The organism is Pseudomonas sp. GW822-FHT04H02 (assembly GCF_058800645.1).
On sequence record NZ_JBXAMM010000008.1, the window covers coordinates 1 to 112,169 of the forward strand.

The 112,169-nt window shown below is 61.0% G+C and carries 111 protein-coding genes and 1 pseudogene (1 of these 112 running past the window's edge); 65 read left to right on the top strand and 47 right to left on the bottom strand.

The genetic code is table 11. The features are described 5' to 3' along the window. The 31 genes from AC1RMG_RS28150 to bfr all read left to right on the top strand — a co-directional run. Window positions 1-228 (top strand): EF-Tu C-terminal domain-related protein (locus AC1RMG_RS28150; RefSeq protein WP_493170791.1); only part of this gene is annotated, 228 nt, incomplete at its 5' end. 140 nt (window positions 229-368) lie between these two features. Next, on the top strand, window positions 369-680 hold the full coding sequence (gene rpsJ, locus AC1RMG_RS28155) for a 30S ribosomal protein S10 (protein WP_003186070.1): 312 nt from the start codon (window positions 369-371) through the stop codon (window positions 678-680). An 80-nt stretch (window positions 681-760) separates the two neighbouring features. Continuing rightward, complete coding sequence (gene rplC, locus AC1RMG_RS28160) at window positions 761-1,396, top strand: 50S ribosomal protein L3 (protein ID WP_007924205.1); 636 nt, start codon at window positions 761-763, stop codon at window positions 1,394-1,396. A gap of 12 nt (window positions 1,397-1,408) precedes the next feature. Continuing rightward, window positions 1,409-2,011: a 50S ribosomal protein L4 gene (rplD, locus tag AC1RMG_RS28165; protein ID WP_007924200.1), complete on the top strand. Its 603-nt coding sequence runs from the start codon at window positions 1,409-1,411 to the stop codon at window positions 2,009-2,011. Beyond that, the gene (rplW, locus tag AC1RMG_RS28170; RefSeq protein WP_002555488.1) at window positions 2,008-2,307 is read left to right on the top strand and encodes a 50S ribosomal protein L23; all 300 of its coding nucleotides are present in this window, start codon (window positions 2,008-2,010) and stop codon (window positions 2,305-2,307) included. Before rplD ends, rplW begins: the two co-directional genes overlap by 4 nt. Before the next feature lie 14 nt (window positions 2,308-2,321). Then, window positions 2,322-3,146, top strand: a complete 825-nt coding sequence (gene rplB, locus AC1RMG_RS28175; RefSeq protein ID WP_011063775.1) for a 50S ribosomal protein L2 — start codon at window positions 2,322-2,324, stop codon at window positions 3,144-3,146. Window positions 3,147-3,162: 16 nt separating this feature from the next. Next, window positions 3,163-3,438 carry a 30S ribosomal protein S19 gene (gene rpsS, locus AC1RMG_RS28180; protein ID WP_002555486.1) on the top strand — a complete coding sequence of 92 codons (276 nt, stop codon included), beginning with the start codon at window positions 3,163-3,165 and terminating at the stop codon, window positions 3,436-3,438. A 13-nt stretch (window positions 3,439-3,451) separates the two neighbouring features. Then, window positions 3,452-3,784, top strand: coding sequence for a 50S ribosomal protein L22 (gene rplV, locus AC1RMG_RS28185; protein ID WP_003103908.1), 333 nt, complete (start codon window positions 3,452-3,454; stop codon window positions 3,782-3,784). 13 nt (window positions 3,785-3,797) lie between these two features. Continuing rightward, the gene (gene rpsC / locus AC1RMG_RS28190; protein ID WP_007924192.1) at window positions 3,798-4,484 is read left to right on the top strand and encodes a 30S ribosomal protein S3; all 687 of its coding nucleotides are present in this window, start codon (window positions 3,798-3,800) and stop codon (window positions 4,482-4,484) included. Between the two features lie 12 nt (window positions 4,485-4,496). Further along, window positions 4,497-4,910 (top strand): 50S ribosomal protein L16, encoded by a 414-nt coding sequence (gene rplP / locus AC1RMG_RS28195; protein ID WP_003228729.1) that lies wholly within the window; start codon window positions 4,497-4,499, stop codon window positions 4,908-4,910. Further along, window positions 4,910-5,101, top strand: coding sequence for a 50S ribosomal protein L29 (gene rpmC / locus AC1RMG_RS28200; protein WP_002555481.1), 192 nt, complete (start codon window positions 4,910-4,912; stop codon window positions 5,099-5,101). The genes rplP and rpmC overlap by 1 nt, the downstream gene beginning before the upstream one ends. A 2-nt stretch (window positions 5,102-5,103) precedes the next feature. Further along, window positions 5,104-5,370 (top strand): 30S ribosomal protein S17, encoded by a 267-nt coding sequence (gene rpsQ / locus AC1RMG_RS28205; RefSeq protein WP_003194644.1) that lies wholly within the window; start codon window positions 5,104-5,106, stop codon window positions 5,368-5,370. Window positions 5,371-5,393: 23 nt separating this feature from the next. Beyond that, on the top strand, window positions 5,394-5,762 hold the full coding sequence (gene rplN, locus AC1RMG_RS28210) for a 50S ribosomal protein L14 (RefSeq protein WP_011063774.1): 369 nt from the start codon (window positions 5,394-5,396) through the stop codon (window positions 5,760-5,762). Window positions 5,763-5,773: 11 nt separating this feature from the next. Next, window positions 5,774-6,088 carry a 50S ribosomal protein L24 gene (gene rplX, locus AC1RMG_RS28215; RefSeq protein ID WP_010443924.1) on the top strand — a complete coding sequence of 105 codons (315 nt, stop codon included), beginning with the start codon at window positions 5,774-5,776 and terminating at the stop codon, window positions 6,086-6,088. A 20-nt stretch (window positions 6,089-6,108) separates the two neighbouring features. Further along, the gene (gene rplE / locus AC1RMG_RS28220; protein WP_003210069.1) at window positions 6,109-6,648 is read left to right on the top strand and encodes a 50S ribosomal protein L5; all 540 of its coding nucleotides are present in this window, start codon (window positions 6,109-6,111) and stop codon (window positions 6,646-6,648) included. Window positions 6,649-6,661: 13 nt separating this feature from the next. Beyond that, complete coding sequence (gene rpsN / locus AC1RMG_RS28225; protein ID WP_003228726.1) at window positions 6,662-6,967, top strand: 30S ribosomal protein S14; 306 nt, start codon at window positions 6,662-6,664, stop codon at window positions 6,965-6,967. A gap of 207 nt (window positions 6,968-7,174) precedes the next feature. Continuing rightward, window positions 7,175-7,567, top strand: coding sequence for a 30S ribosomal protein S8 (gene rpsH / locus AC1RMG_RS28230; protein WP_011063773.1), 393 nt, complete (start codon window positions 7,175-7,177; stop codon window positions 7,565-7,567). Window positions 7,568-7,579: 12 nt separating this feature from the next. Further along, window positions 7,580-8,113 carry a 50S ribosomal protein L6 gene (rplF, locus tag AC1RMG_RS28235; RefSeq protein WP_007924185.1) on the top strand — a complete coding sequence of 178 codons (534 nt, stop codon included), beginning with the start codon at window positions 7,580-7,582 and terminating at the stop codon, window positions 8,111-8,113. Window positions 8,114-8,123: 10 nt separating this feature from the next. Next, window positions 8,124-8,474, top strand: a complete 351-nt coding sequence (gene rplR, locus AC1RMG_RS28240; protein WP_003186037.1) for a 50S ribosomal protein L18 — start codon at window positions 8,124-8,126, stop codon at window positions 8,472-8,474. Between the two features lie 3 nt (window positions 8,475-8,477). Then, window positions 8,478-8,978, top strand: a complete 501-nt coding sequence (gene rpsE, locus AC1RMG_RS28245; RefSeq protein WP_007924184.1) for a 30S ribosomal protein S5 — start codon at window positions 8,478-8,480, stop codon at window positions 8,976-8,978. 2 nt (window positions 8,979-8,980) lie between these two features. After that, window positions 8,981-9,157 (top strand): 50S ribosomal protein L30, encoded by a 177-nt coding sequence (gene rpmD, locus AC1RMG_RS28250; RefSeq protein ID WP_003176408.1) that lies wholly within the window; start codon window positions 8,981-8,983, stop codon window positions 9,155-9,157. A 3-nt stretch (window positions 9,158-9,160) separates the two neighbouring features. Continuing rightward, window positions 9,161-9,595, top strand: a complete 435-nt coding sequence (rplO, locus tag AC1RMG_RS28255; protein ID WP_007924183.1) for a 50S ribosomal protein L15 — start codon at window positions 9,161-9,163, stop codon at window positions 9,593-9,595. Beyond that, window positions 9,596-10,924, top strand: coding sequence for a preprotein translocase subunit SecY (gene secY, locus AC1RMG_RS28260; RefSeq protein ID WP_003210064.1), 1,329 nt, complete (start codon window positions 9,596-9,598; stop codon window positions 10,922-10,924). A gap of 24 nt (window positions 10,925-10,948) precedes the next feature. After that, window positions 10,949-11,065, top strand: a complete 117-nt coding sequence (gene rpmJ, locus AC1RMG_RS28265; protein WP_002555468.1) for a 50S ribosomal protein L36 — start codon at window positions 10,949-10,951, stop codon at window positions 11,063-11,065. 130 nt (window positions 11,066-11,195) lie between these two features. Beyond that, on the top strand, window positions 11,196-11,552 hold the full coding sequence (rpsM, locus tag AC1RMG_RS28270) for a 30S ribosomal protein S13 (RefSeq protein WP_003186020.1): 357 nt from the start codon (window positions 11,196-11,198) through the stop codon (window positions 11,550-11,552). A 30-nt stretch (window positions 11,553-11,582) separates the two neighbouring features. Continuing rightward, complete coding sequence (rpsK, locus tag AC1RMG_RS28275; RefSeq protein ID WP_007924177.1) at window positions 11,583-11,972, top strand: 30S ribosomal protein S11; 390 nt, start codon at window positions 11,583-11,585, stop codon at window positions 11,970-11,972. Window positions 11,973-11,990: 18 nt separating this feature from the next. After that, window positions 11,991-12,611, top strand: a complete 621-nt coding sequence (gene rpsD / locus AC1RMG_RS28280; RefSeq protein WP_011063772.1) for a 30S ribosomal protein S4 — start codon at window positions 11,991-11,993, stop codon at window positions 12,609-12,611. Between the two features lie 22 nt (window positions 12,612-12,633). Next, window positions 12,634-13,635, top strand: a complete 1,002-nt coding sequence (locus AC1RMG_RS28285; protein ID WP_007970428.1) for a DNA-directed RNA polymerase subunit alpha — start codon at window positions 12,634-12,636, stop codon at window positions 13,633-13,635. Window positions 13,636-13,677: 42 nt separating this feature from the next. Continuing rightward, complete coding sequence (gene rplQ / locus AC1RMG_RS28290) at window positions 13,678-14,064, top strand: 50S ribosomal protein L17 (protein ID WP_007924175.1); 387 nt, start codon at window positions 13,678-13,680, stop codon at window positions 14,062-14,064. A gap of 176 nt (window positions 14,065-14,240) precedes the next feature. Next, the gene (locus tag AC1RMG_RS28295) at window positions 14,241-15,689 is read left to right on the top strand and encodes a catalase (RefSeq protein ID WP_019094236.1); all 1,449 of its coding nucleotides are present in this window, start codon (window positions 14,241-14,243) and stop codon (window positions 15,687-15,689) included. A gap of 155 nt (window positions 15,690-15,844) precedes the next feature. Beyond that, a complete protein-coding gene (gene bfr / locus AC1RMG_RS28300) occupies window positions 15,845-16,309 on the top strand; it encodes a bacterioferritin (RefSeq protein WP_011063770.1) in 465 nt (154 codons plus the stop codon). Window positions 16,310-16,427: 118 nt separating this feature from the next. On the opposite strand, the gene uvrA is transcribed toward bfr, so the two are convergent. Continuing rightward, window positions 16,428-19,262, bottom strand: a complete 2,835-nt coding sequence (gene uvrA / locus AC1RMG_RS28305) for an excinuclease ABC subunit UvrA (RefSeq protein ID WP_019094235.1) — start codon at window positions 19,260-19,262, stop codon at window positions 16,428-16,430. A gap of 178 nt (window positions 19,263-19,440) precedes the next feature. Here uvrA and AC1RMG_RS28310 point away from each other — a divergent pair, with 178 nt between their 5' ends. Continuing rightward, the gene (locus AC1RMG_RS28310; RefSeq protein WP_011063768.1) at window positions 19,441-20,835 is read left to right on the top strand and encodes an MFS transporter; all 1,395 of its coding nucleotides are present in this window, start codon (window positions 19,441-19,443) and stop codon (window positions 20,833-20,835) included. A 9-nt stretch (window positions 20,836-20,844) separates the two neighbouring features. After that, the gene (locus tag AC1RMG_RS28315) at window positions 20,845-21,354 is read left to right on the top strand and encodes a single-stranded DNA-binding protein (protein ID WP_011063767.1); all 510 of its coding nucleotides are present in this window, start codon (window positions 20,845-20,847) and stop codon (window positions 21,352-21,354) included. A gap of 97 nt (window positions 21,355-21,451) precedes the next feature. Here AC1RMG_RS28315 and AC1RMG_RS28320 read toward each other — a convergent pair whose 3' ends face one another. From AC1RMG_RS28320 to AC1RMG_RS28380, 13 genes are all read right to left on the bottom strand, one after another. Then, window positions 21,452-22,504 (bottom strand): hypothetical protein, encoded by a 1,053-nt coding sequence (locus AC1RMG_RS28320; protein ID WP_493170793.1) that lies wholly within the window; start codon window positions 22,502-22,504, stop codon window positions 21,452-21,454. Window positions 22,505-22,518: 14 nt separating this feature from the next. After that, the gene (locus AC1RMG_RS28325) at window positions 22,519-24,333 is read right to left on the bottom strand and encodes a hypothetical protein (protein WP_258718040.1); all 1,815 of its coding nucleotides are present in this window, start codon (window positions 24,331-24,333) and stop codon (window positions 22,519-22,521) included. A 3-nt stretch (window positions 24,334-24,336) separates the two neighbouring features. Continuing rightward, window positions 24,337-25,623 (bottom strand): hypothetical protein, encoded by a 1,287-nt coding sequence (locus AC1RMG_RS28330; protein WP_258718039.1) that lies wholly within the window; start codon window positions 25,621-25,623, stop codon window positions 24,337-24,339. A 13-nt stretch (window positions 25,624-25,636) separates the two neighbouring features. Beyond that, complete coding sequence (locus tag AC1RMG_RS28335; protein WP_493170795.1) at window positions 25,637-26,578, bottom strand: hypothetical protein; 942 nt, start codon at window positions 26,576-26,578, stop codon at window positions 25,637-25,639. A 66-nt stretch (window positions 26,579-26,644) separates the two neighbouring features. Continuing rightward, entirely contained in the window at window positions 26,645-29,056 is a 2,412-nt protein-coding gene (locus AC1RMG_RS28340) for a hypothetical protein (protein ID WP_493170797.1), read from the bottom strand. Window positions 29,057-29,066: 10 nt separating this feature from the next. Then, on the bottom strand, window positions 29,067-30,248 hold the full coding sequence (locus tag AC1RMG_RS28345; RefSeq protein WP_011063761.1) for a hypothetical protein: 1,182 nt from the start codon (window positions 30,246-30,248) through the stop codon (window positions 29,067-29,069). Continuing rightward, on the bottom strand, window positions 30,227-31,672 hold the full coding sequence (locus tag AC1RMG_RS28350) for an alkaline phosphatase family protein (RefSeq protein WP_011063760.1): 1,446 nt from the start codon (window positions 31,670-31,672) through the stop codon (window positions 30,227-30,229). Before AC1RMG_RS28350 ends, AC1RMG_RS28345 begins: the two co-directional genes overlap by 22 nt. Further along, on the bottom strand, window positions 31,662-32,900 hold the full coding sequence (gene eboE, locus AC1RMG_RS28355; RefSeq protein ID WP_065363599.1) for a metabolite traffic protein EboE: 1,239 nt from the start codon (window positions 32,898-32,900) through the stop codon (window positions 31,662-31,664). Before eboE ends, AC1RMG_RS28350 begins: the two co-directional genes overlap by 11 nt. Then, a complete protein-coding gene (locus AC1RMG_RS28360; protein ID WP_011063758.1) occupies window positions 32,897-33,781 on the bottom strand; it encodes a TatD family hydrolase in 885 nt (294 codons plus the stop codon). Before AC1RMG_RS28360 ends, eboE begins: the two co-directional genes overlap by 4 nt. A gap of 51 nt (window positions 33,782-33,832) precedes the next feature. After that, a complete protein-coding gene (locus AC1RMG_RS28365) occupies window positions 33,833-34,600 on the bottom strand; it encodes an EboA domain-containing protein (RefSeq protein WP_125063305.1) in 768 nt (255 codons plus the stop codon). Beyond that, on the bottom strand, window positions 34,597-35,481 hold the full coding sequence (locus AC1RMG_RS28370) for a UbiA family prenyltransferase (protein WP_015637217.1): 885 nt from the start codon (window positions 35,479-35,481) through the stop codon (window positions 34,597-34,599). Before AC1RMG_RS28370 ends, AC1RMG_RS28365 begins: the two co-directional genes overlap by 4 nt. Further along, window positions 35,478-37,361, bottom strand: a complete 1,884-nt coding sequence (locus AC1RMG_RS28375) for a 3-dehydroquinate synthase (RefSeq protein ID WP_019094224.1) — start codon at window positions 37,359-37,361, stop codon at window positions 35,478-35,480. The genes AC1RMG_RS28370 and AC1RMG_RS28375 overlap by 4 nt, the downstream gene beginning before the upstream one ends. 730 nt (window positions 37,362-38,091) lie before the next feature. Beyond that, complete coding sequence (locus tag AC1RMG_RS28380; RefSeq protein WP_011063754.1) at window positions 38,092-38,658, bottom strand: cysteine hydrolase family protein; 567 nt, start codon at window positions 38,656-38,658, stop codon at window positions 38,092-38,094. 159 nt (window positions 38,659-38,817) lie between these two features. Between AC1RMG_RS28380 and AC1RMG_RS28385 the strand changes: the two genes are divergently transcribed. Then, the gene (locus tag AC1RMG_RS28385) at window positions 38,818-39,759 is read left to right on the top strand and encodes a GlxA family transcriptional regulator (RefSeq protein WP_404673730.1); all 942 of its coding nucleotides are present in this window, start codon (window positions 38,818-38,820) and stop codon (window positions 39,757-39,759) included. A gap of 16 nt (window positions 39,760-39,775) precedes the next feature. Here the strand turns inward: AC1RMG_RS28385 and AC1RMG_RS28390 are convergent, their stop codons facing one another. Next, window positions 39,776-40,987: an MFS transporter gene (locus AC1RMG_RS28390; RefSeq protein ID WP_210671964.1), complete on the bottom strand. Its 1,212-nt coding sequence runs from the start codon at window positions 40,985-40,987 to the stop codon at window positions 39,776-39,778. A gap of 213 nt (window positions 40,988-41,200) precedes the next feature. Here AC1RMG_RS28390 and AC1RMG_RS28395 point away from each other — a divergent pair, with 213 nt between their 5' ends. Next, on the top strand, window positions 41,201-43,306 hold the full coding sequence (locus AC1RMG_RS28395; protein ID WP_041120721.1) for a mechanosensitive ion channel family protein: 2,106 nt from the start codon (window positions 41,201-41,203) through the stop codon (window positions 43,304-43,306). 212 nt (window positions 43,307-43,518) lie between these two features. Here AC1RMG_RS28395 and AC1RMG_RS28400 read toward each other — a convergent pair whose 3' ends face one another. Next, complete coding sequence (locus AC1RMG_RS28400; protein WP_493170801.1) at window positions 43,519-47,805, bottom strand: DEAD/DEAH box helicase; 4,287 nt, start codon at window positions 47,803-47,805, stop codon at window positions 43,519-43,521. 189 nt (window positions 47,806-47,994) lie between these two features. Between AC1RMG_RS28400 and AC1RMG_RS28405 the strand changes: the two genes are divergently transcribed. After that, window positions 47,995-48,879, top strand: a complete 885-nt coding sequence (locus AC1RMG_RS28405; protein WP_036995925.1) for a sugar nucleotide-binding protein — start codon at window positions 47,995-47,997, stop codon at window positions 48,877-48,879. Beyond that, window positions 48,872-49,801, top strand: a complete 930-nt coding sequence (locus tag AC1RMG_RS28410) for an NAD-dependent epimerase/dehydratase family protein (protein WP_011063749.1) — start codon at window positions 48,872-48,874, stop codon at window positions 49,799-49,801. The genes AC1RMG_RS28405 and AC1RMG_RS28410 overlap by 8 nt, the downstream gene beginning before the upstream one ends. Window positions 49,802-49,860: 59 nt before the next feature. Here the strand turns inward: AC1RMG_RS28410 and AC1RMG_RS28415 are convergent, their stop codons facing one another. The 5 genes from AC1RMG_RS28415 to AC1RMG_RS28435 form a co-directional block, all read right to left on the bottom strand. Beyond that, window positions 49,861-50,559 (bottom strand): OmpW/AlkL family protein, encoded by a 699-nt coding sequence (locus tag AC1RMG_RS28415; protein ID WP_011063748.1) that lies wholly within the window; start codon window positions 50,557-50,559, stop codon window positions 49,861-49,863. 167 nt (window positions 50,560-50,726) lie between these two features. Continuing rightward, the gene (locus AC1RMG_RS28420; RefSeq protein WP_169893459.1) at window positions 50,727-51,248 is read right to left on the bottom strand and encodes a DUF3299 domain-containing protein; all 522 of its coding nucleotides are present in this window, start codon (window positions 51,246-51,248) and stop codon (window positions 50,727-50,729) included. 25 nt (window positions 51,249-51,273) lie between these two features. Next, the gene (locus tag AC1RMG_RS28425) at window positions 51,274-52,539 is read right to left on the bottom strand and encodes an ABC transporter permease (protein WP_015637208.1); all 1,266 of its coding nucleotides are present in this window, start codon (window positions 52,537-52,539) and stop codon (window positions 51,274-51,276) included. A 1-nt stretch (window position 52,540) separates the two neighbouring features. Continuing rightward, window positions 52,541-53,251 (bottom strand): ABC transporter ATP-binding protein, encoded by a 711-nt coding sequence (locus AC1RMG_RS28430; RefSeq protein WP_019093216.1) that lies wholly within the window; start codon window positions 53,249-53,251, stop codon window positions 52,541-52,543. Between the two features lie 61 nt (window positions 53,252-53,312). Next, window positions 53,313-53,921, bottom strand: coding sequence for a DUF2796 domain-containing protein (locus tag AC1RMG_RS28435; RefSeq protein ID WP_011063744.1), 609 nt, complete (start codon window positions 53,919-53,921; stop codon window positions 53,313-53,315). Window positions 53,922-54,055: 134 nt separating this feature from the next. On the opposite strand from AC1RMG_RS28435, the gene AC1RMG_RS28440 reads away from it, so the two are divergent. Beyond that, entirely contained in the window at window positions 54,056-54,397 is a 342-nt protein-coding gene (locus tag AC1RMG_RS28440) for a hypothetical protein (RefSeq protein WP_015637205.1), read from the top strand. A gap of 83 nt (window positions 54,398-54,480) precedes the next feature. Here AC1RMG_RS28440 and trxA read toward each other — a convergent pair whose 3' ends face one another. The 3 genes from trxA to AC1RMG_RS28455 form a co-directional block, all read right to left on the bottom strand. Continuing rightward, entirely contained in the window at window positions 54,481-55,353 is an 873-nt protein-coding gene (gene trxA / locus AC1RMG_RS28445; protein ID WP_011063742.1) for a thioredoxin, read from the bottom strand. Between the two features lie 62 nt (window positions 55,354-55,415). Beyond that, window positions 55,416-56,072 carry a class I SAM-dependent methyltransferase gene (locus AC1RMG_RS28450; RefSeq protein WP_053154128.1) on the bottom strand — a complete coding sequence of 219 codons (657 nt, stop codon included), beginning with the start codon at window positions 56,070-56,072 and terminating at the stop codon, window positions 55,416-55,418. Next, window positions 56,069-56,527: a hypothetical protein gene (locus AC1RMG_RS28455; RefSeq protein WP_011063740.1), complete on the bottom strand. Its 459-nt coding sequence runs from the start codon at window positions 56,525-56,527 to the stop codon at window positions 56,069-56,071. The genes AC1RMG_RS28450 and AC1RMG_RS28455 overlap by 4 nt, the downstream gene beginning before the upstream one ends. A gap of 129 nt (window positions 56,528-56,656) precedes the next feature. Here AC1RMG_RS28455 and nrdR point away from each other — a divergent pair, with 129 nt between their 5' ends. The 12 genes from nrdR to AC1RMG_RS28515 all read left to right on the top strand — a co-directional run bounded on the left by nrdR (window position 56,657) and on the right by AC1RMG_RS28515 (window position 65,331). Next, window positions 56,657-57,121, top strand: a complete 465-nt coding sequence (gene nrdR / locus AC1RMG_RS28460) for a transcriptional regulator NrdR (protein ID WP_019095943.1) — start codon at window positions 56,657-56,659, stop codon at window positions 57,119-57,121. After that, a complete protein-coding gene (gene ribD / locus AC1RMG_RS28465) occupies window positions 57,118-58,251 on the top strand; it encodes a bifunctional diaminohydroxyphosphoribosylaminopyrimidine deaminase/5-amino-6-(5-phosphoribosylamino)uracil reductase RibD (RefSeq protein ID WP_169893390.1) in 1,134 nt (377 codons plus the stop codon). Before nrdR ends, ribD begins: the two co-directional genes overlap by 4 nt. Before the next feature lie 47 nt (window positions 58,252-58,298). Then, window positions 58,299-58,961, top strand: coding sequence for a riboflavin synthase (locus tag AC1RMG_RS28470; protein WP_011063737.1), 663 nt, complete (start codon window positions 58,299-58,301; stop codon window positions 58,959-58,961). 16 nt (window positions 58,962-58,977) lie between these two features. After that, window positions 58,978-60,069 (top strand): bifunctional 3,4-dihydroxy-2-butanone-4-phosphate synthase/GTP cyclohydrolase II, encoded by a 1,092-nt coding sequence (gene ribBA, locus AC1RMG_RS28475; protein ID WP_011063736.1) that lies wholly within the window; start codon window positions 58,978-58,980, stop codon window positions 60,067-60,069. A gap of 91 nt (window positions 60,070-60,160) precedes the next feature. Further along, a complete protein-coding gene (gene ribH / locus AC1RMG_RS28480) occupies window positions 60,161-60,637 on the top strand; it encodes a 6,7-dimethyl-8-ribityllumazine synthase (RefSeq protein ID WP_011063735.1) in 477 nt (158 codons plus the stop codon). After that, complete coding sequence (gene nusB / locus AC1RMG_RS28485; RefSeq protein ID WP_011063734.1) at window positions 60,634-61,134, top strand: transcription antitermination factor NusB; 501 nt, start codon at window positions 60,634-60,636, stop codon at window positions 61,132-61,134. Before ribH ends, nusB begins: the two co-directional genes overlap by 4 nt. 18 nt (window positions 61,135-61,152) lie before the next feature. Next, entirely contained in the window at window positions 61,153-62,118 is a 966-nt protein-coding gene (gene thiL, locus AC1RMG_RS28490) for a thiamine-phosphate kinase (protein WP_011063733.1), read from the top strand. Then, window positions 62,115-62,618 carry a phosphatidylglycerophosphatase A family protein gene (locus AC1RMG_RS28495; RefSeq protein WP_011063732.1) on the top strand — a complete coding sequence of 168 codons (504 nt, stop codon included), beginning with the start codon at window positions 62,115-62,117 and terminating at the stop codon, window positions 62,616-62,618. Before thiL ends, AC1RMG_RS28495 begins: the two co-directional genes overlap by 4 nt. 10 nt (window positions 62,619-62,628) lie before the next feature. Continuing rightward, window positions 62,629-63,372 (top strand): substrate-binding periplasmic protein, encoded by a 744-nt coding sequence (locus AC1RMG_RS28500; protein WP_015637198.1) that lies wholly within the window; start codon window positions 62,629-62,631, stop codon window positions 63,370-63,372. A gap of 128 nt (window positions 63,373-63,500) precedes the next feature. Continuing rightward, complete coding sequence (ribA, locus tag AC1RMG_RS28505) at window positions 63,501-64,118, top strand: GTP cyclohydrolase II (RefSeq protein ID WP_011063730.1); 618 nt, start codon at window positions 63,501-63,503, stop codon at window positions 64,116-64,118. Further along, on the top strand, window positions 64,115-64,534 hold the full coding sequence (locus tag AC1RMG_RS28510; protein ID WP_011063729.1) for a hypothetical protein: 420 nt from the start codon (window positions 64,115-64,117) through the stop codon (window positions 64,532-64,534). Before ribA ends, AC1RMG_RS28510 begins: the two co-directional genes overlap by 4 nt. Next, complete coding sequence (locus tag AC1RMG_RS28515; RefSeq protein WP_493170804.1) at window positions 64,534-65,331, top strand: cobalamin-binding protein; 798 nt, start codon at window positions 64,534-64,536, stop codon at window positions 65,329-65,331. Before AC1RMG_RS28510 ends, AC1RMG_RS28515 begins: the two co-directional genes overlap by 1 nt. A gap of 68 nt (window positions 65,332-65,399) precedes the next feature. Here the strand turns inward: AC1RMG_RS28515 and AC1RMG_RS28520 are convergent, their stop codons facing one another. The 4 genes from AC1RMG_RS28520 to AC1RMG_RS28535 all read right to left on the bottom strand — a co-directional run bounded on the left by AC1RMG_RS28520 (window position 65,400) and on the right by AC1RMG_RS28535 (window position 70,553). Then, window positions 65,400-67,292 (bottom strand): TonB-dependent receptor plug domain-containing protein, encoded by a 1,893-nt coding sequence (locus tag AC1RMG_RS28520; RefSeq protein ID WP_493170805.1) that lies wholly within the window; start codon window positions 67,290-67,292, stop codon window positions 65,400-65,402. 120 nt (window positions 67,293-67,412) lie between these two features. Further along, the gene (dxs, locus tag AC1RMG_RS28525) at window positions 67,413-69,314 is read right to left on the bottom strand and encodes a 1-deoxy-D-xylulose-5-phosphate synthase (RefSeq protein ID WP_065363609.1); all 1,902 of its coding nucleotides are present in this window, start codon (window positions 69,312-69,314) and stop codon (window positions 67,413-67,415) included. Between the two features lie 112 nt (window positions 69,315-69,426). Continuing rightward, a complete protein-coding gene (gene ispA / locus AC1RMG_RS28530) occupies window positions 69,427-70,314 on the bottom strand; it encodes a (2E,6E)-farnesyl diphosphate synthase (RefSeq protein ID WP_019092778.1) in 888 nt (295 codons plus the stop codon). Then, a complete protein-coding gene (locus AC1RMG_RS28535) occupies window positions 70,311-70,553 on the bottom strand; it encodes an exodeoxyribonuclease VII small subunit (protein ID WP_493170807.1) in 243 nt (80 codons plus the stop codon). The genes ispA and AC1RMG_RS28535 overlap by 4 nt, the downstream gene beginning before the upstream one ends. A gap of 367 nt (window positions 70,554-70,920) precedes the next feature. Here AC1RMG_RS28535 and AC1RMG_RS28540 point away from each other — a divergent pair, with 367 nt between their 5' ends. From AC1RMG_RS28540 to nirK, 7 genes are all read left to right on the top strand, one after another. After that, window positions 70,921-71,712, top strand: coding sequence for a YfaP family protein (locus AC1RMG_RS28540; protein WP_019092777.1), 792 nt, complete (start codon window positions 70,921-70,923; stop codon window positions 71,710-71,712). A gap of 37 nt (window positions 71,713-71,749) precedes the next feature. Then, window positions 71,750-73,462, top strand: a complete 1,713-nt coding sequence (locus AC1RMG_RS28545) for a DUF2138 domain-containing protein (RefSeq protein WP_019092776.1) — start codon at window positions 71,750-71,752, stop codon at window positions 73,460-73,462. After that, window positions 73,447-74,106 (top strand): DUF1175 domain-containing protein, encoded by a 660-nt coding sequence (locus tag AC1RMG_RS28550; protein ID WP_125063962.1) that lies wholly within the window; start codon window positions 73,447-73,449, stop codon window positions 74,104-74,106. Before AC1RMG_RS28545 ends, AC1RMG_RS28550 begins: the two co-directional genes overlap by 16 nt. After that, window positions 74,103-78,680 (top strand): alpha-2-macroglobulin family protein, encoded by a 4,578-nt coding sequence (locus AC1RMG_RS28555; RefSeq protein ID WP_493170809.1) that lies wholly within the window; start codon window positions 74,103-74,105, stop codon window positions 78,678-78,680. The genes AC1RMG_RS28550 and AC1RMG_RS28555 overlap by 4 nt, the downstream gene beginning before the upstream one ends. A gap of 1 nt (window position 78,681) precedes the next feature. Beyond that, a complete protein-coding gene (locus tag AC1RMG_RS28560; protein WP_152686475.1) occupies window positions 78,682-80,325 on the top strand; it encodes a DUF2300 domain-containing protein in 1,644 nt (547 codons plus the stop codon). A 3-nt stretch (window positions 80,326-80,328) separates the two neighbouring features. Next, the gene (locus tag AC1RMG_RS28565) at window positions 80,329-81,147 is read left to right on the top strand and encodes a YfaP family protein (RefSeq protein ID WP_093409678.1); all 819 of its coding nucleotides are present in this window, start codon (window positions 80,329-80,331) and stop codon (window positions 81,145-81,147) included. A gap of 113 nt (window positions 81,148-81,260) precedes the next feature. After that, window positions 81,261-82,349: a copper-containing nitrite reductase gene (nirK, locus tag AC1RMG_RS28570; RefSeq protein WP_011063717.1), complete on the top strand. Its 1,089-nt coding sequence runs from the start codon at window positions 81,261-81,263 to the stop codon at window positions 82,347-82,349. A gap of 33 nt (window positions 82,350-82,382) precedes the next feature. Here the strand turns inward: nirK and AC1RMG_RS28575 are convergent, their stop codons facing one another. The 7 genes from AC1RMG_RS28575 to AC1RMG_RS28605 form a co-directional block, all read right to left on the bottom strand. Further along, a complete protein-coding gene (locus tag AC1RMG_RS28575) occupies window positions 82,383-83,465 on the bottom strand; it encodes a dienelactone hydrolase family protein (RefSeq protein WP_123577406.1) in 1,083 nt (360 codons plus the stop codon). 126 nt (window positions 83,466-83,591) lie between these two features. Beyond that, window positions 83,592-84,041 (bottom strand): DUF3828 domain-containing protein, encoded by a 450-nt coding sequence (locus AC1RMG_RS28580; RefSeq protein ID WP_011063716.1) that lies wholly within the window; start codon window positions 84,039-84,041, stop codon window positions 83,592-83,594. 10 nt (window positions 84,042-84,051) lie between these two features. Beyond that, window positions 84,052-84,423 (bottom strand): hypothetical protein, encoded by a 372-nt coding sequence (locus AC1RMG_RS28585; protein WP_011063715.1) that lies wholly within the window; start codon window positions 84,421-84,423, stop codon window positions 84,052-84,054. Between the two features lie 156 nt (window positions 84,424-84,579). After that, on the bottom strand, window positions 84,580-85,755 hold the full coding sequence (locus AC1RMG_RS28590; RefSeq protein ID WP_072452886.1) for a GGDEF domain-containing protein: 1,176 nt from the start codon (window positions 85,753-85,755) through the stop codon (window positions 84,580-84,582). A 140-nt stretch (window positions 85,756-85,895) separates the two neighbouring features. Then, complete coding sequence (locus AC1RMG_RS28595) at window positions 85,896-86,372, bottom strand: hypothetical protein (RefSeq protein WP_015637184.1); 477 nt, start codon at window positions 86,370-86,372, stop codon at window positions 85,896-85,898. A 714-nt stretch (window positions 86,373-87,086) separates the two neighbouring features. Next, on the bottom strand, window positions 87,087-87,464 hold the full coding sequence (locus tag AC1RMG_RS28600) for a hypothetical protein (protein WP_404673626.1): 378 nt from the start codon (window positions 87,462-87,464) through the stop codon (window positions 87,087-87,089). A 33-nt stretch (window positions 87,465-87,497) separates the two neighbouring features. Next, on the bottom strand, window positions 87,498-87,950 hold the full coding sequence (locus AC1RMG_RS28605; RefSeq protein WP_404673627.1) for a YfjT/YkfB family phage-associated protein: 453 nt from the start codon (window positions 87,948-87,950) through the stop codon (window positions 87,498-87,500). A gap of 136 nt (window positions 87,951-88,086) precedes the next feature. On the opposite strand from AC1RMG_RS28605, the gene AC1RMG_RS28610 reads away from it, so the two are divergent. Continuing rightward, the gene (locus AC1RMG_RS28610; RefSeq protein WP_071485534.1) at window positions 88,087-88,431 is read left to right on the top strand and encodes a helix-turn-helix domain-containing protein; all 345 of its coding nucleotides are present in this window, start codon (window positions 88,087-88,089) and stop codon (window positions 88,429-88,431) included. A gap of 805 nt (window positions 88,432-89,236) precedes the next feature. Here AC1RMG_RS28610 and AC1RMG_RS28615 read toward each other — a convergent pair. Continuing rightward, window positions 89,237-90,205 (bottom strand): DUF932 domain-containing protein, encoded by a 969-nt coding sequence (locus AC1RMG_RS28615; protein WP_404673628.1) that lies wholly within the window; start codon window positions 90,203-90,205, stop codon window positions 89,237-89,239. 86 nt (window positions 90,206-90,291) lie between these two features. After that, window positions 90,292-90,621 carry a hypothetical protein gene (locus tag AC1RMG_RS28620; RefSeq protein ID WP_404673638.1) on the bottom strand — a complete coding sequence of 110 codons (330 nt, stop codon included), beginning with the start codon at window positions 90,619-90,621 and terminating at the stop codon, window positions 90,292-90,294. 590 nt (window positions 90,622-91,211) lie between these two features. Between AC1RMG_RS28620 and AC1RMG_RS28625 the strand changes: the two genes are divergently transcribed. The 7 genes and pseudogenes from AC1RMG_RS28625 to AC1RMG_RS28655 all read left to right on the top strand — a co-directional run bounded on the left by AC1RMG_RS28625 (window position 91,212) and on the right by AC1RMG_RS28655 (window position 102,759). Then, window positions 91,212-91,442, top strand: a complete 231-nt coding sequence (locus tag AC1RMG_RS28625) for a helix-turn-helix transcriptional regulator (RefSeq protein ID WP_404673629.1) — start codon at window positions 91,212-91,214, stop codon at window positions 91,440-91,442. Between the two features lie 420 nt (window positions 91,443-91,862). Next, window positions 91,863-92,978, top strand: coding sequence for a YagK/YfjJ domain-containing protein (locus tag AC1RMG_RS28630; RefSeq protein ID WP_493170816.1), 1,116 nt, complete (start codon window positions 91,863-91,865; stop codon window positions 92,976-92,978). A 21-nt stretch (window positions 92,979-92,999) separates the two neighbouring features. After that, window positions 93,000-94,257 (top strand): annotated as a pseudogene (locus AC1RMG_RS28635) (IS3 family transposase); the annotation flags it as partial. A 467-nt stretch (window positions 94,258-94,724) separates the two neighbouring features. Then, on the top strand, window positions 94,725-98,855 hold the full coding sequence (locus AC1RMG_RS28640; protein WP_493170817.1) for an autotransporter outer membrane beta-barrel domain-containing protein: 4,131 nt from the start codon (window positions 94,725-94,727) through the stop codon (window positions 98,853-98,855). A 644-nt stretch (window positions 98,856-99,499) separates the two neighbouring features. Beyond that, entirely contained in the window at window positions 99,500-100,615 is a 1,116-nt protein-coding gene (locus AC1RMG_RS28645; protein ID WP_493170819.1) for a hypothetical protein, read from the top strand. A 353-nt stretch (window positions 100,616-100,968) separates the two neighbouring features. Beyond that, window positions 100,969-102,015: a hypothetical protein gene (locus AC1RMG_RS28650; protein ID WP_493170820.1), complete on the top strand. Its 1,047-nt coding sequence runs from the start codon at window positions 100,969-100,971 to the stop codon at window positions 102,013-102,015. A 63-nt stretch (window positions 102,016-102,078) separates the two neighbouring features. Further along, the gene (locus tag AC1RMG_RS28655) at window positions 102,079-102,759 is read left to right on the top strand and encodes an autotransporter outer membrane beta-barrel domain-containing protein (protein ID WP_493170822.1); all 681 of its coding nucleotides are present in this window, start codon (window positions 102,079-102,081) and stop codon (window positions 102,757-102,759) included. A 706-nt stretch (window positions 102,760-103,465) separates the two neighbouring features. Here AC1RMG_RS28655 and AC1RMG_RS28660 read toward each other — a convergent pair. The 10 genes from AC1RMG_RS28660 to AC1RMG_RS28705 form a co-directional block, all read right to left on the bottom strand. Continuing rightward, the gene (locus AC1RMG_RS28660; protein WP_404673633.1) at window positions 103,466-104,185 is read right to left on the bottom strand and encodes a hypothetical protein; all 720 of its coding nucleotides are present in this window, start codon (window positions 104,183-104,185) and stop codon (window positions 103,466-103,468) included. 111 nt (window positions 104,186-104,296) lie between these two features. Then, entirely contained in the window at window positions 104,297-105,511 is a 1,215-nt protein-coding gene (locus tag AC1RMG_RS28665; protein ID WP_404673634.1) for a tyrosine-type recombinase/integrase, read from the bottom strand. Window positions 105,512-105,676: 165 nt separating this feature from the next. Continuing rightward, window positions 105,677-106,066 carry a hypothetical protein gene (locus tag AC1RMG_RS28670; RefSeq protein ID WP_169893382.1) on the bottom strand — a complete coding sequence of 130 codons (390 nt, stop codon included), beginning with the start codon at window positions 106,064-106,066 and terminating at the stop codon, window positions 105,677-105,679. A gap of 15 nt (window positions 106,067-106,081) precedes the next feature. Next, window positions 106,082-106,609 carry an inorganic diphosphatase gene (gene ppa, locus AC1RMG_RS28675; RefSeq protein ID WP_011063696.1) on the bottom strand — a complete coding sequence of 176 codons (528 nt, stop codon included), beginning with the start codon at window positions 106,607-106,609 and terminating at the stop codon, window positions 106,082-106,084. Between the two features lie 217 nt (window positions 106,610-106,826). Then, window positions 106,827-107,639 carry a M90 family metallopeptidase gene (locus AC1RMG_RS28680; protein ID WP_015637182.1) on the bottom strand — a complete coding sequence of 271 codons (813 nt, stop codon included), beginning with the start codon at window positions 107,637-107,639 and terminating at the stop codon, window positions 106,827-106,829. Between the two features lie 5 nt (window positions 107,640-107,644). Beyond that, the gene (locus tag AC1RMG_RS28685) at window positions 107,645-108,301 is read right to left on the bottom strand and encodes a DedA family protein (protein WP_011063694.1); all 657 of its coding nucleotides are present in this window, start codon (window positions 108,299-108,301) and stop codon (window positions 107,645-107,647) included. A 242-nt stretch (window positions 108,302-108,543) separates the two neighbouring features. Then, window positions 108,544-109,002 carry a GNAT family N-acetyltransferase gene (locus AC1RMG_RS28690; protein WP_011063693.1) on the bottom strand — a complete coding sequence of 153 codons (459 nt, stop codon included), beginning with the start codon at window positions 109,000-109,002 and terminating at the stop codon, window positions 108,544-108,546. Between the two features lie 106 nt (window positions 109,003-109,108). Continuing rightward, window positions 109,109-109,933: an ethanolamine ammonia-lyase subunit EutC gene (gene eutC, locus AC1RMG_RS28695; protein ID WP_015637181.1), complete on the bottom strand. Its 825-nt coding sequence runs from the start codon at window positions 109,931-109,933 to the stop codon at window positions 109,109-109,111. 11 nt (window positions 109,934-109,944) lie between these two features. Further along, window positions 109,945-111,339: an ethanolamine ammonia-lyase subunit EutB gene (locus AC1RMG_RS28700; protein WP_011063691.1), complete on the bottom strand. Its 1,395-nt coding sequence runs from the start codon at window positions 111,337-111,339 to the stop codon at window positions 109,945-109,947. A gap of 51 nt (window positions 111,340-111,390) precedes the next feature. After that, on the bottom strand, window positions 111,391-112,169 hold the 3' end of the coding sequence (locus tag AC1RMG_RS28705; protein ID WP_103407242.1) for an ethanolamine ammonia-lyase. 1,417 nt of this gene lie beyond the right edge of the window; 779 of the gene's 2,196 nt are visible here — the last part of the coding sequence; its start codon lies off the right edge, out of view; it ends in the stop codon at window positions 111,391-111,393.

A 112,169-nucleotide genomic window follows, 5' to 3' on the forward strand; every position in this document is an offset into this window, starting at 1 on the left:
CATACTCCGTTCTTCAAAGGCTACCGTCCACAGTTCTACTTCCGTACTACTGACGTGACTGGTAACTGCGAGCTGCCGGAAGGCGTTGAAATGGTAATGCCAGGTGACAACATCCAGATGACTGTCACTCTGATCAAAACCATCGCGATGGAAGATGGTCTGCGTTTCGCTATCCGTGAAGGCGGTCGTACCGTCGGCGCTGGCGTCGTAGCCAAAGTCATCGAGTAATCGACGACTCATGAAGAAGCCCCCGCTTGCGGGGGCTTTTTTATTGGGTTGACACTCTGTGGGGCCGTCTATAGAATTGCGCCTCCTTTTAACGGGCGTATTGCGCCCGGTGGGAATAGCAGCCTGGAGTCTGAAATCCAATGCAAAATCAGCAAATCCGTATCAGGTTGAAGGCTTTCGACCATCGCCTGATCGACCAATCCACCCAGGAAATCGTGGAAACCGCGAAACGTACTGGTGCTCAAGTGCGTGGTCCAATTCCACTGCCTACCCGTAAAGAGCGGTTCACCGTTCTGGTCTCCCCGCACGTCAACAAAGACGCGCGTGACCAGTACGAGATCCGTACTCATAAGCGCGTACTGGACATCGTCCAGCCAACGGATAAAACCGTTGATGCTCTTATGAAGCTTGATCTTGCGGCAGGTGTGGAAGTGCAGATCAGCCTCGGCTAAGACTCGGTCTTAGTCGTGTAACGCTCTGAAATGGGCGGCCATAGCGGGTGAAAGCCCCGTACACTCATGAGGTTTACAACATGACTATTGGTGTAGTCGGTCGTAAATGCGGTATGACCCGTATTTTCACCGAAGAAGGTGTCTCCATTCCGGTCACGGTCATTGAGATCGAGCCGAATCGCGTCACCCAGTTCAAAACTGAAGAAACCGATGGCTATCGTGCAGTGCAGGTCACTGTAGGTGAGCGTCGTGCTTCGCGCGTGACTGCTGCTCAAGCAGGTCACTTCGCTAAAGCGAACGTTGCTGCCGGTCGTGGCGTTTGGGAATTCCGTCTTGAAGAAGGCGAGTACCAAGCTGGCGATCTGATCAATGCAGAAATCTTCGCTGCTGGCCAACTGGTAGACGTTACCGGTCAGTCGAAAGGTAAAGGCTTTGCCGGTACCATCAAGCGTTGGAATTTCCGCGGTCAAGATAACACCCACGGTAACTCCGTTTCCCACCGCGTCCCGGGCTCTATTGGCCAGTGCCAGACTCCTGGTCGTGTATTCAAGGGCAAAAAAATGTCCGGTCATATGGGCGCTGAGCGCGTGACCGTGCAGTCCCTGGAAGTAGTGCGCGTCGACGCTGAACGCAATCTGTTGTTGGTCAAGGGTGCTGTTCCTGGCGCTACTGGCGGCAACCTGGTTGTACGTCCGGCGGCCAAGGCTCGCGGTTAAGGGGAAGCTGACATGCAATTAAATGTAAATGACGCTCAAGCGATCGAAGTTTCCGAACTGACATTTGGCGGCGAATTCAACGAGACGCTGGTTCACCAAGCAGTCGTGGCCTACATGGCCGGCGGCCGTCAAGGTAGCAAGCAGCAAAAGACCCGTTCCGACGTTTCCGGTGGCGGCAAGCGCCCATGGCGTCAGAAAGGTACTGGCCGTGCTCGTGCCGGTACTATCCGTAGCCCAATCTGGCGTGGCGGCGGTACCACTTTCGCAGCTCGTCCTCAGGATCACTCCCAGAAGCTGAACAAGAAGATGTATCGCGCAGCAATGCGTTCCATCCTTGCTGAGCTGGTGCGTACTGATCGTCTGGTCGTGGTTCAGGATTTCGCTGTTGAAACTCCGAAAACCAAAGATCTGCTGGGCAAGCTGAACAACATGAGCCTGACCGACGTTCTGATCGTGTCGGACGCTGTTGATCAGAACCTGTACCTGGCTGCTCGTAACCTGCCACACGTTGATGTTCGTGACGTGCAAGGTTCCGATCCAGTTAGTCTGATCGCATACGACAAAGTGTTGATCACTGTGTCGGCCGTGAAGAAATTCGAGGAGCTGCTGGGATGAACCAGGAACGCGTATTTAAAGTTCTGCTTGGCCCGCACGTTTCCGAGAAGGCTACGGTTCTGGCAGACAAGAAAGGCCAGTTCGTTTTCAAGGTTGCTACTGACGCAACCAAGCTGGAAATCAAGAAGGCCGTCGAAAGCCTGTTCAGCGTGAAAGTGGAACGCGTTACTACCCTGAACGTTCTGGGTAAGAGCAAGCGTACCGCTCGCGGTCTGGGCAAGCGTAATGACTGGAAGAAGGCAGTTATCTCCCTTCAGCCAGGCCAAGATCTCGATTTCAGCAGCAGTGCTGAGTAAGGAAGGGGTGCATCATGGCAATCGTTAAATGCAAACCGACTTCCCCTGGCCGCCGTTTTGTGGTCAAGGTGGTCAACCAGGAGCTGCATAAAGGCGCTCCTCACGCACCGCTGCTCGAGAAGAAATCGAAGTCTGGTGGTCGTAACAACAATGGCCGCATTACCACTCGTCACGTTGGTGGTGGTCATAAGCAGCATTACCGTCTGGTCGACTTCCGTCGCAACGACAAAGATGGCATCGCTGCCACTGTCGAGCGTATCGAATACGATCCAAACCGTACTGCTCACATCGCTCTGCTGCTGTACGCAGATGGCGAGCGTCGCTACATCATCGCCCCTAAAGGCGTGAGCGCTGGCGACCAGCTGATCGCAGGTGCTCTGGCACCGATCAAGCCGGGCAACGCTCTGCAACTGCGCAACATTCCAGTTGGTAGCACCGTACACGGCATCGAACTGAAGCCAGGTAAAGGCGCGCAAATCGCTCGTTCGGCTGGTGCTTCGGCTCAGCTGGTCGCTCGTGAAGGTGTCTACGTGACCCTGCGTCTGCGTTCTGGTGAGATGCGTAAAGTGCTGGCTGAATGCCGCGCGACCCTGGGCGAAGTCTCGAACTCCGAGCACAGCCTGCGTTCGCTGGGTAAAGCTGGTGCCAAACGCTGGCGTGGCGTTCGCCCAACCGTTCGTGGTGTTGCCATGAACCCGGTTGACCACCCACATGGTGGTGGTGAAGGTCGTACCTCTGGTGGTCGTCATCCGGTATCGCCATGGGGCTTCCCGACTAAGGGCGCGAAGACTCGTGGTAATAAGCGTACCGACAAAATGATCGTCCGTCGTCGCAAGTAAATAGAGGGATACGACAGTGCCACGTTCTCTGAAAAAAGGTCCTTTTATTGATCTTCACCTACTGAAGAAGATCGAAGTGGCGGCGGAAAAGAACGATCGCAAACCAGTTAAGACCTGGTCGCGCCGTTCCATGATCCTGCCACAAATGGTCGGTCTGACCATTGCTGTGCATAACGGTCGTCAGCATGTTCCAGTTCTCGTGAACGAAGACATGGTCGGCCACAAACTGGGCGAGTTCGCCGGTACCCGTACATATCGCGGGCACGTGGCTGACAAGAAAGCCAAGCGTTAAGGGGTAAGGAATGATGGAAGTAGCCGCTAAGTTGTCGGGCGCTCGAATCTCCGCCCAGAAAGCCCGCTTGGTCGCCGACCAGATCCGCGGGAAGAAGGTGGGCGAAGCGCTCAACCTGTTGGCTTTCAGCAGTAAGAAAGCCGCCGAGATCATGAAGAAAGTGCTGGAGTCGGCCGTAGCCAACGCCGAGCATAACGAAGGCGCAGACGTTGATGACCTGAAGGTCTCCACCGTTTTCGTCAACGAAGGGCGTTCGCTGAAGCGCATCATGCCACGTGCCAAAGGCCGTGCTGATCGCATCGTCAAGCGGTCTTGCCATATCACTGTCAAGGTTGCTGACAAGTAACGGAGTCGAAGAGATGGGTCAGAAAGTACATCCCATTGGCATTCGCCTGGGAATCGTCAAGGAGCACACCTCCGTCTGGTACGCAGACGGTCGGACTTATGCGGACTATTTGCTCGCAGATCTGAATGTGCGTGAGTATCTCCAAGACAAACTAAAAAGCGCGTCCGTAAGCCGTATCGATATCCATCGTCCGGCTCAAACTGCACGCATCACCATCCACACCGCTCGTCCCGGCATCGTGATCGGCAAGAAAGGTGAAGATGTTGAGAAGCTGCGTCAGGACCTGACCAAGCAAATGGGTGTGCCTGTGCACATCAATATCGAAGAGATCCGCAAGCCGGAGCTCGACGGTATGCTGGTTGCGCAGAGCGTAGCTCAGCAGCTGGAGCGTCGCGTAATGTTCCGTCGTGCTATGAAGCGCGCCGTACAGAACGCCATGCGCATTGGTGCCAAAGGCATCAAAATCCAAGTGAGCGGTCGTCTCGGCGGTGCTGAAATCGCACGTACTGAATGGTATCGCGAAGGTCGTGTGCCACTGCACACCCTGCGTGCCGATATCGACTATGCCACCTACGAAGCTCACACCACTTACGGTGTGATCGGTGTGAAGGTTTGGATCTTCAAAGGCGAAGTAATTGGTGGTCGCCAAGAAGAGCTGAAGCCGCAAGCACCTGCGCCTCGTAAAAAAGCTGCTAAGTAAGGGGTACGCCAAATGTTGCAACCAAAGCGTACGAAGTTCCGCAAGCAAATGACCGGCCACAACCGTGGTCTGGCATTGCGCGGTAGCAAAGTCAGCTTCGGCGAGTTCGCGCTGAAGTCTGTTGCTCGTGGTCGTCTCACCGCTCGTCAGATCGAGTCAGCGCGTCGTGCTCTGACCCGTCACGTAAAACGTGGTGGCAAGATCTGGATCCGTGTATTCCCGGACAAGCCTATTTCCAAAAAACCTCTCGAAGTTCGGATGGGTAAAGGTAAGGGTAACGTCGAATACTGGGTAGCCCAGATTCAGCCAGGCAAAGTCCTGTATGAAATCGAGGGTGTTTCTGAAGAGCTGGCGCGTGAGGCTTTCGCCCTGGCTGCTGCAAAGCTGCCGCTCGCCACCTCCTTTGTTAAACGGACGGTGATGTGATGAAAGCGAATGAACTTCGTGAAAAATCCGCACAGCAGCTGAACGAGCAACTGCTCGGCCTGCTGCGCGACCAGTTCAATCTGCGTATGCAGAAAGCAACTGGCCAGTTGGGGCAGTCTCATCTGCTCTCGCAAGTTAAGCGTGACATCGCTCGCGTGAAGACTGTGCTCAACCAGCAGGCAGGTAAGTAATCATGGCTGAAGCCGAAAAAACTGTCCGTACGCTGACTGGCCGTGTTGTCAGCGACAAGATGGACAAGACCATCACCGTTCTGATCGAGCGTCGCGTTAAGCACCCTATCTACGGTAAATACGTTAAGCGTTCGACTAAGCTGCACGCGCACGACGAAACCAACCAGTGCCACATCGGCGACAAGGTCACTATTCGTGAAACTCGTCCGATGGCCAAGACCAAGTCTTGGGCCCTGGTTGATGTTCTCGAACGCGCTGTGGAAGTCTAAGGGCTAGGGGTCGGAGAAATTATATGATTCAGACTCAATCCATGCTCGATGTGGCCGATAACAGCGGCGCTCGCCGCGTTATGTGCATCAAGGTGCTGGGTGGCTCCCATCGTCGTTACGCTGGTATCGGTGACATCATCAAAGTTACCGTCAAGGAAGCAATTCCTCGCGGTAAGGTGAAAAAAGGCCAAGTGATGACTGCTGTTGTAGTCCGCACTCGCCATGGTGTTCGTCGTGCAGACGGCTCCATCATCCGCTTTGATGGCAACGCTGCTGTTCTGTTGAACAACAAGCAAGAGCCGATCGGCACCCGTATCTTTGGGCCAGTGACCCGTGAACTTCGCAACGAGAAGTTCATGAAGATCGTCTCGCTCGCCCCAGAAGTGCTGTAAGGAGATCCGACATGCAAAAGATTCGTCGTGACGACGAGATCATCGTGATCGCCGGCAAAGACAAAGGTAAGCGCGGTAAGGTGCTTAAGGTTCTGGCTGACGACCGTCTGGTCGTCGGTGGCCTGAACCTGGTCAAGCGTCATACCAAGCCTAACCCGATGTCGGGCGTACAGGGCGGTATCGTCGAGAAAGAAGCGCCACTGCACGCTTCCAACGTCGCCATTTTCAACAGCGAAACCAACAAGGCTGACCGCGTTGGTTTCAAAGTAGAAGACGGCAAAAAAATTCGTGTCTTCAAGTCGACCCAAAAAGCGGTTGATGCTTGAACACTGCTAGGTAGAAGACCATGGCACGACTAAAAGAGATTTACCGGAAGGAAATCGCTCCGAAACTTAAGGAAGAACTTAAGCTTTCGAACGTGATGGAAGTTCCGCGCGTTACCAAAATCACCCTGAACATGGGTCTGGGCGAAGCAATCGGCGACAAAAAAGTCATCGAGCATGCTGTTGCTGACCTGGAAAAGATCACCGGCCAGAAAGTCGTTGTGACCTACGCTCGTAAATCCATCGCTGGCTTCAAAGTCCGCGAAGGATGGCCGATCGGCGTCAAAGTGACCCTGCGCCGTGAGCGTATGTACGAGTTCCTGGATCGTCTGCTGTCGATCTCCCTGCCTCGGGTTCGCGACTTCCGCGGCCTGAATGCCAAGTCCTTCGACGGTCGTGGCAACTACAGCATGGGCGTTAAAGAGCAGATCATTTTCCCGGAAATCGATTACGACAAGATCGATGCTCTCCGCGGTCTGGACATTACCCTGACCACCACTGCTAAGAACGATGATGAAGGCCGCGCTCTGCTGCGTGCTTTCAAATTCCCGTTCCGCAACTGATTGGAGTAGGAAAATGGCCAAGAAGAGCATGAAGAACCGTGAGCTGAAGCGTCAGCTCACCGTTGCCAAGTACGCCACCAAGCGTGCAGCGCTGAAAGCTATCATCGTGGATCTGAACGCAAGTCCAGAAGCTCGTTGGGAAGCTACCGTAGCTCTGCAGAAGCAGCCACGTGATGCAAGCGCCTCGCGCATGCGTAACCGCTGCCGCCTGACTGGTCGTCCGCACGGCGTTTACCGCAAGTTCGGCCTGGGCCGTAACAAGCTGCGTGAAGCTGCAATGCGTGGTGACGTACCAGGTCTGGTTAAAGCCAGCTGGTAATAGCTATCAAAGTCTCGGTGTTCGGGCTCGGAAGATCCCGATCGCCGGTGACCTTGAACGTGAATCAAGCCCCTTTTGGGGCTTGATTCATTTCTGGGGTGTGTCTAGAATGACCGGCTCGCCTGAGCCCGTGTTTTTTGCCCGGAATTTCTCGGCGACAGTTGTAGCCGCAAGGCTAATTCTTTTTGTATCAGGAGCATCTAGCCCATGAGTATGCAGGACCCGTTAGCGGACATGCTAACTCGAATCCGTAATGCCCAGATGGCTGAAAAGTCCGTCGTAAGCATGCCGTCTTCCACGCTGAAGGTGGCTGTAGCAAAAGTCCTGAAGGACGAAGGTTACATCGCGGGTTATCAGATCAGCAGCGAAATCAAACCTCTGCTGTCCATCGAGCTGAAGTACTTCGAAGGCCGTCCGGTCATCGAAGAAGTGAAGCGCGTTAGCCGTCCAGGCCTGCGTCAGTACAAGTCCGTTGAAGAACTGCCGAAAGTACGTGGCGGTCTTGGCGTGTCTATCGTCTCCACCAACAAAGGTGTGATGACTGATCGTGCTGCGCGCGCTGCCGGTGTCGGCGGCGAAGTTCTTTGCACTGTGTTCTAAGGGGGGATAAGCATGTCTCGCGTCGCTAAGAACCCCGTTAAGCTGCCAGCTGGTGTCGAAGTCAAATTCGCCGGCCAACAGCTTTCGGTGAAGGGTGCCAAGGGCACTCTCGAACTGAACGTACACTCGTCCGTTGAAATTGTTCAGGAAGCTGGTGAGCTGCGTTTCGCTGCTCGCAACGGCGACCAACAAACTCGCGCAATGGCCGGTACCACTCGTGCTCTGGTAAACAACATGGTCCAAGGCGTAAGCCAAGGCTTCGAGCGCAAGCTCCAGCTGGTCGGTGTTGGTTACAAGGCACAGGCAAAAGGCACAGTGCTGAACCTGGCCCTCGGCTTCTCGCATCCAGTGGATTACGAACTGCCGGAAGGCATCACCGCTGAGACTCCTAGCCAGACCGATATCCTGATCAAGGGCATCGATAAGCAGCTGGTAGGTCAAGTGGCCGCTGAGATCCGCGACTTCCGTCCACCAGAGCCTTACAAAGGCAAAGGTGTGCGCTACGCGGACGAAGTCGTCCGTCGTAAAGAAGCCAAGAAGAAGTAGGGCATAGCAAATGACCGACAAAAAAGTTACTCGACTGCGTCGCGCTCGCAAAGCACGCCTGAAAATGCACGAACTCGAAGTCGTGCGTCTCTGCGTGTTCCGCTCTTCGCAGCACATCTACGCCCAGGTCATTTCGGCCGACGGCAACAAAGTCCTGGCAAGTGCCTCGACTTTGGATAAAGAACTGCGTGATGGCGCCACTGGCAACATCGACGCGGCCACTAAGGTTGGCCAGCTGGTCGCTACGCGTGCGAAAGCCGCTGGCGTCTCGCAGGTGGCTTTCGACCGCTCTGGCTTCAAGTACCACGGCCGCGTCAAGGCGCTGGCTGATGCTGCTCGTGAAGCTGGGCTGGAGTTCTAAGTTATGTCAAATAACGACCAAAAGCGCGACGAAGGCTACATCGAGAAGCTGGTTCAAGTTAACCGCGTAGCCAAAACCGTAAAAGGCGGCCGTATCTTCACTTTCACCGCGTTGACCGTGGTTGGTGATGGTAAGGGCCGTGTTGGCTTCGGCCGTGGCAAGTCGCGTGAAGTGCCTGCTGCGATCCAGAAGGCAATGGAAGCTGCTCGCCGCAACATGATCCAAGTTGACCTGAACGGCACCACTCTGCAGTACGCAATGAAGTCCGCTCACGGCGCTTCCAAGGTGTACATGCAGCCTGCTTCTGAAGGTACCGGTATCATCGCTGGCGGCGCTATGCGTGCTGTCCTCGAGGTAGCTGGCGTTCAGAACGTTCTGGCCAAGTGCTACGGCTCGACTAACCCAGTAAACGTGGTTCACGCCACTTTCAAGGGTTTGAAAGCAATGCAGTCCCCTGAATCCATTGCCGCCAAGCGTGGCAAAAGCGTCCAGGAGATCATCTGATCATGGCTACCGTAAAAGTAACGCTGATCAAAAGCATGACCGGCCGTATCCCTAACCACAAACTGTGCGTTAAGGGTCTGGGTCTGCGTCGCATCGGTCACACTGTAGAAGTCCAGGATACTCCCGAGAATCGCGGGATGATCAACAAGGCTTACTACATGCTGCGTGTCGAGGGTTAATCGATGAAACTCAATGATCTGAGTCCAGCGCCGGGTTCCCGTCGCGAAAAGCATCGTCCGGGCCGTGGTATCGGTAGTGGTTTGGGTAAGACTGGTGGCCGTGGTCACAAAGGTCAGACTTCCCGCTCCGGTGGCACCATTGCTCCAGGCTTTGAAGGCGGTCAACAGCCGCTGCATCGTCGCCTGCCGAAGTTCGGTTTCGTTTCCCTGAAGGCCATGGATCGCGCAGAAGTGCGTCTGTCCGAGCTGGCTAAAGTGGAAGGCGACATCGTCACCGTGCAGTCCCTGAAAGATGCCAACGTGATTAACCAAAACGTTCAGCGTGTGAAAATCATGCTGTCCGGCGAAGTTACTCGCGCTGTGACCATCAAGGGTATCGCAGCCACCAAAGGTGCGCGTGCGGCTATCGAAGCAGCTGGCGGCAAGTTCGAGGAATAAATGGCTAAGCAAGGTGCTCTCTCTGCGCTCGGCAAAGGCGGTATGTCTGAACTTTGGGCTCGTCTGCGTTTTCTGTTCTTGGCGATTATCGTCTACCGAATAGGCGCACACATCCCGGTTCCAGGTATCAACCCTGACCGACTCGCGGACCTGTTTCGACAGAATGAGGGGACCATTCTTAGCTTGTTCAACATGTTTTCCGGCGGCGCGCTGGAACGGATGAGCATCTTTGCACTGGGGATCATGCCGTATATCTCGGCATCGATCATCATGCAGCTGATGACAGCCGTCAGCCCGCAGTTGGAGCAGTTGAAGAAGGAAGGTGAAGCTGGCCGTCGCAAGATCAGCCAGTACACCCGCTACGGCACTGTCATCCTGGCCCTGGTTCAAGCTATCGGCATGTCCGTTGGCTTGGCGGGTCAGGGTGTTGCGTTCACTGGTGACTTTGGCTTCCATTTCGTCGCGGTATCCACTTTTGTGGCTGGTGCGATGTTCATGATGTGGCTGGGTGAGCAGATTACTGAGCGTGGTGTTGGCAACGGTATCTCGATGTTGATTTTCGCAGGTATCGTCGCCGGTCTTCCGAGAGCGATCGGGCAGTCTTTCGAGTCTGCACGTCAGGGTGATATCAACATTTTTGCCCTGGTTGCGATCGGTTTGCTGGCAGTAGCGATTATCGGTTTTGTGGTGTTCATTGAGCGTGGTCAGCGTCGTATTGCTGTTCATTACGCCAAGCGTCAGCAGGGCCGCAAGGTATTTGCTGCGCAGACCAGCCACTTGCCGCTGAAAGTGAATATGGCCGGTGTTATTCCTGCTATCTTCGCGAGCAGCATTTTGCTGTTTCCGGCTTCGTTGGGTGCCTGGTTCGGTCAGTCTGAAGGTATGGGCTGGTTGCAGGACATCTCGCAGTCGATCGCTCCTGGTCAGCCGTTGAATATTCTGCTGTTTAGTGCAGGGATTATTTTCTTCTGCTTCTTCTATACGGCGTTGATGTTCAATCCGAAAGACGTAGCGGAAAACCTGAAGAAGTCCGGTGCCTTTATTCCGGGCATCCGTCCAGGTGAGCAGTCGGCGCGCTACATTGATGGCGTTCTGACTCGTTTGACCATGTTCGGTGCTCTATATATGACGGCCGTCTGCCTGTTGCCCCAGTTCCTGGTGGTTGCTGCAAACGTTCCGTTCTACCTTGGCGGGACCTCGTTGCTGATCGTGGTCGTGGTTGTTATGGACTTTATGTCGCAAGTACAATCGCACCTCGTTTCCCACCAGTACGAATCCCTGATGAAGAAAGCCAACCTGAAGGGTTACGGCAGCGGCATGCTGCGCTAATCCATAAGGTTCGAGGAGTTGGTGATGAAAGTTCGTGCATCGGTGAAAAAGCTGTGCCGTAACTGCAAGATTATTCGCCGCGAAGGTGTTGTTCGAGTAATTTGCAGCGCGGAACCGCGTCACAAACAGCGCCAAGGCTGAGTGTGATTGTGCTTCAAGCCCGGCAGCTAGTGCGCTGCCGGGTTGATTATTTGTTATTACAGCGATATTATCTCGCGCCCTATTTCTTGGCTTCCGGGGCGTAGGTAGCTGTCAATTGGAGTCCCACTGAATGGCCCGTATTGCAGGCGTTAACATTCCAGATAACAAGCATACTGTTATCTCGCTGACCTACATCTATGGTGTTGGTCGCACTACTGCGCAGAAAATCTGCGCGGTGACTGGGGTCAACCCAGCTGCGAAGATCAAGGATCTGAGCGACGAGCAAATTGAACAGCTGCGTGGCGAAGTGGCGAAGTTCACCACTGAAGGTGACCTGCGTCGCGAAATCAACATGAAAATCAAACGCTTGATGGATCTGGGCTGCTACCGCGGTCTGCGCCATCGTCGTGGTCTTCCAGTGCGCGGTCAGCGTACCAAGACCAACGCGCGTACTCGCAAAGGTCCGCGTAAGCCGATCCGCAAGTAATCGCACCAGCGAATCGACAGGAATTTAGTCATGGCAAAACCTGCTGCTCGTCCTCGTAAAAAGATTAAAAAGACAGTGGTTGATGGCATCGCCCACATCCACGCGTCTTTCAACAACACCATCGTGACCATCACCGACCGTCAAGGTAACGCTCTTTCCTGGGCAACCTCCGGTGGTTCGGGTTTCCGCGGTTCTCGCAAGTCCACCCCGTTCGCTGCTCAAGTAGCTGCTGAGCGTGCTGGTCAAGCTGCGCTGGAATATGGCCTGAAAAACCTCGACGTCAACGTCAAGGGTCCAGGTCCAGGTCGTGAATCCGCAGTCCGCGCTTTGAACGGCTGTGGCTACAAGATCGCCAGCATCACCGACGTGACGCCAATCCCGCACAACGGGTGCCGTCCGCCGAAGAAGCGCCGCGTGTAATCCAGGAGATTGTAAAGAATGGCTCGTTACATTGGTCCAAAATGCAAACTGGCTCGTCGCGAAGGCACCGATCTCTTCCTGAAGAGCGGCGTGCGCGCTATCGAATCCAAGTGCAACATCGAAGCAGCTCCTGGCATCCACGGCCAGCGTCGCGGTCGTCAATCCGACTACGGCACCCAGCTGCGTGAAAAGCAAAAAGTTCGTCGTATCTACGGCGTACTCGAGCGTCAATTCAGCGGCTACTACAAACAAGCAGCTGGCAAGAAGGGCGCAACCGGCGAAAACCTGTTGCAACTGCTCGAATGCCGTCTGGACAACGTTGTGTACCGCATGGGCTTCGGTTCTACTCGTGCCGAATCCCGTCAGCTGGTATCGCACAAGTCGATCAGCGTGAACGGTCAGACCGTTAACGTTCCGTCCTACCAGGTTCGTGCTGGTGACGTGGTCGCTGTTCGCGAGAAAGCAAAAAATCAACTTCGCATTGTCCAAGCTCTCGATCTGTGTGCTCAACGTGGCCGCGTAGAATGGGTAGAAGTAGACACTGAGAAGAAGTCGGGCGTTTTCAAGAACGTTCCAGCTCGCAGTGATCTGTCCGCCGACATCAACGAAAGCCTGATTGTCGAGCTCTACTCCAAGTAAGGGCTAGAAAATAGGTGCATCCATGCAGATTTCGGTAAATGAGTTCCTGACACCCCGCCACATTGATGTGCAGGTTGTCAGTCCAACCCGCGCCAAGATCACCCTCGAGCCTCTCGAGCGTGGTTTTGGCCACACCCTGGGCAACGCGCTGCGCCGCATCCTGTTGTCCTCAATGCCCGGCTGTGCAGTAGTCGAGGCCGAGATTGACGGTGTGCTCCACGAGTACAGCGCCATCGAAGGTGTACAGGAAGACGTAATTGAAATCCTGTTGAACCTTAAAGGTCTGGCTATCAAGCTGCACGGCCGTGACGAAGTTACGCTGACCTTGTCGAAGAAGGGTTCGGGGGTGGTTACCGCTGCCGATATTCAGCTGGATCATGATGTCGAGATCGTTAATCCCGATCACGTAATCGCTAACCTGGCGTCTAACGGCGCCCTGAACATGAAGCTCGTAGTAGCTCGTGGTCGTGGTTATGAACCGGCCGACTCGCGTCAGAGCGATGAAGACGAAAGCCGCAGCATTGGTCGCTTGCAGCTCGACTCTTCGTTCAGCCCGGTTCGCCGTATCGCATACGTGGTGGAAAACGCCCGTGTCGAGCAGCGTACTAACCTGGACAAGCTGGTTATTGATCTGGAAACCAACGGTACTCTGGATCCTGAAGAGGCTATCCGTCGTGCTGCAACCATCCTGCAACAGCAGTTGGCTGCGTTCGTCGACCTCAAGGGTGACAGTGAGCCAGTGGTAGTCGAGCAGGAAGACGAGATCGATCCGATCCTGCTTCGCCCGGTTGACGATCTGGAACTGACTGTACGTTCGGCTAACTGCCTTAAGGCGGAAAACATTTACTACATCGGCGACCTGATTCAGCGTACCGAAGTAGAACTGTTGAAGACTCCGAACCTGGGCAAGAAATCCTTGACTGAAATCAAGGACGTTCTGGCCTCCCGCGGTCTGTCCCTCGGCATGCGCCTCGACAACTGGCCGCCTGCAAGTCTTAAGAAGGACGACAAGGCGACTGCCTGATCGTCGTAATCACCGAACGTTGTGTTTGGTAAGGAATGAACCATGCGTCATCGTAAAAGTGGGCGTCACCTGAGCCGCACCAGCTCGCACCGCAAGGCCATGTTCCAGAACATGGCGGTGTCGCTGTTCGAGCACGAGCTGATCAAAACTACACTGCCGAAAGCTAAAGAACTGCGCCGCGTTGCCGAGCCGCTGATCACTTTGGCCAAGACAGACAGCCTGGCTAACCGCCGTCTGGCTTTCGACCGTACCCGTTCGAAAGCTATCGTTGGTAAGCTCTTCAACGACCTGGGCAAGCGCTACGCTACCCGTGAGGGTGGCTACCTGCGCATCCTCAAGTGCGGTTTCCGCGCTGGCGACAACGCTCCTATGGCGTACGTTGAACTGGTTGATCGTGCTGTCGGCGGTGAAGCTGTATCCGCTGAGTAAGACGTCAGTCTGAAACAAGGAACCGGGCCTAGCGCCCGGTTTTTTGTGTCTGCCTATATTGGATATTTCTATCGTTAGCTAATGTGTAATGCATTGGATGTTGTAACACTGGTGGTCAATACTCTTTGTCAGCCGATTAGCCGGCAGTTTCACAGACTGACAGAGGAAGATTGAGCATGAGCCAGACCAAAACTCTTACTACCGCAAGTGGCGCTCCTGTCGCTGATAACCAGAACTCTCGTTCCGCCGGCCCCCGGGGCCCTCTGCTTCTCGACGATTTTCACCTGATCGAAAAGCTCGCCCATTTCAACCGCGAGAATATTCCCGAGCGTCGCGTGCACGCCAAGGGTTCAGGCGCCTATGGCACTTTCACCGTTTCTCGTGATATCACCGAATACACCAGCGCCAAGTTGTTTGAGGCGGTAGGCAAGAAGACTCCGACCTTCCTGCGTTTTTCCACGGTAGGCGGCGAGCGTGGTTCGGCAGACACCGAGCGTGACCCACGCGGCTTTGCCCTCAAGTTCTACACCGAAGAAGGCAACTGGGACATCGTAGGCAACAACACCCCGGTTTTCTTCATTCGCGACCCGCTGAAGTTTCCCGACTTTATCCACACCCAGAAGCGCTTGCCCCAGAGCAATCTGAAAAGTGCCCAGATGATGTGGGATTTCTGGTCCCATTCGCCCGAGGCGCTGCACCAGGTAACCATTCTGTTTTCCGATCGAGGTATTCCGGACGGCTACCGCCACATGCATGGCTTTGGCAGCCACACCTACAGCCTGATCAACGCCAAGGGTGAGCGGCATTGGGTCAAGTGGCACTACAAGACCAAGCAGGGCATCAAGAACCTGGCGCCGGCTGACGCAGCGCGCCTGGCCGGTACCGATCCTGATTACGCCCAGCGCGACCTGTTCAATGCGATCGAGCGCGGTGAGTTTCCGAAATGGAGCGTGTGCATTCAGGTCATGACCGAAGCTCAAGCCGCCGCGCATTACGAGAATCCCTTCGATGTGACCAAGACCTGGTCGCAGAAAGAGTTCCCGTTGATCGAAGTGGGTGAGCTGGAACTGAACCGCAACCCGTTGAATTACTTTGCAGAGGTCGAGCAGGCTGCATTCGGCCCTAGCAACATGGTACCTGGGGTAGGTCTTTCGCCGGATCGCATGCTGCAAGGCCGAGTATTCGCATACGCCGACGCGCATCGCTACCGTGTGGGTACCAACCACCAACAGTTGCCGGTGAACGCTCCATTGAGCCCGGTGAACAGCTACCAGCGCGACGGCTCCATGGCTTTCGGTACCAATGGTGGTGCGGCGCCTAACTACGAGCCCAACAGCTATGGCGATGCGCCGAAGCAGGCTCCACGTTATGCCGAGCCGGCCCTGGCACTCAGCGGTGCTGCGGACCGCTACGATCATCGTGAAGACACCGACTACTACAGCCACGCTGGTGCGTTGTTCCGCCTGATGAACGATGAGCAGAAGGCATTGCTGATCAATAACATCGCGGGCGCCATGGCTGGAGTGACGGCTGATGTGGTTGATCGGCAGTTGCAGCATTTCTACAAGGCCGACCCGGCTTACGGCGAAGGCATCGCCAAAGCTTTGGGCGTATCGCTCAAGTAAGTCTAAATAAGAAGCAGAACCGCCCTCATTTGGGCGGTTTTTGCGTTATTTCTACTGGTTTTCTCAGATATTCTTCACTTTTTCAGCTATTTCTAAGTGACCTGCAAGTCAGCTTGGTTCAAACTATCCACTTTCAAGCAGGGAGATGTAGGGCGATGCAAGGTCACCCGGACGTAATCGATTACCTCAACACGTTGCTGACGGGCGAGCTGGCAGCACGAGACCAATATTTCATCCACTCGCGGATGTACGAAGACTGGGGCTTTACCAAGCTCTATGAGCGTATCAACCATGAAATGGAAGAAGAGGCGCAACACGCCGACGCCCTGATGCGCCGCATCCTGATGCTCGAAGGCACTCCGCGCATGCGCCCTGACGATCTCGACACCGGAACCACGGTGCCGGAGATGCTGGCCAGCGACCTGCGCCTGGAATACAAGGTGCGCGCCGCGTTGTGCAAAGGCATCGAGCTGTGCGAGTTGCACAAGGACTATGTCAGCCGCGACATCTTGCGCATCCAGCTGGCGGATACCGAGGAAGATCACACCTACTGGCTGGAGAAGCAGTTGGGCCTGATCAAGTCCATCGGCCTGGAGAACTACCTGCAATCGCAGTTCTGATTGCGTTAGGTGTTGCTGCCTGTTCGCGAGTAAAGCTCGCTTCTGCGGGAGGGGCAGCAACCCCTAGAGACAAAAAAGCCCCTGGCACCGTCAAGTGCCAGGGGCTTTTTCATGGGCCTCAGGCGCGGTCGCGGGTCAGCAACGGCTTGAGGTAGTGCCCGGTATGGGACTGCGGCATCTCCGCAACCTGCTCCGGGGTGCCCACGGCAATGATCTGGCCGCCCTTGGAGCCGCCTTCCGGCCCCAGGTCCACCAGCCAGTCGGCGGTCTTGATCACATCCAGGTTGTGTTCGATCACCACCACGGTGTTGCCGTGATCGCGCAGGCGGTGCAGTACGTCCAGCAACTGCTGGATATCCGCAAAGTGCAGGCCCGTGGTCGGCTCATCAAGGATATACAGAGTCTTGCCGGTGTCTCGCTTGGACAGCTCGCGAGACAACTTGACCCGCTGCGCTTCGCCACCGGACAGGGTCGTCGCCGACTGCCCCAACTTGATGTAGGACAGGCCCACATCCATCAGGGTCTGCAGCTTGCGCGCCAGGGCAGGCACCGGGTCGAAGAACTCCCTGGCTTCCTCGATGGTCATTTCCAGCACCTCGTGGATGCTCTTGCCCTTGTACTTGATTTCCAGGGTTTCGCGGTTGTACCGCTTGCTCTTGCACACGTCGCAGGGCACGTAGATGTCCGGCAGGAAGTGCATTTCCACCTTGATCAGGCCGTCGCCCTGGCAAGCCTCGCAGCGCCCACCCTTGACGTTGAAGGAGAAGCGACCGGGCCCGTAGCCCCGGGAGCGCGACTCGGGTACCCCGGCGAACAGCTCGCGGATCGGGGTGAACAGCCCGGTGTAGGTCGCCGGGTTGGAGCGCGGAGTCCGGCCGATCGGGCTCTGGTCGATATCCACCACCTTGTCCAGGTGCTGCAGGCCGTTGATGCTGTCGTGTGGCGCGGCTTCCAGGGTGGTGGCGCCATTCAGTGCGGTGGCGCTCAAGGGGAACAGGGTGTTGTTGATCAGGGTCGACTTGCCCGAGCCCGATACCCCAGTGACGCAGGTCAGCAGGCCAATGGGGATCTCCAGGTCGACATTGCGCAGGTTGTTGCCGCGAGCGCCCTTGAGGGTCAGGGAGAGCTTCTTGTTGCGCGGCGTGCGCTTGGCCGGCACCACGATCTTCACCCGGCCCGAGAGGTATTTGCCGGTCAGGGAGTCCGGATGGGCCATGACCTCTGCGGCGGTGCCTTCGGCAACGATTCGCCCGCCGTGCACACCGGCCCCCGGGCCGATATCGACGACATAGTCGGCCAGGCGAATGGCGTCTTCATCGTGTTCAACCACGATCACCGTGTTGCCGATGTCGCGCAGGTGTTTCAGGGTTCCCAGCAGGCGATCATTGTCCCGCTGGTGCAGTCCGATGGACGGCTCGTCGAGGATGTACATCACCCCCACCAGGCCGGCGCCGATCTGGCTGGCCAGGCGGATACGCTGGGCTTCGCCGCCGGACAGGGTGTCCGCGCTGCGGTCCAGGGTCAGGTAGTCGAGCCCGACGTTGACCAGGAACTGCAGGCGCTCGCGGATTTCCTTGAGGATCTTGTCGGCGATTTCGCCACGGCGCCCGGTGAGTTTCAAGGTGCCGAAATAATCGGTGGCGTCGCCGATGGGCAGGCTGGTGACTGCCGGCAGGGTTTTCTCGCCCACCCAGACGTGCCGCGCTTCGCGACGCAGGCGGGTGCCACGGCAATCCGGGCAGGGCTGGGTGCTGAGGAACTTGGCCAGCTCTTCACGCACGGTGGCCGACTCGGTTTCCCGGTAGCGGCGCTCCAGATTCGGCACTATCCCTTCGAACGGGTGGGAGCGCTTGACGATGTCGCCCCGGTCGTTGAGGTATTTGAAGTCGACGTTCTGGGTGCCGCTGCCGTGCAGGATGACCTTCTGCTGATCCGCCGGCAGTTGGTTGAACGGTACTTCCAGGCTGAAGCCGTAATGAGAGGCCAGCGAACCGAGCATCTGGAAGTAATAGACGTTGCGCCGGTCCCAGCCGCGTATCGCCCCTTCGGCCAGGGTCAGCTCGCCATTGACCAGGCGCTTGATGTCGAAGAACTGCTTGACCCCCAGCCCGTCGCAGGTCGGGCAGGCACCGGCCGGGTTGTTGAAGGAGAACAGCTTGGGTTCCAGTTCGCTGATGGCATGGCCGCAGATCGGGCAGGCGAAGCGCGCGGAGAAGATCATCTCTTCTCCCGGCTCGTCGTCCATCGGCGCCACCAGGGCAATCCCGTCCGCCAGTTTCAAGGCGGTTTCAAAGGATTCGGCCAGGCGCTGCTGCAGGTCGGCGCGGACCTTGAAGCGGTCGACCACCACATCGATGGAGTGCTTCTTCTGTTTATCCAGCTTCGGCAGCTCGTCCAGCTCGAACAGCTTGCCGTTGACCCGGGCGCGAACGAAGCCCTGGGCTCGCAACTCTTCGAAGACCGACAGATGTTCGCCCTTGCGCTCGCGGATCACCGGGGCCAGCAGCATCAGCTTGCTGCCTTCGGGCTGGGCCAGTACCAGGTCGACCATCTGGCTGACGGTCTGGGCTTCCAGCGGGATGTCGTGGTCCGGGCAGCGTGGAGTACCGACGCGGGCATAGAGCAGGCGCAGGTAGTCGTAGATCTCGGTGATGGTGCCGACGGTGGAGCGCGGGTTGTGGGAGGTGGATTTCTGTTCGATGGAAATCGCCGGCGAGAGGCCTTCGATGGTGTCGACATCGGGCTTTTCCATCATCGACAGGAACTGTCGGGCATAGGCCGAGAGCGACTCGACATAGCGGCGCTGGCCTTCGGCATACAGCGTGTCGAAAGCCAGGGACGACTTGCCGGACCCAGACAGCCCGGTGATGACGATCAACTTGTCCCGCGGCAGGGTCAGGTCGATGTTCTTCAGGTTGTGGGTGCGGGCCCCACGAATCAGAATCTTGTCCAAAAGTGGCCTCGATCGGCGGGCGTAAAGGCAGGAGTATAAAACCAAACACTGGATGGATGCACACTATCGTTCGGCGCTTTTTTGATCGCTGGCATGGGCTGCGCGGCAAAGCGTCGCCATATACCCCCTCAATCGATCCGACTGGTAGAATCGCCGCCGGTTCACATGAGGTTTATCCATGCACGATCCCCACAACGAACGCATGAGTGGCAGCGAGACCCGCGCGGCAAGCGGGCTGGCCCTGGTGTTCGCCTTCCGTATGCTTGGCATGTTCATGGTACTGCCGGTCCTGGCGACCTATGGAATGGATCTCGCAGGAGCGACCCCGACCCTGATCGGGCTGGCGATTGGTGCCTATGGCCTGACCCAGGCAGTGTTCCAGATTCCCTTCGGGATCATTTCCGACCGTATCGGTCGTCGTCCGGTTATCTACCTGGGGTTGATCGTGTTCGCCCTGGGCAGTGTGCTGGCGGCCAACGCCGATTCGATCTGGGGGGTGATCGCCGGGCGTATCCTGCAGGGCGCCGGCGCAATTTCCGCGGCGGTGATGGCGCTGCTTTCCGACCTGACCCGCGAACAGCACCGGACCAAGGCCATGGCCATGATTGGCATGACCATCGGTCTGTCCTTTGCCGTGGCCATGGTGGTTGGCCCGCTGCTGACCCGCAGTTTCGGACTTTCGGGGCTGTTCCTGGCCACCGGGGCCATGGCCCTGGTGGGCATTCTGATCATCGCCTTCATGGTGCCGCGCTCAACCGGGCCGCTGCAGCACCGGGAATCCGGAGTGGCGCGCCAGGCGCTGATCCCGACCCTCAAGCACCCCGATCTGCTGCGCCTGGATCTTGGTATCTTCGTGTTGCACGCGATGCTCATGTCGAGCTTCGTGGCCTTGCCCCTGGCGCTGGTGGAAAAAGCCGGCCTGCCCAAGGAGCAGCACTGGTGGGTCTACCTCACCGCACTGCTGATTTCGTTCTTCGCCATGATCCCGTTCATCATCTACGGCGAGAAGAAACGCAAAATGAAACGAGTTCTGTTGGGCGCGGTCAGTACGCTGCTGCTCACCGAGCTATTCTTCTGGGAGTTCGGCGACAGCCTGAGGGCGCTGGTGATTGGTACCGTGGTGTTCTTCACCGCGTTCAACCTGCTGGAAGCGTCCTTGCCGTCGCTGATCAGCAAGGTTTCGCCGGCGGGTGGTAAAGGAACGGCGATGGGGGTGTATTCCACCAGCCAGTTCCTCGGTTCGGCACTGGGCGGCATCCTCGGCGGCTGGTTGTTCCAGCATGGCGGTTTGTCGGCTGTGTTCCTTGGATGCGCAGTCCTGGCTGCACTCTGGCTGGCCTTTGCTGTTACCATGCGCGAGCCCCCGTATGTGACGAGCCTGCGCTTGCCGTTATCGCCCGAAGCGATCCGCGAAGCCGGCCTGGTCGAGCGCCTGAAGGCCGTTGTTGGGGTAACAGATGCCGTAGTGGTGGCCGAAGAGGCCGCCATTTACATCAAATTGGACACCGAATTATTGGATCGCACGACCCTCGAGCAGCTGGTCAATCCAGCGCCGTCGGCGAGCGAAGCCTAGGAGAACGTTATGGCCCGTGGGGTTAACAAAGTCATATTGGTCGGCACTTGCGGCCAGGATCCCGAAGTTCGCTACCTGCCTAACGGTAACGCCGTGACCAACCTGAGTCTGGCCACCAGCGAGCAGTGGACCGACAAGCAGACCGGTCAGAAGGTCGAGCGCACCGAGTGGCACCGCGTGTCGATGTTCGGCAAGGTCGCGGAGATCGCCGGTGAATACCTGCGCAAAGGTTCGCAGGTCTACATCGAGGGCAAGCTGCAGACCCGCGAGTGGGAAAAAGACGGTATCAAGCGCTACACCACCGAAATCATCGTCGACATGCAGGGCACCATGCAGCTGCTGGGTGGCCGTCCACAGGGCGACCAGCAAGGCCAGGGCGGCATGTCCAACTCGGCACCGCGTCCACAGCAGTCCCGTCCTGCTCCGCAGCCACAGCGTGAGTCGCGTCCAGCGCCACAGCAGGCCGCTCCGCAGCCGGCTCCGGACTTCGACAGCTTCGATGACGATATTCCGTTCTGATCGCTGTTTTCAGCGTTCAGCATCGATAAAAACGGGGCCATGCAGATGGCCCCGTTTTTTTATGCCCGGGTTTAACCGGTGTGCCGCATCACTCAGCTCAAAGCGCCACTCGCCGCAGTCGGCCGCTCAGTGCGACCACCTGCTGCTCCGGCGTCGGAATCGGTCGCCCACTCAGGCCCATGCCTTCACTCACCAGCACCGCGTCTCCGACGCAGCACAGGTTGGAAGGCGTATCCAGGCCCTTGGCGAGTACTTGCACGCTGCGTTGCTGCAAATCGCAGCGCAGCAGGCGGCCGCTGAAGCGGGCGAAGCCGCCGTGCAGGACTTCGCCGGCCCAGTCCGGCGGCAACGGTTGCAGCAGCCGGTCGCACAGTTCCAGCACCAGGATCCGCTCCTGCGGGTCCAGCGCCAGCCCGGTGGGCAGTTGCAGTCCGCGAATCAGCACCTCGATCCTGCCGCTCTCGGGCCAGACCCGGATCACCTGGCCCGCCTTGTCGGCGAAGTCGATACCCATCCGCGCCGGGTCCCGGCGCAGCTCGCCGGAGAACAGGCTGATCAGCACGGCATCCGTCTGCGGCTCGTGCACCAGGGTCACCGGCACGGCTTCCTGGCCCTGATCCAGATCGGGCAGTTGCGCCAGGACTTGTTCACCGCCCTCGCTGAACTCCACCAGTTGGTTGCTATCGGGCTTGACCGCCAGCCAGTTGCGGCGCGACGGGTGATAGCACAGCGAGTTGAGGTTGCCGCGACTATGGAACAGCGGCTCGGGCGGGTTGTATTGCAGGTCCAGGAGCTTGGAGCCGGCGACGTAGTCGGTTTGGCTGGCCAGGCAGCGCCCGTCGCCCAGGGCGATGTCCGACAGGCCCATGATTTCGTCGCGCAGCATGCGCGATTGCATGTTCATCGAACGAAAACCCTGAGCCACGACCTGGGGCGGCAGGTAGGCGCCCGGCTGGCCCGGATCCGGACGCAGGCGGCTGATGCGGCCGCTGAACGGCTGGTCCGGCAGGCCCGAGCCGGCTTCCGCCAGCAGCAGGCTGCCATCGCCTTGCAGGCAAACCCCGCGAGGGTTGAGCAGGCCCTCGGCGATGACGTGATCCGGTCGCAGCACCTGCTCGAGCTGGGTGGGAATATGCAGAGCAACGGGCATGGTCTTCTCCTTGTTCAAGGCTGCCAGGGCGTGCCATTGAGGTAGGCGGTCAGCAGGGAGCGTTGGCTCGGCGACATCGAACGCACCACGGACATGTACAAGGTGGTGTTCTGGTACTCGGGGGATATCCGGGTGAGGATTGCCTGTTTGAAGCCCATTACCGCGTCTTGCTGGTTGAGCTGGATGTAGCGCGACATGGCAGGAAAGGCCAGGTAGTGGAAGCGCAGCACGTTCTCATAGACCTGGTCCCAGGTAATGATGCTGCCCGAAGGGATGCCGAAGTCGGTCCGGGCGTATTTGCGGAAGTTGTTGAAGGTCTGGCAGGCAGGGTTGTCGTTGATGGTGCAGGTCAGTGTGGTGAAGCCGGCCAGGCCACTGGAGCCTGTATCGGGGACGACATTGAAACTGATCGAGGACCGGCCGGCCGGTACCGTGAGTTCAGTCGGGAACTGGAGAAAGTCCCAATACTGATTTTCCGTATAAAGGTTGGTCGGGCCGGGGACGATGCTGATCGGTGTGTCCGTGGGCACCGCGCCACCCAGGTAGCGGGCCTGCAAGGTCACCTGTACTCCCGGGCTGTCAGGGGCGAGGTAGTTGTTGCGCTGATCGCTGTACACCCGATAGGGGCTTTCGGGGGCAGACAGCTTGCCGTTGCTGGCACTCCCGGGAGTGCTGATGTTCAGCGGCGTATTCTGTACCTGCTGTTGCTGGGCCGCGTTGAGTGGCACATCGATAAGGCCGCCGTACAGGTAATAGTCCTGCAGTTGCGGATCGGTGGGGGCGAAACTCGCCAGGGTGTCCGTCCCCACGGCAATGTTCACGGTGCCGAAGTCGGCGTTCGGACCTATGGGGCTGATGATGTCGTCGCGTCGTACGCGGAAGGTCTGTTTGGGGATCAGGTTGACCATGTCGATGCTCAACAGGCCGTTGGCGACCTCGGCATAGGCCGCGGTCTCGGTGTCCGGGTTGAGCAGTTGGCGTCCAGGCGGGCAGATCAGTGGCTCATCGGCATAGGCTGTGGCCAGGGTGCCGATGATCCGGCCGATGCTTGGATTAGGGCTGAACTGGCCAGCGGCGTAGTCGGCGTTCAACTGTTCGGTGGTCAGGGTCGGGCACATCTCGAACATCACGAAACGCAACACTATTCCTGTAGCCCCGGGCGCTTCGATCAGCGCCTTGAGCCCGGCGCTGTCTGGGTTGTAGCTGACGATGCTGCTCAGCGGGAAGGTCAGTTGAAAGGTGCCGCAACCGTGAAAGGACATCGGTGCGTCCATTCGCTGCGGGTCCAGTACCCGCGAGCCCACATCGAAGCTACTGCACACGGTGTCCCAGCGGATCAGCAGTTGGGGCGTGCTGCCGTTGCCGATCTGCAATCCGCCCACGAAGATCTGCGTGGTGGTGGTGGCGGTAGGGTCCAGGTCGACCATCATCGGGCCGGAGTAGGGGCCTTGCCCGGTTCCGGGCACCACGGAGCCGAGCAGGTACACCGGCTGGCCGATCAGATCGCCGTTCAGGGCGATGTTGCCTGGGCTGCCCTGGGAGCTGATCAGCGCGTTCTGCAGGGTCACTACGTGTTCGCCGTAGTGGTTCCAGCCACCGGCTGTGTAGCGGCTGTCGGGGCCTATTTCGGGATCGGGGGCATTGATCAGCGCGTACAGCTGATCATCACTGTAGCCCTGGGCGGTGGGCGCCACTGTCGAGGTGGTCAGGTCGAACAGTTCCATCCGGCTGGTGGGGCCGGTGGGCAAGGTCGGTGAGTTGTTTGGCACGCTGACGTCGGTGGAGATGCCGCCCCAGAAGTTCACCCGGGGGCCGTTCAATATGCTCATGGTCTATTCCTTGGCCTCGGAGGCGTGAGTGGCTGGGGCTTGGGCAAAACGGAACACGTAGGAGAAGTCGCTTTTGTTCAGGCTGTTCAATGGGGTCGCCATGGAGTGGCAGTTCATGCAGCTGCTGGTGGCCTGGATGTAGCTTTCCATGGTGACGTTGGCCGACAGCGCCGGTGTCGGTTGGCCGAGGGGGTTGCCGGGGTTATTGGGCTGTTGTGGCCGTTGGGTGGTGATCAATTGGTAGTACTTGAACACGCTGGACTGCACGGGAGGGCTGGTCTGGAACTGGGTGTTGATCTGCTGGGTGTTGCTAGTGATGGGGGTCACCCGGTTCAAGGGGTTCGGCGTCTTGAAGCTGGTGCCGGGCTGGGGTTGGCAGACCAGACCGGAGCTCGCCGGTTGCCAGTTGCATGGCGACTGGTTGACGCTGGCGTCCGGTGCCTTGGCATCGTAGTAGGAGTAGAAGACCTCCGCCGCCGGCTGGTCCACCCATTTGCCTTGCTGCTGGATTTGAGGCGGTACGTTGTCGACCTGCTCGAACGTCGACCAGATCCACTGGGAAAAGCCGTTGACCTTGCTGATGATATGCAGGCCCACCAGCCCCAGGTTGGCCTGTTGGGTGCCAATGGGCTGACCCTGGTCATTGAACCGGGTGACCTCGGCCTGCATCGTCAGGTAGCGGCTGGTGTCGTCGCTGGGCGTCATGATGCGCCAGCTGGACTTGACCTCGGTGGCGTTGTCGGGAAAGGCGATGTTCGTTGCCGCATCGACGATGTTGGCGTTATAGAACTGGTTGTCGACGATGTAGGTGTAGGACACCTGGTTGGTGGCGATGTCGTAGTAGGTCGGGTTCTGGCGCTGATCGATCAGCCAGCCGCCTACCGCCTGCAGGTCCGATTGCACGACCTGCGTGTTCTTGACTGCGGCGATATTGATCAGGCTGAGGTTTCTGGTTTTCAGCGGCGTGTTCCAGGGCCCCGGGTTCTGCGCACCGGGCAGAAAGGTATCGGCAACGCTCTTGTAGGTCTGCCACACGGTATCGCCAGGGCTGCCCAGGGGCTTGCTGCAATCGGCCACTCCGCGCTGTCCCGCCTGGGCCGGCCAGTTCAGGTTGATGAACATCTTCCAGCTGTATTGATCGAAAGCCTGCTGCGACGCGCCCGCAGCAGGCACCGCAGCCGTGGGTGGGCAGCTGGTCTGCGGCGCCGCTGCGCTGGGCTGCAGGGCGCTGGCCTGCTGGCTGCCCAGGCCAAGCAACAACAGGGCGGTGAAACGGCTCCAAGGGTTCATGAGGCGGCTCCTGTCATGGCGAGGGGGGCGAAAGTTGGTTCCACTGCGGCCGCGCACCGTTCTTCAGCGATGGCGGTGGCGTGAAGAGCTGGCAGTCCGGCGGGTTGGCCGGGCACATCTTCGCCACCTGGTCCCAGGTCGTGGCCGGATTTGGTTTCTCGGTGCGCCAGTTGAGGTAGTTCTGGCTGACGATTGGCGCGTTGGCGACGCTCTCGTCACCGGAGAAATAGAACGATTGCGGATGCTGATAGGCCGGCTGGCCCGGGCCGTCGCTGCTGGCTTTCTTGTAGAACGCATAGCCGAACAGAATCGGGCTCGGCTGGACCGGGATCTCCAGCGCGTAGGCCTGCACGCTGCCATCCAGATGCTGGCTGCGGGCGGCGTTGTAGGGCAGGTGCTTGATGAAGTCCCGGCGCGGCGGATGGTTCATCGGCGAGAACATGCAGCAGGCCGGCATGTCCTTTGGCCGGTCCTCGGGGTAGGTGAGGAAGTAAGCCTTGTTGCCCAGGGAAACGAAGGAGCAGGTGTAGTTGTTGTCCTTGATCGGGAAGATCGGCAGGCAGTACTTCTCGTAGTGCTCCATCATCGCCCCGGTGCCGTCCTTGTCGGCCGGCACATAGTCGTTGTCGTAGTAGCTGGTGCCCCGGGACACGGTGTAGTCGGCCGGCTCCAGGGTGCTGGGCGGGCTGCTGTAGGGCGGTGGGTTCTTCACGTAGTTGGCGGTGACCCGGTACATGATCCAGTCACTGACCCAGGTTGCCGGGTAGAGCGGATCGGCCGGCTCGCCGGGTTTGCGCTTGGCGATGCAGTTGTTGGTCTTGGCGTCGCACCCCCGGTCGTTGTGCACGCCCATGTTGAAGTAGACGTTGTCGGGGTAGGTCTCGGCCCATAGCGTTTGGCTGGCGCTCAGCAGGCTGGCGGCCAACAGCAGTTGCTTGAAGAGACTGGCGTTCATCTGACACTCCTTTGAAAGCGCCGGGCGACGGGGTCGCCCGGCATTCCATGGGCTGGCCTTTGCGGCTCAGCCGTGGGGGTAGTCGTTGAGTTTCAGCGGGATCGGTGGGTAGCCCTTGCTCACCAGGTCCTGGGCCCAGATTTCCAGCACCCTGCGCCGGCTTTGCGGCAGGTCCCGGGTGATCGGCATGGCCAGGGTGCTTTCCTCCTGGTAGTCCTTGCTGATCAGCACGATGAACTGGTTGATCGCGCCCTCGATGCGTTGCAGGGAGTTGAGCGGCATGAACTTGTTCATGATCGGGTAGAGGTAATAGAAAGGCTGGAGGATTCTGGGGAAGATGAACTCCTTCCAGATCCGCACGCTGGCGTCGTCCTGGGTGCACACCCGGTTCCAGCAGTCGATGAAGTCCTTGAGCATCTCCGGCTCCTGGGGCAGGACCCGCAGGGGCGCAAGGAAGTCGGTGTAGGCGTCGGTGTAGTTGAAGCTGAAGGGCACCGGCGGTTGCTGCTGGCCGTCCTGGATGAAGAAGCGCAAGGTCGGGAAGCCGGCCGCCACGGCCTTGACCGATACCTGGGCGATGCCATTGGCGTCGGTCAGGATCTGCGCCAGGCTGTACTGCACGGTGGCGTTCAGCGGGTCTGCCAGGGTGCCGCTGCGTGCCTGCCCATTGGTGAACTGCAGGCGGGGGCTCAGGGCCGCGGCCGAGGGCGTGGTCAGGAAGCTCTGGTAGAGCATGGGCTCGGATGGCTCGCTGTCCTCGACGTTCAGCACCGCGCTGAGCCGGCGGCCGCTGCCCACGTGCAACAGGCTTTCAGCGGTCTGGGTGCCGACGAACTGCGGTCGGTTCGACGTGTTGCTCCCGGGGTCCTTCGGGTAGTTGTTGAACAGGGTGAAGTTGGCCGCGTTACTGAAGGCCAGGTAATAGTCGCTGGTGGTCAGCATGTAGGCGTTGTTGTACTCCGCCACCCACAGCACGGTGCCCGCCGGCGCGGGCAGGCCGTCGTACTGCACCATGATGCTCAGGACCCGGGTGTCGCCCACATCGATGAAGCAGCCGCTGTCGAGGACCTCGGCGGTCCACATATTCTGGGCGGCGGCGACCAGTTCCTGGTTGCCCTGCAACTGCAGCTCCAGGGCGCCCTGTTGCAACGCGGCCTGGTCGGCGGCGCTGATGGGCAGGTCCAGCAGGCCGGCGCGCTTGTCGAAGGCGGTCTGGCGATACTGTTCGAAGCCAAAACTGGCGACTTTGTGGAAAGCGCCGCCAGTGGGCCGTACCCCGATGTCGTAATCACCGGCCAGGTATTTCCCGGGCACCGGAATTCCCTGGCTCAGGTCAGTGTTGGTGGGCGGCAGTGCGGCGCTGTCTCCGGCGGGATAGAACGGAAAGGTATTGCCCAGGTCCAGGGACAGGGTGTTGTCGTGCACTTGGGCGCTGATCACCCCCAGGGTCATGGCCGCAGGCTTGGTGTCTCTGGGAACCGCCTTGCACACCGGTACCGGGGCCTTGGGTTCCAGGCGCCGGCCAGCCGGAGCGGTGGGGTATTCATTGTCGAACCACAGGCCCAGAGTACCGGCGGTGCGGCTGTAGGCCGGGTTGAAGAAGATGTCGGCGACGTTATCCAGGCCCTTCTGGTACATCGCCTGCAGCGCGGCCATGGCTTCGGGCGTCTTGGAGTGGCTGTCCACCACCGGGAAGTCGTTGAAGATGCCGTTCTTGTCGTAGAAGGTCAGGTAGGTGGTGAACCGGAACATCAGGCCCTTGGCGTTCTGGTTGATCATCTCCTGTTGCAGGGTCTTCAGCAGTTGCGAGTCGCCGACGATCCACTGCAACTGGTCTTTCGGGAAGCAGGTCTGCCAGGTGGTAGTCACGTAGCTCAAGCCGCCGAAGGCCCCCCAGTTGAAGTTGAGGAAGCGGTCGAGCATGCGGTACCGGCGCTTCAAGGTCAGGCCGCAGGTGGCGTCCCCCAGTACCAGTTTGTCGAAGTACAGGGCGGTGAAGGTGTTCTGCCAGGGGCTGATATCGACGAAGCGCGCGGCTGTCGGCGCGGCGCTGCCGAACGGGTTGCCCTGCAACTGGTAACACTTGTTCACCAGCGGGTCGTTGTCGATGTAGGTGTTGGCCTGGAACTCGCCACCGACGATCACCGAGCGGGTCTGCTCGTAGTCGACCAAGCCGCAGGCGTTGTCGCCGAACAGGTCCCATTCGGCGGGAATCATCGGGTAGCCACTGGGCGAGCCATTGGTGGGCACCTGCAGCACGTAGTCCGGCACGTTCTCGTAGGCCAGCGGGGCGATGGTCCAGGGCATCAGCTGTTGCGGGGCGTTCTGGTCGTTGATCCCGTAGTAGGACAGGAACGGCCAGTTCATGCGCATCTTCACCGCGTCATATAGCGGGAAAACGTCGTTGTTGTTGGCCGTCGGTGGGTTCCAGAACATGTGGCCATTGAAGTAGATCCGGGGAAAGTTCAAGACGCTCATGAGCTGCTCCTTAGCGCTGCCACTGGGCGCGTTTGAGCGACCAGACGTAGTCCAGTTTCTGGTAGCCGACGAAGTCGGAGTCCGGTAGTACGGTGGTGGGGTAGACGATCCCGCCATCCTCTTTCAGGGCGAAGTTGAAGTAGGTGTTGTTGCTCGAATAGGCCGCGGTGTTGTGGCAGGCCAGGCACGAGGAGTGGCTCTGGAAGGCCGATTCCAGCTGGGAGTTGGCCAGCAGCTTGGGCTCGGCCTGGGCCTGGTCGTACTGCACGCCGATCAACTCGTACTGGGCCAGCGTGGGGTTCTGCTGCTGGAAGGTGGCATTCACCGGCTGGGCCGCGTCAGTGGGCCCGGTGATGTTGGTCATGGGCTTGGCCGGCGTGCCGTTGGTCACGGTGTACTTGCTGTTGTTGCGGTTCTCGAAGGTGGTCCATACCCAGTCGTGGGTCAGCTTGTTGATGACGTGCATGCCGCTGAGGCCGGCGTAGCCGGTGTGGTATTGGCCCTGCTTGTCGACGTAGTAGGCCTGGGCGATGAAGTAGCCATCCTTTGCCAGTTGCGCCTGGAAGGTGCTATCGCTGCCGATCCACAACCAGGAGGTCTTCAGCTCCCAGGCCGTGGCGGGAAAGTTCAGGCTGCTGGTCAGGGCGGCAATGCCGTTCCGGTTGTAGATCTTCTGCTGGACGATGTAGTTGAAGGTGTCCTGGCCCATCAACATGTGAAAACGCACCGACTGGCCCCGTTGCGCTTCCGGCACCTGGTTGCCCATTTCCAGGGCCAGGCCATCGACCTGCTGGGTGCCGTTGTCGGTGCTGCCGTCGGTGTCGTTGCCCAGGTTGAGGAACAGCCCGCTGGTGTTCATGCCCGGGATCTTCTGCGCCTGGGTCTGCACCTGGCTCGGCAGGTTGGCCTGGGTGCTGTAGGGCTGGGGAGCCTGCCCCTTGCTCAGGTAGACCTCATCGGATGGTTTGAACGTCTCCCAGAGCCGCTCCGGGCTACCGGAGCCGGCCGGCTGGTTGAGGCACACAAACCAGTTCCATGCCATGGTTTCCGGGCTCTGCTTGAAGGTGCTCAGGGTGCCGGCCTGGTCACCATTGAACGTCAGGAAGTTGCTGCAATTGAAGGCAGGCGTGGTCTGTGCGTGAGCGAGGCCGCTCAACACACCGAGCACGACTATAGGGATGGTTCGCCGCATGGAATCTCCTTGGCCTGAGCCGTATCGTCATAGGGGCGCCCTAGGAAATGCTCTAGGAGCAGGTGCTTTACCGCGGTGGCCGGCAGGTGCGCCGGCAGGGGTAAATCGCAATCGGTGATGAGCAGGGGCCCTACCTCGGCACTGCTGGGCAAGCGTCCGTGGCTGCCGCGAATCAGTGAGGTGTCCAGGGGAATCAGGTCCATGTAGTAGCGAAAGCCGAGCTTCTTCTGCAGCAGCCGGCGAGCGACCCGCAGCTTGGGAAAGCGGATCGCCGGGTCGATGAACAGCTCCAGTGGGTCGTAGCCCGGCTTGCGGTGGATATCCACAGTGCGGGCGAAATCCGGGGCCAGGCGGTCGTCGAACCAGTAGTAGTAATCGAACCAGAAGCCCGGGGCGGCCACCGCCACCAGCTCGCCGCTGCGTGGGTGATCGAGCTGGCAGGCCTGCTGCTCGCTCCTGTCCAGCACCTGCTCGATACCGGGCTGGCGCAGCAGCAGGGCCTTGACCCGGGCAATGTCCTCGGGCTGGCGCACATAGACGTGGGCGATCTGGTGGTCGACCACGGCGAAGGCCGCGCTGGCGCCGGGGTCCAGCAGCTCCCAGCTCAGTGAACGACGTACCTGCAGCAGACCTTGCTCGCGCAGCACGCGGTTGATCGAGATGGACTGCTGCACCGCCTCGATGCCGTATTCGGAGACCAGCATCACGGCCGCGCCTTGCTGCTGGGCAAAATCCAGCAGGCGCCCGACTTCATGGTCGATGGCCCGCACTTCGTCGCTGATGGACGGATGCTCCGGCCCCAGGCGTTGCAGGCTGTAGTCCAGGTGCGGCAGGTAGATCAGTTGCAGGTCGGGGCGGCTGATCTGGAACTCGGCGATGGCGCAGTCGACGATCCAGCGGCTGGAGGCAATCCCCGCGGCCGGGCCCCAGAAGCTCGGAAAGGGGAACTCGCCGATCTGCTGTTCGATGCGTTCGTGCAGCCCCGGAGGCGACGAATAGAGGCCGAACATCTTGCGCCCGTCGGCCGGGTAGTGGGGGCGCGGGGTGATGGCTGCCTCCACCTGGGCATACATGTTGAACCACCAGAACAACTGGCTGCAGCGCAGGCCGGGGATCTCCCGTTGCAGCGCCTGCCAGACCTTTTCACCCTGGATCAGCGCGTTGGGCTGCAGCCAGAAACGCACCTCGGCTTGATCGCGGAAATACCAGCCGTTGCCGACGATGCCGTGTTCCGAAGGCGGCAGCCCGGTGAGGATCGAGGCCTGCACGGTGGAGGTCACGGCGGGGAACACCGGGCGCAGCCGGGCCATCCGCGCCCGTTGCAGCAGGTTGTTGATCCGCGGAGTGGCCGGCCCCAGCAGGCTGGGTGTCAGGCCCACCACATTGATCAGCAGCAAGGGCTGGCGCGGGCGTTCAGAAGGCATGGGCCGGAGCCTCCAGGGCAGACGAGTGGGTACGCAGCAGATGCCGCTGGCGCAGTTGGCCCTCGACCCATTGCAGCTCGGCGGCGATGCCTTGCAGCAAGGCCTGCTCGCTGTCCGGGCGCAGCGCACCGGGCAGTACGTTCCAGCTGTAGGTTTCCACCTCCAGCACCGGCTGGAAGTTCGGGTGCGCGGCGAGAAAGTCGAAGGTGCGCAGCAAGGCCTGCTGGCTGCCGCTGAGCTCGGCCAGTAGAAACTGTTCGCTGAACAGCGGCACATGAAAGTGAATGCGCAACTCGGGGCATTGCCCCTGGGCCGGTTCGGCGGCGTCCAGGGCCCCGGGCAGGTCGGCCCAGGCCAGTAGCTGCCCGGCCAGATCCCGGGCCTTGACCTGATGCAGGTAGGTGGCTTCGGCGAAGTTGCCCAGGGCCTGCAGTACCTGCTGGCGGCGTGGGCGATCGGCAAACGGCAACTGGCAGATCAGGGCGTTGGACAGCTGGATCTTGCCCACCGGAACCCGCGCATCCAGCAGCCGTTGCAGGGATTGGTAGCAGTCTTCGAAGACCACCGCCTGATGGCAGACGTCGAAGCACAGCGCCAGGTAGCCATGATGGGGATCGGTGGCCTGCCAGTGCTTGAAAAAGGCCAGGGCCTGATCGGTGTTTTCCAGCACGCAATCCGGCTCCATCTCCAGGCACACCAGGATCTTCCTGCCGCTGCTGCGATGCAGGCTGGCCAGCTCGGCGGTCAGTTGCCGCAGGTGGGTTTCGGCCTGTTGCTGCTGGGCCTCGTCCCAGGTGGCCGCATAACCGAAGGGCACGCTGGAAATCACCCCCTGCTGGCAATCCAGGGGCAGAGCGGCGGCCAGCAGATGCGCCAGTTGCAGGCTGTATTCCAGGCGCTGGGGTTCGGCCCAGGTGGGCCGGTAGACCTCGGCCTTCACCGCGCCTTCATGGAACTGGCCATAGGGGAAACCGTTGAGCGAGGTCAGGCGCAGGCCACAATCGTGCAGCAGTTCGATGAAGGCCTCGCGCACCTCGGGCACCTGTAGTTCGGCGGCGGCCTGGGCGCTGATCCACAGGCCGCTGTCCTGCACCGCCAGCCCACGCTGACGCCGCACGCCCTGGAAATGTTCCTGGATCGACGCCCGCAGGCCGGCCACGTCACGGGCCGGGTGCACGTTGCTGCAGTAGCCGATCTGCGCGGCGTTCCAGCCGGCCCGGGCACTCATTTGACCACCGGTTCCTGGCCCCTCAGGGCCGAGTTGTCCTGCCACTGGCGGCGCTGGTCGATCGGCAGCGGGGTGCTCACCAGTTGCTTGTCCAACTGCCCGCTCTGGGCGAAGAAATCCACCGGGTTGTGGAACAGCACCTGCTCCACCTGGGCTTCGCTGAAGCCGGCGGCGAGCATGGCCTGGCCGGTCTTGGGCACTTTGAGCGGGTCGCTGATACCCCAGTCGGCAGCACTGTTGACCACCATTTTTTCGCTGCCGTATTCCTGCAGCAGGGCCACCATGCGCTGTTCCGACATCTTGGTGTTGGGGTAGATCGAGTGCCCGCGCCAGCAGTCGCTGTCCAGCACCAGGGGCAGGGTCAGTTCGTTGAGGTGGTCGATGATCACCAGGTTTTCGGCGATGCCCACCTCGCGGATCACCGCCAGGGTGCGCTTGGTGCCGCCGATCTTGTCGCGGTGCGGAGTGTGCACCAGCACTGGCAGGTTGAACTGTCTGGCCAGTTCCAGTTGCGCGGCGAGAAAGCGATCTTCTTCCGGGGTGATGTCGTCGTAGCCGATTTCCCCTACCGCTACCACGCCGTCCTTGACCAGGTAGCGCGGCAGGATCTCCAGCACTTCGTTGGCCACCGACAGGTCGTTGGCTTCCTTGGGGTTGAGGCCGATGGTGCAGAAATGGTGGATGCCGAACATGCTGGCGCGAAAGCGCTCCCAGCCCAGCAGGGTGTCGAAGTAGTCGATGAAGCTGCCGACGCTGGTGCGCGCCTGGCCTTGCCAGAACGCAGGCTCGATGACCCCGGTGATGCCGGCGGCGGCCATGTTCTGGTAGTCGTCGGTGGTGCGGCTGACCATATGAATGTGCGGGTCGAAGTACTTCGCCATGGTGGCTCCTTGCTTGAGTGCGGGAAAAATCGTGGGCTCAGCTGCCGGGGGTCAACCGCCTGCCGGGAAGTGGTCGCGCCAGTGCGCAGGCAATCGTCCCTGCTGGTACAGGCCTCGCAGGCGCTGCAGCTGGGCCTGGCTCAACAGCTCGAAGGCAATGGCCTGGGGCAGGCCGTCGGCGACCTCGCGTTCGGCGGCCAGCTGTTCTTCCATCAGGTCCAGGGCCAACTGGTTGAGGTCGACGCTGCGCCGTTCTGCCAGGCCGTGGATGTGGCGGCTGTCCAGGCCCATGCCCAGGGTCTTGAGCACCAGCTGGTGGAAGGCCCGTTCTGGGTAGTGGCGCGCGGCAAAGGGGTTGTCCAGGGCGATGGCGGCGAACACCTCGCGGTTGTTGGTGCGCCCGGCCTGGAGCGCCAGGTCGAGGCTGGCCCCCTGGCTGTCGAGGTCATCCAGGGCCTTGAGCAGGGCAGCCTTTTCCTGGTCGTCGCCCCAGAGAAACAGCTGGCGCAACAGGGCCAGTTGCCCGGCGCCGGCCTGCTGCTCCAGCAACTGGGCCAGCAGCAGCGCCCGGGCCAGTTGAGTGCGGTTGCAGTCCGGGCTGGGGGCCAGCGGTGCGTTGTCCAAGCGGCGCCGACACTGACTGCTGAGCAGCATCAGGGTGTTGGCCGAGGGCTGCCGGGCCAGTTGTTCCCGGGCTTGCTGCCACCAGCTTCGGCTGTCGTCGTCCAGATGCCGTTCCAGCAATTGCTGGCGCTCGGCGAAGGCACCATGGCGAATTGCAAGCGCCGGCGGCGCAGGGGCGATGGGATCCATGTTCATGTCGGCTTGATCCAGCGTTGAAGGTGGGGAAGCAGAAAGAACACCAGCACACACAGCAGGCTGCCCAAGGGCTGGTTGGCCACCGCCAGCACCAGGGCGTCGAACAGCGGCAGGGCGGCCAGCCCGGCACCGATGAAGGCGCGGACCTGCCGTTGTTGCGGGTTGGCCAGGTGGCGCTGGTAGTGCCAGCCCAACCAGCCCAGCCACAGCAGCAGGACCAGCCAGAACACGCTGTTGCCGGCATAGGCGGCCAGGAGCAGAGGGCTGAGCATGAGCAGCAGCGGCAGGCGGCTGAGCAACTGGTTGCGATGCTCCAGGCGGGCCAGGTAGGTCAAGCCGGCGATGTAGGTGCCCAGCAGCGCGGCGCACAGCCACAATGGCTGGGGCGGCATGGCCAGGCTGGCGGCGGCGGTCAGGTACAGCGCCGAGCGGCAGCCGCCCATCAGCCAGACGCTGTGGGGATATTTCTTGTGCAGAAGGTTGTAGCCAAGGATAAACAGCAGCAGCAATCCGGCGCTGGCCAGCAGCCAGTGGGGCTGGGCAATCATCCGGCTCAGGCCGAGGACCGCCAGCGCCGCCAGCAGCAGCAGCGCGGCAGTGGCCAGGCGGACCTGGGCGCGGCTGACCAGGCCGAGAACGATCGGCCGCGGGTTGTGGTGCTGCTGGTCCCAGTCGGCGTCCATCAGGTCGTTGAGCAGCATGCCCGCCAGGTACAGCGCCGAGAGCGCCACCAGCAGCAGGGTCCAGACCAGCGGCGAGGGCGGCGCCAGGGTGGTAGCGCTGCTGGCCAGCAGCGCGGCGGCCAGGGCATTGGTCCATACCGTTGGCAGGTTGGAGACCCGGCCCAGGGTCAGCCAGGTGGTCAGCGACGATTGGGTCATTGCGCGCACCCCGGGCCCCAGGCGAAATCCGGCCCGCCGAAACCCGCCAGGCGCAGCAGGGCCTGTTCCATCAGCGGCATGTCGATCTGGTGCACATCCACCGACTGGCCCAGGCGGTTGAGCATCGGGATCGACAGCTGGCCCCCCAGGTGCTGGCGGAACTCTTCCAGGCCCACCAGGATCGGCGAACGCCCCTGGCTGTCCCGCAGGCTCAGTTCCGGCGGGCAGAGGTTGAAGCCGAGCCTGTCCAGCAGTCGCAGCAGGCGCTGGCAGTCGGCGTCGGACAGCAGGCCGCTGGCGTTGGCATACAGCGCATCCAGGGCCATGCCCACGGCCACCGCTTCACCGTGGCGCAAGCGATGCTGGCTGAGATTCTCCAGCTTGTGGGCGGCCCAGTGCCCGTAGTCCAGGGGGCGGCCATTGCCCCGTTCGAACGGATCGCCGGCACCGGTGATATGGCCCAGGTGCAGTTCGGCGCAGCGGCGAATGGCGTAGCGGCTGGCGTTGTGCTCGAAACCGGCCAGGGCTTCGGCCTGCTGCTCCATCCACTGGAAGAACGCGGCATCCTTGATCACCGCGACCTTGACCGCTTCGGCCAGGCCGGCAATCTGGTCCCGGTGGGAAAGGCTGAGCAGCAGCTGGAAGTCGTTGATCACCGCTGTGGCCGGGTAGAAGGCCCCCAGCAGGTTTTTCTGGGCGAAGGCGTTGATGCCATTCTTCACCCCGATGCCGGCATCGTTCTGCGCCAGCACGGTGGACGGGATGCGGATCAGGCGCATGCCCCGGTGGAAGGTGGCGCAGGCATAGCCCACTGCGTCCAGCACTGCGCCGCCGCCCAGGGCCAGCACATAGCAGTGGCGATCCAGGCCGTGTTCCAGCATCTGCGCGTACAGCTGCTGGAGCACGTCCGGGGTCTTGCTCAATTCGCCGGCCGGCACCGCGATCGGTGCGGCCTGCAGATGCAGGTCGGCGGCGTGGGCGCTGAAGTAGTGGTCGATCTGCAGCGGCAACTGGGGCGAGCACAGCAGCAGTTGTTCATCGACAAACACAAGCACCGTGGTGCGCCCCGGGTTCTGCCGGGTCAGTTGCTGGTGCAGGCAGGGGTTGTCGGCCTGGAAGATGTGATCGGTGAACAGCACCGGGTAGTGGTAGCTCACCTGGAAGCGGCCTTCCAGAGACTGCGCCTGATCGTACCGGGGCTGGGCCAGGCGGCTCTTGAACAGGCTGCGGGTGCCGAGGAACAGCCCGGGCAGCACCATGCTGGCGAGAATGGTTGCCAGCAGGGCGTTCTGTTCCACCAGCAGGCTGCCGATGGCGGCATAGGCCAGGGCCAGCCCGGCGTTGGCCAGGGTGGTGACCAGGAGAAACTGGCGCAGCGGATAACGTTGCATGCCGGCGGCCAGCACCGAGGTTTCTGCCAGCACCGGCACGCCACGCAGGCACACCAGCGACAGGGTGCTGAGGCGATAGGCCAGTTGCCCGGGTTGCCAGGTCCTGAGCCCCAGCCAATTGGACAGCAGGCGGAAGTAGCCGGCCCCCAGCCAGTAGCCAAGGCTGGCCCCCAGGCACAGGCCGATGAAGATCACCAGGTAGCCGCCAATGGCGCCCAGGGCCGCCACGGCCAGCAGTGCCACCAGGCTGGAGGGCACGGGTAGCAGCACGTCCAGGGCCAACAGGGTTACCAGCAACAGGGCCAGGCTCAGGCGCTGTACGGGATCGGTGGGAAGGAAGGTGCCCAGGTGACTCAGCAGCTGTTGGATCTGCTGTTCAAACAACAGGAAACTGGCGATAACCAGGATCGAGAATAGTAATAACGAGAGCCAGTAATTTTCGGCCGCACCCTTGAGTGAAAAGGCACGAGACAACGAGCTGCGCTTCATCAAGCGTCCCTCTTGATTGATATGACTGGATTCCGTGTCAGTGTCAGCTGGGTAGGGCAGGAGGGCGTCTGGTTATTGAATTCCTCGACGGTTTTTATTGATCTTCTGGCGGCTGAAGAACACTTCAGTGGTGAGTAGCTATCAACTTAGTCAAGGCCGAGGGTTTTGCAAGTAAGTTGAATGAAGTGGCCTGCAAGGCATTTTTATGGCCTCAGGGGAAAGTGCGTGTTTAGTCCGGGACGGCTCCGCTGAACGTCTTGCAAGAAGTCTGATGGAGACTGTTCTTGCTCAATGAATGCTGGGGGTGGTATAGGCGGTGGGGCTGTTTTTTACTTTGCTATAAATATTATGAAAATTGGATATATAGAAAAAATCGTTTCATGAAAGCGCACTAAGTCATGTGCGAGGGCAGCTCTTGATGGATTTTTACAAATGTTTCAAATCAGGTTTTGAAATAACGGATTAACCCTTGATTACTATTAGTCAGCTATTTAATGGCTTGCTTATTAATGGGGAGTTATTTAGTTGTTCCATAGAGCTGTCCGAGCGGGTTGCCGGGGATTGTTTTTTGTTAATAGGAATCATTCGTGCGCATTGTGGTTAACTTGTAGGTCCTGCAACTATTGGCATTTGCCGCTATTAACCTCTCGGTAAACAGCGGCGAACTTTATCCGGGAAATGCCTGGTGCCATGAAGTTGCGGTGAGCCACGGCTCACCGCTTGCGGGTGATCAAGCCGCAGGGGCCTGCCCGGCCGCCAGAAACTGCTCGGTGGACAGCACGCTGGCATAGGCGAACGCCAGGGCCGCCATCACCGCACTTTGTACCTGGGCGGCGGGCACGCGCTGGCCAGCGAACTCCAGGTCGAGAGTGGCACAGGCGTCATGGATCACCTTGACCGGGTAGCCCAGGTCGGCAGCGGCCCGGGCAGTGCCTTCCACACACATGTGGCTCATGTTGCCGACGATCACCAGTTCCTCGATGCCCTGCCGCGTGAGCAGCGATTGCAGCTCGGTGTCGCGGAACGCGTTGACGAAATGCTTGAGCACCACCGGCTCATCGGCGTGGTTCTGGACCTTGGGGTGCAACTGCGCACCGGGGGAACCGGGAGTGAAGAAGGGAGCGTCGTCGGAAGTGAATTCGTGGCGGATGTGCACCACAGGTTCAGCGTTCTGGCGAAATGCCTGGATCAGCCGGGCGGCGTTGTCCGCTGCAGCGTCGACGCCGATCAGGGGCCACTTGCCGTCGGCGAAGTAGTCGTTCTGGATATCGATTACGATGAGTGCCTGTCTGGCCATGGGTAATACCTGCGGGTGAGTGATTGACGTGGGAGCCAGTATCGCCACCGGTCGTTCCTTCGAGGATTGGCCGCACCGACATTAACCGGGGGAAAACTGACAGTGGGTATTCAAGGCACGCACGCCGAGTTGGGGGTACTGCTCTATCCCGGTGTGCAGATGGCGGCGGTACATGGCCTGAGCGACTTGTTCGAGGTGGCCAACCGGATTGCCGGCGAACAGCCGCAGGCGCAGTTGCCGCGGTTGCGCGTCAGCCACTGGCAGGCCAGCGGCGAACTGCCTCCGGTGCGGGTCCACGACAGCCTGGCCGAAGCCCCCGGGGCCTTGCTGGCGGTATTGATCCCGCCTTCGCTGGCGGGCTTCTCAAGCCATCAGTCATCTGCCGCCCTGATGGACTGGCTGCGCCAGCAACACGCCGCTGGAGCCACCCTGGGCGGAGTCTGTGTGGGCTCGATCCTGTTGGCCGAAAGCGGCCTGCTCGATGGCCGCAGCGCCACCACCCACTGGACCTCGGCCCAGGCCTTCGCCGAGCGTTACCCACGGGTGCGCCTGGAAGCGGACAAACCCATTGTCGATGACGGCGACCTGATCACTAGCGCCGGGCTGATGGCCTGGGCCGAGCTTGGTCTGCGCCTGGTGAACCGCTTGCTGGGGCCGAGCATCGCCAGTGCCACGGCGCGCTTTCTGGTGATGGAACACAGTGCCAGCGCGAGCCAGTGCGGCAGCAATTTCGCACCGATCCTCAGCCACGGCGACGGGGCGATTCTCAAGCTCCAGCACTGGTTGCAGGCCAATGGCGCGGTGGATGTTTCGCTGCCGGTGATGGCGCAGCAGGCGGGGCTTGAGCCGCGCACCTTGCTGCGGCGCTTCCGGGCGGCCACCGGCCTCAAGCCGACCCAGTACTGTCAGCACCTGCGGGTGGGCAAGGCCCGGGAACTGCTGGAGTTCACCAACGGCAGCATCGATCACATCGCCTGGACCGTGGGTTATCAGGACCCTGCCACCTTTCGCAGCCTGTTCCGGAAAATCACCGGGCTGGCGCCCAGTGAATATCGCAATCGCTTCGGTGCCACCTCAACGGCTGCAAGCCGGGTACCGTAACCCGGCTGCGGCCTGTTCAGTGGCCGGCCACTGCCCGGACGCTGCCGCCGGCCGGCGCGAACGCTAGCGGGTTGCGGCGATCCAGGTGGCCGCTCAAGACGGTCAGGGCCAGGGCCACCAGCACCACCAGCGCGCCGATCCAAGCGGTGTGGATCAGCCCCAGGCGAGCGACGATCAAGCCCCCCAGCCAGGCTCCACCGGCAATCCCCAGGTTGAAGGCGGCAATGTTCAGGCCGGACGCCACGTCCACCGCCTGGGGTGTGTAGTGCTCGGCCTGACGTACCACATAGACCTGCAGCCCCGGTACGTTGCCAAACGCCACCGCGCCCCACAGCAGCACGGTCAGCAGCGCCAGCCATGGGTTGCCGGCGGTGAGGCTGAGCATCAGCAGCACCGCGGCGAGCAGGGCGAAGATGATCTTCAGGGCGCCGATCGGTCCGCGCCGGTCCGCCAATTTGCCGCCCCAGATATTGCCCACCGCCACCGACACGCCGTACACCAGCAGCACCAGGCTCACGGTGCCGGCGCTGAAGCCGGAAATGTCCTGGAGGATCGGCGCCAGGAAGGTGAAGGCGATGAACGAGCCGCCGTAACCCACCGCGGTCATGGCGTACACCAGCAGCAGGCGCGGTTGCTTGAGCACCTGCAGTTGTTGCAGCAGCGACGCCGGCGGGCGGTGGGTAATATTCTTCGGCACGAACAGCAGGCTGCCGATAAAGGCGATCACCCCCAGGGCGGACACTGCGAGGAAGGTTTCGCGCCAGCCCAGATGCTGGCCGATAAAGGTGCCCAGGGGTACGCCGGTGACCAGGGCCACGGTGAGCCCGGTGAACATGATGGCGATCGCGCTGGCGGCTTTTTCCTTGGGTACCAGGCTGGTGGCGATGGTCGAGCCGATGGAGAAAAACACCCCGTGGGCCAGGCCCGTGACAATCCGTGCCAGCACCAGGGATTCATACCCGGGTGCCTTCCAGGCCAGCAGGTTGCCAAGGGTGAACAGCACCATCAGCGACAGCAGCAACAGCTTGCGCGGCACCTTGCCGCTGAGGGCGGTGAGCACCGGGGCGCCAATCGCCACGCCCAGAGCGTAGAGGCTGACCAGCAGGCCGGCGGACGGCAGGCTGACCCCGAGGTCGGTACCTATGGTGGGTAGCAGGCCAACGATAACGAACTCGGTCGTGCCGATGGCGAATGCGCTGAGGGTCAGCGCGAGCAGGGCAATGGGCATCACTGCAACTCCGGTGAAAGTGGGATTGGCGCGCAGTGTCCGGGTTTGACTCGTGCGGAAAAAGAGCCCTATCGGCACAAGATATTTGCCTGTGGGTCAAGGATCCCGGAGCCCGTCGTTCACCGGCGCGCCGGCCCCGGGGGCAACTGAAGCGAACTTGCCGGGCGTTTGCTGATCAGTTCCTTACAGACCCTGCTGAAGGAGCCCTGCGTTGTGTTGAATTTCAAGACCGCGATCTTGCTCGGGATGCTGCTCGTTCTGGGCAGCAGCGAGCTCTGCGCCGCCACTGCCGCAACAGCCCCGGCGGCGGCCCCGGCCAAGCCGGAACTGCTGGTGGAAGGGGGCCTGCTGGGCGCCATCAGTTCGAGCATCGACGATGTCCAGGACAAGCTCGACCTCAATGAAAACCTGATCGACGCCTGGCGCCTGCGGGCCGACCGCGCGGCGGACGAAGTGGGGCGCCTGGTGAACCAACCCTCGGACCGTTCGGGCTGGAGCGTGGCCGGGGATTTCCTCACCTTGTCCGGCACCTGGCTGGGCAGCTTCGCCCTGCTCACGGTGCTGGCCGGGCTGCTGGTACGGCGGCTGAGCCAGCGGCCCTGGCTGCAAGCCCGGCCCCGAGGCCAGGGCCTGTTGGAATACCTGCTGCCTTACACCTTGCCGGCCTTGGTCTGCCTGCCGCTGACGCTTTACGTCAGCCATTCCCTGAACGGTTCGGTGGGGCGGGCGCTGGCCCTGTGCCTGGCCTATGCCACCAGCAGCGGCATCGTCTCGACCTCGGTGCTGTTGTGCCTGATCGTGATGTTCAACGTCGGGCACAAGCGGCCCGCGGTGCGGATCATCCGTGGCTACTGCCCGAAACCGCTGTTTCTGATCGGTTTCCTTGCGGCTCTCAGCGATGCCCTGACCAGCCCGCAGATCGCCCGCCAGCTGGGGGGCAATATCACCAGCAGCGTGGCGGTATTCACCGGCCTGCTGGCCTCGCTGATCTTCGCGGTGCTGGTGATCCGCCTGCGCCGGCCGGTGGCGCACCTGATCCGCAACCGCTCCCTGGCCCAGCGTCTGAAACAGCCGGCGTTGCAGGAGTCGCTGCGGATCTTTTCCGGGCTCTGGTACTGGCCGATCCTGCTGATGGTGCTGGTCTCGGCGGTGAGCCTGATCGGTGCCGGCGAGGACAGCCAGCAGGCCCTGCGCTGCGCCTTGCTGACCACCGTGCTGCTGATCGCCACGGTGTTCCTCAGCACCGTGCTGCAGCACCTGTTCAAGTCCCGTAGCGCCCAGACGATTCAGCGCAGCAGCGCCTACAAGGAGCGTTTCCTGAGCCTGTTGCACGCCCTGCTGCGGATCGTCATGGCCATCGCCTTCATCGAGATCCTCGGGCGCATCTGGGGGATCTCGCTGTTCGAGTTCGCCCAGCGCAATACCGTGGGCCGGGCCATCAGCGACTCCCTGAGCAGCATCGGCCTGATCTTCCTGGTGACCTGGCTGCTGTGGGTGGTGCTCGACACGGCGATCCAGGAGGCCCTCAAGCCACCGGCCAACAAGCGTTCGGCGCGTCAGCCCAGTACCCGGGTCAAGACCATCCTGCCGCTGCTGCGCAATGCGATCAAAATCATCCTGGTGGTGATCTGCGCGATCACCACCATGGCCAACCTGGGGATCAACGTCGCGCCGCTGCTGGCCGGTGCCGGGGTGGTAGGCCTGGCCATCGGTTTCGGTTCCCAGCAACTGGTGCAGGACGTGATCACCGGCCTGTTCATCATCATCGAAGACACCCTGTCCATTGGTGACTGGGTGGTGCTCGACTCCGGCCATGCCGGCACCGTCGAGGGCCTGACCATCCGCACCCTGCGCCTGCGCGACGGCAAGGGTTTCGTGCATTCGGTACCGTTCGGCCAGATCAAGGCGGTCACCAACCAGTCGCGGCAGTTCGCCTATGCCTTCTTCTCGGTGCAGTTCACCTACGACACCGACGTCGACAAGGCCATCGAACTGATCCGCGAAGCCGGGCGTTCCATCAGCGAGGACAGCTTCCTGCGCTACAACCTGCAAGGCGGCCTGGACGTGTTCGGGGTGGACAAGATGGACCTCAACGGCGTGGTGCTGACGGCCCAGTTCCGCACGGTGTCCGGCGGCCAGTACGCGGTGAGCCGGGCCTTCAACCAGCGTCTGAAAAAGCTTGTGGATAACTGCCCCTGGGTGCATTTCGCCCAGACTTATCCACAGCCGGTGGTGCTACCGGCGCGGCGGGTGCATGAAGACGAACCGGAACAGGACGACTCGGCGCTGCTGCTCCCCGAATCCCCACGCCCGCAATGATTGCGCAACGACGGCCAGCGTAAGGGCAGCTGGATGTGGCGCAGGGCTCACGAGCCTTTTCGCCGGCAAGCCGGCTCCTACGAGGGTGGGCGTGGATTGTCTGGAAGGGCGCCTGCTGCCTGTGTAGGAGCTGGCTTGCCAGCGAAGAGGCCGCTGGATGTGGCTCAGGGCTTCGGGCCCTTTCGCCGGCAGCCGGCTCCTTCGGGGGGAGGTCAGTGCCGGATGAGCTTGTTGCGCAGGGCCTGGGCGGCCTGGGGTTCCAGCTCCAGCCACAGGTGCTGGGTGCCGCCGATGTCGGCGGCCGCCGGCAGGCCGTCGCGGAACACCAGGCGGTTGCCGCTCAGGGCCGGGACCTTGGGCCCGGGCAGCAGGGTCCCGGCAAGGTTCAGCGGGTCGACGCCGCACACCGCGATCAGGCTGCCGTCATGGGGCCGGCGGCGCACTTCGCGCAGTAGCGGTATGGCTTCCGGCAGGGCGAACTGCTCGCCGGCCAGGCCGCTGACGAAGCGCCCGCCGCGAATTTCTCCGCGGGCTTCCAGGCGATGGAAGGTACGCAGCAAATCGCGCCAGTTGGGCAGCCAGTCGGCCTCGCGCTCCAGCAGGCGCCAGAACACCACGCCATAGCGGCGTAGCAGGGTCATGGCCACGTGCTCCAGGGTGGCGGCGCTATCCTCGCTGGCGGCGCGGCGCAACAAGGCCCAGCGCCCCGCGTCGTCCATTCCTCCGACGAAGGCGCCGCGACCCCGTCGGCTGCTGCGGTTCTGGCGCTTGCTGGCCGGGGTGATCAGGGCCCGCAGCCCGGCGAAGCTGTCGGCATTCACCCATCCGGCGCCCACCAGTTCCTGCAGCACGGTTTCCAGTTCGCTGCGCAGCAGGTGGGCTTCTTGCAGCAGTTCATCGAAAAACAGTGCGCCCAGCTGGCTCAGTACGGCGTGAACCTTCTGCGCCTTGGGTGACAGGTCACTGCTGTCGATGGGGCAGGTCAGGGCGTTCCAGAGCGCCACGCGGGCCCGGGGCAGCAACACGATAGGGGTGCTGCGCAGGGCGCTGCCGGCGATCTTGCCGCTGCTGTTGATCCGGCTCCAGACCACCTTGCCGCTGCGGCACAGGTCATCCAGCCAACTGGCGGAGTAATCCTTCAGGCGCGCCGGCAGCAGGTCGCTGTCCCAGGCCGAGGCCGCTGCGGGGTAGCCTTCGAACTGCGCGACCAGCTCGGCCAGCATGGCGCTGCCCTGGCCCTGGGTACCCGGCGACAGGTGCTGCCAGTCGAACAGAAAGCGCATGAAATCCTGCAAGGCCACCGGTTCGATTTCCCGGCGCAGGCGCTTCACCGTGTAGCGGTGGATCCGCGCCAGCAGGTGACGCTCGCACCACTGTTCTTCATCGCCGCCAGGGCTGAAGCGCCCCCGCAGCACATAACCTTCGCTCTCCAGCTGGATCAGCGCCTGGTGGATGCTGGAAGCGGGCAGGCCCAGGGGCGCGGCGATCTGCGCCAGGGTCAGGGGAGCGAAGCCGCTGAGGCGGGCGCGAATCAGCTCCACCAGGGCCGGCTGTTCCTCCCAGGCCTGGTCGAAACCGGGGACCGGTTGCAGCGCGGGTTGCAAGGCGGCCTGAGGGTACAGCGCCCGCAGACAGCAGATGCGCTCCAGGGCCAGCCACAAGCCGCCGCCCGGGCCGGCCTGCAAGCGGCAGGCGCGGCCCTGGCTGGAAAGGGCTTGCAGCCACTCGGGCCAGTGGAGGTTGGCCTGGGCCTCGGCTTCGCTGATACAGGCCAGGCTCATCAGCGCTTCGTGCATTTCATCGGCACTGGCCGGGGCTGGCCAGGCTTCGGCGGCCACCGCGGCAATCGCTTCGGCATCCAGGGCGCCCAGGTCGTCGGTGGCTTGCGGGTCGCTCCAGCGCCGGGCCAGCACCGCCTGGGTACGGCGTTCCTCCAGGGGGGCGTCATCGAGAAAGGTGTAGGGCTTGGCGCTGAGGATTTCCGCCGCCAGGGGCGAGGGCGCCGGCAGTTCGCGGCTGAGCAGGCGCACCTGGCCCTGTTCCATGCGCCGCAGCAGGTTCAACCAGCCTTCGCTGTCCATGGCTTCGTGCAGGCAGTCGTCGAGGGTCTGCTCCACCAGCGGATGGTCGGGAATCTCGCGCTCGCCGGCCAGGTTTTCCAGGCAGGCGATCTGGTCGGGAAACACGCTGGCGATCAGGTCTTCGCTTTTCATGCGCTGGATCTGCGGCGGCACTTTGCGCCCGCCGCTGTAGCGCGGCAGGGCCAGCGCCACTCCGGCGTTCCAGCGCCAGCGCACGCCGAACAGCGGTGCGTCCAGCAGCGCCTGGACCAGGATGTGTTCGGCGCTGTTGCTGTGCAGGTAACGCCAGACCTCGTCCAGGGCGAAGCTGTGGCTGGTGGACAGGGAAAGGACGATCGCGTCCTCGCTGGCGGCCGCCTGCAATTCGAAATTGAAGGTGCGGCAGAAGCGCTTGCGCAGGGCCAGGCCCCAGGCGCGGTTGATGCGGCTGCCGAAGGGGCTGTGGATCACCAGTTGGGTGCCGCCGGACTCGTCGAAGAAGCGCTCCATGATCAGCGTGTCCTGGGACGGCAGCGCGCCCAGGGCCAGGCGCGCCGGTGCCAGGTAATCCACCAGTTGCTCGGCGCTGGCCAGGTTCAGGCCCAGTTCGTGGTGCAACCAGTGGATGGCCGCTTGCAACTGGCCGGGCGTGGCGCCGAGCAACTCGTCGAGTTGGGCCAGCAGGCGCGCCACGGCACTGGAGAGTTCGGCGCTGCGCCCGGGGGCTTCGCCGAGCCAGAAGGGAATGTTCGGCGGCTGGCCCTGGGCATCCTCGACCCGCACCTTGCCGGTTTCCACCCGCAGGATGCGATAGGAGGTGTTGCCCAGCTGGAACACGTCGCCGGCAATGCTTTCCACGGCGAAGTCTTCGTTGACGCTGCCAATGTTCAGCCCCTGGGGCTCCAGCAGCACGCTGTAGTCGGCGTTGTCGGGGATGGTCCCGCCGCTGGTCAGCGCGGTCAGTTGGGCGCCTCGGCGCCCGCGCAGGGTGCGGACCAGGGCGTCGCGGTGCAGGTAGGCGCTGCGCAGGCCCTGGCGCCCGTTGAAGCCCTCGGCGAGCATCTGCAACAGCGCCTGGTAGTGGGCCTGATCCAGGTCGGCGTAGGGCGCGGCCTGGCGCAGCATGTCCAGCAGCGCGGCTTCCGACCACTCCTGGCAGCTGACTTCAGCGACGATCTGCTGGGCCAGCACATCCAGGGGGGCATGGGGAATCAGTAGAGTGTCCAGTTCGCCCCGGCGCACGCAGTCGAGCAGGGCGGCGCATTCGATCAGGTCGTCGCGGGTCAGGGCGAACAACCGGCCCTTGGGCGTGCCGCCCACCTGGTGACCGGAGCGGCCGACCCGCTGCAGAAAGGCCGAGATCGAGCGCGGCGAGCCGATCTGGCACACCAGGTCGACATCACCGATATCGATCCCCAGCTCCAGGGAAGCGGTAGCGATCAGCACTTGCAGGTCGCCGGCCTTGAGTCGCTGCTCGGCTTCCAGGCGCTGCTCCTTGGCCAGGCTGCCGTGGTGCGCGGCCACCGCCTGCTTGCCCAGGCGCTCGCTGAGGTGGCGGGCCAGGCGCTCGGCCAGGCGCCGGGTGTTGACGAATATCAGCGTGGTGCGGTGTTCCCTGGCCAGGTTGGCGAGGCGCTCGTACACCAGCTCCCAGACGTCATTGGCCATGACCGCCGACAGCGGCACCGGCGGCACTTCGATGTCCAGGTCCCGGGGCCGGGCGTGGCCGATATCGACGATTTCGCAAGGGCGGCCGTGGCCCACCAGAAAGCGCGACACGGCTTCGATGGGCTTCTGCGTGGCGGACAGGCCGATGCGCAGCAAGGGTTCGGCGCACAAGGCCTGCAAGCGTTCCAGGCTCAGGGCCAGGTGGCTGCCGCGCTTGCTGCCGGCCAGGGCGTGGATTTCGTCGACGATCACGCTGCGGGTGCTGGCCAGCATCCTGCGGCCGGAATCCGAGCCCAGCAGCACGTAGAGGGATTCCGGGGTGGTGACGAGGATCTGCGGCGCGCTCTTGCGCATGGCGTTGCGGTCTTTCTGCGGGGTATCGCCGGTGCGCACCGCGGTGCTGATGGACAGTTCCGGCAGGCCCATGCGGCGCAGTTGCTCGGTGATGCCCGCCAGTGGCTGCTGCAGGTTGATCTGAATGTCATTGCTCAAGGCCTTGAGTGGCGACACATACACCACCAGGGTGGCGTCCGGCAGCTGGCCACCGCCGGCCAGCCCCTGGCGCACCAGGTCATCGATCACTGCGAGAAAGGCGGTCAGGGTCTTGCCGGAGCCGGTGGGCGCGGCGATCAGGGTCGAGCGGCGCTGGGCGATCAGCGGCCAGGCGCGGGCCTGGGCTGGGGTCACAGCGGCAAAGGTATGCTTGAACCAGGCGCTGACAGCGGGGTGGAAGCCGTCCAGCACCGGATTCACGGATTGGGCAAGGTTCATGGATGGATTTATGCGGCCGCATCCGGCAACTTGCAAGCACCGTTGATTCCATGGGGCCTCGACACTTTCTGAGTGACGCTTGCGCCACAAACCCGCAAAATGCAACGATTCCGGCAATTATCGACGGCCAGCCCCACGAGACTGGCCGACTCCAACCATCGTTCTGAACAGACTGGGCCTGCTGACTCTATGCGAATGCGCCTTATGTTACTGGGCGGCGGAAATGCCCTTGGGCAGGCGCTGATTCGCCTGGGTGCGGAGGAAGACATCGGTTTCCTCGCCCCCCGTCCGCCGCAAGACGGCTGGGATGCCGCGAGCCTTACGCAACTGCTCGACGACACCCGCCCGGATGCCTTGATCAACCTGGCTTACTACTTCGACTGGTTTCAGGCGGAGAGCGTGAGCGAGGCGCGCTTGAGCGGCCAGGAACGGGCGGTCGAGCGCCTGGCAGAGCTTTGCCAGCATCACAACATCATCCTCCTGCAACCTTCGAGCTACCGGGTGTTCGACGGCTCCCGGGCGACTGCCTACAGCGAAAAGGACGAGCCGGTGCCCCTGGGCCTGCGCGGCCAGGCTCTGTGGCGGATCGAGCAAAGCGTTCGCGCCACCTGCCCGCAGCACGTGCTGCTGCGTTTCGGCTGGCTGCTGGATGACAGCCCGGACGGCATTCTCGGGCGTTTCCTGGCCCGGGCCGAATCCCCGGACGAACTGTTGATGGCCGACGACCGGCGGGGTAATCCGACTCCGGTGGACGATGCCGCGCGGGTGATCATCTCGGTGCTCAAGCAGCTCGATTGCGCCGCGCCGCTTTGGGGCACCTACCACTATGCCGGCCAGGAAGCGACCACGCCCCTGGCCCTGGGGCAGGCGGTGCTGACCGAAGCCCGGCAATTGCACCCGCTGGCCATCGAGGCGCCGACCGCCCAGGCCCATGCCGCCAGCGCCGATGCCGCCGAGGAACCGCAGCACGCAGTACTGGCCTGCAAGAAAATCCTTCATACCTTCGGGATCAAGCCGCGCGCCTGGCGTGCCGCGCTCCCGGCTTTACTGGATAGGTTTTATCGTCATGGCTGAAGGCCTCGTATTGATCACCGGCGGTGCCGGTTTCATTGGCTCGCACCTGGCCGATGCCCTGCTCGCCAAGGGCTACGCGGTGCGGGTGCTGGACGACTTGTCCACCGGTAAACCGAGCAACTTGCCGCTGGCTGATCCGCGGGTCGAGCTGATCGAGGGCAATGTGGCCGATGCGTCGCTGGTCAGCCAGGCCATGCAAGGCTGCTGCGCTGTGGCGCACCTGGCAGCGGTGGCTTCGGTGCAGGCCTCGGTGGACGACCCGGTGCAGACCCACCAGAGCAATTTCATCGGTACCCTGAATGTCTGTGAGGCCATGCGTGAGCACGGCGTCAAGCGAGTGCTGTTCGCTTCCAGCGCCGCGGTGTATGGCAACAACGGGGAAGGCCAGTCCATCGACGAGGACACGGCCAAGGCGCCGCTGACCCCTTATGCCTCGGACAAGCTGGCCAGCGAGCACTACCTGGATTTCTACCGGCGCCAGCACGGGCTGGAACCGGCGATCTTTCGCTTCTTCAACATCTTCGGCCCGCGCCAGGATCCGTCTTCGCCCTATTCCGGGGTGATCAGCATCTTCAGCGAACGGGCCCAGCAAGGCTTGCCGATCACCGTGTTCGGCGATGGCGAGCAGACCCGGGATTTCGTCTACGTCGGCGATCTGGTTCAGGTGCTGGTGCAGGCCATCGAGGCGCCGCAGTTGGAAGTGGGAGCGGTCAACGTTGGCTTGAACCAGGCCACGACCCTCAAGCAGATGCTCGCGGCCCTGGCCGAGGTGGTGGGTGCCTTGCCACCCATCAGCTACGGCCCGGCTCGGGCGGGCGATATCCGCCATTCGCGGGCTGGCAACCAGCGCCTGCTGCAGCGCTTCAAGTTCCCCGAGCCGACCCCGATGAGCGTCGGCCTCGCCCGCCTGATGGGGCGCTGAGGGAAAACACGCACATGAAAAAGGCGCCTTGCAAGGCGCCTTTTTTATTGCTGGCGGGTTTAGAACTTGTAACCCAGGCCCACCATGTAGACCCATGGGTCGACGTCCACATTGACCTTGGCACGAGTGCCGGCGGCCAGGGCGTTGTTGTCCACGTAGGCGCGGGTATCGATGTCGATGTAGCGTGCCTGGGCGTTGATCATGATGTTGTCGGTCAGCATGTAGTCGGCACCGATCTGCCAGGCCAGGCCCCAGGAGTTCTTGGCGCGGAAGTTGTCGAAACCTTCGGACTGGGCGCGGCTGCCGACGTGCTCGTCGTAGATCCAGGTGTAGTTGATACCGGCACCGACGTAGGGTTGGAACACCGACTTGTGGTCCAGCGGGTAGTACACCACGCTCAGGGTCGGTGGCAGGTGCTTGAGAGTACCCAGCTTGCCGTTGGCCGGAGCCAGGGACGTGTTGCGGATCTTCACGTCGTGTTCGAACGGGGTGGCGGCCAGCAACTCGATACCGATGTTGTTGGTCAGCATGTAGGCGAAGTTCAAGCCCAGCTGAGTGTCGCTGTCCATGGTCGCCTTGCCGCCCAGGTTGGCGCCAGCCAGTGGGCCGCTGTCGACCTTGACGTCGGAGCTGTTGGCTTTGGGTTTGACGGTAATCGCACCGGCACGAACGATGATGTCACCAGCTTCGTGGGCGTTGGCAATCGGGGCGGCGAGTGCGAGCGCGATCAGGGAGGCGCTAAGCAGAGACTTGTGCATGGGAGCTCCAAAGGACGATTCAGATTGGCTATGTCCAATGGTAAGGATCGTCAAGTTGACCGCCTTGACTCAGCTCAATGAAATGGCAAACCCCGGTTGGCGGGGTGAACTATTCTTTTGCCCCGCACTCTTTTGACGTTCCCCGGGCGTCGCCCGCCCGCACTCTTTTACTCCGGCAACTCGTAGACGTAGATCTTCTGCGCCACCATCTGGTAGCCGGCATCCGCCAGCTCGCTGGTGGAGGGCTTGACCTGCATGTCGCCTTCGATCCAGTACGGCTGGTACAGCTCATCGAGTTTCACCCCGACTTCGCTGGTGACGTGGACGATCTGGTTCGACGGCGGTGGCGGTACGTGGATGCAGGCGCCGAAGTAGGGCACCAGCAGGAAGTCTGTGGTGCGTCCTTCCTCGCTCACTTCCAGGGGCACGATGTAGCCGGGCAGGCGCACCGATTGGCCGTCGAGGCTCTTCACCACCGGGGCATTGGGCAGGTCCTGCTTGGCAGCGGGAGCCGATTCGGCGGACAGCGCATCGCTCATCTGCGACAGGTCGTGCAGCGGCTTCATGTTCGGCACTTCCGGCGGCGCGTCCGGCGGGATCATTTCCGACCAGGTCAGGTCCTTCGGAGCCCCCGCCGCCCACAGCGGCGAGCTGAACAGCAGCGACAGGGCAAGCAGAGAGCGCAGCAAGCGTTGGGTCTTCATAAACCAGGGCTCATAAACGAATCGACAGGCCATCGGCCAGGGATTGCCGGTAGGCGCGCCAGGCCGGCACGCTGCCCATCAGCAGCGCGGCGATCAGAATACCGCCCAGCAGCGTCCACTCATACTGGCTGGGCCAGGACAGTGGCAGGTACAGGCCGTAATTCGACTGCACGTAGCCCTGGGCCAGGGCGATGCCCAGGTACAGCAGGCCAAGCCCGGCCAGCACCCCGAACAGCGCCAGGGCGAAGGCTTCGAAGATCAGCAGGGTCGCAATGTGCCAGGGGCGCGCGCCCACCGAGCGCAGGATGGCCATCTCCCGCCGGCGTTCATTGAGGCTGGTGAGGATCGCCGTGAGCATGCCGATCAGGCCGGTCAGGACCACGAACAGCGACACCACGAACAAGGCTTTCTCGGCGGTGCCCATCAGGCTCCAGAGTTCCTGCAGGGCCACGCCGGGCAGGATCGCCAGCATCGGCTCGCCGCGGAATTCGTTGATCTCCCGTTGCAGGGCGAAGGTCGAGATCTTGCTGTTGAGGCCCAGCATGAAGGCGGTGATGGCCTGGGGCGTCAGGTCCATGTTGCGCGCCTGGTCGGCGCTGATGCGCCCCTCGCCACGGGCCGGCACGCCGTTGTGCCAGTCGATGTGGATCGCCTCCATGCCGCCCAGGCTGATGTGCAGGGTGCGGTCCACCGGAGTGCCGGTGCGCTTGAGGATGCCGACCACGGTGAAGGGCTTGTCGTCGTGCTTGACCAGACTGATGGCCGCCACGCCGTGGGCCAGTACCAGCTTGTCCCCCAGCTTGTAGTGCAAGGCATCGGCGACTTCGGCCCCCAGCACCACTTCGAAGGGGTCGCTGGCGAAGGCCCGGCCCACCGCCAGTTGCAGGTTCTGCTGGTGGCCGTACTGGTAGTGCTGGAAGTAGGCGTCAGTGGTGCCCATCACCCGGTAGCCGCGGTGGGAGTCGCCCAGGGAAATCGGGATTGCCCATTTCACCTTGGGGTTGCTGGCGAAGTGCTCGAAGCTGTCCCAGCGGATGTTGTTGGTGGCGTTGCCGATGCGGAATACCGAGTACAGCAGCAGGTTCACCGAACCGGAACGGGCGCCGACGATCAGGTCGGTGCCACTGATGGTGCTGGCGAAACTGGCCCGGGCTTCGGTGCGCACCCGCTCCACCGCCAGCAGCAGGCAGACCGAGAGGGCAATGGCGAAGGCGGTGAGGATCGCGGTGAAGCGACGGTTAGCCAGGCTGGCCATGGCTAGACGGAACAGATACATCTCAGACCTCTGCGGGCTTGGCGGCGCGATTGAGTTCGGCCAGCGACAGGTTGCGATCGAACAGCGCTGCCAGGCTCTGGTCGTGGCTGACGAACAGCAGGCTGGCCCCGGCTTCACGGCATTCGGCGAACAGCAATTGGAGGAAGGCTTCCCGGGCGTCGTGGTCCAGCGCCGAAGTCGGTTCGTCGGCAATCACCAGTTCCGGCTGGCCGATCAGCGCCCGGGCCGCAGCGACCCGCTGCTGCTGGCCGATGGATAGCGAATCGGCGCGGCGGCCGAGCAGCTCCGGGTCCTTCAGCCCCAGGTGGGCCAGCAGGGTGGCTGCGGCCTGGTCGACGCTGCCATGGCGCTGTGCGGCGCGGCCGGCCCGTAGCTTGGAGAAGTGGCAGGGCAGCTCGACGTTCTCGCGTACCGAGAGAAACGGCAGCAGGTTGAACTGCTGGAAGATGTAGCCGGTGTGATCGACGCGAAAGCGGTCGCGGGCGCCGGCCGAAAGCTCGGTCAGCTCCTGGCCCAGCAGGCGAATGCTGCCCTGGTTGGGTTTCTGCACGCCGCCCAGCAGGCCCAGCAGGGTGGTCTTGCCGCTGCCGCTGGGGCCCTTGAGGAACAGGGTTTCGCCGACTTCCAGGCGAAAGTCCGGGATGTCCAGTAACGGTGGATGACCGGGCCAGTTGAAGCCCAGGTTGGACAGTTCGATAAGTGCTTGGGTCATGTCGGGTCGATCATCGGATGAGTGTTGTAGCCGCCGAAGGCAGCGGCTACAGGGTTGGCGCTCAGAACTTCAGGGTTGCCGCCGTGGCGCTGGCTTCGACGCCCTGCTGGCCATTCGGCGAAATGAGTTGTACCTGAATTTTCTGGGTGGCGGGGAAGGTCTTGAAGACCTGCCCCAGATCGAGGGTCTTCAGGGCATCCGGCTTGGCGCAGGTGAACTGGTAGTGGGCGTGGATCTCGCTGTGCTCATGGTGATGCTCGTGGCCAGCGGTGTCCTTGGCATCTTCGTCGTGGTCGTCGTCATCGTGATCATCGGCATCGGGCTTGTCGCCGAACAGCGGGCTCTCCAGCTCCTGCTTGGCCACCACGCACGCCGCTGCCTTGGGCAGGCTGAACAGTACCAGCGGCTGTTCCAGCTGGGTGCGGGCGGCAGCCACCTTGGCCTTGTCGGCGTCGGTGCTCGGAGCGTGTTCGAAGCCCACCAGGTTCATTGCCGGGCTCTCCAGCTCCAGTTCCAGGGTCTGGCCGTCGAGCACTGCGTTCAAACGGCCGACTCCATGTTCGTGGGCGCCGAGGCTGCCATGTTCATGCTCGTGATCATGGGCTTGCGCGGCCTGGGCGGCGGCCAGCGGCAACAGGGCGAACGGCAGGGCGAGTAGCAGACGGCGCATAGCAAGTCTCCGGAGCGAAGATGAAATAAATGTTATGTGATCTTATAACAATCGGCCGCTGAGTTTGACCGGCCGCTTGGCGTTGCGCAAGACGCGTGGGAGCATGCTCGTCAGAAAAATTCAGGAGCACAGCAATGTTGCGGATTCGTGGAAGCATCGGCGACTGGCCGGTGGATTTGACCCTGGAACTGGACGAAGGCGACTGGGCGCAACTGGGTGCGCAGTTGCAGGCGGCCAAGCCCGAGAGCGTCGCGGTGGCGGCGAAGCCTGCCAGCCAGGACGATGCCCTGTGGCAGACCACCAAGGAATTGCTGCGCAAGGCCGGGCAGCTCAGCGGGCCGGAGTTGCTGGAGCAACTGGAAGGGCTGGCCGGTAGCGCGGCGGCAGGCAAGCGCTTGTTGGTGCGCTTGCGCCACTGCGCCGAGGTCAAGGTGGTGAGCGGCGCCGATACGCCGATCTACAGCTGGGTGCAATGACCCTGCAGGAGCCCGCTTGCTGGCGAACGCGTTCGGCCTGTCAGAACGCTTTCGCTGGCAAGCCAGCTCCTGCACCAGCCGGCTCAGTACAGGGCGGCGAACAGCTTGCGGCGGTAGGCGGTCACCAGCGGGTGGTCGTTGCCCAGCAGGTCGAAGACTTGCAGCAGGGTCTTGTGGGCGATGCCTTCGTTGTAGCTGCGGTTGCGCATGAACAGCTTGAGCAGGGCTTCCAGCGCCGCTTCATATTGCTGGCGCGCCAGTTGCTGGATCGCCAGTTGGTACAGCGCTTCATCGTCCTGCGGGTCCTTGGCCAGGCGCGCCTTGAGCTCGGCGGCGTCCGGCAGGTCCGCGGCCTGCTTGAGGAAGGTGATCTGCGCCTTGGCTCCGGCCAGGGCCGCCTTGTGCTCATCGCTCTTGACCGCGTCGAGCACGGTCTGGGCTTCACCCAGCTCGCCACGCTCGGCGAGGCAGCGGGCGTAGAGGATCAGCGCCTTGGCGTTGCTGTTGTCTTCGCCCAGCAGCACCTTGAGCAGGGCCTCGGCATCGCCGATACGGCCTTCGGCAAACAGGGCTTCGGCCTGTTCCAGCGGATCGGCGGCCGGCGGTGGCGGCATCTGCACATGGGGTTCGAGCATGGCCCGCACCGCGGATTCCGGTTGCGCACCGGCAAAGCCGTCTACGGGCTGGCCGTCCTTGAACAGCACCACGGTGGGCAGGCTGCGGATGCCGAAGCGGGCGACGATGTCCTGCTCGATGTCGCAGTTGACCTTGGCCAGCAGCAGTTCGCCCTGATAGCTCTCGGCAATTTGCTGCAGCATCGGCATCAGCGCCTTGCAGGGCGCACACCACTCGGCCCAGAAGTCCACCAGGACCGGCTTGTGAAAGGAGTTCTCGATCACCGACTGGTCGAAATCAGCGGTGCGGGCGTCGAAGATGTAGGGCGTTTCCTGACTCATGGGGTATCTCGAATAAGCGGGAATGGAACCACTATAAAGGCTGGCCGGGAGGCTGAAAATCGCTATCGCCGCTGTGCGTGATAGAGGCTCACGTTGCGAAATTCCCAGGGTTCGGCCAGGTCGGGCAGGGTGAGGGCATTGAGCATTTCCAGGCGCTGATAGAGCGGGTGCTGGAAGTCCCGTACGCGGGAATCCGCCACCAGGGCCTGGCGGCCACGGCTGAGGAACTGGTCCAGCAGCGGCAGGTTGGCCCGGTCGTAGAGCACGTCCGCCACCAGGATCAGGTCGAAGCGGTCGGCCTCGGCGAAGAAATCCATGGAATAGCTCAGCTCGACGCCATTGAGTCGGGCATTCGCCCGGCAGGCGGCAATGGCCAGCGGGTCAAGGTCACAGGCCACCACTTCCCGGGCCCCGGCCTTGGCCGCGGCAATCGCCGCCACGCCGGAACCGGCACCGAAATCCAGCACCCGCTTGCCCGCGACCCAATGCGGCTGCTCGGCCAGGTAGCGCGCCAGGGCCAGGCCGCTGGCCCAGCAGAAGCTCCAGTAGGGCGGCTCGTGGAGGATGCGCCGGGTTTCTTCCGGGGTGAAGGCGCGGTCCATGTTGTCGGCGTCGATCAGCCAGAGCTTCAGCGTGGTATCGGGCAGCTCGCAGGCTACCAGTCGCGCGTCCCCCAGCAGTTCGCTGAGGGCAGCTTGCAGGTCGAGCGGGACATTCATGGGGCTTTGACAAATTGCAGTTGGCCCAGGGCCTGGCTGGTGGGTTGGTCGATGCGTTGGGCCGGCAGGTGCAGGATCAGTTGGCCGGACTGGCTGGCGCGGCCGCGCAGTTCGACCCGGGCGCCGGCCGGAAAGGCTTCGGTGGCAAAGCGCAGGCGGAACGGCAGGGCCTGGCTGGTGCCGCTCAGGTTGCTGCTGGCCAGCAGGCGTTGCGGACGGCCGCGCTCATCGATCACCAGCAGGGCCAGCTCGACGTCGGCGCCGGCCGGTACGCCCTCGAGGGTGCCGCTCAACTCGCGCTGGTAGGCCGGCAAGGGGCCTGGATCGGCCGGTTCCTGATTTTTTTTCACCGCCTGCTGCTGTGAAGTGGAGGGGGCCGCGGTTTTTGGCGCATCGCTGCTGCAAGCGACCAACAGGCTGACAAGACTGAGCAGAACGAGCGGTCTGAGCGGCATCTGAAGCTCCAACAAGGCGAATTTCCGTGTGCGAAACATAATAGTCGGTCTGTATACCGTAAAGGCTATGGCTTGTCTTGCCAGTGGGATGCGCTACCATGGCCCTCCCTTTTTTTGTTGCCTGCCACCATGCACTGTCCCTTCTGCGGTGCCAACGACACCAAGGTCATCGACTCGCGTCTGGTCGCCGAGGGCGAACAGGTGCGCCGCCGGCGTGAATGCCTGGCCTGTGGTGAACGTTTCACCACCTTCGAAACCGCCGAACTGGTGATGCCGCGCCTGATCAAGACTGACGGCAGCCGTCAGCCCTTCGACGAAGAAAAACTGCGCGCCGGTATGCAGCGCGCCCTGGAAAAACGCCCGGTGAGTGTCGAGCGTCTGGAGGCGGCGCTGGTGCACATCAAGCACAAGCTGCGGGCCACCGGCGAGCGCGAGGTCAAGTCGCTGGTCGTGGGTGAGCTGGTGATGACCGAGCTGCAGAAGCTCGATGAAGTCGCCTACATCCGCTTCGCCTCGGTCTATCGCCGTTTCCAGGACCTCAACGAATTCCGCGAAGAGATCGACCGTCTCGCCCGTGAGCCGGCCAAGCAATGAGCCAGCCTGCCGAGCAAGCGGTCCTCGACGCCCACTACATGGCCCGTGCTCTGGAACTGGCGCGCAAGGGTCGCTACTCCACCCATCCCAACCCGCGTGTCGGCTGCGTCATCGTGCGCGACGGCCAGGTGGTGGGCGAGGGCTGGCACGTGCGGGCCGGCGAGCCCCATGCCGAGGTGCATGCCCTGCGCGCGGCCGGTGAACTGGCCCGTGGCGCCACCGCCTATGTGACCCTCGAACCCTGCAGCCATCACGGGCGTACGCCGCCCTGCGCCGACGCCCTGGTGAATGCCGGCGTGGCACGGGTGGTCGCGGCCATGCAGGACCCCAACCCGGAAGTGGCCGGCCGTGGCTTGCAGCGCCTGGCCCAGGCCGGCATCGACACCCATGGCGGTGTGCTGGAAGGCGAGGCGCGGGCGATCAATAAAGGCTTTCTGAAACGCATGGAGCACGGCTTGCCTTATGTACGGGTCAAGCTGGCCATGAGCCTGGATGGCCGCACCGCCATGGCCAGTGGCGAGAGCCAGTGGATCACTGGCCCTGCGGCGCGCTCTGCAGTGCAGCGCCTGCGGGCCGAGTCCAGCGTGGTACTGACCGGCGCCGACACGGTGCTGGCGGACGACGCGCGGCTGACCGTGCGCGCCGCCGAACTGGGCCTGGATGCCGAGCAGACCGCCCTGGCCATGAGCCGGCCGCCGCTGCGGGTGCTGATCGACGGCCGCCTGCGGGTGCCTCTGGATGCGCCATTCTTCAAGGCCGGCCCAGCGTTGGTTGCCACTTGTGCGGCGGTGGAAGAGCAATACGCCAACGGCCCGGAATGCCTGATTGTTCCCGGCCCCGATGGCCAGGTGGATCTGCGTCGCCTGCTGTTGGAGCTGGCGGCCCGTGGGGTCAACGACGTGCTGGTGGAAGCCGGCCCACGCCTGGCCGGGGCCTTTGCCCAGCAGGGCCTGGTGGACGAGTACCAGATATTCGTCGCCGGCAAGTTCCTCGGTTCCTCTGCGCGGCCGTTGCTGGACTGGCCGCTGGCGCAGATGAGCCAGGCGCCATTGCTGAAGATCATAGAAATGCGTGCGGTGGGCGATGACTGGCGAGTCACTGCCATCCCGGCCCCGCCAGCGAGCGTATAATTCCCGACTTTCGCCTACCCGGCGGCCCTGTTCTCGAGGAGGACTCCATGTTCACCGGCATCATCGAATCCATCGGCAGCATTCGCGCATTGACCCCAAAAGGCGGAGATGTGCGGGTCTATGTAGAAACCGGCAAGCTTGATCTGGCCGACGTCAAACTGGGCGACAGCATCGCGGTGAACGGCGTCTGCCTGACCGCTGTTGAACTGCCTGGCGATGGTTTCTGGGCCGATGTCAGCCGTGAAACCCTGGACTGCACCGCTTTTCATCAGTTGAAGGCCGGCAGCCGGGTGAACCTGGAGAAAGCCCTGACCCCGACCACCCGCCTGGGCGGTCACCTGGTCAGTGGCCATGTCGACGGCGTCGGTGAAGTGGTGGCGCGGGAAGAAAATGCCCGGGCCATCCAGTTCCGCATCCGCGCACCGAAAGAGCTGGCCAAGTACATCGCCCATAAAGGCTCGATCACCGTCGACGGCACCAGCCTGACGGTCAACGCGGTCAATGGCGCCGAGTTCGAGCTGACCATCGTTCCCCACACCCTGGCGGAAACCATCATGGCCGACTACCGGCCGGGTCGGCAGGTCAACCTTGAGGTGGACCTGCTGGCGCGCTACCTGGAGCGCCTGCTGCTGGGCGACAAGGCGGCCGAGGCCACGGGCGGCACCATTACCGAAAGTTTTCTGGCCGCTAACGGCTATCTCAAATCCTGACTCAAGGGGGTGCCGAGTGGCGCTCAACAGCATCGAAGAACTGGTTGAAGACATCCGCCAAGGCAAGATGGTCATCCTCATGGATGACGAAGACCGCGAGAACGAAGGCGACCTGATCATGGCCGCCGAGTGCTGCAAGGCCGAACACATCAACTTCATGGCCAAGCACGCCCGCGGCCTGATCTGCATGCCCATGAGCCGCGAGCGCTGCGAGCTGCTCAAGCTGCCGCTGATGGCGCCGCGCAACGGTTCGGGGTTTGGCACCAAGTTCACCGTCTCCATCGAGGCCACCGAAGGCGTGACCACCGGCATCTCCGCCGCTGACCGCGCCCGTACCGTGCAGGCCGCCGCTGCCAAGGACGCCAAGGCCGAGGACATCGTCAGCCCGGGCCACATCTTCCCGCTGATGGCCCAGCCCGGCGGCACCCTGGCCCGCGCTGGCCACACCGAGGCCGCCTGCGACCTGGCGCGCATGGCCGGTTTCGAGCCCAGCGGGGTGATCTGCGAAGTGATGAACGACGACGGCACCATGTCCCGTCGCACCGAACTGGAAGCCTTCGCCGCCGAGCACAACATCAAGATCGGCACCATTGCCGACCTGATCCACTACCGGATGATCCACGAACGTACCGTTCAGCGGATTGCCGAGCAGCCGCTGGATAGCGAACTGGGCCAGTTCAACCTGGTGACCTATCGTGATTCCGTGGAAGGCGACGTGCACATGGCCCTGACCCTGGGCGAGATCTGCGCTGAAGAGCCGACCCTGGTACGGGTGCACAACATGGATCCGCTGCGCGACCTGCTGATGGTCAAGCAACCGGGCCGCTGGAGCCTGCGGGCGGCCATGGCCACGGTGGCCGAGGCCGGCAGTGGCGTGGTGCTGTTGCTCGGGCACCCGCTGGATGGCGACGTGCTGCTGGCACATATCCGTGAAACCGCGGAGCACCAGCCGGCGAAGAAGCCCACCACCTACAGCATCGTCGGTGCCGGTTCGCAGATCCTGCGCGACCTGGGCGTACGCAAAATGCGCCTGATGAGTGCGCCGATGAAGTTTAATGCGATATCCGGTTTCGACCTGGAAGTTGTAGAATACGTGCCCTCCGAATAAAAGCCGCCTGTTTCCGGCAGCCTATTCGCGGTTCAAATATCACTGAAGAGCGTGTACTAGACACGCTCTGGCTCTTTAAGAGATTTGTCGAATGACCCTGAAGACCATCGAAGGTACCTTCATCGCCCCTAAAGGCCGCTATGCCCTGGTGGTCGGCCGTTTCAACAGCTTCGTCGTCGAAAGCCTGGTCAGCGGCGCGGTTGACGCCCTGGTTCGCCACGGCGTGAGCGAAAGCGACATCACCATCATCCGTGCTCCTGGCGCCTTCGAAATTCCGTTGGTTGCACAGAAAGTGGCACAAAAGGGTGAGTTCGCGGCAATCGTCGCCCTGGGCGCGGTCATTCGTGGCGGTACTCCGCACTTCGAATACGTGGCTGGCGAGTGCACCAAGGGCCTGGCCCAGGTGTCCATGGAGTTCGGCGTGCCAGTGGCCTTCGGCGTGCTGACCGTTGACTCGATCGAACAAGCCATCGAGCGTTCCGGCACCAAGGCCGGCAACAAAGGTGCTGAAGCTGCCCTGTCCGCCCTGGAAATGGTCAGCCTGCTGGCGCAGTTGGAGGCCAAGTGATTAGCGACGATAGCGATCGTTTCAACCCGCGCGATCCCAAGCCTGCCAATGCCGGCAAGCCATCCAAGAGCGCCAAGCGTCGCGAAGCCCGTCAGCTCGCGACCCAGGCGCTGTACCAATGGCACATGGCCAAGCATTCGCTGAACGAGATCGAAGCGCAGTTCCGGGTCGACAACGATTTCACTGACATCGATGGCGCCTACTTCCGTGAGATCCTGCACGGGGTTCCGGCCAACAAGAACGAGATCGACACCGCGCTCGTGCCTTGCCTGGACCTGGCCATCGATGAGCTGGACCCTGTGGAGCTGGCGGTTCTGCGCCTGTCTACCTGGGAACTGCTCAAGCGCGTCGACGTGCCGTACCGCGTTGTGATCAACGAAGGTATCGAACTGGCCAAGGTCTTCGGTTCCACCGATGGCCACAAGTTCGTCAATGGCGTACTCGACAAGCTGGCCCCACGCCTGCGCGAAGCTGAAGTGAAGGCGTTCAAGCGCTGAACCGCGCTTGCAGCTGCCATGGGCGAGTTTGAGCTGATCCGCAACTTCTTCGCTGCCGCGCCTTGTGCGCAGGGCGGCGAGGGTGTTGCCCTGGGGATCGGCGACGACTGCGCCTTGCTGGCAGTTGCCCCTGGCGAGCAGTTGGCGATTTCCACCGACACCCTGGTGGCCGGTGTGCATTTCGCCGATCCCTGCGAGCCCTTTCTTCTTGGCCAACGCTCCCTGGCGGTGGCTGTCAGCGACCTGGCCGCCATGGGCGCCACGCCACTGGCCTTTACCCTTGCCCTGACCCTGCCGACGGTAAGCACCGATTGGCTGCAGGCCTATGCCCAAGGCTTGAATGCCATGGCGCAGAACTGCGGGGTGCGCCTGATCGGTGGCGATACCACCCGCGGCCCCTTGACCCTGACCCTGACGGTATTCGGCCGGGTACCTGCCGGCCTGGCCCTGACCCGCAGCGGTGCTCGGGCAGGCGATCTGCTGTGCGTCGGCGGTGACCTGGGCAACGCCGCCGGCGCCTTGCCGCTGGTTCTGGGCCAGCGCAGCGCCGAGCCGGCGCTGGCTGAGCCACTGCTGGCCCATTACTGGTCGCCGCAACCGCAACTGGCCCTGGGCCAGGCGCTGCGGGGCAAGGCCACGGCGGCGCTGGACATCTCCGATGGCTTGCTGGCCGACTGCGGCCATATCGCCACGGCCTCGGCGGTTGGTTTGCAGGTCGAGGTCGAGAAGCTGCCGCTGTCGCCGGCGCTGCTGGGCTTTCTCGGCCAGCAGGGCGCTCGCGCCGCGGCCCTGAGTGGCGGTGACGACTACGTCCTGGCCTTCACCCTGCCACCGGCCGAACTGGCGCCGCTACTGACGGCCGGCTGGCCAGTGCGGGTGGTCGGGCGAGTGGTGGCCGGGCAGGGGGTGACCCTGCTGGATGCCGATGGGCAGGACATCACCCCCGGCACCCGGGGTTATCAACACTTTCCGGAGACACAGTGACAGATCATCCCAAACAGGTCCCGGCGGAGTTCGTACCGCCGTCGGTGTGGCGCAACCCCTGGCATTTCCTGGCCTTCGGCTTTGGCTCCGGCACCTTGCCCAAGGCGCCGGGCACCTGGGGTTCGCTGGTTGCGCTACCCTTTATCCCGCTGTGGCAGATGTTGCCGGACTGGGGCTACTGGCTGATGCTCGGCATCACCATGCTGTTCGGTTTCTGGCTGTGCGGCAAGGTGGCCGACGATCTGCGGGTGCATGACCACGAAGGCATCGTCTGGGATGAAATGGTCGGCATGTGGATCACCCTGTGGCTGGTGCCCGAAGGCTGGTACTGGCTGCTGGCAGGTTTCCTGATGTTCCGCTTCTTCGACATTCTCAAGCCCTGGCCGATTCGCTGGATCGACCGGCATGTGCATGGCGGCGTCGGCATCATGCTCGACGACGTCCTCGCCGGGGTGTTTGCCTGGCTGGCGATGCAAGGGCTGGTGTGGTGCTTCAGCTGAGGAAATAGGCATGGGTGTGTGCCGCGCGCTGCTGGTATTGCTGGTTGCCTTGAGCTGTTGCAGCGTCCGGGCCGCGGAGCCGCAGGCGCAGCCCAGGCACATTCGCATCGCCAGCGAGGTCTGGAGCGATTACACCGAAGCCAATGGCGAGGGGCTGGGCTGGGACATCCTGCGCGAAGTCTTCGAGCCGCTGGGTGTGACCATCGAACGTTGCAGCGTGCCCTATACCCGTTCGGTCGGGCTGGTACAGCGCGGCGAAGTGGACGCCCACATGGGTGCCTACCGTGATGAGTCGCCGGGTGTGCTTTACCCCCACTGGAACTACGACACCGATCACATCTACGCCCTGGGACTGGCCAGCAACCCCGAGTTGAGCCTGGCGACTATCGCCAGTTACCGACTGGTCTGGGTGCGCGGCTACAAGTACCAGGACTACCTGCCCAATATCCGTCGCTACAACGAGATCCGCCGGCGCATCGGCATCCTGCCGATGCTGCTGTACAGCCGCGCCGACTATTACATCGATGCCCAGACCGAGATCGACTACGTGCTGGGGCAGGCCTCCGATCCGAGCCAGTTCAAGCGTACCCACCTGACCGAGCTGCCGCTGTACCTGGGGTTCGCCAGCAACCCGCGCGGGCGGGAAATGCGCGAACTGTACGACCAGCGCATGGCACAGCTGGTGAGCACCGGGCGTTTGCGGCCGATCTTCGAGCGCTGGAAACAGCCTTATCCCTTTGACGGGAGCCCTTAGCCGGCGGTGCGTTGATCAAACTTATCGATCTTTATCTCCGATAATTCAGCCTAAGCGTCCAGTGGAGGCTGCTGTTACAATGCCGCCTCTGCGAATCTCCAGTCCTCATACAGATCAGGAGCACAACAGTGCCCGTCGTTTTTGTTGCTGCTTGCAAGCTGCCTACGCCTTTTGCGCAATTCACCATGCATGGTTTTCTCGATGAAGCTACCGGCCGCGAGCATGTGGTGCTCAGCCTGGGCGATATCGCCGACGGCGCTCCGGTTCTCGGCCGCCTGCACTCCGAGTGCCTGACCGGCGATGCACTGTTCAGCCAGCGTTGCGACTGCGGTTCGCAACTGGAAGCCGCCCTGCAGGCCATCGCCCGCGAAGGTCGTGGGGTGTTGCTGTACTTGCGCCAGGAAGGCCGGGGTATCGGCCTCTTGAACAAGATCCGCGCCTACGAACTGCAGGACGGTGGCGCCGACACCGTGGAGGCCAACGAACGCCTGGGCTTTGCCGCCGACCAGCGCGACTACGCCATGTGCCTGCCGATGCTGGAGCACCTGGGGGTCAAGTCCCTGCGCCTGATGACCAACAACCCGCGCAAGGTCAAGGCCTTGACCGAGATGGGGATCCAGGTCGCCGAGCGTGTACCGCTGCACACCGGCCACAACCCGCACAACAAACTCTACCTGGCGACCAAGGCCAGCAAGCTCGACCACATGATGGGCAACGAGCACCAGGGCGAGGTCGACCGCGCGTGACCCGGGGCCAAGTCAAGCGGCGCCTGACCGTCAGTTGGTGGCAATACCTGGCCCTGGGCCTGTTGCCGTTGTTCGTGATCAACGCGTTGTTCGGCCAGGGCGAGCCCATCCTGCCGGTGCTGGCGATGCCGTTCTTCATTGCCGGGGTGGCATCGATGTTCGTCAGCCTGCGCTTTTTCGGCGGCTACAAGCACGCCCTGATCGCCACCCAGAAAGCCCTGGACACTCCCGAGGAACCGGCGGCCTGGATCAACCTTGCGGCCAGCCGGCGGGTGGCGTTCCTGGCGGCGTCGCTGCCGGCCTGGATCGGCACCCTGGCGGTGTTCGTCGGCCTGGAAGCGGTGCCGCTGATGCTTCTGGCGGTGTCCACGGCGGTGCTGTTCTACCTCTATCGCATTCCGCGTCAACTGGGCTGATGCTGCGCTGGCTGGCGGTCCTGTGCCTGCTGGCCAGTGTTCCGGCGCTGGCGGCGCAGCGGGTGGTGAGTCTTGCGCCATCGCTCTCGGAAATCGTTGTAGAGCTGGGGGCTGCCGAGCTGCTGGTGGGCGTGCTGGATGCCGGTGAACGGCCCGCGCCGCTCAAGGACCTGCCTTCGGTGGGGCGCTACGGCCAGCTGGATATCGAGCGCTTGCTGAGTCTCAAGCCTGATCTGCTGTTGCTCTGGCCGGGCAGTGTCGGCCCGGCCCAGCGCGATCAGCTGGCGCGCCTGGGGATCCCCACCCTGGTTGCCGAACCCCATAACTTCCCGCAACTGACCGCACAGATTGCCGAGATCGGCGAGCGTCTGGGTCGCCCGGCGGCCGGCCGCGAGCTGGCCGCCGAGTTGAACGGGCAACTGGCTGCATTGCGCGTCCGCTATCACCGCGAACCGCCGTTGCCGGTGTTCTATCAGGTCTGGGACCAGCCGCTGTACACCGTGGGTGGTGGGCAGATCATCAGCGAAGCCTTGAGTGTCTGCGGCGCGCGCAATGTGTTTGCCGACCAGCAACTGCCGGCGCCCCAGGTCAGTATCGAGTCGGTGTTGCAGCGCAATCCGCAGGCGATCCTCGCCACCGCCCAGGGACAACTGGATGCCTGGAAGGACTGGCCGCAGGTCGCGGCGGTGCGGCAAGGGCGGTTGCTGCTGGTAAGGGACAAGGGCCTGGAGCGGCCCAGCGGGCAGATGATTGCCGCGACGGCCAGGCTCTGTGCCTTGATCGCACCTGAGCGCTGAGCCCCTTCACCGGCAGGCCTTGCCCTAGGGGGCTGTAGGAGCCGGCTTGCCGGCGAAGGCAGCGGACCTTACAGCTCAGGCGTCCAGGTCACGCCGAGCATCCAGGTACGGCCTTCGCTGCGGTAGCCATAGTCGTTGCCGTTGTACTCGTAGAGCGCGCGGCTATAGGACTTGTCGAAGATGTTGTCGAGTTTCAGGTCCAGCTTCACTTCCTGATTGATCGCCCAACTGCTTCGCAGTCCGAGCAGGCCGTAGCCGCCAATCGGGACCTGCTTTTTCGTGCTCAAGTCCTCACGGCTCTTGCTCACCAGTTGCCAGCTGGCACCTAGCGCCAATTGGTCGAACTGCCGGTCTAGATCCAGATTCAAGGTGCGGCGGGCACGGCGCGGCAGTTGATGGCCATCCTTGCGATTGCGCGGATCAATGATCGCGGTGCCGATGCTGGCCTGCCAGCCGAACAGATCCTGTTTCAGGGCCGCTTCGAAACCGTTGATTCTCGCTGCGCCAACGTTTTCCGGGCGTTGGGCTATGCGGTCATAAATGATTGCGTCCTTGATATCGGTGCGGAAGATCGAGGTCTCCAGGCGAGTGCTTTGCGTCAGTTGGCTACGCCACTGCAATTCATAGCTCTTGGAGTGTTCCGGCTTGAGGTCGGGGTTGCTGAAGCCGGGGTAATACAGGTCGCTGAAGTTGGGCGCCCGGAAACCTTCGCTATAGGAGAGCAGCAAGTCATTGTCCGGGTTGAGCGGCAGGGTAAAGGTGCCGCTCCAGGTGTTCTGGCTGCCATATTGCTGGTTCTGGTCGCGGCGCAGACCCAGCTCGGTGGAGAAACTGTCACCGCGAAAGCGGTGCTGAATGAAGGCTGCCCGGTTCCAGCGGCTGTCTTCGGCAAATCGCGTCGGGCTGGTATTGAGCCGGTCTTCGTACCAGTCAGCGCCGAGGATCAGGCTGTTGTGTTCGTCCAGGCGCAGATCGTTCTGCCAGTTCAGCGAGTCCCGGTAGGTATTGAATACGTTTCGTTCGTCACTGAGTTTGTCGCGCTTGAGGTCGCGGTTCTCGCTATGCCCCAGCTCTACTCGCGACGTCCAGTAATCATTGATGTGCGCATCGAGATAGCCGCTGACGCTGCTGACACTGAAGTCGGTGTAAGGATCCTGGGCGAAGACGTCGTAGCTTGAGTCGTAGCGCCCGAAGGGGTTGTCATAGCGCGTGCGACCACGGTTATCCAGCAGGTTGAGGCCTACCTCCAGGTCATCGTTCAGCGCATGGCTGAGGGTGAAGCTCAACGACTTGTTGCGGTAACCATCATGGTCGGCATCGCTGGGGAACGATTCCTGGGTCCAGTCGATCCCGGCGGTTTCATCCAGGTTGGCGCCGAGGCTGAAGCGTGTCTGTTGATCTCCACCGGACAGTCCCAGGCTGCGCTCCCAGGTCTGGTTGCTGCCAGCGGCGACGCGCATGCGCCCATGGAGCCCCGAGTCCGCTCCGCGCCGGGTGAAGATCTGGATCACCCCGCCAATGGCGTCGCTGCCATAGATCACTGAGCGCGAGCCACGCAGTACTTCCACCCTTTCTATCTGCTCGATACTGATGAACTGCAGGTTACTGTCGCCGCTCGATGAGCTGCTGATGCGCTGGCCGTCCACCAGCACCAGGCTCTGGGCCGAGTTGGTGCCGCGGATGAAGATATTCGGCAGGTTGCCGCGGCCGCCGCTCTGGGCTACCTGCACCCCCGGCACCCGCTGCAGCAGGTCGGTGAGGCTGCCGGGTTGCAGGCGGTCGATGTCTTCCCGGGTGAACACGGTGTTGGCGGCGCTGCTGTCATTGCGCGCTTCCACCTGGCGGTTGGCGCTGATCAGCATTTCGGGCAGTTTCAGGGCCTGATCGCGGTCGGGGGTGTCCGCAAAGAGTTCGGCGCAGGGCAAAAGGCAAAGCGGCAGGGCCAGGCGAGAGAGTTTCATGGCTATTCCGTTAGCGCGGCTCGGCCTTTGCCGCAAAGTGGGAGAGGCTGCACAGTGAAGGCCAAAAAGCGACGCCCGCATGGCGGGCGTGCAACAGCGGCTACAGCTGGCCGTTGTGGATCAAGCCAGGCCCAGCAGCGCCAGGCGCTGGCGCACCGAGGCCTCGATGCCGGCTTCGTCGAGGCCGCACTCGGCGAGCATCTGCGCCGGTTTGGCGTGCTCGACGTAGGCGTCCGGCAAGCCCAGGTGGAGGATCGGCTTGAGGATGTTTTCCCGTGCCAGGTATTCGCTGACCGCACCGCCGGCGCCACCCATGATGGCGTTTTCCTCGATGGTCACCAGCAGTTCGTGGCTGCTGGCGATCTCGCGTACCAGGGCTTCATCCAGTGGCTTGACGAAGCGCATGTCGACCACCGTGGCGTCGAGGTTCTCGGCCACTTGCAGGGCTTCGGCCAGTTGCACGCCGAACACCAGCAGGGCCACTTGCCTGCCCTGGCGGCGGATCACGCCCTTGCCGATCTCGATCGGTTCCAGGCTCTTGTCGATCGGTGCGTTGGGGCCGGTGCCGCGCGGGTAGCGCACGGCCGCAGGGCCGTTGTACAGGTGCCCGGTGCTGAGCATCATGCGCAGCTCGTTCTCGTCGCTCGGGGTCATCACCAGCATGCCGGGGATGCAGCGCAGGTAGGAGAGGTCGAAGCTGCCGGCGTGGGTCGGGCCGTCTTCGCCCACCAGGCCGGCGCGGTCGATGGCGAACAGCACGTCGAGGTTCTGTACCGCCACATCGTGGATCAGCTGGTCATAGCCGCGCTGGAGGAAGGTCGAATAGATCGCCACCACCGGCTTGGCGCCCTCGCAGGCCATGCCGGCCGCCAGGGTCACGGCGTGCTGCTCGGCAATTGCCACGTCGAAGTAGCGCAGCGGGAAACGCTCGCTGAAGGCCACCAGGTCCGAACCTTCCTTCATCGCCGGGGTGATGCCCACCAGGCGCGGGTCGGCGGCGGCCATGTCGCACAGCCATTCGCCGAACACACCGGAGTACTTCGGCCCGCCGGCCTTTTTCGGCGCGGCCGCCGGGGCGTCCAGGGGTTCCAGCTTGGTGATGGCGTGGTAGCCGATCGGGTCGACTTCCGCCGGGGCGAAGCCCTTGCCCTTCTTGGTCACCACATGCAGGAACTGCGGGCCCTTGAGGTCGCGCATGTTGCGCAGGGTGGCGATCAGGGTCGGCAGGTCATGGCCGTCGATGGGGCCGATGTAGTTCCAGCCCAGTTCTTCGAACAGGGTGCCGGGGACCAGCATGCCCTTGGCGTATTCTTCGGTGCGGCGAGCGATTTCCCAGGCCCCGGGCAGGCGCGACAGCACTTTCTTGCTGCCTTCGCGCATGCTGGCGTAGGTGCGGCTGGAGAGAATCTTGGCCAGGTAGTTGGACAGCCCGCCGACATTGCGCGAGATCGACATGTCGTTGTCGTTGAGGATCACCAGCATGTTGGCGTCCACCTCCGGCGCATGGTTCAGGGCCTCGAAGGCCATGCCCGCGGTCAGGGCGCCGTCGCCGATCACGGCGATGGCCTTGCGCTCGCTGTTCTGCAGGCGTGCGGCGATGGCCATGCCCAGGGCAGCGCTGATGGAGGTACTGGAGTGGCCGACGCCGAAGGTGTCGTACTCGCTCTCGGAGCGCCGCGGGAAAGCGGCCAGGCCGTCTTTCTGGCGCAGGCTGGCCATCTGCTCACGGCGCCCGGTGAGGATCTTGTGCGGATACGCCTGGTGACCCACGTCCCACACCAGCCGGTCGTCCGGGGTGTCGAACACGTAATGCAACGCGATGGTCAGCTCGATGACCCCGAGGCCGGCACCGAAGTGCCCGCCGGTCTGGCCGACCGTATAGAGCAATTCCAGGCGCAACTCATCGGCCAGGGTTTCCAGCTCGGCTTCGCCTAACCGGCGCAGGCCGTCCGGCGTCTGGGCGCGGTCGAGCAGCGGCGTGGTCGGGCGTTTGCGGGGAATCTCATGAAACGTCGTGGGCATCAGGCGAATCGTTATAGGTATAGAAAGAGGCGGCAGTTTACCTTATGCATCGCAAGCTGCCCACGCAGAGCGCCGAACTTGGCCGATATGCGGTCCTGCTACGGACCGCCGATCAGCTGCGGCGTTCGACGATATAGCGCGCCAGCTCGCGCAGCGGCTCGGCCGCTGCGTCAAACGGACGCAGGGCATGCAGCGCCTGGTCGCGCAGTTCCAGGGCGTACTCCTTGGCCGCGGCCAGGCCCAGCAAGGCCGGGTAGGTCGGCTTGTCCCGGGCGATATCGGCGCCCTGGCGCTTGCCCAGGGTGGCGGTATCGCTTTCGACATCGAGAATGTCGTCCTGCACCTGGAACGCCAGGCCAATGGCCTGAGCGTAGGTTTGCAGGGCCTTGAGCTCGTCCTTTTCGGCCCGGCCGCTGGCCAGGGCGCCAAGGATCACGCTGGCTTCGATCAGTGCCCCGGTCTTGTGCCGATGCATGTATTCCAGGGCCTGCTGGTCCAGCTTGAGCCCCACGGAGCCGAGGTCGATGGCCTGGCCGCCGACCATGCCCGCCGGGCCCGCGGCCTGGGCCAGGGTGGTGACCATGCGCAGGCGGATCTCGGCGCTGGCGTCGCTCAGGGCCGGGTCCAGCAGGGCGCTGAAGGCCAGGCTCTGCAGGCCGTCGCCGGCGAGGATCGCGCAGGCTTCATCGAAAGCCTTGTGGGTAGTGGGCTGGCCGCGGCGCAGGTCGTCATCGTCCATGGCCGGCAGGTCGTCGTGCACCAGGGAATAGGCGTGGATCAGCTCCACCGCGCAGGCGGCGCCGTTGGCTTGCTCGGGCTTGCCGCCCAGGGCCTCGCAGGCGGCGTAGGCCAGCAGCGGGCGCACGCGCTTGCCGCCATTCATCACGCTGTAGCGCATGGCTTCATAGAGGCGGGCAAGTTCGGGGCTAGGGGCGGTGAACAGGGTGTGCATTGCAGCGTCGACGCGGGCCTGGCTGGAGGCCTGATAGGCGGTAATCATTCCGGCTGTTCCGCATCGAAGGGCTGTTCCGCCAGCTCGCCATCGCGCTCCAGGAGGATCTGCACCTTCTGCTCGGCCAGGGCCAGGGCCGCCTGGCAATCGCGGGTCAGGCCGATGCCTTGCTCGAAGGCGGTCAACGAGTCTTCCAGCGACAGCTCGCCGTTCTCCAGACGCTCGACCAGGGTTTGCAGGTCGGCGAGGGATTGTTCGAAATCTAAGGCAGCTTTTTTGCGGGCCATGGCGGCTATCCCGGTTGACGTTAAACCGGCGCGACACTAGCAGACAGCGGGGTTTCGGGCAAATGAGAAGCGCCCGCTGGCGGGCTTCGGGCGGGGGGCGTTGGGGTAGGGGGGCTGGGGTTTTCACGACGCGCATTGCTCCCGAGATTGAAGGGGGTGATGGCGCTGTAATGGCACTTGCTGCGGGGGGTTCAGGGCATTGCCGATTCCCTCGCAAATTCCTTTTTCGGCAATTGTGCAACAGGCGCCAAGTCGCTAATCTGCGGCCTTTCCAACGCCCTTTGTTGCCGGGCACTCTTTCTGAATATTTGCAGCCGCGCCGAGGATCTGGCGCCAGGGTTTTCCCATGCATGGCAGGACGCATTACATGCGCGCTCTATCCTCCCTTCTGCTGACCTTGCTGCTGGCCGGGCCGGCATTCGCCGAGCCTTCTGCCGAGCTGCAGGAACCCCTGGCCGGCTGGCGTTATTCCGGCCTGCTGGACCGCACCGAGCAGGATCGCGTGGCCTATCCGACGCCGCCCATCGACCGCGGCATCCAGCGCAACCGCACCCTGATCGAAGGCCAGCTCAAGGCCATTGGCCATTTGCGCCAGCCCCACAGCCTGTCGGTCAACGGCAACCCGTTGAATCTCTATACCGACGAGCAGGGCCGTTTTGCCCGGCCCTATGCGTTCGGTGCCGGCTCCAACAGCGTCGAAGTGCGCAGCTCCGAGGGCAAGTCCCTCAAGCGCGTGCAGTTCTATGAAGCCAACCTGAACAAGACTCCACCGCGCATTCGCGTAGTGCTGGGCTGGGACGATCCCAAGGCCGAGCTGGACATGCACATCATTACCCCGGACGGTCAGCACGCCTTCTTCGGCCACCCCGGCCTGACCAATGGCGGCGGCCTGGACCCGGACGGCGTCGATGGCCCGGGCCCGGAAATGTTCACCATGACCGCACCGCTGCGGGGCACCTACCTGATCTACGTGAACTACTGGGGCAACTTCGGCAGCGGCGGATACAACTTCGACGAAGGCAGCAATCAGAACGAGGTGATCACCTCGCAGATCAACCTGATCCTTAACGAAAACACCGTCGATGAGAAACGCGAGACCTTTATCGTGCCCATGCGGGCCATCGGCGACCTGTTGCTGGTCAAGTCTTTCAACTATTGAACATCCCGCACCACGGATGAATTGGGCTTTGTGAATCATGAGCGAAAACACAGCATCCCCGGCAGCCGGCGTGCCCGGTACTGAACAACCCGCCAGCAAGCGGCGCTGGCCGGTCCTGGTCATGGGCCTGTGCCTGGTGGCGGCCGCGGTCACCGGCGTGGGCTGCAAGCCCAAGACTCCGGTGGCGGAGCTGGCCGGCGACAAGCTGGGCCTGAGCCGCCCCGATGGGCTGCTGGAAACCCATTCCCTGGCGCAGTTGCCCAAGGACCTGCTGGCGGTGCCTTTCCTCAAGGAAACCCTGACCGAGGATTTCGTCTTCTATTACCAGACCCACGCCGACCGCCTGGGCCTGATCGGTAGCCTGCGGCGGATCATCTACGAGCATGACCTGAAGCTGCAGGACAACCTGATCGAGCAGTTGTTCGACCAGCCGGCCGACGTGGCGCTGTGGCGCGGCGCCGACGGGCGTCTCAAGGACTTCCTGCTGGTGATGGACCGCGGCGGCCTGGCCAAGCTGCTGGAGCCCCTGGCCAAGGTGGCCCTGGATGACACCCAGTTGAGCAAGCTGGCGGACCTGAAGGTCGGTGGCGATGCGGTGACCCTGTACCAGTTGAATTACAACGCCAGCCGGTCCCTGGCATTCGCCTCCCACGGCGACAAGCTGGTGGTGCTGTCCAACCCCGCCAAGCTGTACGACCCCGCCACCGGCGCCGACGACGAGCATGGTGCGGTGTCCACCACCGCCCTGGAGGCCCTGCTCAACGGCGACAAACTGTTCCCCGAGGCCTTTGGCCTGGAAGCGCGCAAGCCTGAAGTGCAGCAGCGGCTGGCAGTCAATTCCAGCGTTTTGGCCATGGGTTACCAGCGCTTTATCCCCAACTTCGCCGGCCTGCGCTTCGACATGGACGACAAGGGCTGGCACAGCTACCTGGCCATGCAAGAGCAGGACAACCAGCCGGCGTTCGACTTCAAGCCGATCTGGCAGGCCATGCCCATGGGCGCCAGCGCCTGCGTAGCCTTGCCCCTGGCGGCGGAGCAGCAGAAGCCGTTGCTGGTCAAGCTGGGCGCCGAAGAAGCGGTGGCCACCACCCTGACCGAGCACATGGCCGGGACCGCCGGCCTGTGCTGGTACGCCGACTCGCGGCTGTACACACCGCTGCTGGTGGCCAGCCTCAAGGACAAGGACAATGCCAAGCTCGATGCGGACCTGGGCAAGCTGTTCGGCTCCATGGTCGGCACCCGGGAAAGCAAGGTGGCGGAGCGCATCTTCCCGGTGGTCGAGCAGCAGAACGGCGACGTGCACCAGTGGCAGCGCCAGGTCAGTTCCAACTTCGGCCAGTACCCGGCCAAGGAAGCCAAGGACCCGCAAACCATCACCGGTCGCGCCTTCATGCAGGTCAGCCTGGCCCGCCATGGCTCGACCCTGGTGTTCTCTCTGGATGACAAGCTGGTGAACAAGGCCCTGGGCACCCTGGACAAGCGCTTCCCGCCCCTGGCGGACGTGGTGCCCAAGGATGCACTGATGCCGGTGTACCTGGGCCCGCAGTCCCTGGCCCAGCTGATCCAGCAGGAAACCTTCGACAGCCTGCCCCAGGACATGGAGCCGGTGTTCAACAACGCCGCGCAAACCTACCTGGTGCCCAAGCTGCGTACCCTCGGCGGTTATGGCAAGTACGCCCTGACCCTGCCCGAAGGCAGCGAGCCCGACGGTCACTGGCAATGGCTGCCCCTGCAATGGCGTGCCCTGTGAGTGCACTGCGCAAAGGTCTGACCAGCCTTGGCCTGTTGGCCTTGTTGCTGAGCAGCGCCGTGGGCGCGACCCAGGCTCCGCCCCTGGACGTGCAGCAGTCCCAGGTGTTCCGTGCCTGGTTCGTGCGCATCGCCCAGGAGCAGTTGAGCCAGGGCCCGAGCCCGCGCTGGTACCAGCAGGACTGCGCGGGCCTGGTGCGCTTTGCCGCCAACGAAGCGCTCAAGGTCCACGACAACAAATGGCTGCGGGCCAACGGCATGTCCAATCGCTACCTGCCGCCGGAGCTGCAACTGAGCGAAGGCCAGCGCGGCCTGGCCCAGCAGTGGCAGCAGGGCGGCGGCCAGACCGGGCCCTACGTCAATGCCATCAAGCTGATCCAGTTCAACAGCCATCTGGTGAGCCGTGACCTGGGGCAGGCGCGCCCCGGTGACCTGTTGTTCTTCGACCAGGGCGACGACCAGCACCTGATGATCTGGATGGGCCGCAACATCGCCTATCACACCGGCACCACCACTCCCACCGACAACGGCATGCGCTCGGCTAGCGTGCAGCAACTGATGACATGGAAGGACACTCGATGGATACCCGACTCAGCCAACCCCAACTTCATCGGCATCTATCGACTGAACTTCCTCACCCAATGAGCGAATCCCGTATGTCCCGTTTTCTGTTTCGCCTGACCCTGGCCCTGACCCTGCTCACCCCCGTGGCCCTGGTCAACGCCGAAGACTCGGTGCCGCCCAGCGACTATGCGGCGGTCTCCGGCGAGAGTTTCTTCCTCCTGGCCGACAGCAGTTTCGCCAGCGACGAACAGGCCATGGTGCGCCTCGAGGCCCCGGGCCGTGACTACCGGCGCTTTCGCATGGAGCCCTATGGCGGCGCGGACATCCGGGTGTACCGGATCGACCAGCCGCTGGACTTTCTCAAGCGCCAGAAGAACCTGCACCGGGTGGTCAGCGACGGCCAGTTCAAGGGCGAGGGCCTGTCCAACACCCTGGCCTACCTGTGGGACAACTGGTACCGCAAATCCCGCCGGGTGATGCAGCGCGCCTTCTCCTACGAGTCACGCAAGCAGGTCACCGAAGAGGTGCCGGAACTGAAGGTGGGCAACTCCATGCTGGCGCCGACGCCGTATGACGCCCAGCCGCAATTCGCCCTGATCCCGGGGCTGCCCCTGGTGACCCAGTTCCGTTATCCGCTGTGGCAGGCCAAGCCGATCCAGCCGCCGGCCGGGGTAAACCTGTCCGGTTCCTCCAGCCAGTTCATCAACGTCGCCCCGGGCAACGTCTACATCCCGCTGGGGCAGCTCAAGCCCGGCCTGTACCTGGTGGAGGCCCTGGTGGGCAAGTACCGCGCCACCACCATGGTCTTTGTTTCCAACACCGTGGCGGTGAGCAAGATCGCCGGCGACGAACTGCTGGTCTGGGCCGCGGGCAAGCATGAAGGCAACTCGGTGTCCAAGGTCAATGTGCTGTGGACCGACGGCCTCGGCGTGATGAACAGCGGCGCCACCGACGAACAGGGCCTGGTGCGCCTCAAGCACGTCAGCCCCGAGCGCTCCTACGTGATCGGCGAAGACCAGGAAGGCGGGGTGTTCGTCTCCGAGAACTTCTATTACGACAGCGAAATCTACGACACCAAACTGTATGCCTTCACCGACCGGCCGCTGTATCGCCCGGGGGACTGGGTATCGCTGAAGATCGTCGGTCGCGAGTTCAAGAACGCCCGGGACTCGGTACAGCCGGGTGCCGGCACGGTGAACGTCAGCGTGCTGGATGCCGCCGGCACCGCCCTGCAGAACATGACCCTGAACCTGGATTCCAAGTCCGGCGCCCAGGGCCGCTTCCAACTGCCGGAAAATGCCGTGGCCGGTGGTTATGAACTGCGTTTTGGCTACAAGGGCCAGGTCTACAGCAGTGCCTTCCGCGTGGCCGAGTACATCAAGCCGCACTTTGAGGTTTCCCTGGCCCTGGCCAAGCCGGACTTCAAGACCGGCGAGCCGGTGAAGGGCAACCTGGTGCTGCTCTACCCCGACGGCAAACCGGTGGCCAACGCTCGCCTGCAACTGAGCCTGCGGGCCCAGCAGCTGTCCATGGTGGACAACGAACTGCAGTACATGGGCCAGTTCCCGGTGGAGTTGACCAGCGCCGAACTGACCACCGATTCCAAGGGCAGTGCGACCCTCGACCTGCCGGCGGCGGACAAGCCCAGCCGCTACATGCTCACCGTATTCGCCAGTGATGGCGCTGCGTATCGGGTCAAGACCACCAAGGAAATCCTCATCGAGCGTGGCGCGGCGAGCTTCAGCCTCAGCGCGCCGCAGCGTTTCAGCGCGGCCGGCGACAAGGTGCAGTTCAGCTACGCCAACCAGAACACCAGCGAGCAGAGCAAGAACGTCAAGCCGAGCCGCTACGGTTGGGTGCGCATGGAGGACCAGTCCACCGGCGAGGGCAAGCTGGCTGCCGCCGACAGCGGTTTCGCCCTGGCCTTCGAGCGCCCCGGTACCTACAACCTGACCCTGCGCGACGAGCACGATCGTGTACTGGGCGGCACCAGCCACTCGGTCACTGGCGAGGGCGTGAAAGCGGTGCCGGGCACCGTGGAAATCGTCCTCGACAAGCCCGAGTACAAGGCTGGTGACGAAGCCCTGGCGCTGATCACCTTCCCGGAGCCGATCAACGACGCCCTGCTGTCCCTGGAGCGGGACAAGGTCGAGGCCACGGCGCTGCTGTCCAAGGGCGGCGATTGGCTCAAGGTGGAAAAACTCAGCCCCACCCAATACCGCGCCCGGGTGCCGGTGAAGGACGGCTTTGCGCCGAACCTGACCTTTTCCGTGCTCTACACCAAGGGCGGCGAGTACAGCTTCCAGAACGCCGGGATCAAGGTGCTGACGCCGCAGATCGATGTGGCCATCCATACCGACAAGGACAAATACCAGCCGGGTGACATGGTCACCGTCGACCTGTCTACCCAGTTCGCCGGCAAGCCGGTGCCCGCACACCTGACGGTCAGCGTGGTGGACGAAATGGTCTACGCCCTGCAACCGGAAGTGGCGCCGAGCATCGACCAGTTCTTCTACCACCCGCGGCGCAACAATGTGCGCACCAGCGCCAGCCTGTCGTTCATCAGCTACGACGTGGCCCTGCCGGGCAGCCCCACCGCCCCGGGCAAGGCCAACCGCAGCGAACGCGGGGTCAAGGTACTGGAGCGTCCGCGGCGCGAAGACGTCGACACCGCTGCCTGGCAGCCTGAGCTGGTCACCGACGGTAGCGGCAAGGCGCGTTTCACCTTCCGCATGCCGGATTCCCTGACCCGCTGGCGCATCACTGCCCGGGCCATCGCCGATGATGGCCAAGTGGGGCAGAAAAAGCAGTTCGTGCGTTCCGACAAGGCCCTGTACCTGAAGTGGAGCGGTCCGACCCGCTTCCGCACGGGTGACAAGCCGGACCTGGGGGTATTCGCCTTCAGCCAGTCCGAACAACCCACCAAGGCCGAACTGGTGATCCATTACGCCGGGGAGTCCCAGCGCCTGCCGCTGACCCTCAACAGCGGCATCAACTATGTGGCGCTGCCGGCCATTGCCCCGGGCAATGGCGAGTGGAGCGCCGAGCTGGTGCAGGGCGGCAAGACCGTGGATGCCCTGGCGGTGCGCCTGGTGAGCAGTGCGGCCGGCTGGCAGAGCGTGCAGACCCAGAGCCTGGACGTGGTCACCATCAGCACGCCGCTGGGCCTGCCGGCCGATGCTGCGGACATTCGCCTGCGCCTGGACGACAGCCCGCAAGCGCTGTTCCGTTCGGCCCTGGATGACCTGCTGGAATACCCGTATGGCGGCGTCGAACAGACCGCCAGCCAGTTGCTGCCGTTGAGCGTTGCCTACCCGGCGCTGGCCAGCAATCCGCAGATCCGCGACCGGCTGCGGCTGATGATGCAGAACAGCCGTCTGCGCCTGGTGCACATGGCCGGGCCGGAAGCGGCATTCACCTGGTGGGGCGAAGATGCCGAGCCGGATGCCTTCCTCACCGCCTACGCCTATTACGCCGACTGGAATGCGAGCAAGGTGCTGGACCTGAACCTGCCGCCGGAGCACTGGCAGCGGGTGCTGGAGGTCTACGCCAAGCAGGCTGGCAATACGCCGTTGCTGCAACGGGCGCTGATCCTGTCGTTCGCCCGTGAAATGAAACTGCCGATCAACACCCTGGTCAGCGGCCTGATGGACGACCTGGCCAAGGCCGGTAGCGGCCCGGCAGCCAGCATGCAGGACAACGGCAGCGACAGCCTGGTGATGGACGATCCGGATTCGGCCCTCGGCCTGGCCAGCGCCCGGGTGCTGGCCGCGGCCCTGGCGCGGGATGCCAAGGTCACGCCACCCGCGGCGTTCGTCGCCCAACTGGAAGCGGCGCAGCAGCAATTGGATATCAGCTCCCAGCCGTTCACCCAGGCCCTGAGCCTGTCGCTCAAACCGTTCGACCAAGGCGCGGCGCGTGCCTTGCTGCAACGCCTGCTGCCGTCGCAATCGACCCTGGAACGGGCCCTGGCCCTGACCTGGTTGCAGCGCAGCATCGCCCAGTCGACCCCGGCGGTGGCCTTGAACCCGGGGCAGGGCTGGCAACAGCGCCAGGGCGCCAGCGGTGAAAGCTACTGGCAGTGGCAAGGGGCGCAGGTGCCGACGGTACTGGCCCTGGGCTCTGTGCCGGAACGTCCGCTGCGGGCGTCGGTGAGCTACCTGAGCAAGCTGGACATGGGCACGCCGTCGCCGGTGAACATCACCCGCCGCCTGTTGCGCCTGGTGCCGGGGGACGAAGCCTTCACCTTCAAGCTGGAACCGGTGGGCAACAAGCCGATCGCCAGTGACGGCCTGTACCTGGACGAAGTGATCATCGCCAACGAAGGCAACCGGCCGCTGCTGTACGGCATGCTGGAAGTGCCGCTGCCGCCGGGCGCCGATGTCGAGCGCACCACCTGGGGCATCAAGCTGGCCGGCCCGGCCGGTACGGAGGCGGCGTCCCTGGAGAAGGCTCGTTCCGAACCTGGGCAGATGAGCTACGCGGTGCCGCTGGATGCGTTGAACGACGGCAGCGAAGTGCGCCTGCGCCATCTGGTTCGCTTCTCCCAGAAAGGCCAGTTCAATCTGCCGCCGGCACGTTTCTACCAGGTGTACGCACCGGAGCATCAGGCTCAGGAACGTACCCCGGCCCTGGGTCAGGTCACGGTCAAATAACATGGTGCGGTGCTGGGCCTGGCTATGTCTGTGTTTGCTTCCTGGGTGGGTGACGGCCCAGGACGAGCCTCTGCGCCTGGCCTGGAAAACCGCCCCGGACAGTGAGCTGGTGAGCCTGAGCAAGACCCAGGTTCTGTCTCGCGAGCCGTTGCCCAAGGATCTGCAAGCGCCCCTGGGCAGTGTCTGGAAACTCTTTGTCTACGCCTGGCTGGTGGACACCGGCGCCCAGGAGCCGGCCTATGCCTGCCAGGGCAAGTCCAAGGAAGAGGTCTACTGCTGTGCGGTGGGCGCCAGCATCGCCCGTGATCAGGCGCTGGTACGTTCCTGCGGTTTGTATTTCGAGCCCCAGCGCTTGCAACTGTCCGCCGCTGACTGGCGCCATTACTGGCAGGCCCGCAACGCCCCCGACTGGTTGCAGGACCTCAACCAGCTGCAGCCCCAGACCCGGGTCCCGGTAGCGGAACTGCTGCAGGTGCTGGCGCTGTTGCCGGCCCGGGACACGGCCCGGCGCGTGCTGCTGGATGTGGTGCTCAATGCCGCCGACGGCGCTGTAGTGGGCGCCTTGGGCGGGCGCTTGCGGGTCAAGACCTGGAGCTGGCTGGCGGATCAGGACCCGCAATCGCGCCAGGGTGGTTTTGCCGGCTGGCTGGTGGATGGCACACCGCTGTGGGTGGGCGGGCGTGGCACCAGCCAACGGGTGTTGAAGGACTACGCCCAGGCCCTGAACCAGGAACTGCCGGACAACCCGCCTGTGGATAAAGGCCGCTGTGTGGAGGTCAGCCTGTTTTCCCGCTACCCGCTCAAAAGCGTCAGCCAGGGCGGCCAGCCGGCTAAACCGGGTGCCTTGCAAGGGGATTACCGGGTGGAGTTTGCCAACGGCAACCAGCTGGATATCCACAGCGCCGGCGAGCTGTTCCTGCAGCAAGACCCTGCGGCCCAGCGACTGGTGGCGCGCCTGGACCGTGAGGAATATGTCGCTCGGGTACTGCAGCGCGAAGCCACCAGTGAGCCAGTGGAGGCCGCCAAGGCGCTGGCCGTGGCCATCCGTACCTACCTGTTGCAGAACGCCGGGCGCAGCGGCGAATGCCTGAGCATCGACGACAGCAGCAACCGCCAGCGGGTCGCGCCGCGCCCGGCCACTGCCCAGGCCCGGGCCATTGCCGCCTGGACCAGCGACCTGGTGCTGGCCGGCACTCAAGTCACCTACCACTCGGACCTGAAGGCGCCGGACAAACTGTCCTGGCAACAGGCCGTGGAGCAGGCCCGGTCCGGGCAACGCTACGACGCCATCCTGCTGCACGCCTATCCCCGGGCCAGCCTCAGCCGCTGGGACAACCCCGTGGCCTCCTGCGAACCCTTGCCGGCGGCCCAGGAGTGGCTGCTGCAGCAGCGCCGGCGCTGGCGCCAACCGCTGGAGCAAGAGATCGGCTACAACGAAATCAGCCAGTTCGCCGTGTGCCGCCTGAGTTTCGGCCGGCCCTACGTCGACCGTGAACGGCAACGCATCTATGTGCGGGGCGTGCTCTCGCTGCAAGACCGCCTCGACCTGACTCACGAATACCTGCACCTGGCCTTTGAAGCTCATCCCAACGGCCAGGATGAAACCTACATCGAAGGGCTCGCCCGTCATCTTTTATTGGAATAGGCCATGAAACTTCCTGCTCCCCCGGTCCTCCTGTTCCTTTGTGGAATGTTCAGCCTGCCCATGGCCCTGGCCGACAGCGGCATCCAGCTCGACACCCCCAAGGGCGGCTGGCGCACTCGAGCCATGGATGGTGAACAGTACATTCAGGAGGTCAACTATCCGGCCTCCTCGGTGAATACCCCCCAGGGCCAGGCCGATACCGCGCGTATTCGCGGGCAGATCAAGGGTGCGCCCAAGGCGAACAAAGAGCCCGGCAAGCTGATCGTCAATGGCGTCAGCATGCCGCTCAAGTTCGATGAGCAAGGCAGCTTCGACCGGCCGTACGCCTTCCCCAACGGCAGCAACAGCGTCGAAGTGCGCAGCCCGGATGGCCAGCAGCGCAAGCGCGTGCAGTTTCTCAACACCGGCGGTGGCGTGACCCCGCCCAAGGTGCGCGTGCTGCTGTCCTGGGACAGCGACAACACCGACCTCGACCTGCACCTGGTAACCCCGGACGGCGCGCACATCTGGTACGGCGACCGCGTGGCTCCGAACGGCGCGACCCTGGATGTGGACGTGACCACGGGCTACGGCCCGGAGATCTTCTCCATGCCGGCGCCGCTCAAGGGCCAGTACCTGGTCTATGTGAACTACTACGGTGGCGGTTATCGCAGTGACGACGATGAAGACGGCGGCCAGGAAAATGCCGTGCAGCCCCTGACCACCGCCCAGGTCACAGTGATTACCGAGGAAGGTACGCCGGATGAAAAGAGCGAGACCTTTGTGGTGCCGATGCGCGCCCCCGGGGAACTGACCCTGGTGCGCAGTTTCAGTTATCCATGACCGGGCTCAACGGATGCGCTTTCCCGGCCATCCGTTCATTGCCCTGAGACAATACGGGCCCCCGGTGTTTGCCTTGCAATGAATCACCATTCATTGGCAGGGAAATGCAGAACATGGGTGCTTTTCAATCGTGGTTGAAGTGCTGTGTAGTGGCCGGAAGCTGTGCCTCCAGCCTGGTGTTGGCCGCGGGCGCCGACGGTTTGCAGCGGGTCAAGGTGGACCTGGTGGCGCCGCCCCAGGTGCATGCTCATGAGCAGGCTGTCAGCGGGCCGCCAAAGGTCGTGCAGTTCCGCATGAACGTGGAAGAGAAAAAGATGGTGGTGGACGATCAGGGCACCACCCTGCAGGCCATGACCTTCAACGGCTCCATGCCGGGGCCGACCCTGGTGGTGCACGAGGGCGACTACGTTGAGCTGACCCTGAGCAATCCGGCCAGCAACAGCATGCCCCACAACATCGACTTCCATGCGGCCACCGGTGCCCTGGGCGGTGCGGCCCTGACCCAGGTGCTGCCGGGGCAGGAAGTGGTGCTGCGTTTCAAGGCTGACCGCAGCGGGACCTTCGTCTATCACTGCGCGCCGCCGGGCATGGTGCCCTGGCACGTGGTTTCGGGCATGAGCGGGACCTTGATGGTGCTGCCGCGCGAAGGCTTGCAGGACCCTGCCGGCAAGCCCTTGCACTATGACCGGGCCTACACCATCGGCGAGTTCGACCTGTACATCCCCAAGGACAAGGACGGGCATTACAAGAGCTACCCGGACCTGGCCTCCAGCTACCAGGACACCCGTGAAGTGATGCGTACCCTGACCCCGAGCCACGTGGTGTTCAACGGCCGTGTCGGCGCCTTGACCGGAGCCAACGCCCTGACCGCCAAGGTCGGCGAAAGCGTGCTGTTCATCCACTCCCAGGCCAACCGCGACAGCCGTCCGCACCTGATCGGCGGCCATGGCGACTGGGTCTGGACCACCGGCAAGTTCGCCAACGCCCCGCAACGCAACCTGGAGACCTGGTTCATCCCCGGCGGTTCGGCCCTGGCGGCGCTCTACACCTTCAAGCAGCCGGGCACCTACGTGTACCTCAACCACAACCTGATCGAGGCCATGGAGTTGGGGGCCCTGGCTCAGGTCAAGGTCGAGGGGCAGTGGGACGATGACCTGATGACCCAGGTAAAGGCCCCCGGGCCCATGACTCCGGCCAAGTGATAGCAGCCGGGGCTCAAGCCCCGGCACCTGGCATCAGAGGTTCAGGGCGAACTTCAGGTAGCCCGGATACACCTGGCGCCAGTCGTCCTGGAAGGTATGGCCTTGCTCATGCTCATGGCTCTGGACCTGGTTGCCGGGTTCCAGGGCCTGTTGCGTGGCGGCGGTGAGCTTCTGGTTGCTCTCGTGCTCCTTGGCGCCATGGACGATGACGATGCGCTTGTCCCGGGCCTTGGTTTCGCCGAAGGGAATCCGGTAGCCGCCGGGTGACAGCAGCAGCGCGCCGCTGTAATGCTGCGGGTACTCGGCGATCAGGTGCGAGGCGTGCTCGGCACCTTGGGAGAAACCCATCAGGACGATGCGCGAGCGATCGATACGGGTTTGCTTTTCCAGTTTCTTCAGCGCTGCGCTGACCGCTTCTTCGGTCGGTGCTACCGAATGCTGCTGCCACATGAATTGGTGCTCGTCGCGCTTGAGAGTGCCGTTGATGCCTACCAATACGGCTTTTTCCCCCACAAGGTCCGTGCGCATGTCGATGCCGTCGCTGCCTTCGGTACCGAACCCCGACAGCCAGACCACTACCGGCCAGCCCTCGCTCGGGGCCTTGCCCTGGGGAATGCTGAAGGCCGCAAGGCCCGCATCCCTGGCCTTGGCCGGGTAGTTCTTCTCGGCGGCCTGCAACAGCTTCTTGTAGGCCGGGTCCTGCTGCAACGATTCCAGTTCGTCGTCTTCCTTGAGCAGCACCAGCTGCCAGAAGCCACGCTCGCGGGCCTGGTCGAGGTATTCGGCGGCGCGCTTGTTCTTGTCCATGGCCGCCAGGCTGCCGGCGGCCTGGTAGGAGGCGTAGGCATTCTTTGGGTCGAGGCGGGCAGCGGTCAGGTAGTAGGCGAGGGCGCCGGCGTAGTTGTCGTGCTGGCTCTTCTCATTGTCCCCGGCCTCGATGAAATCCGCTGGCGTGGCTTCGTCCAGGTACAGGTTGGCCATGCCGGCCAGGCCTTGCCAGCGCCCCTTGGCGACGTCCTGTTGCGCATCGGCATGGGCCCAGGAACTGCTGAGGCTGAGAGCGCTGAACAGCGAGATAAATGACAGGGGCAGGCGTACTGCGGCCGGCAACGACATGACTGAGAGTCCTTTTTCAGTGAAGGAGGTCCCGGGCCGTTGCCCGAAACGGCGCGCAGCTTAGCATGGCGGATCGCCCGGATGGACGACCCGCGCTGTGGCCGGAGTCAGCGCCGAAGCGGTAGGTCAATCGCTCTGGTCGGCAGTGGAAATCACTTCATCGATCTTCCAGCAGCCCTTGTCCTTGATCATCCGCACATCGACGATCTGGGTGGTGTCCGGGGTGTTGCCCAACGTCACTTGCTCCTTGGCGCTGGAGCCCTGGACTTGTGGTTCGCTGACCTTGATCTGGGTCAGCCACTCATCCATGTAGTCCTGGGCCTTGAGGAAGTAGTCCTCTTCCAGGCCGTCGGGGCTGGCCATCTGTTTCTTGATCTTGGTGATCAGCGAGTCGGAGACGTACTTCTTCATTTCCGCCACGTTGTCGGTCAACGGATCCTTGTCTTCGCTGAAGGTTTGCAGGTACCAGCTATAAAACGCCTGGGTTGCGGGCTTTGGCGAACTGGCGCAGTCGGCCAGGGCGACCGACTGATGCATCGCGACCGCTGCCAGCAGCGAGCAGAACAGCATTCTCATGGGGGACCCCTTACGGATGGCGATAGATTTTGTAGGCAGGTTTCTGCACCCGGTAGGAATGCCCCGGGTAGAAACCGTGCAGTTGCTTGAAGTCTGACACCCAGAGTGTGCCGTTGAACATCGCCATGTGACCGTGGGGGTGCCCTGGAATGGGCTGGATGATCACCACATCGCCCGCTGCGGGCGTCTGGCCGGCCGGCTGTTCGATGAAACCTGCAGAAGTCAATGATGAGCCGAAGTCCTTGGCCGAGTGCTTCCTGTGCAGAATCACCCCACCGCCACCGGCTTCGATCGCCTGGCGAGTATAGGCCGCACAGCGCCCCGTACTACCGGCGTGAGCGTGAGCGTTCAAGTGACTGATAGCGGCTTCTTTATTCCACATTCCTTGTCATCCGAGAGTCCTGGAGAGCGGCGAGTTTATTCTTGCCCAAGGGCGCCGGAAATACTGGCTAAGTGCCTTATTTGCCGCCTTTGGGGGGCGTATCACAGTTATCCCGCTGATTGGCAAAACCACGCAGGAGCCAGGCGGCTTGGCCGTTCAGTCCGGCTGCAACTCCAGGGCGCTGCGCGATACCGTGTGCACTCGGTTGCGCCCCTGGTGCTTGGCGTCATACAGGGCTTCGTCGGCCAGGGACAACAGGCGCGGCAGGTCGTAGCCCCGGGTTTCACTGCTGACCACACCGATGCTGACGCTGAGCAACCCGGGTTCCAGCAGAGGCAAGCGGGCAAAAGCCTGGCGAACCCGCTCGGCTACCGTTACTGCGGCCTGCTCATCGGTCGCGGCCAGGAGGCAGGCGAACTCTTCACCGCCAATGCGGGCATATACGTCTTTTGTACCCAGGGTTTCTGCAAGTACCTGGCTGAATGCGACCAGCACCTGGTCGCCGGTCTGATGACCGTAGGCGTCGTTCAGGCGCTTGAAATGGTCCAGATCGCACAGCAGCAGGGCCATTGGTGAGCCCCGGCGCTGGCATTCGATCAGCATCCGCTCGCCATTGACCATGAACGCCCGGCGGTTGCCGATACCGGTCAGGGCGTCGCAGAAGGCCGCCGCCTTGAAGCGCAGTTCGACTCGTTCCTTGACCATGCACAGGGTCACGTAGGCAATGCCGATCACATACAGCATCGATTCGAACAGCATGAAGGAGAAGAGTGGCACCCCGGCACCGTAGCCTTTGAGCGCCTGATCCATGGCCACACCCTGGTCAATAAGGGCACGCACGATGTAGTACGTCGTGTGCAGCAGGGTCAGGACCACCGCCGGCATATAGGCGACCTCCAACTGCTGGCGGCTGCGCCAGAACTCCAGCAGGGTCAGCACGCCATAGGCCGCCGCCAGTAGCGAATACACCGAGACCCGAACCGGCATTGACTGGTAGAACGCCGGCACCACACACAGGATCAGCCAGATGCCGGCCCCGGCCAGCAGGCCCGGGACATGGGGGCGACGCCCGGCGAAGACCCGCATCGCTGTCCAGTTGAGGCCGGCACTCAGCAGCAGGACCACGTTGCCGAGGATTTTCGGCACGAAGTCCATGCCCGTGTCGCGCAGGCTGACCAGCACCACGCCCACCGCCGCCAGCAGCATCATGCCGCCCAGATAAGCCAGTGGCCGCTCACGGGTTTCCCGTAGCCAGGCGTGGAAGGTCAGCAGGCTCATCAGAAAGAAAATGAACACCGAGACTACGAGCAGGGTGGGGATGTGCAGGGCCATGTCCGGAATTCTCGTTAACGTCGCGCTCAAGGGGCAGGAGTCGAAGCCGGCCGCTGCAGAGCGGGCGAATTGCCATCAATGGGCGGGATTGTAGCGAGAACGTGAGGGCCTTGGTGTGGGGGGGGCAAGGAGTGAAGGGCCTAGCGGAACCTCCCGCAAAGCGCGTTGCCCTGGTAACCGTGCGCGATTGGCCCGAGGAACATGAATGGGCCACAGGCGTAGAAGTCCGAACTGACTTTCTGGTTCACATACAGCAACGCAGCTTCGGCGCCGTTTATATCGTTGCCGTACGAGGTGGCGCTGTAGGACTCGCAAACCGGCAGTTTCAGCGGGATTGGCAGGATCACGAGCAAAACGGTGGTGCCGCACCACTGGCGTTCGGCGGGGCTCTTCTGCGTGCGGGTGATGACCGGGGTCATGGAGTGGCCCACCAGCGTTTGGTGAGCGTCGGTCTTGGTGACTTGCCTTTCGGGCATATCCATCCAGGCACCCACGCACCCGCAAAGGCCAAGGGCTGTCAGCGCCGCCAGCAATGCACCGTTGATGGCTCGCCGCAGGGGCTGAAAATTCACCGCAGGGGATCTTGTGGGAGCTGCAAAGCTGCGTAGGTCGTGCATCCTGCACCTGCTGTAGGAGTGGCCGGTCCTTCCCGTGCCCGGGTTCCAGGCATTAAAAAGCCGGCTTGTGGGCGGCGTTATTATCTTGCAATTTACTGATTTTATTGAGTATTCCTGAAAGTATGTATTTTGTCCCCCCATTTATCCCCACAATGAAGCCTTGCGTCAACATCCTTCGAGAGCTTGCCGTATGATGCAGATGCTCAAGCCAGATCTAGTTCTGGCACTTTGAGCCTTTAGGGCGCTCTAATCGCATTGTAGAGACTGGATGAGGCGGATTTATCAGAACCGCATTAATTCAATAGAGTTATTTTTATGTCTAAAGAGTCCGAGGTGATTAACTAATCGGCATAATTCAAAAATAAAGCCTGAAGAAACGACCCATTTTTGAGGCCGGTTCTTCAGGCTTATTTGTTAGCTATCCGTTCGGGTCTCTGATGGTGAGATTTGACGTTCACTCTTTCTGGCAGATGCGTGCTGCAATCATTACGTCTTGAAGCAGCTTGTCAGGATTACTACTCGAGCGAAGCTGCGCTGGAGAGTACTTCGCCTCCAGTTTCTGAAAGGTGCACTGGCAAATAGCTTTAGGCGCCCCGCTTTGTACGCATCCAGAAAGGAATTCCCCTCTCGCGTGCGAATTTTCATCAGAGCAACCTACCACTAGCAAAAGTGCAGCGATTGTACTGCATTTTGGGTGCGGGCTGACTCCGTGCATCAGCGTAGCACCATGGCGCAGCCGAAGAATACGCCCACACATAAGCCAAGTACTTGCGGGCCAACCGCCCAAAACACCTTGATCCAAATTAGGCTCAGGATGCCACCATTGGTGAAGACTGCATCTGGATGAGCGAATTTACGGATCGCATCACCGGCCATGGCACCCAGCCAGCCCAAGATCGCGCCGACCAGAACGGCCACGCATTTAGCAAACCAGCCTGCGCTCAATATCATGGACGAGGTATTGAAGGTCACACTCACTATTGCCAACACCGCCGCTGCCACACCCCAGCCAATCATGGCTGGGCTGATGCTGCTTGTACTACGGTCTTCTTCGTTGACGCTGCTCTGTGGGTTTTCGCCTTGTTGAGACACGTGATTCTCCTTTTGTGATGATTGGCAGATCAGTTACCAGGCAGCCAAGCAGCTGTTGTTTTCGTCGTTCAGAGCTGGCAATGCCGTCTTAAGGTTCTCAGTGGGTAGGTTGAAGACTTTGCCTTGAGCGCTGAACTGCAACCGATTGGCGTTGCGCAAGGCCCCCCAGAACTCATGAGTGAAGATGCTGCTGCAGGCACGACAGTCTGTGTAAAACGGGTTATGGAAGGTTTTTCCATCCACGATGAGGTCAAAACCTCGTCCGTCTTCTGAGCTATACCCCCGGCCACTTACGGTGGCGCTGGCTGAGACATAGCGGTCGTCATCACTGGGGCATGCAATCACTAATTCGTTGCCGTTACCGTCGTCGACGGCATATTCGGCGGTGCCCATCGCCCAGCCCGAGGTCCAAATATTGGTTCCGGCAGAGGCGGTATTTGCAGCCAGGCCGCTTAGCGCCACCATTAGTAGGGTTTTAGTATTCATGGGGATGTTCCTTCTCAAGGAGGCTAATGTGTAGTTTTAGGATGGGTGACAACCTTTAAGGGTGATTTTCAACTTTTGATGTTCTTCATGTCAATGAGGTGATGCCCAACCATCTAGGTTGAGATGGGAGGGCAAAATGGTTGAAATTGATCAGAAGCAATTGGCGGGCACAGTAGGGCGCGCCATATCTAAACAGCGGGTGCGTAGCGGACTAACCCAGGAGGCGGTTGCAGAACAGTTGGGGGTGGGGAACGAGGCGGTTTCTCGCATTGAGCGAGGGATCGTGATGCCAAATATCACTCGGCTTTTGGAGTTCGCCGACATTTTTGGCTGTGAGGCGGCTGACTTACTGAGTGAAGTAAGCCCACTGGTCGATGACCAGGCGAGTCGGATCAGTCATTTATTGGCATCTTTGAATCAGTCCGATAGACAATTGGTGGTCGAACTGGTCGAGCTTTTAGTTAATCGACTTAAAGCATGATCATGGGGCGACGGAATCAAAGTGGGTGCCGCAGCGTAAGCAAAAATAGGTAAAGGAGCCGAATTGATATTTGTGCATGTTCTGAATAGACCTGTCACTGGCGCTGAACGCTGAGGTGGCTCTGGTCACCGCCGTCGTCATGTTCTGCAGAAACCACGCCATAGGCTCCACTGTGTGCATGCTCTTGGTGGAAGGGGTTGTTTGCCTTTCGCGAGCGAAGCTATTTAGCACAGTAAAGAACTGAGCGATCGCCTTGGCGCTGTCTTGGCTAAGGACAGCTGAAGACTCACATATGAAGCAGTGTGGGTTCATACGAGGCCTCTATCTGAATAAGTGAATGCAGTGCTGAGCATGTCGTTATGGGTATCAAACCGCCGTGCGGTAATGCGCGCGAATTTTTCTTAGAATGATGACCAACAGAACACAGCCCAACACGATGGCAAACAGTAGAGGTGGGAAGCGCAACATCAGGCAAATGGTCGTTACCACGATGCTGCTACCGGCAAGCAGGCAAATGAACGTGAACAACGTGAGGAAAAATCGAAGTACTGTCATAGACGTATTTCCTGTCTTGGGACCTTTAAGTGGGAGTCACGGGGGGGTATGTTTATTGGGTGGCGTCTAGAAAAACGGGGTTCGGCGAGTGATACGTGGACTTCTGCACCGATAGCAACATGGTCTAGAGTCCAGGTACCTACCAGGCTGCGAGCGTCTTTCCCATGTCTGGTTGTGATAGGGCTAGCTGGTTTCCAGGTCTTGAGAGATGTCGTTTACATAGAGCTTGAATAGATGCATGCGCCAAGGCTCACGCCACGAGTTGCAGTGCGGCATTCAGGGCTTTCTGTTTGATCGCCGCACCTTGACCAAACCAGGCGGAATCCATTCGGTACTCCGAGCTTCGGGCTCGTCGCTCGTGATCCACGTACTCCGTTACCGCGTTCAGCAAACCCCAGGCGGTATTGCGCGCGGACACTAGATCAGCACCTCGACCTTTTCCTTCATACAGGCTTTGCACCTTCTCCATTGCTCGTTTGTTGGGCAGTACCTCGGGGATGGGGGCGTGCGCGCTGGTGTCGCACAGTACGTCCATAAAGAAACCTAGGGCCTCTTTGGTCTGAACTCTGCGTTCGGCGAGGATGTGCATCCGATACATGAACTCGTCCCATTGCGAGACGGCGATGCCCAGTTGCTTTTTGATACTTCGAGAATCAAAGCGCGTGCTGTGCGGCACCTTGATGGCGTGAGTGGTGCCGTTGAGAGAAATGCTCAAGGTGTTGTTGCAAACCACCCGCACTGTGGTGGGAGTGGCGGTAGTCGCCAGTGTGCCGTCACAGGAGGTTGCTAGCAGCAGATAGCCATTGACCTGATCATTACCCTTCAGCGTTGCAGCCTGACCAGTTCTGGCAAGAGCCCAGAACTTGCGTCCACCTTTGAGCACGCCAGCGGTTTCCAGTTCGTAGCCTGAGAACTCCGTCAGGTCTCGGTAGAACTCCAGCACCTCACGGGGTTGCACGACCTGATAACGATTGGAGACCACTGACAACGGTGCTTTGGTGTCTGATCGATACAGCACTTTTTGTTCCGGGAACGTGTGAATGCTGCCCAAGTGACCGGTAGCCTCGGCTTTGAAATGAACCGGACTGTCCTGAATCTGCCAATTCATGCCCGCTTCTTGCTGCCAGACTTCCAGCGGTTGTTTTTCGGTAAGGCGACTGCCCAAGCCGTGCCAAGGAGTAGCACCAACGTAAGCCATTTGTTCAATGAGGTGAGCCATGGGAAAGATTCCTTTGAGTGCAGGTCGGCATAAGTGCTGCACAGAGCGCAGCACGATCCGGGTTTAATGTTGAGGAAAGAGGGGATTTAAGTAGGCAGGTTGAAGCGATGCCCGCAGACCAAGCAGTGGTTATTTGCCAATACATGGCGATCCAGTTTTTCGCCGAGCTGGGCGCCAATGGCACAACCACCTACACCGCCACCGAGTCCGCCAAGCAGGGCGCCCGAGACTGTACCGATGGTGATGCCGAGCGGTCTGGCAAGCGCGCCGACAGTGGCGCCTATTTGGCTACCCGTGAGTACATTACTCGCTCCTCGCGCAGCACCGCCTACGGCACCAACACTGGCCCCGATCGTCATGGCTGTTCTGAGGAAAGCAATCTCTTTGGAGTTACAGCGAGGGCACTGAAATGACATGGTTTTGGATTCCACGGTGGATGTTCAGTGTCGTGATATAGGCTTAAAAACCGTTCTAATTTTCGGGGAAGAGCAGGTGTGCACCTTGTGGCGGTGCCAAAAACCGGCAATTTTCTGTAAATGCTATACGGCGTTAGTTCCTGCTGAAAACGACTCCAGTGCTCGATGTGCAGAGTTAGTTCTTTGCTCGCCTTTGCGGCGCTTTTTGACTGCATTTTCGGCTGGAGTGGTTCGCTGGGGAAAAACTACCCGGATGCGTTATGGCATACGCACCGGCCCACATTAAGTCATCCACCTGAAAGATCAGAACAGCCCCCATAAAGCTGAGCAGTGCCTGGATGCACGAGAAGCTGCTGAGTGTCCGGGGTAGCTCAAGGCATGTCAGGGGCCCAGAGACCCACGGTAAAGGTGACCTATCGTCGTTGCAAGCAGTAGGCCGGTATACGACTTCTACAGCGAAGCACTTGCTCAGTTTGAATCAGAAAATCTATCCCAAGCTCAGAAAAAAAATACTCGTCGCTGCCGACCTTTTTGTTGGATTGAGAGAGATTTAAAGTTCCATCACTCCCAAGCCAACAGCGAGAAGGCAAGTGACAAATTCAACATCTGTTCCCTACCCGAGAGTTTTACGTCTCAAGCAGCTGAGCGAACGCATAGGTCTAGGCCGGTCAACGATCTATGACCGCATGGACGCCCAGTCACCAAGGTACGACGCTACGTTTCCAAAACCGATCAAATTGGGGGCCGCGGCTATCGGCTGGATTGACTCCGAAATCACCACCTGGATTGAGCAGCGAATGTCTGCTAAGGAGGCGTGCTGAGTATTGAGCTGGAGCGTTATTAAGTTGTAGAGCTGAAAAGGCCTTAGCTGTTTTGTGTTGAGATCTCGCACTAACTTCGTATATAAAGTTCTCTTCTGTTTAGATTGAAAGGCCCGTTGTCGGTAGTGCTTTGGTTAGGACTTTGTCGCGCTATTATTTCTGGTTTATATGTTATTGGTAAATTGGTAATTGGTAGTGTATTGATAGTGTTGTTAGTAGTGTTGTTAGTAGTGTTGTTAGTAGTGTTGTTAGTGAGTAGGTATTGTCATTCTTAATGACAACCTGTGACTGTTGATGTGCATGAGTATGTGAGTAGGAGGTTTGTTTAGACAAGCGAAGTGGATGGGATTGGTCAGTAACCAAGTAGGTCGGTAATTTCAATTGATTAACGAGTCTCTGGAGAAGTGATGGTGCGCGCTTATGAGTGTTGACATTGAGGAGCGCTATACGGCGCTCGTGAGTAAGATGGACGTACACATAAAAGGTGTCGGTCAGGTAGGAGCTGTAGACGCAGGATTGATCTGTACATTGAAAGACGCTTCTTCCTTTGTAGGACGGCTAGTAAGGTCGCAAGGAGATGCGTTCAGACTAACTGCGACAGATGAGTTTGGTAACGCAAGTCTGGAAAGCTACCCTTCCGGTAAATTGTTGCTCAGGTTGGTAAGGCTACACATGCCGGACGATAACCGGTTCAACGCTCTTTATACGCTTGAGCCATATCTGGAGATGGCGATGAGTAAGGTTAAAGAGTTTGATCTGTACTACCACTGCATGACCTGGAGGTTTGAAAGGCCTATTAATGAAGCTGAAATGCTCATGAAGCATTTAAATGAGTGTGTGAATCAGATTCGTAAAAGTGTCAAGACTAAAGCTTTCCAAGCACGGCTCAATAGCTATCAGCGATCAAGCAACAAAAACTATAAGGAGCTCACCGGGTACGTTGACGCATTATTTGAGCGCTACTCCAGGCTGATGGTGGTGAGGGTTGACCTCTCTTACTCGAAAGAGAACTCCAAAACTACGCAGGCAGTTGCTAAGCAAGATCGAGAGCGCCTGTTCGGGAACGCCAGGTCGAACAAATTGTTTGACGATATGGTGGGCTACATCTGGAAGCTGGAGCACGGGCCGGAGAAGGGCTTCCATTACCACATGATGTTTTTCTTTGATGGATCCAAGGTTCGAGAAGACGTGACTGTCGCTCGGCGGGTGGGTGAGTATTGGTCGGATGTAGTCACGAAAGGGCGTGGTCTGTATTTCAACTGTAATGCGAACAAGCACGGCTACAAGACCTGTGGGGTCGGGATGATCGACCATAGTCAGTCCGCGCTACGTGAGGCTTTGCGAGGCGCAGTGGTGTACCTCACGAAAACGGACCTTTACATGAAACTGCAAACTGAAGGCAGGGGTATGGGCAAAGGGTTAAGCCCCGGCCCCAAAGGCACCCGTGGTAGGCCTAGGGCTGTTTCGCCGCGAGGGAGTGCGCAGCCTAGGAGCATTGGACTGCCCCCTGGCACCGTAGACATCTCCAGCCTATGATCGGAGCATAGGAGGAAGTTTATGAGCACCCAACGATTCACGCCGGAATTCAAGGCAGAGGCCGTTAGGCAAGTCATTGAGCGCGGATACTCCGTTGCGGAAACAGCCGAGCGCCTCGGTGTTTCGACCCACAGCCTCTACCAATGGGTCAAAGCCGTGACGCCTGACAAAACCGAGAAACAGGCCAGCGAGTTGCTCGAAGTCAAAAGTGAGATTTTACGGCTGCGAGCCCAAATGCGACGCTTGGAAGAAGAGCGCGACATATTAAAAAAGCAGCGCGGTACTTCGCCAGGGAACCCGAGTGAAATACCGCTTCATGAACGAGCACCGACATCAATACGCGGTCACTACGCTGTGTCGGGTGTTGAAAGTTGCTCGTGCCGGGTTCTATCAATGGCTACACAAGCCTGTTTCTGATCGCGAAAAAGAGAATGGTCGGCTGTTAGGGCTGATCCGCGACTCCTATGCGGCCAGTCGAGGTGTGTATGGCGCACGGAGGGTGTTTGCTGACTTGCGCGAGGCTGGAGAAAGTTGCGGCAAGCACCGTGTCGCGGTATTGATGCGCACCAATAAAATTAAGGCGCTCAGAGGCTATAAAGCCCCGCGCACAATCAAAGGCAGACCATCGATCATTGCCCCCAATCATCTCAACCGGGCCTTCACTGTCGACGCATCTAATAAGGCTTGGGTGACCGATATCACTTACGTCCGGACGTGGCAGGGCTGGTTATATCTGGCCGTTGTACTGGATCTGTATGCTCGCAAGGTGGTCGGCTGGTCAATGAAGCCAACGCTGGGCAAGGAGCTGGCATTGGATGCATTGCTCATGGCGGTATGGCGTAACCGTCCGGGCAACACACCTTCCTGATGCCATCGCTTAAGGCGATGGTGTCCACCTAAATTTAAGTGCACACCATGTCTGGGCTTAAAGGAGTCGGCTAGATGACTTTGCCGGACGCATACGGTATGGCGCCGTAAACCCAAAACCAGAGTCATCGTGCATTCGGATCAGGGGAGCCAATATGGCAGCGATGACTGGAAACGTTTTTGTCTGGCCAACCACCTCGAGCCGAGTATGAGCCGGCGAGGAAACTGCTGGGACAATGCGGTAGCGGAGTCTTTTTTTAGCAGCCTGAAAAAAGAGCGTATCCGTAAGCGGATCTACAAAACCCGGGACATGGCCCGGGCCGACGTATTCGATTACATTGAAGCGTTTTACAACCGAACGCGTCGTCACAGCCACCTGGGCGGCGTCAGTCCTGAGGCCTTTGAAAGAGCCTCACTTTGAGGCTGGAAGATGTCTATGGGGGCGGGGGCAGTCCAAGTTGCAATGTGGATAAGCGAGTGGACAGTTGGCGTCGCGACATAAAATCTTAGATAACAACAATAGCCCGTTTACGATCGCTGTCCTTTACCTACGTCAAGCGCCCGGATCTATTTCGCCCGGAGGTCTCACCCCGCTCCCGCAGGACATAGTGAATTTTACGATAGCCATATGCACATGCACTTCCCGCCAAGCATTCGTGAGCAAGCCGAGTAAGCATCGCTGCCGTTCGCTCAAGGCCCTTCCTCGAACGGAGTTTAAGAATTTTCTCGTTGAGTCAAAGATCAAGGAATTAGATGATAGCTATTAATTAGCGTCGTAGCTGCGAGTTTTCGTATTTCGCGAGAGTACGGCACCAGATCGCATAATTACTCACTTTGTTGGAAGATCATCTAGCAGGTGGGCGGGGTGTAAAAATCGCCATGGGCAAGAACAAGAATAGTCACGCGAAACATTTCAATGGGATGTTTTTCAAGCGAATTGCAACGTTGATGCAGAGCACTGCATGTGTCTTCGCAGTAATCCAAACAAGTTCAGCATTGGCCCAAACCGTATCTCACATGTTCCCTAGTGGCGGCGGCACATATCCCGCTGCCCAAAATACAGGGGAGGCGGGAGCGGATGGAACGGATGGATCGCCTACTGCAAGTTGGGAGGATGGGGCGGCAGGCAGGAATGGAACTGAATCCTATAATTTAAATGCAACAATAGGAACAACCCAAGAACAGAACCGATTTTCAGTAGGCGCCACCCTCACTGGCGGAAATGGGGGGCGTGGTGGCCGCGGGGGGGGGGCTGACGGCAACGGTGGTGGCGCCGGTGGCGCCGGTGGTGCCGGTGGTGGGGGCATTACAGGTGACACTCTGACCATCACTAACAACGACGGCGGCACTATACGGGGCGGCGACGGCGGAAGGGGCGGCGACGGCGGCGGTATCGCCAGTGCGGGCATCGTCAGCGGCACCGGCGGCACCGGCGGTACCGGCGGCACCGGTGGCGCGGGCATCAGCGGCAGTAATCTGACGATCACTAACAACAACGGCGCTACTATATGGGGCGGCGCTGGCGGCGCTGGCGGCGCTGGCGGTATCAGCTTTGAAAGCGTCCTTACTGCTACCAACACGAGTGGCGGCACCGGAGGTGAGGGTGGTGCAGCTATTAATGGCGACAATCTGATCATTACCAATAGCGGCGCGATACAGGGCGGCAACGGCGGTGCTGGCGGAACTGTAGGCCGTGTAAGAAACAGCGCTGGCTGGTACAGCAGCAGTAACGGCTCCACCGGGGGCAAAGGGGGGGCTGGCATTCACGGTAGCAATCTGACCATTACGAATCAGAGCGGTGGCGCGATATGGGGCGGCAACGGCCGCAACGGCGGCCCCAGCGGTATTGGTAACGATATTAATAAAAGAGGGGGCAACGGCGGCGACGGCGGTGCTGCTATTGGCGGCAAAGATCTGATCATCGCCAATAGTGGCGTGATTCTGGGGGGCGTCGGCGGCAACGGGCTTTTGGGACCATCTGGTGGTGCTAATGCTGTCACAAACCCGTTGTCTTCTGGCGGCGACGGCGGCATTGGCGGCCGCGGCGGTGCTGGTGTTAGTGGCGAAAAACTGTCAGTTGTTAATAGAGCATCTATTACCGGCGGAAATGGCGGAAATGGCGGAAATGGCGGCCTATGGATCGGGGCTGTTGCCGGTGGCGCGGGCGGTGCAGGTGGTGCAGGTGGTGCAGGTGGTGCAGGTGGTGCAGGTGTTGGTGGTGACAATCTGATCATTACCAATAGCGGTGCGATACTGGGCGGTGCTGGCGGTGCTGGCGGTACTGGCGGTACTGGCAGAGGAGGTAGCGGAGGCACTGGCGGCAGTGGTGGTGCCGGTGGTGCTGGTATCAGCGGTAATAATCTGACCATCACTAACGACAGCGGAGGTACGATACAGGGCGGCGCCGGCACTAAGGGTGGCAATGGTGGTTCGGGCATCGGCGGCACCGGCGGCACCGGCGGCATTGGTGGGGCTGCTATCAGCGGCGACAATATAACTATTGTTAATAATAACGCCGGCGAAATACACGGTGGTGCGGGTGGTGTGGGTGGCGCCGGTGGCAGTGGGGCCAGCGGTGCTCCGGGTGGCACGGGTGGCGTGGGGGGCATGGGGGGCGACGCTATAAATGGCAGCAAGCTTACTATTGTCAACAGTGGCAAGATTACCAGAGGTGAGGGTGCTGCTGGAGGCGATGCCGGAGTTGGTTTTCCTGTAGGTGGCGCGGGCACTACCGGCGCATCTGGCGCAGCAATCCGTTTGGAAGATGGCGTTAACAAGCTGACGCTGAAGACGGGTTCTGAAATTACGGGCGATGTTTTTCTGTCTGGTATGCAAAATGCGACAAGCACCAACACGCTGTCCATCATCAGCGAAGCAGCCACACCAATTAATGGTGGCTTGACTGCGGGTGCCTATACGGGCGTATCCCTTTCGGGAAAAACTGTAACCTTTACCGGCGATGCCAGCTTTAGTGATAAGACCAGCCTGACCTTTGGTAGCCTTGTCGGCGGAACAGCCCTTTCGGCCAACAGCCTGTCCTTTAGTGGAACCGACATTAAGGGCAGAAGCAACATCACCAAATGGAACCAAACCGATTACACGCTGGCGACTACGACAAATGGGGTTGGCGGAACCTATAGCGACAAGACGGAGAACGACCTTCTGGCAGATGGTGCCAAGAGCTATGCCGGGGTGATTATCACCAATCGCGGCAGAGACCTTTCTTACGGCCTTAAATGGAATGATTTGGGCAATAGTGCAGAGGATGCCTATGGCACCTTTGATCTCAAGGACGGTGCAAGCCTTACGCTTGGCGTTGCTCTGGCTGATAACGCGACGGTGACAGCGAGCAATGCGAATGACTGGGACGGCAAGAGCCTGACCAAGGATGGCCTTGGTACGCTGATCCTGAATGCAAAAAACACCTATACAGGCTCGACCACTGTCAGTGATGGGGCGCTTAAGACAGGCGTTGCAGATGCCTTTGCAAGTACCTCCGGTGTCGGTGTTTCTTCGGGCGCTACGCTTAATTTTGGCGGTTACAGTCAAAAGCTGGGCGCAGGGGCTACGTTAGACAATGCCGGTACGGTTCTGATCAATGACTGGGATGCAGCCTTGCTGACTTCTCCAGTGGTGATCACAGGTGATGTGATCAATCGCGGGACTGTTGTCATCAACAATTGCACAACCTGTGCAGGGCAGACATTGGAGGTTGATGGGAGCTGGACGGGCAATGGTGGGACTGTGAGCTTCGGGACTGTTCTTGGTGGCGATAGCAGTCAGACCGACAAGTTGATCATTACAGGCGATGCGAGTGGCACGACCAAGGTTAAAGTCACAAACGAAGGTGGTGCAGGCGCACAGACGTTCGAAGGGATCGAGCTGATCAGAACAGGCAGTTCCAGTGCAGGCGCCTTTGTGCAGGATGGCCGTATTGTTGCTGGCAGCTATGATTACTCCCTGCAGCAGGGAACGGCATCAGGTGTAAATACCAGTAACTGGTATCTGACCAGCAAGCTTACAGACAACATTAACACCTATCGCCCAGAGGCTGGTGGATATGCGAGCAATCTTGCGGCTTCAGCAACGATGTTCAATCTTCGTCTGAATGACCGTGAGGGTGAAGGATATTATGTTGATCGCTCGGCGGGTGAGCGTCGTACGAGCAATATCTGGCTTCGTTATGAAGGCAAACACAGCCGCAACCAGATGGTTGGCGGTCAATTGGACAACAAGGCTAACCGCACAGTCTTCCAGATGGGTGGCGATATGCTGGGTGGCTCGTTCAACGACACCGATCAGTGGCGCCTAGGTGTAATGGGTGGTAGCGGCTATCAAAACACAACAACCCGCAACAGCATCTCAGGCTATCGCTCGGATGCCAAGGTGAGTGGCTACTCGGTCGGCCTCTATGGCACCTGGTTCCAAAACGCTCATGATCACAGCGGCCTTTATGTCGACAGCTGGGCTCTCTACAGCTGGTTCGACAACACCATCAAAGGTGAAGAACTTCGCAGGGAGAGCTATAAGAGCAAGGGTTTCTCCGCATCCATCGAAGGCGGATATAACTTCCTTGCCGGAACGGTTAATGGCCTTGGTGGGGTTGCAAGCAACGTGGTTATCCGTCCTCAGGTTCAGGTGATCTGGTCAGGCATTCGTGCCAACGACAATACCGAGATTAACGGAACACAGGTTTCGGGCCTTGGTGAGGGCAATGTACAGACCCGCCTTGGTTCTCGCATATCGCTCTCGCCGGTTGATCGTCAGGCTTCCTATGGCCTTGAACCATTCATTGAAACGAACTGGCTGCATGACACAAAACTTTACGGCGCGGAGATGGGCGGGGTTAGCAGCTTCATCGAAGGCAGCCGTAATATCGGAGAGATGAAGATAGGTCTTGAAGGAAAGTTCACTGATAACTTCAGCGCCTGGAGTTCTCTGGGCCGTCAGATGGGCTCGGACAACTATCGTGAGACAGAGGGCGTGATTGGTGTGACGTACCGCTTCTAAAGCAATACGGTCCCGCTGCACGTTGAGGCGTTTCACCAAGCCGCTTCAAAACCGCCAATTGCGTCAAAGCGATGTAAAAGAACGGTGAACACTCCTTCCGAACCCTGGCATTAAGGTCGATTGTGTCCGCAATCCCAAGCCAGCTGAGAGCTTAGATTTATTTTCAGATTCGTCTTATATAAATTGCGGTGTCGGTAATTTAGGATTTTTAATGTTTTTTACTGGTGGTATTTGAAAAAAGTTTCAGTCGAGTGCGGCTTGTGTTCTAGCTCTAAACGTAGTGCATCAATATGTTTGCATTGAAACTAATGGAGTAATACCCATCACGTTCTTGGTGCGGCTCTGGAGGTGTGTTTGGAAGTTAGTGCTGTGCTTCTGATGTTTATGGTTGGCATTCTATATGTTCGGTGTATATCAGCTGGCAGGGGCGCAGCTTTATAAAGCTTAATTACCAGCTAGCGGGGCGTGTCGGTCAGGTGTTCAACAAAAAGAATGTCTGTTTCTGTTCGAATTAATATCTCGGCAATGACCTTCGACGAGTTTATTGGTGTGCTCCTGGAAGTATATTGCTAATGATAGTTTGCAATATTGGATATTTTTACTGCTTTTCGGCTATCGCGTGGGGTTTTTTTATTTCGTAAGTTTTGAATGTCTTAACCAAATTTATCGTATCCTTTGATGGTGCTTTGGGTTTTCCTATGAAAAAGATTTTTTTAAGTTTTTTTGCTCTTGCTTTCTCATTTTCTGAATCTCTCTCCCTTTCCAGAGCATTCGCGGATGGGGGGGCGATCGGTTCCAGCGACTACTCCGGAAATATAAACTATAGTGAGGGCGATAGCGGCGTTAATGGGCTCGATGGCAGCGGTGGAAGTGGTAACAATATATCTGGGCACGAAATAACTTCGGTCACCAATGGCGCAAGCGCTGGCGGTGCAGGTACAACAAGTGGTACTAGCGGAAGTGGTGGGGGCGCTGGAGGCATGGGTGGAGGCTCTGTATTCGGGGGAATTAGCTATGGCGGAGCTGCGGGGCAAGGTCTTGTTCCCGCCACCAATTCCAGCGGTGGCAGCGGCGGTAATGTGACAGACAATACTATCAAACTATCCGGGTTAACATTAAGTGGTGGTGCTGGTGGTGCTGGTGGTGCTGGTGGTGCCAGTAGTCCATCCTTACCAGCTGGTGGTGCCAGTGGTGCTGGGGGCGCTGGCGGCGGTTCTGTTATGGGCGGAATTAGCTATGGCGGAGCCGCGGGATATTCCCTCGCGATGGATTCTCTACTCCCAGGCTACGCCAATGGCGGAAGCGGTGGAGATATCATAGGCAATACAGTCGTACTAAATAATGTAGTACTAGAAGGTGAAAACGGGGGAGGCGGAGGGAGTTCAGCGCGGCTTTCTGCAAATGGAGATGCAGGTATAGGGGGCGGCTCCGTTTTAGGTGGTGTTAGTTATGGAGGCGCAGGAGGTCTAATAAATGCGAATCGCGTTTCATCGCACACTAGTGGCGGAAACGGAGGTTCTATTATAGGTAATAGCATCACCATCATCGGGGTTACTCAGGTTGGGGCCAGCGGCGGTGACGGCGGAACTTCAGCAGGTGGTTCCGGTGGCGCGGGAGGTATGGGCGGAGGATCTGTTCTAGGCGGTTTGAGTTCGGGCGGTGCAAGCGGTTCTTCCCCTAACTCCGTCATTGCCTCAAGTTTCGGTGGCAATGGAGGTGATGTTAAAAAAATACCATTACATTATTTGATGTTGTTTTAAAAGGGGGTAATGGTGGTGCTGGTTCTCGTGGATCCATAGGAGGTATGGGCGGAGGTTCCGTTTTGGGTGGGTACAGCGCTGGCGGTGTGGGAGGGCGCCCAAGTGCCGGCAGCTTCGTTGACGGAGGTCGCGGGGGAGATATCACAGAAAACTCGATTACACTTACCAGTGTTAACCTCGCAGGTGGAAGTGGTGGCAATGGTGGTCCTGGCGACAAAACCACCCTCGCCGGCGGTGGCGGCGGCGCCGGAGGTATGGGAGGCGGATCCGTTTTCGGTGGCGCAAGCTATGGCGGCTCCGGAGGAGCGTTATCCGTCACGGCTTTATCTTCAAACGGCGGCAACGGAGGGAATGTGTCAAAAAACACCATCTCCCTGACTGATGTAACTCTCACTGGTGCAAGTGGTGGAAGTGGTGGAAGTGTTCGGGGTGGTGGACCTGGGGCAGGCGGTATGGCCGGGGGATCTATTTTTGGCGGTTTGAGCTATGGTGGCGCGGCAGGACCTAGCGCCAAAGACATTTCCGCTAGTGGGGGTAAAGGTGGGGATGTTGTTGACAATAAAGTCTATCTTTCAGGTAGGTCAGTAATTTCCGGTGATATATATGGCGGCTACAGTCATGGGGGGGCAGCAGCGGTTGGTCGAGTCGCAGGTGATGGCGGTAAAGTCATCAATAATACCGTTGCGCTTGAAGGCTCTGATTTAACGATTGCTGGCTCGGTTTATGGTGGTTATAGCATTGATGGCGATGGCACCGTTCAAAATAGTCGAGCGTTTTCAGGTAACACTCTAAATCTTAATGGGTATAGAGGGTCACTGACTGGCATCTACAATTTCGAGAATTTTAACTGGATCCTTCCTAAAGACGTGGTCAACAACGACACTTTGATCCGTATAACAGGTGCCGACAAAGTCAAGCTTGATGACACTCAGCACACTGTGGCGATGGAGAACGATGGCAATCGCCTTAATGCAGGTGACATCGTAACGCTTGTCGATAAGGCTGAGGGCACTCCGACTCTTACGAGTAAGCAGGTTAAACAAGGTCATTTCATCATTTACGATGCAAACCTCAAAACTATCAATGACGCCCTTGTTTTGAGTATTGACGGAAAGCAGGATTCTACACCTGCTGGACGAATCAACCCCACTTCAAAAGCCTTTCTAGAGGGTGGGGCGGCGTCTCTTGCCTTCACCAATCAAGGCGCTGATCTGATCAGTGATCACGGAATCAATGCAGCTGATTCAAATGTTAAGCGAGCGCAGCAGGAAGGAATTAACCTGACGCCATTTGTTGTGGTCAATGGTGGTTCTAGCCCTTACAACACGGGGTCGCACGTTGATGTGCGTGGTTTCAACATGCTCTTTGGTGTAGCCACAGGCCTCGAGCTTCAAGACTGAAGTGCTATCACCGTTGGTATTTTTGCTGAGCGTGGTGATGGTAATTACGATAGTTACAATAACTTGTCTGATTACGGCTCCGTGCATGGGACTGGCAATGTGCGCTATTCCGGTGGTGGCGCGCTGTTCCACATGGCAGTTGCCGGGACTGCTATGACTAAGACTCCCTCTTCAAGTAAGCGCGGGCATGAGGGGCTATACATAGATGGGTCGGTGCGTACTGGTAATGCCGACATGAGCTTTGACAGTACTGACCTTACGGATGCCGAAGGGATTCGTGGTAAATACAGCCGGAAGTCTAAGTACTACGGTGCGCATGGTGGTATAGGTTACGTCTTGAATTTCGATGAAAAACGGTCGCTCGATGTGTATAGCCGCTACACCTGGACCCGTATGGATGCGGACACAGTCAGTATCGGTAAAGACAAGCTCAGTTTTAACGCCTCTGAAAGCTCTCGCCTTCGGTTGGGTGGCCGATATAGCTACGCCTATACGCAGAAAATCAAACCCTATGTGGGTGCTGCCTATGAGCGCGAGTTCAAAGGCGATGTGTCAGGCAGTGCTTATGGAATGTCCATTGAGAAGCCGTCGCTAAGCGGTAACGCCGGGGTCTTTGAGGTCGGCGTAACGATGAACCCACTGGCCGCCAACGGGGCACTGAGTATTGATTTTGGTGTGCAGGGCTATGCAGGTGAGCGCGAAGGTACGGCAGGCACACTTAAAGCTAAATACGAACTCTGGTAATGGTTCTAAGATATTGGGGGGGGCACTACTCGGCGTACCGGAGCTTGTGATCTGACGTATAGATGCTTACGTCGAATAACGAAAACTATCACCGTCCAATGCGCGGCAAGATATATCGTTATCAGGCGCTAGTTAAGCCTTAGCCATCCAGTCTGTAAAGACTCCTGATGGCCCCCATATTTGTCAAGATAGTGGACAGCATTTTTATCGTATATTATCTCGGATCAGTTGCCCCAGCCCGTAGAGCCGGTCGCCGGTAACAGTTAGGGCGAGACATGTTCCTGATGCCATTGCGTAGGTCGATGGTGTTCACCTAAAGAAGACGTGACTGTCGCTCGGCGGGTGGGTGAGTATTGGTCGGATGTAGTCACGAAAGGGCGTGGTCTGTATTTCAACTGTAATGCGAACAAGCACGGCTACAAGACCTGTGGGGTCGGGATGATCGACCATAGTCAGTCCGCGCTACGTGAGGCTTTGCGAGGCGCAGTGGTGTACCTCACGAAAACGGACCTTTACATGAAACTGCAAACTGAAGGCAGGGGTATGGGCAAAGGGTTAAGCCCCGGCCCCAAAGGCACCCGTGGTAGGCCTAGGGCTGTTTCGCCGCGAGGGAGGGATGGCCTAGGGGCATCACAGCAGTAGGCCCTTAGAGGCACTGAGGGCCAAATAGTCGATGACGCAAATCCAATAGTGTAAAGTCTAACGTTCATCGTATTTTAACGCGCTTACTATTTTTCCAAGCCTGCTTAACGAGTTCGTCTTCACGTAGCCATGCGGTCAGCCACTTCTCAATATTTGAGATCTGTAAAGCAGGGATTTTATTTTTTTCAATAAACTCGGCCAAGGGGCCTTCAAGGTCGGAAACGGCTTTAACTTTAGTTGGCCAACCGTCCTTAGGTTGCCTATCCTTTAGCAGTCTTGCTGCCTCCTCTTTTACCAGCAGGGTAGATTTGTTTCGTCCTTGAGCATTTATAGTGTTCTGGTTTGAGCGATCATCTGCTTTCATTGCATTGAGGATGGCTGCAGACTTTTCTATGATCTCGCCGACCATCACACTTGCATAGTTGGTGAAAGCCCATGCCCGGGCACGGTTTTTTTGTGCCTCAGCGTCGCTCCCCAGTTCGAGGTACAGGCAGGCATATCTCACGTGATGTAGCAGTGTTTTGATTGCTTCATCCCGTTGTATGTCTTCGTTTTCCCATCGGGTTTCTAGTTCGGCTTGTAGTCCTGGGTTGCCTGTGACCGTGCGGATGTCCTCCAGTAGTTGAATATAGTGATCGAGGTCAAGTAACGAATCAAAAAAGTGATCTCGAAGCATGCTGTGGTTTCTAGCAATAGCTTCAACAACTGTAGTGTTGCCTACGCTTTCATTCATGCTCGCTGTGATTTGATGTGGTGGAAATAGTGGCTGAGTTGCTTTGGTCATTGTGCAATCCTTGGCGATGCTCATTGATAGAGTGTCGCGCAATTCGTTAGTTTTTGTGGTTTTGGAGAGCAACGTACTACTTTTGCAGGTGATAGTGGGGGCGAATCACGCTCAGGGTTTGGAGGCTTTTATGACAGTGTTTAAAAAGTCACTCCAGTCGTCCATCAGGGCGCGACGCTTATCCAGGAAATCCGAGCGTGAGTAGGCTCCTTCGGTTTGGTCACGTTCATCATGCGCAAGCGCCATCTCACACACCTCGCGTGGGTAATGGGTGCATTCCCCAGCCCAGTCTCGAAATGAGGAACGAAAGCCGTGTCTTGTGATGTGCTTGTACCCCATGCAATGTAAGAGCGTTCGTACTGCGTTTGCGTGCATGACACCTGTCTTGCCTTGACCAGGGAATAGAAAGGCGCTTCCTTCATTTCTCGGAATGCTCCTCACAAGTTTTACGACCTCTTTGGAAAGCGGAATCACGAAAGCTACTCGCATCTTCATTCGCTCTTCTGGGAGTGACCAAGTTCCGGCCGCTAGATCAAACTCATCCCAACGAGCAAACCTGACCATGTGGGCGCGTGCGCTCGTCATGATCAGGAGTTGAGCCGCCTGAGACGGAGGTGTTGAGTTCGCCCTGAGTTTTACCATCAAATCGGGCACTTCCTGCCAGCGCAAGGCTTCAAAGTGCTCACGCTTCCGAGCCTTCCTCTTTTCAGAACGGCTCAGCAGGTTCTCCAAATGTCCGCGCCAGCGAGCAGGGTTCTCACCCTGTCGCAGGTTGCGTGCCTTGGCTGCATCCAGAACTTGCTCAATCTGGCCGCGAACCTCGTCAGCGGTTCTGGTCTTGGTGGCCCAGATAGGTTGTAAAACCTTGAGCACTTCAGGAGTACCAATGTCTTCGGCTGACAGCTTCCCTATTTGATTAAACGCATACAGCTCCAGCTTTCGCAGCCAGCCTTTACGCCATTTCTCTGACCAAGCGGCACCGTGAGCATCACGGTATTCCATTGCGAGCGTTTCGAACCTCAGTTGCTTGGCTTCACTTGCACGCTGGGCTTCCCGTTGGGTCGCTCGCTCTACGTCTCTGGCAGCCAAGGGATCGATGCCATCACTCAGTTGGCTGCGTTTAGCACTGGCATCTTGTCTGGCCTTCTTGAGACTGACCTCAGGGAATGAGCCCAGACCCATCTCTCTGCGACGGCCCGCCAGTTGAAAGCGGAGTAGCCATGATTTACGCCCGGTAGGTTTGACGACCAGCCGTAGCCCATCACCATCTTCATAGGTACCAGGTTCGGTCAGGTTTTCGACTTGTTTCGGGTTTAGCTTACCCATTGATTTCCCCTTGCTGTTCCTTTTGTCCCCCCACCTGTCCCCCCACCTCATTGTCGGATGAGGTCAAATGACGTTGAACACCATTGGACAAGGAAATGCCTTAAACCTGCGTAATAGCTAAGCTAGCAGGTGAGCTTTCGGATGGGATAGGATTATTTCGGGCAATTAAAAAGCCGGCTTGTGGCCGGCTTCTCGGGGACTGGCTTGGTTCATTTTTGGTAAACCGCACCAGCCTTCAAAACGTACACCCAGCTCTTGCGGCTGGCTGTGGGACTGGGCGAGAAAGTCATCCGCTTCGTCAGGCGCTCTGACCGCTTGAAGGGTCGATGCGCAAATGTGGGGCGCAGCATACGCATATTCGCCGGGAATTCCCAGTGCGAAGCGCGTTCCAGAGGCCTTGAAGCAGTAAAAAGTGCGAAGAATATGTTGCTGGATGCGTGGTCGGCCGAGGAAGCGGTTCACTGGCAAGCCGGCGCCAGCAGGCAACTGGTGCTGCGTGCGGGCATAAAAAAGCCCCGGATGACCGGGGCTCTTTCTTGAAGCTTGTTGCTCCAAGCGTGCAGTTGCTTCTTAGCCTTTGTAGGCAGCAACCGACTTCAGGATCTCGGCGCGGGCTGCATCGGCATTGCCCCAACCGTCGATCTTCACCCACTTGCCTTTTTCGAGGTCTTTGTAGTTCTCGAAGAAGTGCTTGATCTGTTCCAGCAGCAGGGCTGGCAGGTCGGTGTATTCCTTCACGTCGACATACAGCTGGGACAGCTTGTCGTGTGGTACCGCGATCACTTTGGCATCGCCGCCGCCGTCGTCGGTCATGTTCAGGATGCCCACTGGACGGGCACGGATCACCGAGCCTGGCGCTACTGGGTAAGGGGTCACGACCAGTACGTCGAGGGGGTCGCCGTCGTCAGCCAGGGTGTTGGGGATGAAGCCGTAGTTGGCCGGGTAGAACATCGGGGTGGCCATGAAGCGGTCAACGAACAGGCAGTCGCTGTCTTTGTCGATTTCGTACTTGATCGGCGCGTGGTTGGCCGGGATTTCGATAGCGACGTAGATGTCGTTCGGCAGGTCTTTGCCCGCCGGAATCTTGCTGTAGCTCATTGGGCGTTGCCCCCGTTAGTTGACCAAATGACTTGGCCGGATTGACCAAAAAGTGGCGGCGATTATAGACACACTCCGCTACCGATGCCACGTGCCAAGGGTCGTAGAACCTTGGTTGTACTGTGTTGCGGGCGTGTTCGGGTTTGCCGAGCGACCGGCGGCCTGGTTGTCAGGTAACCGGTCTTCAGATGAACAGCTTAAATAGCGCGACAGGACATTAGTGGTGCGTTTGATAGACCGGATCTTCTGCTTGAAGTTGCTGTAACCGGGCCAGTGGATTCTGCCGATAAAACAGCTGTAGTTGTGCATAGACTTTCGGATAGGCCGCCACCAGCAAGTCCGGGGCGCTGAAGAAGTATTCGCTGGTGACGGCGAAGAATTCCGCCGGGTTTTCCGCGGCGTAGGGGTCGATGGCGGTTTCTGCGTCCGGATTGCGGTCCAACTGGTGGTTGAGGTCGTCGTAGGCGCTTTGCATCACTTGCGCCCACTCGCTGACCCGCATGTCGCTGTGCAGCGGCGGCAGGCCGTTGGCGTCGCCGTTGAGCATGTCCAGCTTGTGGGCCAGTTCGTGGATCACCAGGTTGTAGGCTTCCCAGCCACCGCTGGCCAGGACTCCGGGCCAGGCGAGGATGACCGGCCCCTGCTGCCAGGCTTCGCCACTGTGCTCGCCATCCCATTCGTGCTCGATACCGCTGGCGTCGCGATGGCGTTGCGGGCTGAGGAAGTCGTCGGGGTAAAGGATGATTTCGTGGAAGCCCTGATACCAGTTCAGGTCCCCCAGGTGCAGCAGCGGCAGCTGTGCCTGGGCCGCCAGTAGCAGGCGCTGTTCCTGATGCAGCTCGACCCCGGGCAGGGCGGTGAGGTGCTTGTCGTCGAGAAACAGCACGCTGGCCTCGCGCAGCCACTGGTCCTCGGCGGCACTGATGCCGTCGAGGAAGGGCAGGTGCTGGCGTACCCGCTGCCAGGTTTCATCGCTGACCGGGTGCCTGGCCAGCCGGCGCTTGCGGCGCCAGGCGCTGAGGGACCACATGGTGCTTAGCGGGTTTCGGCTTTTTCGGTACTGCGGCCAAAACGGCTGCGCAGTACGCCAATGATCATCGGCACCAGGGACAGGAGGATGATGGCCACCACCAGCAGCGAGAGGTTTTTCTTGATGAAGGGCACGTTGCCGAAGAAGTAGCCCAGGGTCACCAGGCCGCCGACCCAGAGGATGGTGCCGGCCACGCTGAAAGCGAAGAACCGTGGGTAAGGCATGCGCGCCACGCCGGCGACGAAGGGCGCGAAGGTGCGGATGATCGGCAGGAAGCGCGCCAGGGTCACGGTCTTGCCGCCGTGCTTTTCATAGAAGTCGTGGGTTTTCTGCAGGTAGTCGCGGCGGAAGATCTTCGAGTTGGGGTTGCTGAACAGCCGTTCCCCTGCCGTTCGTCCAATCACATAGTTGGTGCTGTCGCCAAGGATCGCCGCCAGCATCAGCAGGCCGCCCAGCAGCACCGGGTCCATGCCGCCGCCTGCGGCCACCGCGCCGGCGATGAACAGCAAGGAGTCGCCGGGCAGGAAGGGGGTTACCACCAGGCCCGTCTCACAGAAAATCACCAGGAACAGGATGGCGTAGATCCAGGGCCCGTAGTTGGTCACCAGCATGTCGAGATAAACGTCGAGATGAAGGATTAGGTCGATCGGGTTGAAATCCATTGGGGCACCTGTGATGACAGCCTGGCTCGGCAGGCCTGTGCGATGACTCGGAGAAAGGGACTACAGGGGTGTGTAGCTTTTCTTACGATCCGAAAAGGTCGGCATTATAAGGGCTGACAAGTGAAATGCGTGTTCAGATTGTAGCGGGGCGTTTCGGCTTGGCCGGTGCTTGGTAGGTTGCCGGGAGGGCGCGCGTCAGGGGCGGAAATACCAAAGCGGCCCTGGGGCCGCTGTCTGCAGAGTCAGTCGTCGCTGAGGGGCAGGACGTAGTTCTTGAACTCGGTATCTTCGCGAAAACCCATGGACTCGTAGGTTTTGCGTGCCACTTCGTTGTTGCTGCTGGTGGACACCCGCAGGCGCACGGCGTTGGTTTCCTTGGCCATCTTCTTCGCGGTGCGCATCAGGTTGTCCGCCACCAGCTGGCGCCGGGCGTCTTCGGCAACGTAGATATCGTTGAGAATCCACACACGCTTGAGGGAGAGGGAGGAAAAGCTCGGGTACAGCTGGCAGAAGCCCAGCAATTTGTTGCTGTCGTCGTCGGCCAGGGCCAGGTAGATCACCGATTCCTTGCGCCGCAGGCGTTTTTCCAGGAAGGCCCTGGACGAATCCGGGTAGGGCAGTGCGCCATAGAATTCGCGGTATTTGACGAATAAGGGAGTCAACAGATCCAGGTGCTCGAGGGTTGCTTGAGTAATCCGCATGGTGGCTCTCAACTTCAAGTGGATGTGACGGCACAGGTTGGATGACTCGGGCAGCCGTGTTGCGATGCTGCCCAAAGCGGCGAAAAAGCGCAATCGTCTTGCAAAATCACGCTTGGGGCGGGCCCAGGAGGAAGTTGCCCTTCATATCTGCCGGCTCGTCGCTGTCCAGGGTCTGCACTTGCGCCTCGTCTTTGAGGTTCACCCCCGACAGTTGGCGGCGGCAGGCTTCACGCATCAGGTAGAGCAGGCGGTGAGCGGCCATGCCGTAGCTCAGGCCCTCCAGGCGCACATTGGAGATGCAGTTGCGATAGGCGTCGGTGAGGCCGATTTTCGGCTGGTAGGTGAAATACAGCCCCAGGCTGTCGGGGGAACTGAGCCCCGGGCGTTCGCCGATCAGGATCACCGTCATCTTCGCCCCCAGCAGTTGCCCGACCTCGTCGGCCACCGCCACCCGGCCCTGTTCCACCAGCACCACGGGCGACAGCGACCAGCCTTCGGCGGCGGTCTGTTCCTCCATGCGTGCCAGAAATGGCAGGGTATGGCGATGCACCGCCAGGGCCGACAGGCCATCGGCTACCACCACTGCCAGATCGAACCCGCCGGGATGGGCGCTGGCATAGTCGCGCAGGGCCTGGGCCGAGTCTTCACTGAGCCGGCGTCCCAGGTCGGGGCGTTGCAGGTAGCTGTGGCGGTCGGTGGCGGCGCTGTGCAGCAGCAGGCTGTCACGGCCGCGCTCGGCCAATTGGGCGCTCAGGCCGGCGTGGTCGAAGGGCAGGTGCACCGCATCCCGGGCCTGGGCGTGGGCGTATTGGAAGTCCAGTTGAGCATCGGTGGGCAGGCTGGTGCCGGTACGGCCCAGGGCAATGCGTGCCGGAGTCAGGCGGCGCAGTTCCAGCCAGGGGTTCTGCGAATCGGTGGGGTGTTTTTGCATGAGCCTGTTCCTTATCCCAACTGGGCCAGCGCCTGGCGGAAAGCCGGCGGCAGGTTGTTGCCGAAATGCACCTTGCCGTCGGCCTGGGTGAAGATGCCGGTCCTGGCCAGCCATTGCTCGAATTCGGGAGCGGGTTTCAGGCCAAGGGTCTGCCGGGCATAGAGCGCGTCGTGGAAGGACGTGGTCTGGTAGTTGAGCATGATGTCGTCGGACCCGGGGATGCCCATGATGAAGTTGATTCCTGCCACCCCCAGCAGGGTCAGCAGGTTATCCATGTCGTCCTGGTCGGCTTCGGCGTGGTTGGTGTAGCAGATGTCACAGCCCATGGGCACGCCCAGCAGCTTGCCGCAGAAGTGGTCTTCCAGGCCGGCACGGATGATCTGCTTGCCGTTGTACAGGTACTCGGGGCCGATGAAGCCGACCACGGTATTGACCAGGAACGGCTTGAAGTGCCGGGCCACGGCATAGGCGCGGGTTTCGCAGGTCTGCTGGTCGATGCCGAAGTGGGCGTTGGCCGACAGGGCGCTGCCCTGGCCGGTCTCGAAGTACATCAGGTTCTGCCCCAGGGTGCCGCGGTTCAGGCTCAGGCCCGCCTCGTAGCCTTCCTGGAGCACGTTGAGGTTGATGCCGAAGCTGGCATTGGCCGCTTCGGTGCCGGCAATCGATTGAAAGACCAGGTCCAGGGGCACGCCGCGATTGATCGCCTCGATGGAGGTGGTGACGTGGGTCAGCACGCAGGCCTGGGTGGGGATCTCGTAGCGCTGGATGATGGCATCGAGCATTTCCAGCATGGCGCAGATCGAGGCGATGCTGTCGGTGGCCGGGTTGATGCCGATCATCGCGTCGCCGTTGCCGTACAGCAGGCCGTCGAGAATGCTTGCGGCGATGCCCGCCGGCTCGTCGGTGGGGTGGTTGGGCTGCAGGCGGGTGGACAGGCGTCCACGCAGCCCCAGGGTGCCGCGGAACTTGGTCACCACGCGGATCTTCTGCGCCACCAGGATCAGGTCCTGCACGCGCATGATCTTCGACACCGCGGCGGCCATTTCCGGGGTCAGGCCCGGCGCCAGGGCCCGCAGGCTCTGTTCGTCGGCGGCGTCGCTGAGCAGCCAGTCGCGAAAGCCGCCCACGGTCAGGTGGCTGACGGTGGCGAAGGCCTCGCGGTCATGGGTGTCGATGATCAGCCGGGTGACTTCGTCGGACTCATAGGGAATCAGCACCTCTTCGAGAAAGTGCTTGAGTGGGATATCCGCCAGGGTCATCTGGGCGGCAACCCGCTCGCCGTCGTTGAGGGCGGCAACCCCGGCCAGAAAGTCGCCGGAACGGGCCGGGCTGGCCTTGGCCATGACGTCCTTGAGGCTGTCGAAGCGATAGGTCTGAGAACCTACGCTGTGGGAAAATTGGGCCATCTCAGTCTCCGTTTCAACGATGTAGGGGCGTTGCCGAGTGCTGGCGGATCATCAGGATGCCACCTTCTTCAGCAGGTTTTCCAGACGATTGCCGGCAGCCCGGTGATGGAGGATGGCAAAGGCCTTTTCCGCCACCAGGCTGCCGCCTTCCAGCGGCGGCAGGCCACCGCTGTAGATGTTCGAGATCACGGTGTATTCATAGCGAATGTCGGCATTGCCGCTGAACTGGGCGGCGGCGCGGCGCGCCTGCTCGTCCGGCAGGCGGTAGCCCAGGTAGGCGGACATGCTCCGTGAGGCCAGGGCATCGCCGCCGGGCCGCTCGCCGATCAGCACGATGATCAGCTGGGGTTGCAGGGCCTCGCCCACCGACTCCGCCAGCTTGACCCGGCCATAGGGCGCGAGGATCGGCTGGCCGATGCGCAGCTCGCGGCTGTGCAAGCCGTCCAGCAGCACCGGCAGCAGCTCGGGAATGTTGTGGTGGATGGCCTCGGCACTGAGGCCGTCGGAAATCACGATCTGCACGTCGTTGTATTCCGGTTTAAGGCGCCGCAGCACTTCCTCGGTCAGCCGCGCGCCCAGCTCCGGGTCTTGCAGATGGGCCAGCTTGTCCGGGGCGGCGGTGCGCAACTCACGCAGGGGAATGGCGCCGATTTCGGTGGGGCGCAAGTCGACGTAGATTGCCTCGCGGGCCACTGCCAGGTTGGCGCGTACAGTACGCGACACGCTGTTGGCCGGGCGCGGCCCGGCGTTGTCGAAGCCGTAGGTGGCCGGGGTGGATTCCAGCAGGCGCTGGAAGTCGATGTCCGACTGGCAGAAAATCCTCGGGTTGC

Bases quoted from the DNA above. Each gene is read 5' to 3' on its own strand.
- AC1RMG_RS28605 (WP_404673627.1), bottom strand. From the start codon at position 87,950: ATGAATACTAAAACCCTACTAATGGTGGCGCTAAGCGGCCTGGCTGCA.
- rpmD (WP_003176408.1), top strand. From the start codon at position 8,981: ATGGCTACCGTAAAAGTAACGCTGATCAAAAGCATGACCGGCCGTATC.
- AC1RMG_RS28575 (WP_123577406.1), bottom strand. From the start codon at position 83,465: ATGTCGTTGCCGGCCGCAGTACGCCTGCCCCTGTCATTTATCTCGCTG.
- rplP (WP_003228729.1), top strand. From the start codon at position 4,497: ATGTTGCAACCAAAGCGTACGAAGTTCCGCAAGCAAATGACCGGCCAC.
- AC1RMG_RS28565 (WP_093409678.1), top strand. From the start codon at position 80,329: ATGAAACTTCCTGCTCCCCCGGTCCTCCTGTTCCTTTGTGGAATGTTC.
- AC1RMG_RS28630 (WP_493170816.1), top strand. From the start codon at position 91,863: ATGAGTGTTGACATTGAGGAGCGCTATACGGCGCTCGTGAGTAAGATG.
- AC1RMG_RS28585 (WP_011063715.1), bottom strand. From the start codon at position 84,423: ATGTGGAATAAAGAAGCCGCTATCAGTCACTTGAACGCTCACGCTCAC.
- rpmC (WP_002555481.1), top strand. From the start codon at position 4,910: ATGAAAGCGAATGAACTTCGTGAAAAATCCGCACAGCAGCTGAACGAG.
- rpsD (WP_011063772.1), top strand. From the start codon at position 11,991: ATGGCTCGTTACATTGGTCCAAAATGCAAACTGGCTCGTCGCGAAGGC.
- nrdR (WP_019095943.1), top strand. From the start codon at position 56,657: ATGCACTGTCCCTTCTGCGGTGCCAACGACACCAAGGTCATCGACTCG.
- AC1RMG_RS28555 (WP_493170809.1), top strand. From the start codon at position 74,103: ATGAGCGAATCCCGTATGTCCCGTTTTCTGTTTCGCCTGACCCTGGCC.
- nirK (WP_011063717.1), top strand. From the start codon at position 81,261: ATGGGTGCTTTTCAATCGTGGTTGAAGTGCTGTGTAGTGGCCGGAAGC.
- rpsN (WP_003228726.1), top strand. From the start codon at position 6,662: ATGGCCAAGAAGAGCATGAAGAACCGTGAGCTGAAGCGTCAGCTCACC.
- AC1RMG_RS28405 (WP_036995925.1), top strand. From the start codon at position 47,995: ATGCGAATGCGCCTTATGTTACTGGGCGGCGGAAATGCCCTTGGGCAG.
- rpsJ (WP_003186070.1), top strand. From the start codon at position 369: ATGCAAAATCAGCAAATCCGTATCAGGTTGAAGGCTTTCGACCATCGC.
- AC1RMG_RS28415 (WP_011063748.1), bottom strand. From the start codon at position 50,559: ATGCACAAGTCTCTGCTTAGCGCCTCCCTGATCGCGCTCGCACTCGCC.
- AC1RMG_RS28335 (WP_493170795.1), bottom strand. From the start codon at position 26,578: ATGAACGCCAGTCTCTTCAAGCAACTGCTGTTGGCCGCCAGCCTGCTG.
- AC1RMG_RS28285 (WP_007970428.1), top strand. From the start codon at position 12,634: ATGCAGATTTCGGTAAATGAGTTCCTGACACCCCGCCACATTGATGTG.
- bfr (WP_011063770.1), top strand. From the start codon at position 15,845: ATGCAAGGTCACCCGGACGTAATCGATTACCTCAACACGTTGCTGACG.
- AC1RMG_RS28595 (WP_015637184.1), bottom strand. From the start codon at position 86,372: ATGCACGACCTACGCAGCTTTGCAGCTCCCACAAGATCCCCTGCGGTG.
- AC1RMG_RS28385 (WP_404673730.1), top strand. From the start codon at position 38,818: ATGGCGGCGGTACATGGCCTGAGCGACTTGTTCGAGGTGGCCAACCGG.
- rplD (WP_007924200.1), top strand. From the start codon at position 1,409: ATGCAATTAAATGTAAATGACGCTCAAGCGATCGAAGTTTCCGAACTG.
- rplV (WP_003103908.1), top strand. From the start codon at position 3,452: ATGGAAGTAGCCGCTAAGTTGTCGGGCGCTCGAATCTCCGCCCAGAAA.
- AC1RMG_RS28320 (WP_493170793.1), bottom strand. From the start codon at position 22,504: ATGCCCGTTGCTCTGCATATTCCCACCCAGCTCGAGCAGGTGCTGCGA.
- AC1RMG_RS28560 (WP_152686475.1), top strand. From the start codon at position 78,682: ATGGTGCGGTGCTGGGCCTGGCTATGTCTGTGTTTGCTTCCTGGGTGG.
- rplB (WP_011063775.1), top strand. From the start codon at position 2,322: ATGGCAATCGTTAAATGCAAACCGACTTCCCCTGGCCGCCGTTTTGTG.
- rplW (WP_002555488.1), top strand. From the start codon at position 2,008: ATGAACCAGGAACGCGTATTTAAAGTTCTGCTTGGCCCGCACGTTTCC.
- trxA (WP_011063742.1), bottom strand. From the start codon at position 55,353: ATGAGTCAGGAAACGCCCTACATCTTCGACGCCCGCACCGCTGATTTC.
- AC1RMG_RS28310 (WP_011063768.1), top strand. From the start codon at position 19,441: ATGCACGATCCCCACAACGAACGCATGAGTGGCAGCGAGACCCGCGCG.
- eutC (WP_015637181.1), bottom strand. From the start codon at position 109,933: ATGCAAAAACACCCCACCGATTCGCAGAACCCCTGGCTGGAACTGCGC.
- AC1RMG_RS28520 (WP_493170805.1), bottom strand. From the start codon at position 67,292: ATGAAACTCTCTCGCCTGGCCCTGCCGCTTTGCCTTTTGCCCTGCGCC.
- AC1RMG_RS28500 (WP_015637198.1), top strand. From the start codon at position 62,629: ATGGGTGTGTGCCGCGCGCTGCTGGTATTGCTGGTTGCCTTGAGCTGT.
- AC1RMG_RS28450 (WP_053154128.1), bottom strand. From the start codon at position 56,072: ATGAATGTCCCGCTCGACCTGCAAGCTGCCCTCAGCGAACTGCTGGGG.
- AC1RMG_RS28615 (WP_404673628.1), bottom strand. From the start codon at position 90,205: ATGGCTCACCTCATTGAACAAATGGCTTACGTTGGTGCTACTCCTTGG.
- AC1RMG_RS28545 (WP_019092776.1), top strand. From the start codon at position 71,750: ATGAGCGAAAACACAGCATCCCCGGCAGCCGGCGTGCCCGGTACTGAA.
- AC1RMG_RS28380 (WP_011063754.1), bottom strand. From the start codon at position 38,658: ATGGCCAGACAGGCACTCATCGTAATCGATATCCAGAACGACTACTTC.
- ppa (WP_011063696.1), bottom strand. From the start codon at position 106,609: ATGAGCTACAGCAAGATTCCGGCGGGCAAAGACCTGCCGAACGACATC.
- AC1RMG_RS28685 (WP_011063694.1), bottom strand. From the start codon at position 108,301: ATGGATTTCAACCCGATCGACCTAATCCTTCATCTCGACGTTTATCTC.
- rplF (WP_007924185.1), top strand. From the start codon at position 7,580: ATGTCTCGCGTCGCTAAGAACCCCGTTAAGCTGCCAGCTGGTGTCGAA.
- rpsH (WP_011063773.1), top strand. From the start codon at position 7,175: ATGAGTATGCAGGACCCGTTAGCGGACATGCTAACTCGAATCCGTAAT.
- AC1RMG_RS28470 (WP_011063737.1), top strand. From the start codon at position 58,299: ATGTTCACCGGCATCATCGAATCCATCGGCAGCATTCGCGCATTGACC.
- AC1RMG_RS28540 (WP_019092777.1), top strand. From the start codon at position 70,921: ATGCGCGCTCTATCCTCCCTTCTGCTGACCTTGCTGCTGGCCGGGCCG.
- AC1RMG_RS28370 (WP_015637217.1), bottom strand. From the start codon at position 35,481: ATGACCCAATCGTCGCTGACCACCTGGCTGACCCTGGGCCGGGTCTCC.
- AC1RMG_RS28375 (WP_019094224.1), bottom strand. From the start codon at position 37,361: ATGAAGCGCAGCTCGTTGTCTCGTGCCTTTTCACTCAAGGGTGCGGCC.
- AC1RMG_RS28535 (WP_493170807.1), bottom strand. From the start codon at position 70,553: ATGGCCCGCAAAAAAGCTGCCTTAGATTTCGAACAATCCCTCGCCGAC.
- AC1RMG_RS28700 (WP_011063691.1), bottom strand. From the start codon at position 111,339: ATGGCCCAATTTTCCCACAGCGTAGGTTCTCAGACCTATCGCTTCGAC.
- AC1RMG_RS28620 (WP_404673638.1), bottom strand. From the start codon at position 90,621: ATGTCATTTCAGTGCCCTCGCTGTAACTCCAAAGAGATTGCTTTCCTC.
- AC1RMG_RS28330 (WP_258718039.1), bottom strand. From the start codon at position 25,623: ATGAACCCTTGGAGCCGTTTCACCGCCCTGTTGTTGCTTGGCCTGGGC.
- AC1RMG_RS28610 (WP_071485534.1), top strand. From the start codon at position 88,087: ATGGTTGAAATTGATCAGAAGCAATTGGCGGGCACAGTAGGGCGCGCC.
- AC1RMG_RS28295 (WP_019094236.1), top strand. From the start codon at position 14,241: ATGAGCCAGACCAAAACTCTTACTACCGCAAGTGGCGCTCCTGTCGCT.
- AC1RMG_RS28360 (WP_011063758.1), bottom strand. From the start codon at position 33,781: ATGGCGAAGTACTTCGACCCGCACATTCATATGGTCAGCCGCACCACC.
- AC1RMG_RS28410 (WP_011063749.1), top strand. From the start codon at position 48,872: ATGGCTGAAGGCCTCGTATTGATCACCGGCGGTGCCGGTTTCATTGGC.
- AC1RMG_RS28390 (WP_210671964.1), bottom strand. From the start codon at position 40,987: ATGCCCATTGCCCTGCTCGCGCTGACCCTCAGCGCATTCGCCATCGGC.
- AC1RMG_RS28665 (WP_404673634.1), bottom strand. From the start codon at position 105,511: ATGGGTAAGCTAAACCCGAAACAAGTCGAAAACCTGACCGAACCTGGT.
- AC1RMG_RS28580 (WP_011063716.1), bottom strand. From the start codon at position 84,041: ATGAGAATGCTGTTCTGCTCGCTGCTGGCAGCGGTCGCGATGCATCAG.
- AC1RMG_RS28340 (WP_493170797.1), bottom strand. From the start codon at position 29,056: ATGAGCGTCTTGAACTTTCCCCGGATCTACTTCAATGGCCACATGTTC.
- rpsQ (WP_003194644.1), top strand. From the start codon at position 5,104: ATGGCTGAAGCCGAAAAAACTGTCCGTACGCTGACTGGCCGTGTTGTC.
- AC1RMG_RS28365 (WP_125063305.1), bottom strand. From the start codon at position 34,600: ATGAACATGGATCCCATCGCCCCTGCGCCGCCGGCGCTTGCAATTCGC.
- AC1RMG_RS28590 (WP_072452886.1), bottom strand. From the start codon at position 85,755: ATGGCCCTGCACATCCCCACCCTGCTCGTAGTCTCGGTGTTCATTTTC.
- rpsK (WP_007924177.1), top strand. From the start codon at position 11,583: ATGGCAAAACCTGCTGCTCGTCCTCGTAAAAAGATTAAAAAGACAGTG.
- AC1RMG_RS28690 (WP_011063693.1), bottom strand. From the start codon at position 109,002: ATGCGGATTACTCAAGCAACCCTCGAGCACCTGGATCTGTTGACTCCC.
- rplE (WP_003210069.1), top strand. From the start codon at position 6,109: ATGGCACGACTAAAAGAGATTTACCGGAAGGAAATCGCTCCGAAACTT.
- rpsE (WP_007924184.1), top strand. From the start codon at position 8,478: ATGTCAAATAACGACCAAAAGCGCGACGAAGGCTACATCGAGAAGCTG.
- rplC (WP_007924205.1), top strand. From the start codon at position 761: ATGACTATTGGTGTAGTCGGTCGTAAATGCGGTATGACCCGTATTTTC.
- rplO (WP_007924183.1), top strand. From the start codon at position 9,161: ATGAAACTCAATGATCTGAGTCCAGCGCCGGGTTCCCGTCGCGAAAAG.
- ispA (WP_019092778.1), bottom strand. From the start codon at position 70,314: ATGATTACCGCCTATCAGGCCTCCAGCCAGGCCCGCGTCGACGCTGCA.
- rplN (WP_011063774.1), top strand. From the start codon at position 5,394: ATGATTCAGACTCAATCCATGCTCGATGTGGCCGATAACAGCGGCGCT.
- dxs (WP_065363609.1), bottom strand. From the start codon at position 69,314: ATGCCCACGACGTTTCATGAGATTCCCCGCAAACGCCCGACCACGCCG.
- thiL (WP_011063733.1), top strand. From the start codon at position 61,153: ATGGGCGAGTTTGAGCTGATCCGCAACTTCTTCGCTGCCGCGCCTTGT.
- AC1RMG_RS28350 (WP_011063760.1), bottom strand. From the start codon at position 31,672: ATGCCTTCTGAACGCCCGCGCCAGCCCTTGCTGCTGATCAATGTGGTG.
- AC1RMG_RS28640 (WP_493170817.1), top strand. From the start codon at position 94,725: ATGGGCAAGAACAAGAATAGTCACGCGAAACATTTCAATGGGATGTTT.
- rpmJ (WP_002555468.1), top strand. From the start codon at position 10,949: ATGAAAGTTCGTGCATCGGTGAAAAAGCTGTGCCGTAACTGCAAGATT.
- AC1RMG_RS28430 (WP_019093216.1), bottom strand. From the start codon at position 53,251: ATGACCCAAGCACTTATCGAACTGTCCAACCTGGGCTTCAACTGGCCC.
- AC1RMG_RS28315 (WP_011063767.1), top strand. From the start codon at position 20,845: ATGGCCCGTGGGGTTAACAAAGTCATATTGGTCGGCACTTGCGGCCAG.
- AC1RMG_RS28515 (WP_493170804.1), top strand. From the start codon at position 64,534: ATGCTGCGCTGGCTGGCGGTCCTGTGCCTGCTGGCCAGTGTTCCGGCG.
- AC1RMG_RS28550 (WP_125063962.1), top strand. From the start codon at position 73,447: ATGGCGTGCCCTGTGAGTGCACTGCGCAAAGGTCTGACCAGCCTTGGC.
- AC1RMG_RS28435 (WP_011063744.1), bottom strand. From the start codon at position 53,921: ATGCGCCGTCTGCTACTCGCCCTGCCGTTCGCCCTGTTGCCGCTGGCC.
- ribD (WP_169893390.1), top strand. From the start codon at position 57,118: ATGAGCCAGCCTGCCGAGCAAGCGGTCCTCGACGCCCACTACATGGCC.
- rplQ (WP_007924175.1), top strand. From the start codon at position 13,678: ATGCGTCATCGTAAAAGTGGGCGTCACCTGAGCCGCACCAGCTCGCAC.
- rpsM (WP_003186020.1), top strand. From the start codon at position 11,196: ATGGCCCGTATTGCAGGCGTTAACATTCCAGATAACAAGCATACTGTT.
- rpsC (WP_007924192.1), top strand. From the start codon at position 3,798: ATGGGTCAGAAAGTACATCCCATTGGCATTCGCCTGGGAATCGTCAAG.
- ribH (WP_011063735.1), top strand. From the start codon at position 60,161: ATGACCCTGAAGACCATCGAAGGTACCTTCATCGCCCCTAAAGGCCGC.
- secY (WP_003210064.1), top strand. From the start codon at position 9,596: ATGGCTAAGCAAGGTGCTCTCTCTGCGCTCGGCAAAGGCGGTATGTCT.
- rplR (WP_003186037.1), top strand. From the start codon at position 8,124: ATGACCGACAAAAAAGTTACTCGACTGCGTCGCGCTCGCAAAGCACGC.
- AC1RMG_RS28400 (WP_493170801.1), bottom strand. From the start codon at position 47,805: ATGAACCTTGCCCAATCCGTGAATCCGGTGCTGGACGGCTTCCACCCC.
- AC1RMG_RS28325 (WP_258718040.1), bottom strand. From the start codon at position 24,333: ATGAGCATATTGAACGGCCCCCGGGTGAACTTCTGGGGCGGCATCTCC.
- AC1RMG_RS28455 (WP_011063740.1), bottom strand. From the start codon at position 56,527: ATGCCGCTCAGACCGCTCGTTCTGCTCAGTCTTGTCAGCCTGTTGGTC.
- rplX (WP_010443924.1), top strand. From the start codon at position 5,774: ATGCAAAAGATTCGTCGTGACGACGAGATCATCGTGATCGCCGGCAAA.
- AC1RMG_RS28680 (WP_015637182.1), bottom strand. From the start codon at position 107,639: ATGTGGTCCCTCAGCGCCTGGCGCCGCAAGCGCCGGCTGGCCAGGCAC.
- AC1RMG_RS28660 (WP_404673633.1), bottom strand. From the start codon at position 104,185: ATGACCAAAGCAACTCAGCCACTATTTCCACCACATCAAATCACAGCG.
- eboE (WP_065363599.1), bottom strand. From the start codon at position 32,900: ATGAGTGCCCGGGCCGGCTGGAACGCCGCGCAGATCGGCTACTGCAGC.
- AC1RMG_RS28345 (WP_011063761.1), bottom strand. From the start codon at position 30,248: ATGCGGCGAACCATCCCTATAGTCGTGCTCGGTGTGTTGAGCGGCCTC.
- AC1RMG_RS28440 (WP_015637205.1), top strand. From the start codon at position 54,056: ATGTTGCGGATTCGTGGAAGCATCGGCGACTGGCCGGTGGATTTGACC.
- AC1RMG_RS28425 (WP_015637208.1), bottom strand. From the start codon at position 52,539: ATGTATCTGTTCCGTCTAGCCATGGCCAGCCTGGCTAACCGTCGCTTC.